Origin of the sequence: Pseudoflavonifractor sp. 524-17 (assembly GCF_009935845.1) — a bacterium.
In the GTDB taxonomy this organism is placed as follows: Bacteria; Bacillota; Clostridia; order Oscillospirales; family Oscillospiraceae; genus Pseudoflavonifractor_A.
Window position 1 is genome coordinate 1 of record NZ_QWEK01000007.1, and the last position, 86,526, is coordinate 86,526.

84 protein-coding genes and 2 tRNA genes are annotated in these 86,526 nt (G+C 59.1%); 42 read left to right on the forward strand and 44 right to left on the reverse strand.

Translation table 11 applies throughout. The features are described from left to right. Positions 1-393: 393 nt before the first annotated feature. Positions 394-1,221 carry a thymidylate synthase gene (gene thyA / locus D1159_RS02370; RefSeq protein ID WP_161844103.1) on the reverse strand — a complete coding sequence of 276 codons (828 nt, stop codon included), beginning with the start codon at positions 1,219-1,221 and terminating at the stop codon, positions 394-396. Positions 1,222-1,234: 13 nt separating this feature from the next. Next, a complete protein-coding gene (gene mtaB / locus D1159_RS02375) occupies positions 1,235-2,560 on the reverse strand; it encodes a tRNA (N(6)-L-threonylcarbamoyladenosine(37)-C(2))-methylthiotransferase MtaB (RefSeq protein ID WP_161844104.1) in 1,326 nt (441 codons plus the stop codon). A 154-nt stretch (positions 2,561-2,714) separates the two neighbouring features. Between mtaB and D1159_RS02380 the strand changes: the two genes are divergently transcribed. The 4 genes from D1159_RS02380 (at position 2,715) to D1159_RS02395 (ending at position 5,401) form a co-directional block, all read left to right on the forward strand. Further along, entirely contained in the window at positions 2,715-2,951 is a 237-nt protein-coding gene (locus tag D1159_RS02380) for an HPr family phosphocarrier protein (protein WP_161844105.1), read from the forward strand. 163 nt (positions 2,952-3,114) lie between these two features. Further along, positions 3,115-3,693: a 5'-deoxynucleotidase gene (yfbR, locus tag D1159_RS02385; RefSeq protein ID WP_161844106.1), complete on the forward strand. Its 579-nt coding sequence runs from the start codon at positions 3,115-3,117 to the stop codon at positions 3,691-3,693. Between the two features lie 69 nt (positions 3,694-3,762). Beyond that, complete coding sequence (locus D1159_RS02390) at positions 3,763-4,032, forward strand: ACT domain-containing protein (RefSeq protein WP_161844107.1); 270 nt, start codon at positions 3,763-3,765, stop codon at positions 4,030-4,032. A 10-nt stretch (positions 4,033-4,042) separates the two neighbouring features. Continuing rightward, on the forward strand, positions 4,043-5,401 hold the full coding sequence (locus tag D1159_RS02395; protein ID WP_161844108.1) for a PFL family protein: 1,359 nt from the start codon (positions 4,043-4,045) through the stop codon (positions 5,399-5,401). An 82-nt stretch (positions 5,402-5,483) separates the two neighbouring features. On the opposite strand, the gene D1159_RS02400 is transcribed toward D1159_RS02395, so the two are convergent. Next, a complete protein-coding gene (locus D1159_RS02400) occupies positions 5,484-6,938 on the reverse strand; it encodes an S-layer homology domain-containing protein (RefSeq protein ID WP_161844109.1) in 1,455 nt (484 codons plus the stop codon). Positions 6,939-7,416: 478 nt separating this feature from the next. Then, the gene (locus D1159_RS02405; protein WP_161844110.1) at positions 7,417-7,815 is read right to left on the reverse strand and encodes a hypothetical protein; all 399 of its coding nucleotides are present in this window, start codon (positions 7,813-7,815) and stop codon (positions 7,417-7,419) included. A 183-nt stretch (positions 7,816-7,998) separates the two neighbouring features. Here D1159_RS02405 and D1159_RS02410 point away from each other — a divergent pair, with 183 nt between their 5' ends. The 7 genes from D1159_RS02410 to D1159_RS02440 all read left to right on the forward strand — a co-directional run bounded on the left by D1159_RS02410 (position 7,999) and on the right by D1159_RS02440 (position 13,303). Continuing rightward, on the forward strand, positions 7,999-8,493 hold the full coding sequence (locus tag D1159_RS02410) for a dihydrofolate reductase (protein ID WP_161844111.1): 495 nt from the start codon (positions 7,999-8,001) through the stop codon (positions 8,491-8,493). Continuing rightward, positions 8,480-9,040, forward strand: a complete 561-nt coding sequence (locus D1159_RS02415) for an NUDIX hydrolase (protein ID WP_161844112.1) — start codon at positions 8,480-8,482, stop codon at positions 9,038-9,040. Before D1159_RS02410 ends, D1159_RS02415 begins: the two co-directional genes overlap by 14 nt. Positions 9,041-9,138: 98 nt before the next feature. Continuing rightward, a complete protein-coding gene (locus D1159_RS02420; protein WP_202620902.1) occupies positions 9,139-10,494 on the forward strand; it encodes a glucose-6-phosphate isomerase in 1,356 nt (451 codons plus the stop codon). Positions 10,495-10,625: 131 nt separating this feature from the next. Then, positions 10,626-11,036 carry a hypothetical protein gene (locus D1159_RS02425; protein ID WP_161844114.1) on the forward strand — a complete coding sequence of 137 codons (411 nt, stop codon included), beginning with the start codon at positions 10,626-10,628 and terminating at the stop codon, positions 11,034-11,036. A gap of 140 nt (positions 11,037-11,176) precedes the next feature. Continuing rightward, positions 11,177-11,932: a PepSY domain-containing protein gene (locus tag D1159_RS02430; RefSeq protein WP_161844115.1), complete on the forward strand. Its 756-nt coding sequence runs from the start codon at positions 11,177-11,179 to the stop codon at positions 11,930-11,932. Between the two features lie 124 nt (positions 11,933-12,056). After that, the gene (locus tag D1159_RS02435) at positions 12,057-12,623 is read left to right on the forward strand and encodes an RNA polymerase sigma factor (protein ID WP_161844177.1); all 567 of its coding nucleotides are present in this window, start codon (positions 12,057-12,059) and stop codon (positions 12,621-12,623) included. Between the two features lie 2 nt (positions 12,624-12,625). After that, positions 12,626-13,303 carry a PepSY domain-containing protein gene (locus D1159_RS02440; RefSeq protein ID WP_161844116.1) on the forward strand — a complete coding sequence of 226 codons (678 nt, stop codon included), beginning with the start codon at positions 12,626-12,628 and terminating at the stop codon, positions 13,301-13,303. 307 nt (positions 13,304-13,610) lie between these two features. Here D1159_RS02440 and D1159_RS02445 read toward each other — a convergent pair whose 3' ends face one another. The 6 genes from D1159_RS02445 to D1159_RS02470 form a co-directional block, all read right to left on the reverse strand. Beyond that, entirely contained in the window at positions 13,611-15,491 is a 1,881-nt protein-coding gene (locus tag D1159_RS02445; protein WP_243152065.1) for an S-layer homology domain-containing protein, read from the reverse strand. A gap of 15 nt (positions 15,492-15,506) precedes the next feature. Beyond that, entirely contained in the window at positions 15,507-16,730 is a 1,224-nt protein-coding gene (locus tag D1159_RS02450; protein ID WP_161844117.1) for an ABC transporter permease, read from the reverse strand. Beyond that, positions 16,727-17,494 (reverse strand): ABC transporter ATP-binding protein, encoded by a 768-nt coding sequence (locus tag D1159_RS02455; RefSeq protein ID WP_279279989.1) that lies wholly within the window; start codon positions 17,492-17,494, stop codon positions 16,727-16,729. The genes D1159_RS02450 and D1159_RS02455 overlap by 4 nt, the downstream gene beginning before the upstream one ends. A gap of 3 nt (positions 17,495-17,497) precedes the next feature. Beyond that, the gene (locus tag D1159_RS19970; RefSeq protein WP_161844118.1) at positions 17,498-19,339 is read right to left on the reverse strand and encodes an efflux RND transporter periplasmic adaptor subunit; all 1,842 of its coding nucleotides are present in this window, start codon (positions 19,337-19,339) and stop codon (positions 17,498-17,500) included. 52 nt (positions 19,340-19,391) lie between these two features. Further along, positions 19,392-20,021 (reverse strand): TetR/AcrR family transcriptional regulator, encoded by a 630-nt coding sequence (locus tag D1159_RS02465; RefSeq protein ID WP_161844119.1) that lies wholly within the window; start codon positions 20,019-20,021, stop codon positions 19,392-19,394. 371 nt (positions 20,022-20,392) lie between these two features. After that, positions 20,393-20,992 (reverse strand): TetR/AcrR family transcriptional regulator, encoded by a 600-nt coding sequence (locus D1159_RS02470; protein ID WP_161844120.1) that lies wholly within the window; start codon positions 20,990-20,992, stop codon positions 20,393-20,395. 108 nt (positions 20,993-21,100) lie between these two features. Between D1159_RS02470 and D1159_RS02475 the strand changes: the two genes are divergently transcribed. After that, positions 21,101-21,985, forward strand: coding sequence for a DegV family protein (locus tag D1159_RS02475; protein WP_161844121.1), 885 nt, complete (start codon positions 21,101-21,103; stop codon positions 21,983-21,985). A gap of 96 nt (positions 21,986-22,081) precedes the next feature. Here the strand turns inward: D1159_RS02475 and D1159_RS02480 are convergent, their stop codons facing one another. The 10 genes from D1159_RS02480 to yedF form a co-directional block, all read right to left on the reverse strand. Beyond that, a complete protein-coding gene (locus D1159_RS02480; RefSeq protein ID WP_161844122.1) occupies positions 22,082-23,680 on the reverse strand; it encodes an MBL fold metallo-hydrolase in 1,599 nt (532 codons plus the stop codon). 165 nt (positions 23,681-23,845) lie between these two features. After that, positions 23,846-24,052 (reverse strand): PspC domain-containing protein, encoded by a 207-nt coding sequence (locus D1159_RS02485; protein ID WP_161844123.1) that lies wholly within the window; start codon positions 24,050-24,052, stop codon positions 23,846-23,848. A 156-nt stretch (positions 24,053-24,208) separates the two neighbouring features. Next, positions 24,209-24,430 carry a hypothetical protein gene (locus D1159_RS02490; RefSeq protein WP_161844124.1) on the reverse strand — a complete coding sequence of 74 codons (222 nt, stop codon included), beginning with the start codon at positions 24,428-24,430 and terminating at the stop codon, positions 24,209-24,211. Positions 24,431-24,463: 33 nt separating this feature from the next. After that, positions 24,464-25,651, reverse strand: a complete 1,188-nt coding sequence (locus tag D1159_RS02495) for a nucleoside recognition domain-containing protein (RefSeq protein WP_161844125.1) — start codon at positions 25,649-25,651, stop codon at positions 24,464-24,466. 54 nt (positions 25,652-25,705) lie between these two features. Further along, a complete protein-coding gene (locus tag D1159_RS02500; protein ID WP_161844126.1) occupies positions 25,706-26,509 on the reverse strand; it encodes a helix-turn-helix transcriptional regulator in 804 nt (267 codons plus the stop codon). Between the two features lie 106 nt (positions 26,510-26,615). Beyond that, positions 26,616-26,954 (reverse strand): hypothetical protein, encoded by a 339-nt coding sequence (locus D1159_RS02505; protein WP_161844127.1) that lies wholly within the window; start codon positions 26,952-26,954, stop codon positions 26,616-26,618. A 184-nt stretch (positions 26,955-27,138) separates the two neighbouring features. Then, a complete protein-coding gene (locus D1159_RS02510; protein ID WP_161844128.1) occupies positions 27,139-27,897 on the reverse strand; it encodes a M23 family metallopeptidase in 759 nt (252 codons plus the stop codon). Positions 27,898-27,988: 91 nt separating this feature from the next. Further along, entirely contained in the window at positions 27,989-28,480 is a 492-nt protein-coding gene (locus tag D1159_RS02515) for a SprT-like domain-containing protein (protein WP_161844129.1), read from the reverse strand. A gap of 91 nt (positions 28,481-28,571) precedes the next feature. Then, the gene (locus tag D1159_RS02520) at positions 28,572-28,832 is read right to left on the reverse strand and encodes a DUF3343 domain-containing protein (protein ID WP_161844130.1); all 261 of its coding nucleotides are present in this window, start codon (positions 28,830-28,832) and stop codon (positions 28,572-28,574) included. Then, positions 28,832-29,431: a sulfurtransferase-like selenium metabolism protein YedF gene (gene yedF / locus D1159_RS02525; RefSeq protein ID WP_161844131.1), complete on the reverse strand. Its 600-nt coding sequence runs from the start codon at positions 29,429-29,431 to the stop codon at positions 28,832-28,834. Before yedF ends, D1159_RS02520 begins: the two co-directional genes overlap by 1 nt. 528 nt (positions 29,432-29,959) lie before the next feature. On the opposite strand from yedF, the gene rny reads away from it, so the two are divergent. The 11 genes from rny (at position 29,960) to D1159_RS02580 (ending at position 40,507) form a co-directional block, all read left to right on the forward strand. Next, complete coding sequence (gene rny / locus D1159_RS02530) at positions 29,960-31,504, forward strand: ribonuclease Y (protein WP_161844132.1); 1,545 nt, start codon at positions 29,960-29,962, stop codon at positions 31,502-31,504. 128 nt (positions 31,505-31,632) lie between these two features. Next, positions 31,633-32,241, forward strand: a complete 609-nt coding sequence (lepB, locus tag D1159_RS02535; protein ID WP_161844133.1) for a signal peptidase I — start codon at positions 31,633-31,635, stop codon at positions 32,239-32,241. A 43-nt stretch (positions 32,242-32,284) separates the two neighbouring features. Continuing rightward, the gene (locus tag D1159_RS02540; RefSeq protein ID WP_161844134.1) at positions 32,285-33,127 is read left to right on the forward strand and encodes a DNA adenine methylase; all 843 of its coding nucleotides are present in this window, start codon (positions 32,285-32,287) and stop codon (positions 33,125-33,127) included. After that, positions 33,108-34,412, forward strand: a complete 1,305-nt coding sequence (locus D1159_RS02545; RefSeq protein WP_161844135.1) for a type II restriction endonuclease — start codon at positions 33,108-33,110, stop codon at positions 34,410-34,412. Before D1159_RS02540 ends, D1159_RS02545 begins: the two co-directional genes overlap by 20 nt. Positions 34,413-34,592: 180 nt before the next feature. Beyond that, the gene (locus D1159_RS02550; RefSeq protein ID WP_161844136.1) at positions 34,593-34,985 is read left to right on the forward strand and encodes a hypothetical protein; all 393 of its coding nucleotides are present in this window, start codon (positions 34,593-34,595) and stop codon (positions 34,983-34,985) included. Between the two features lie 97 nt (positions 34,986-35,082). Then, positions 35,083-35,907, forward strand: coding sequence for a purine-nucleoside phosphorylase (locus tag D1159_RS02555; protein WP_161844137.1), 825 nt, complete (start codon positions 35,083-35,085; stop codon positions 35,905-35,907). A gap of 12 nt (positions 35,908-35,919) precedes the next feature. Further along, positions 35,920-37,221, forward strand: coding sequence for an amidohydrolase (locus D1159_RS02560; protein ID WP_161844138.1), 1,302 nt, complete (start codon positions 35,920-35,922; stop codon positions 37,219-37,221). Between the two features lie 12 nt (positions 37,222-37,233). Next, positions 37,234-38,928 (forward strand): polysaccharide biosynthesis protein, encoded by a 1,695-nt coding sequence (locus tag D1159_RS02565; RefSeq protein WP_161844139.1) that lies wholly within the window; start codon positions 37,234-37,236, stop codon positions 38,926-38,928. A gap of 34 nt (positions 38,929-38,962) precedes the next feature. Further along, positions 38,963-39,751: a nucleoside triphosphate pyrophosphohydrolase gene (gene mazG, locus D1159_RS02570; RefSeq protein ID WP_161844140.1), complete on the forward strand. Its 789-nt coding sequence runs from the start codon at positions 38,963-38,965 to the stop codon at positions 39,749-39,751. Positions 39,752-39,845: 94 nt separating this feature from the next. Next, on the forward strand, positions 39,846-40,124 hold the full coding sequence (locus D1159_RS02575) for an HU family DNA-binding protein (RefSeq protein ID WP_161844141.1): 279 nt from the start codon (positions 39,846-39,848) through the stop codon (positions 40,122-40,124). A 143-nt stretch (positions 40,125-40,267) separates the two neighbouring features. Then, positions 40,268-40,507 (forward strand): RNA-binding S4 domain-containing protein, encoded by a 240-nt coding sequence (locus D1159_RS02580; RefSeq protein ID WP_161844142.1) that lies wholly within the window; start codon positions 40,268-40,270, stop codon positions 40,505-40,507. 52 nt (positions 40,508-40,559) lie between these two features. Here the strand turns inward: D1159_RS02580 and D1159_RS02585 are convergent, their stop codons facing one another. The 3 genes from D1159_RS02585 to yabP form a co-directional block, all read right to left on the reverse strand. Next, positions 40,560-41,000 (reverse strand): S1 RNA-binding domain-containing protein, encoded by a 441-nt coding sequence (locus tag D1159_RS02585; protein WP_161844143.1) that lies wholly within the window; start codon positions 40,998-41,000, stop codon positions 40,560-40,562. Positions 41,001-41,047: 47 nt separating this feature from the next. Then, positions 41,048-41,338 (reverse strand): septum formation initiator family protein, encoded by a 291-nt coding sequence (locus D1159_RS02590; RefSeq protein WP_202620903.1) that lies wholly within the window; start codon positions 41,336-41,338, stop codon positions 41,048-41,050. Between the two features lie 494 nt (positions 41,339-41,832). Next, complete coding sequence (yabP, locus tag D1159_RS02595) at positions 41,833-42,120, reverse strand: sporulation protein YabP (protein ID WP_161844145.1); 288 nt, start codon at positions 42,118-42,120, stop codon at positions 41,833-41,835. A 242-nt stretch (positions 42,121-42,362) separates the two neighbouring features. Between yabP and D1159_RS02600 the strand changes: the two genes are divergently transcribed. Further along, on the forward strand, positions 42,363-43,361 hold the full coding sequence (locus tag D1159_RS02600) for a biotin--[acetyl-CoA-carboxylase] ligase (protein WP_202620904.1): 999 nt from the start codon (positions 42,363-42,365) through the stop codon (positions 43,359-43,361). A gap of 68 nt (positions 43,362-43,429) precedes the next feature. Here D1159_RS02600 and gdhA read toward each other — a convergent pair whose 3' ends face one another. After that, entirely contained in the window at positions 43,430-44,779 is a 1,350-nt protein-coding gene (gene gdhA, locus D1159_RS02605; protein WP_161844146.1) for an NADP-specific glutamate dehydrogenase, read from the reverse strand. A 374-nt stretch (positions 44,780-45,153) separates the two neighbouring features. Between gdhA and D1159_RS02610 the strand changes: the two genes are divergently transcribed. Next, entirely contained in the window at positions 45,154-45,591 is a 438-nt protein-coding gene (locus D1159_RS02610; protein WP_161844147.1) for a serine proteinase, read from the forward strand. A 78-nt stretch (positions 45,592-45,669) separates the two neighbouring features. Here D1159_RS02610 and D1159_RS02615 read toward each other — a convergent pair whose 3' ends face one another. Further along, positions 45,670-46,572 (reverse strand): SH3 domain-containing C40 family peptidase, encoded by a 903-nt coding sequence (locus D1159_RS02615; RefSeq protein WP_161844148.1) that lies wholly within the window; start codon positions 46,570-46,572, stop codon positions 45,670-45,672. Between the two features lie 95 nt (positions 46,573-46,667). After that, positions 46,668-46,958 (reverse strand): hypothetical protein, encoded by a 291-nt coding sequence (locus tag D1159_RS02620; protein WP_161844149.1) that lies wholly within the window; start codon positions 46,956-46,958, stop codon positions 46,668-46,670. Between the two features lie 302 nt (positions 46,959-47,260). On the opposite strand from D1159_RS02620, the gene D1159_RS02625 reads away from it, so the two are divergent. After that, a complete protein-coding gene (locus D1159_RS02625; protein ID WP_161844150.1) occupies positions 47,261-47,803 on the forward strand; it encodes a stage V sporulation T C-terminal domain-containing protein in 543 nt (180 codons plus the stop codon). 303 nt (positions 47,804-48,106) lie between these two features. Here D1159_RS02625 and D1159_RS02630 read toward each other — a convergent pair whose 3' ends face one another. Together D1159_RS02630 and D1159_RS02635 are read right to left on the reverse strand one after the other, a co-directional pair. Further along, positions 48,107-49,783 carry a DAK2 domain-containing protein gene (locus D1159_RS02630; protein WP_161844151.1) on the reverse strand — a complete coding sequence of 559 codons (1,677 nt, stop codon included), beginning with the start codon at positions 49,781-49,783 and terminating at the stop codon, positions 48,107-48,109. Positions 49,784-49,818: 35 nt separating this feature from the next. After that, a complete protein-coding gene (locus D1159_RS02635; protein ID WP_161844152.1) occupies positions 49,819-50,169 on the reverse strand; it encodes an Asp23/Gls24 family envelope stress response protein in 351 nt (116 codons plus the stop codon). Between the two features lie 246 nt (positions 50,170-50,415). Here D1159_RS02635 and D1159_RS02640 point away from each other — a divergent pair, with 246 nt between their 5' ends. Both D1159_RS02640 and greA read left to right on the forward strand, forming a co-directional pair. Further along, on the forward strand, positions 50,416-50,604 hold the full coding sequence (locus D1159_RS02640) for a hypothetical protein (RefSeq protein WP_161844153.1): 189 nt from the start codon (positions 50,416-50,418) through the stop codon (positions 50,602-50,604). An 81-nt stretch (positions 50,605-50,685) separates the two neighbouring features. Further along, a complete protein-coding gene (gene greA / locus D1159_RS02645; protein ID WP_161844154.1) occupies positions 50,686-51,186 on the forward strand; it encodes a transcription elongation factor GreA in 501 nt (166 codons plus the stop codon). 126 nt (positions 51,187-51,312) lie between these two features. Here the strand turns inward: greA and D1159_RS02650 are convergent, their stop codons facing one another. Next, on the reverse strand, positions 51,313-51,741 hold the full coding sequence (locus tag D1159_RS02650; protein WP_161844155.1) for a hypothetical protein: 429 nt from the start codon (positions 51,739-51,741) through the stop codon (positions 51,313-51,315). A gap of 303 nt (positions 51,742-52,044) precedes the next feature. On the opposite strand from D1159_RS02650, the gene D1159_RS02655 reads away from it, so the two are divergent. The 4 genes from D1159_RS02655 (at position 52,045) to D1159_RS02670 (ending at position 56,931) form a co-directional block, all read left to right on the forward strand. Then, positions 52,045-52,557: an RNA polymerase sigma factor gene (locus D1159_RS02655; protein ID WP_161844156.1), complete on the forward strand. Its 513-nt coding sequence runs from the start codon at positions 52,045-52,047 to the stop codon at positions 52,555-52,557. Positions 52,558-52,609: 52 nt separating this feature from the next. Next, positions 52,610-53,131 (forward strand): hypothetical protein, encoded by a 522-nt coding sequence (locus tag D1159_RS02660; protein WP_161844157.1) that lies wholly within the window; start codon positions 52,610-52,612, stop codon positions 53,129-53,131. 509 nt (positions 53,132-53,640) lie between these two features. Further along, positions 53,641-54,678 (forward strand): ATP-binding protein, encoded by a 1,038-nt coding sequence (locus D1159_RS02665; protein WP_161844158.1) that lies wholly within the window; start codon positions 53,641-53,643, stop codon positions 54,676-54,678. Continuing rightward, positions 54,679-56,931, forward strand: coding sequence for a S8 family peptidase (locus D1159_RS02670; RefSeq protein WP_161844159.1), 2,253 nt, complete (start codon positions 54,679-54,681; stop codon positions 56,929-56,931). A gap of 69 nt (positions 56,932-57,000) precedes the next feature. Here D1159_RS02670 and D1159_RS02675 read toward each other — a convergent pair whose 3' ends face one another. Continuing rightward, entirely contained in the window at positions 57,001-57,819 is an 819-nt protein-coding gene (locus D1159_RS02675) for a helix-turn-helix transcriptional regulator (RefSeq protein WP_161844160.1), read from the reverse strand. Between the two features lie 563 nt (positions 57,820-58,382). Here D1159_RS02675 and D1159_RS02680 point away from each other — a divergent pair. From D1159_RS02680 to D1159_RS02715, 8 genes are all read left to right on the forward strand, one after another. Beyond that, positions 58,383-58,613, forward strand: a complete 231-nt coding sequence (locus D1159_RS02680; protein ID WP_243152069.1) for an LLM class flavin-dependent oxidoreductase — start codon at positions 58,383-58,385, stop codon at positions 58,611-58,613. A 502-nt stretch (positions 58,614-59,115) separates the two neighbouring features. Further along, positions 59,116-59,724 carry a recombinase family protein gene (locus D1159_RS02685; RefSeq protein ID WP_161844161.1) on the forward strand — a complete coding sequence of 203 codons (609 nt, stop codon included), beginning with the start codon at positions 59,116-59,118 and terminating at the stop codon, positions 59,722-59,724. A 191-nt stretch (positions 59,725-59,915) separates the two neighbouring features. Beyond that, positions 59,916-61,844, forward strand: a complete 1,929-nt coding sequence (locus D1159_RS19470; protein WP_161844162.1) for an Eco57I restriction-modification methylase domain-containing protein — start codon at positions 59,916-59,918, stop codon at positions 61,842-61,844. Further along, a complete protein-coding gene (locus D1159_RS02695) occupies positions 61,841-65,161 on the forward strand; it encodes a DEAD/DEAH box helicase family protein (RefSeq protein WP_161844163.1) in 3,321 nt (1,106 codons plus the stop codon). Before D1159_RS19470 ends, D1159_RS02695 begins: the two co-directional genes overlap by 4 nt. Before the next feature lie 251 nt (positions 65,162-65,412). Beyond that, the gene (locus tag D1159_RS02700; protein ID WP_121707475.1) at positions 65,413-65,733 is read left to right on the forward strand and encodes a DUF3847 domain-containing protein; all 321 of its coding nucleotides are present in this window, start codon (positions 65,413-65,415) and stop codon (positions 65,731-65,733) included. Between the two features lie 2 nt (positions 65,734-65,735). After that, positions 65,736-67,208 (forward strand): MobQ family relaxase, encoded by a 1,473-nt coding sequence (gene mobQ, locus D1159_RS02705; RefSeq protein WP_161844181.1) that lies wholly within the window; start codon positions 65,736-65,738, stop codon positions 67,206-67,208. Between the two features lie 24 nt (positions 67,209-67,232). Then, the gene (locus D1159_RS02710; protein WP_202620905.1) at positions 67,233-67,472 is read left to right on the forward strand and encodes a hypothetical protein; all 240 of its coding nucleotides are present in this window, start codon (positions 67,233-67,235) and stop codon (positions 67,470-67,472) included. Between the two features lie 77 nt (positions 67,473-67,549). Continuing rightward, entirely contained in the window at positions 67,550-69,187 is a 1,638-nt protein-coding gene (locus D1159_RS02715; protein WP_161844164.1) for a recombinase family protein, read from the forward strand. Positions 69,188-69,296: 109 nt separating this feature from the next. On the opposite strand, the gene D1159_RS02720 is transcribed toward D1159_RS02715, so the two are convergent. From D1159_RS02720 to fabG, 14 genes are all read right to left on the reverse strand, one after another. Next, entirely contained in the window at positions 69,297-69,761 is a 465-nt protein-coding gene (locus D1159_RS02720; protein ID WP_161844165.1) for a helix-turn-helix transcriptional regulator, read from the reverse strand. A 143-nt stretch (positions 69,762-69,904) separates the two neighbouring features. Next, a tRNA-Gly gene (locus D1159_RS02725) sits at positions 69,905-69,980 on the reverse strand. 217 nt (positions 69,981-70,197) lie between these two features. Next, a tRNA-Gly gene (locus D1159_RS02730) sits at positions 70,198-70,273 on the reverse strand. Positions 70,274-70,312: 39 nt separating this feature from the next. Continuing rightward, a complete protein-coding gene (locus tag D1159_RS02735; protein WP_161844166.1) occupies positions 70,313-71,461 on the reverse strand; it encodes a transglutaminase domain-containing protein in 1,149 nt (382 codons plus the stop codon). Positions 71,462-71,503: 42 nt separating this feature from the next. Beyond that, positions 71,504-72,094 carry a lactate utilization protein gene (locus D1159_RS02740; RefSeq protein WP_161844167.1) on the reverse strand — a complete coding sequence of 197 codons (591 nt, stop codon included), beginning with the start codon at positions 72,092-72,094 and terminating at the stop codon, positions 71,504-71,506. 69 nt (positions 72,095-72,163) lie between these two features. Further along, positions 72,164-73,033 (reverse strand): YitT family protein, encoded by an 870-nt coding sequence (locus D1159_RS02745; protein ID WP_161844168.1) that lies wholly within the window; start codon positions 73,031-73,033, stop codon positions 72,164-72,166. Positions 73,034-73,073: 40 nt separating this feature from the next. Continuing rightward, the gene (locus D1159_RS02750; RefSeq protein ID WP_161844169.1) at positions 73,074-75,317 is read right to left on the reverse strand and encodes a DNA gyrase subunit A; all 2,244 of its coding nucleotides are present in this window, start codon (positions 75,315-75,317) and stop codon (positions 73,074-73,076) included. A 545-nt stretch (positions 75,318-75,862) separates the two neighbouring features. Beyond that, on the reverse strand, positions 75,863-77,845 hold the full coding sequence (locus D1159_RS02755; RefSeq protein ID WP_161844170.1) for a toprim domain-containing protein: 1,983 nt from the start codon (positions 77,843-77,845) through the stop codon (positions 75,863-75,865). 307 nt (positions 77,846-78,152) lie between these two features. After that, complete coding sequence (locus D1159_RS02760; RefSeq protein ID WP_161844171.1) at positions 78,153-78,854, reverse strand: ABC transporter ATP-binding protein; 702 nt, start codon at positions 78,852-78,854, stop codon at positions 78,153-78,155. A gap of 5 nt (positions 78,855-78,859) precedes the next feature. After that, positions 78,860-79,717, reverse strand: a complete 858-nt coding sequence (locus D1159_RS02765; protein WP_161844172.1) for an ABC transporter ATP-binding protein — start codon at positions 79,715-79,717, stop codon at positions 78,860-78,862. Further along, on the reverse strand, positions 79,714-80,781 hold the full coding sequence (locus D1159_RS02770) for a branched-chain amino acid ABC transporter permease (RefSeq protein ID WP_161844173.1): 1,068 nt from the start codon (positions 80,779-80,781) through the stop codon (positions 79,714-79,716). The genes D1159_RS02765 and D1159_RS02770 overlap by 4 nt, the downstream gene beginning before the upstream one ends. 9 nt (positions 80,782-80,790) lie before the next feature. After that, positions 80,791-81,666 carry a branched-chain amino acid ABC transporter permease gene (locus tag D1159_RS02775; protein WP_161844182.1) on the reverse strand — a complete coding sequence of 292 codons (876 nt, stop codon included), beginning with the start codon at positions 81,664-81,666 and terminating at the stop codon, positions 80,791-80,793. A gap of 423 nt (positions 81,667-82,089) precedes the next feature. Next, a complete protein-coding gene (locus D1159_RS02780) occupies positions 82,090-83,295 on the reverse strand; it encodes an ABC transporter substrate-binding protein (protein ID WP_161844174.1) in 1,206 nt (401 codons plus the stop codon). A 131-nt stretch (positions 83,296-83,426) separates the two neighbouring features. Then, on the reverse strand, positions 83,427-84,167 hold the full coding sequence (fabG, locus tag D1159_RS02785; protein ID WP_161844175.1) for a 3-oxoacyl-ACP reductase FabG: 741 nt from the start codon (positions 84,165-84,167) through the stop codon (positions 83,427-83,429). 141 nt (positions 84,168-84,308) lie between these two features. Between fabG and D1159_RS02790 the strand changes: the two genes are divergently transcribed. Both D1159_RS02790 and D1159_RS02795 read left to right on the forward strand, forming a co-directional pair. Further along, positions 84,309-85,193: an aldose 1-epimerase family protein gene (locus D1159_RS02790; protein ID WP_161844176.1), complete on the forward strand. Its 885-nt coding sequence runs from the start codon at positions 84,309-84,311 to the stop codon at positions 85,191-85,193. A gap of 40 nt (positions 85,194-85,233) precedes the next feature. Further along, positions 85,234-86,526, forward strand: a 1,293-nt coding sequence (locus tag D1159_RS02795) for a CAP domain-containing protein (RefSeq protein WP_243152073.1), incomplete at its 3' end; no start/stop codon positions are given.

Consider the following 86,526-nt stretch of genomic DNA (forward strand, 5'->3'; position numbering starts at 1 on the left):
CCCCCCTTGAGAATCCCCCATAACGATAGGCCCACCCGGCGCACCGCGCCGGATGACTGCCGTGCCGATGTGCCAGTCCGGCAGACAACGCGGTCCCAGCTAAAGTCTTGCGCTTACGTTACAATAGAAGTGCCGGGCCTCTCGGGCCGGCCCGGGGGTTGTCTACAGAAGACGTTCCCCCGGGCCGACTGGGGAGGCCCGGCACATAAAACCTGGTCTGGCGGGAGACCTACGCAGAGATCACCTATTTCGAAAGACGCTCAGGGCGCTGAGGCAGTGGTGGCGGCGCGGTGCGCCGCCTGGCCCCCCCCTCTGGCCCTTTGGGTCCAGGGGGCTTTCGGGAAAGCCCCCTGGCGCCGCCCGCGCAGGGCCGCCCCGTGAGGAGGAAACCGCTCAAACCGCCACCGGAATGGCGTGGGAAAAGGGATGGGCACAATATCCCTCCAGATGAAAGCTGTCGGGGGTAAAGGCGTAGAAGTCATCCAGGGGTTCCAGACGGAGGGTGGGGGGCTCATAGGGGGTGCGGGCGATGAGTTCTTCAATCAGGGGGACGTGGCGGTCGTAGATGTGGGCGTCGGCGATGACGTGGAGGAGCTCTCCAGGCACCAGGCCGGAGACTTGGGCCAGCAGATAGAGGAGGGCGGCGTACTGCATTACGTTCCAGCCGTTGGCGGTGAGCATATCCTGACTGCGCTGGTTAAGAACCGCGTTGAGGGTTGTGCCGCTGACGTTGAAGGTGACAGACCAGGCGCAGGGGTAGAGGGCCATTTCGCTCAGGTCATGGTGGTTGTACAGGCTGGTGAGGATCCGCCGGGAGGCGGGGTTGTGCTTCAGGTCGTAGAGCACCCGGTCCACCTGATCCATCTCCCCCTCAGGGTAGGAGTGCTTTACCCCCAGCTGGTAGCCGTAGGCCTTGCCGATGGAGCCGCTTTCATCAGCCCAGGCGTCCCAGATGTGGCTGCTCAGATCGTGGATGTTATTGGACTTCTTCTGCCAGATCCACAGAATTTCGTCCACGGCGTTTCGAAAGGCCATTTTGCGCAGGGTCTGGATGGGGAACTCCTCCCGCAGGTCGTAGCGGTTGACAATGCCGAAGCGCTTGACGGTGTGGGCGGGGGCGCCGTCGCGCCACCGGGGGCGCACCGGCTGGTCCGTATCCCAGACTCCATGGGCCAAAATGTCCTTGCAGTTTTCAATAAACAGGGTATCCGCACGGCTCATAGCTGCCGCCTCCTTATTTAGACTGGGACCGGGGGCCATCCTGGGGGCACAGCGCCCCGGTCAGGGAGAGGCCCCGCCGCCCGGTGACGCACACCTGCCGCTCTTCGTTGTGGAGCGCCGTCCCGGGGACCAGAACCTCCGCATAGTTGGGGGCGTGGCCCCGCCACAGGCCGTCCCGCTCCTCCTCAAAGAGGACGGGGAGGGTGTGCCCAACCCAGGACTGGAGATAGTCCTCCTCCATCCGCCGGGCCAGGGCGCCCGCCCTGCGGGCCCGGTCCTCCTTAACGGCGCTGGGGACCTGATCCGGCATGGTAGCCGCCGGGGTGCCGGAGCGCCGGGAGTAGGGGAAGATGTGCATAGCGGAGAAGGCGCATTGGGCGATAAAGGCCAAAGTCTCCTCAAATTCCCCCTCGCGCTCGCCGGGAAACCCTACAATCAGGTCGGTGGTGATGCCGGGACGGTGAAAATAGTCCCGCAGCAGGGCCACGCTTTCCCTGTACCGCGCGGTATCATATTTCCGGTTCATCCGGGCCAGGACAGCGTCGCTGCCGCTCTGCATGGACAGGTGGAAGTGGGGGCACAGGTTGGGCAGGGCGGCGGCCCGGGCGCAGAACGCCGGGGTGATGGTGCGGGGCTCCAGACTGCCCAGGCGCACCCGCATCTGGGGGACCGCCCAGCACACCTCCTCCACCAGCTGGATGAGGGAGGAGCCGTCCCGCCGCTCCGTTCCCCAGGAGGAGATTTCAATGCCGGTGAGCACAATCTCCCGATAGCCCTGTTGGGCCAGACGGAGAGATTGCGCCCGGGCGTCCGCCAGGGAGAGGGAGCGCACCGGCCCCCGGGCGTAGGGGATGATGCAGTAGGTGCAGAAATTGACGCAGCCGTCCTCCACCTTGAGCATGGCCCGGGTGCGGCCGGCCAGCCCCCCGGCGGGGAGGACCTCAAAGTCCCGGCGGGCCAGGGCGGCGTCCACCGTCACACGGGGGCGGGCCAGCGCCCGGTCCGCCGCCAGCCGCTCCAGGTCGTCCAGAAAGGCCATGCGCCCGGCGGTGCCAGCCACCAGGTCCACCCCAAGGGCCTCCACCGCCTCCGGCGCGGTCTGGGCGTAACACCCGCACACCGCCACCAGGGCGTCTGGGCTGTCCTTCCGGGCCCGGCGGATGAGCTGCCGGGACTTTTTATCGCTGACCGCTGTGACGGTACAGGTGTTGATGATACAGGCGCCGGCCGCCTCTCCAAAGGGGACCAGGGTATGGCCCCGGCGGACCAGCTCGGCCTCCATGGCCTGGGTCTCGTACTGGTTGACCTTGCACCCCAGGGTGCAGATGGCAATTTTCATATCGGCTCCTTCTCTCACCCGGCAAGGACAAGGATTTTCCTTGTCTTTTCCGCGAAAAAACGGTATACTGAGGATACCAGGCCATTATAAGGCATAGATGGCCGAAGATCAAAGGAAATATCTTTGGTCCTTAATTTTTTGAGGAGCGTGTCACATGAACTGTTTTTCCATTGTCCTGTCCAGTATGGAGGACGTACAGCGTTTTTGCAGTCTGGCCAACCAGCACGGGTGCGATATTGACGTGTGCTCCGGCCGGTACGTGGTCAACGGAAAGTCCATCATGGGTCTGTGCTCTCTTGACCGCACCGCCCCGGCGGCGGTGGAGTTCCACGGCAGTGAGGAGCAGAGCGCGGCCTTTAAAAAGGCCCTGGGGCGGCTGGTTGTGGAGTGAGTGTACTTAATACAAAGACATTTGGACGGCGTCCGGGAAACTTCCCTGGGCGCTGTTTGATTTTGAAAACTGGACATTTTATAAAAAATTTTCGTTTACAAGGGGAGAATGATGTGATAGAATGGGAAAACTCAGAAATGAGACAGGAGGCGAAGTGACCGCCATGGCAGAACACTTTTTTGCGTATCTCGCCCGGATGCGCTACATCAGCCGGTGGGGGCTGATGCGCAACACCATGCCGGAGAACATTCAGGAGCACTCCCACATGGTGGCGGTGCTGGCCCACGCCCTGGCGGTGATCCGGCGGGACGTACTGGGGGGCAAGGCTGACCCGGACCGGGCTGCCGCCGCCGCCCTGTTCCACGACGCGCCGGAGATTTTCACCGGCGATCTGCCCACCCCGGTGAAGTACGGCAACCCGGAGATCCGCGCTGCCTATCAGGCGGTGGAGGAGGTGGCCGCCCGTAAGCTGCTGTCCATGCTGCCGGAGGAGATGCGTCCGGCCTACGCCCCCTGGCTGACGGAGGAGTACGACCCGGCGCTGCGGGGGCTGGTAAAGGCGGCGGACAAGCTGGCCGCCCACATCAAGTGCCTGGAGGAGCTGAAGGCAGGCAATGAGGAGTTCCGGCTGGCCGCCCGGCAGACCGGGGCGGAGCTGGAGGGATACGGTCTTCCAGAGGTGGGCTACTTTATGGAGCACTTCCTGACGGGCTTCCAGCTCACACTGGACGAGCTGCGGTAGTATGGTAAATAGAGCAGAAACAGCTGCGTTTGGCGTCCGATTGAGGACAAATGTAAGGAGGAACAAGACATGCGCGCGATTGTAACAGTATTGGGAAAGGATGACATCGGCATCCTCAGTTTTATCACCGCCCTGCTGGCGGAGCAGAAGGTGAGCGTTCTGGACATCAGCCAGACCATCATGCGGGAGTATTTTACCATGGTGATGCTGGTGGACTGCGCCAAGATTGAGCAGCCCTTTGACGCCCTGGCGGCCTATGCCCAGGCGGAGGGGGAGAAGCGGAGCCTGTCGGTCCACATCCAGCGGGAGGACCTGTTCCACGCCATGCACCGGATCTGAGGAGGGCGCCATGATCACAACCAGCGAAATTTTGGATACCGTGCGTATGATCGACCAGCAGCATCTGGACGTGCGCACCATTACCATGGGCATCTCTCTGCTGGACTGTATCGACGCCAGCCAGCACGCGGCCTGTCAGAAGATCTATGAAAAAATCACCCGGTACGCCGGCCGTCTGGTGGCCACCGGGGAGGACATCGAGCGGGAGTACGGCATTCCCATTGTGAACAAGCGCATCTCGGTGACGCCCATGGCCCTGGTGGCCGGGGCCAGCGACGCCCGGGACTATGTCCCCTTTGCCGTGGCCATGGAGAAGGCGGCCAAGGCCACCGGGGTAAACTTCATCGGAGGCTTTTCCGCCCTGGTGCAGAAGGGGATTACACCTGGGGACCGCAAGCTCATCCAGTCCATTCCTGAGGCCCTGGCCCAGACCGAGCGGGTGTGCGCGTCGGTAAACGTGGGCTCCACCAAGGCGGGGATCAACATGGACGCAGTGGCCATGATGGGCCGGATTATCAAAGACTGCGCCCAGCGCACTGGGGACCGGGGGGGCTTTGGCTGCGCCAAGCTGGTGGTCTTCTGCAACGCAGTGGAGGATAACCCCTTCATGGCCGGCGCGTTCCACGGCGTGGGGGAGGGGGACTGCGTCATCAATGTGGGGGTATCCGGCCCCGGGGTGGTGCATCACGCCCTCCAGAGCGTAAAGGGAATGCCCTTCGACGTGGTGGCGGAGACCATTAAAAAGACCGCCTTCCGGGTGACCCGCATGGGCCAGCTGGTGGCCCAGGAGGCCAGCCGCCGCCTGGGGGTACCCTTCGGCATTGTGGACCTGTCCCTGGCCCCCACCCCCGCCATCGGGGACAGCGTGGGGCGGATTTTGGAGGAGATGGGCCTGGAGGTGTGCGGCGCCCACGGCACCACTGCCGCCCTGGCCCTGCTCAATGACGCGGTAAAAAAGGGGGGCGTGATGGCCTCCTCCCATGTAGGGGGACTGTCCGGCGCCTTTATCCCGGTGAGTGAGGACGAGGGCATGATTGCCGCCGTGGAGCGTGGGGCGCTGACGTTGGATAAGCTGGAGGCCATGACCTGCGTGTGCTCTGTGGGGCTGGATATGGTAGCCGTCCCCGGGGACACCAGCGCCGATACCATCTCCGCCATCCTGGCCGACGAGGCCGCCATTGGCATGGTCAACAGCAAGACCACCGCTGTGCGCATCATCCCCGCCCCCGGAAAGCAGGTGGGGGATACGGTGGAGTTCGGCGGTCTGCTGGGCGCCGCGCCGGTGATGCCCGTCCGCCCCTTCTCCAGCCATGCCTTTGTAACCCGGGGGGGCCGGATCCCCGCCCCGATGCAGAGCCTGAAAAACTGATCAAAACAGTTCTCAACCGGCAAAAGCGCGGTACGGCAGTCGATGCCGTACCGCGCTTTTCAGGCGGAGGGGGAGGGGCAGTTTACATGCCCATATAGGAGAAGTGCATGTAGTCGTGGTAGCCGGTAGAGGCGTCGGCGTCCATGGCCCAGGCGTCGCCGCCCCAGGCCCAGCCGTGCGCGGCGAAAATCCGCACTACGGAGCCGTTTTCGGGAATGGAGTAGGGGTTGCTGCCGGGCTCCCAGCAGCTGCCCACCAGAATCTTTCCGTCGCGGATCTGATAGTTCTGGTTGGCGTTCATGTCAATGGCGGTGCCGCAATTGTGCTCGCCGGTGGCGGTGTCCCCCCGCCAGGCGTAGCCCCCCAGATCGGCGAAGGGGAACTGCTCCGGGTCGTTATAGATCTCGGTAAAGATCTGCTTGACGTCCTCCGCCAGGGCGGCGTGGATGCGCAGGGACATGGTGGAGGCGGTCTTCTGGCCGTTTTTGCCCAGCTTCCACACGGGGACGGTGACGGTGGTCATGGCGGCTTCCGCCGCCTCCTTGTTGGGGAAACGGCGGGTCTCGTAGTCCCCGAAGAGGAGCATGTACTTGCGGGGATTCTCCCCCTGGGCTTTCAGGAGGAAATCCTGCTTGTAGTAGTCCTCATAGGAGACCTCGCCGGCTTGGTACCGCTTCCAGAACAGGGCCTCCTGCCGCTCCGCCTCAGTGAGGGTGCGCAGGGGAATGGTGTACTGGTTCTGGACGCTGCTGACCGTATAGTACCCGCCGTCAAAGTCGTATCCCTCGGGCCCGTTCTCGCTGAACAGCCGGTAGGCGCTCTCTCCCACGTTGGAGGAGACCACGGCGCTCGCCACGCAGGCGCCCGTCTCGTCCACAAAGGTGAGGCCCAGCTGGGCGGGCTGCTGGTACAGGCTGGAGTCAATGGCCTTTATGGTCCGCACCAGCAGTACGCTGCCGTCGCAGCGCTGGAGAGCGTCGCCGCCGCCGAAGGTACCGTCAGACTTCCCCTGGATAATGTGCAGAGAAACCAGATTGGAAACTGCTTGCTGGTATTCAGAGGGGATGAGGGAGAAGTCGGCCAGAACCTCCTCCGCCGGGCGGATCCAGGAGCTGCCGCGGGAGAGGACTTCCTCCGGCAGAACCTGATTCAGCAGGACGGCCACCTCCAGGCGGGTGATAGAGCCGTTCAGATCCGACAGATCCATGCCGTCGGGGATTAGCCCCGCGCTCCGGGCGGCGGAGAGGGCGGCCTGATCCCAGGCCAGTCCCTGACCTGTGGCGGCCTGGTACTGCTGGGGCGCGAAAGCCCGCGCCAGCATAGTCAGAAACTGCCCGCGGCTGAGCGGCGCGGAGGGGGCCATCTGATTTCCGCCCACACCCTTGATTACCCCAAGCCAAGCGGCGTACTGCATGTCGTCGCAGGCCCAGTGGGAGGCAGGGAGATCACGGTATTCCGCCGCCGCGGCGGGAAGGCTCCCGCAGGCCAGCAGAGAGCCTGACAGCAGAAGACAGGACACAACACGTTTTGCGTTCAAGAGGGATTCCTTCTTTCTCTAAAATATTTGGTTACTGACGCTCCGCCAAATGAGAGACTTCAGCCTGCCGGCAACGTATTTTCGGCAGGCTGAGCGCAGTTTTCTTGGATGCGGAAGGGAACCCCTGACGGTTCCCTTTTACACTAGCCCTCCCTCCGAAGCCTTCGCAACTCCTGTTTTTCGACACGCTGAGACTTTCATTCATCTTTGGGCAGGGGCTGCGCATAGCGTTCCGCCGCCGTCCTTGGCGGGCGCCAGTCCGCCGGCGTCCGCTCCCTTGCCGCGCCGCATTTCCCCCGCCGCTTGTTTACCGGTTCTCTAATCTATCTACAATGGTAGTCCTCTGAATGCAATTTGTAAAGGCTTTTTCGACCCTTTTTCCCTTTTTGTGCCGCACCTTCCACCGCACCGCGCAAAACGGCCGGCCCGGCGTAAAGCCGGACCGGCCGTTTTAGTAGAATCTGTGCTGCGGGCGTCCTTAACACCCATGATGGCGTCCGTGGCGTCCGCCGCCCCAGTGGCCTGGTTCCGGATGGTGGTAGGAACCGGAGGAATAGGCGTCGGAAGAGTAGACGTCAGAAGCATCGGTGCTGGGGGCGGTGTAATTGGGGCAGTAGGGGTTGGGGCAGTCGGCGCTGGTACAGGGCATGGAGGGGCAGGCGTACCCGCCGCTGCTGTGGCACTGAGCGTGAAGGGTGGCCCACCGGTCCTTGTGGGTCAGTACCGTATAGCCGGAGACGTTCCGGTTGGACGCGCTCAGGAGACAGGAGACATCCGCCCGCCAGGGACAGCCGGCTGTGGCTGCGGCTGCCGCAGGCAGCATGGCCGTCAGCGCCAGTGTGAGAACACCCGCTTTCAGTCGTTTCATGTGATTCATGCAAAACGCCTCTTTTCTGTGATTAATAGCTGCTCCGCGCCGCCGTGTCCTTGTCAAGAGGAGGGAAAGGGGCTATAATGGCGGCGTGGAGAGAGCAGGGTATACCTATACTAATGATAGCAAAGGATACAGAGAAAAGCAAGTGTCTTTTGGGAGAAACGGGAACAGAAAAGGAGTATGTGTATGGAGGCCATTGTGGCGGTGGATCGGAACTGGGGCATCGGAAGGGGCGGGGACCAGCTGGTCTATCTGTCAGAGGATTTGAAGCGGTTTAAAAAGCTGACGCTGGGGCGGGCGGTGATTGTGGGGCGGAGGACGCTGTCCACCTTCCCGGGGGGCAGGCCTCTGCCTGGACGGCGGAATTTGATCCTGAGCGGGGACAAAAGCCTGGCTGTCCCAGGGGCGGAGGTCTTTCCCGGGGTGGAGGCCCTGCTGGCCGCCGCGCCGGAGGACGCCGTGGTCATCGGGGGCGGGACAGTATACCGGGCGCTGCTGCACCGGTGCCGCCGGGTGTATGTGACGAAGATTGACGCCGAATTTCCGTCGGACACCTTTTTTCCCGACCTGGATGCCCTGCCGGAGTGGCGGGCGGGGGAGGTTTCCAGCCCGCTGGAGCAGGACGGAATTGTCTACCGCTACGTGACCTATGAGAGGGGGAGCGAAGATGTACCTGGATGAGATCACGGCCTACCGGCCCCAGGACCAGCAGGAGGCGGCGGACCGGGAGATGATGCTGGAATACATCCGCCAATTTCCCGACACCATTTTGACCCGGGAAAACCGGATCGCCCACATGACCGCGTCCGGCTTTGTGGTCAACGCCGATGCCAGCCGGGTGCTGATGGCCCACCACAACATCTTCAAGGTGTGGGCGTGGACCGGGGGCCACGCCGACGGGGAGGGGGATCTCCTGTCCGTGGCCCTGCGGGAGGCCCAAGAGGAGACGGGGATCCGCCATATCAGTCCCCTGTCGGAAAAGGCGGCGTCTCTGGAGATTCTGCCGGTGTGGGGCCATGTGAAGCGGGGGGAGTACGTCCCCGCCCACCAGCACCTCAACGTGACGTACCTGCTCCTAGCGGACGACGCCGATCCCCTTGCCCCCCGGCCGGGGGAGAACACCAAGGTGGGCTGGCTGCCGGCGGATACCCTGCTGAACTGCACCAACGAGTGGCAGATGGACTATGTGTACACCAAGCTGCTCCGCCGGGCCCGCCGGCTGCTGTAAAATTCCTCACAAGTTTTTTGCTTTTTTCACCAATTTGTACTGGGAAAAAGAGGGGGGAGGGTGTATAATATATCCACCCCCATTTTTATGAGAAATAAATGCAAGGAGGATATATCGCCATGATCCAAATTGACCTCTCCAATAGTACCGCGTTTCTGCCCCAGGACTGGCTCGCATCCCGGGAAGGGGCGCTGAACCAGGCCCGCGCCATGCTGGAAGAAGGCAACGGCCCCGGCGGCGAGTTTACCGGCTGGGTCCATCTGCCCCGGGACTACGACAAGGAGGAGTTCGCCCGCATTCAGAAGGCGGCCAAGCGGATTCAGTCCGATTCCCAGGCCCTGGTGGTCATCGGCATCGGCGGTTCCTATCTGGGGGCCCGGGCGGTGGTGGAGCTGCTGCGCTCCCCCAACTACAATCTGAAGAAAAAAGATACCCCGGACATCTTCTTCGCCGGCAACGGCCTGTCCACCCGGGCCCTGCTGGAGACCATTGAGCTGGTGAAGGACCGGGATTTCTCCGTAAACGTCATCTCCAAGTCCGGCACCACCACCGAGCCCGCGGTGGCCTTCCGCATCTTCAAGGCCCTGCTGGAGGAGAAGTACGGCAAGGAGGGGGCGCGTAAGCGCATCTACGCCACCACCGACGCCCGCCGTGGGGCGCTGAAGGGCCTGGCCGACGCAGAGGGGTACGAGACCTTCGTGGTCCCCGACGCCGTGGGCGGGCGGTACTCGGTGCTCACTGCCGTGGGGCTGCTGCCCATTGCCGTGTCCGGGGTGGATCTGGACGAGCTGATGGGGGGCGCGGCCCAGGCCATGGAGGCCCTGGCCAAGCCCGGACTGGACAACCCCGCCTGGCAGTACGCCGCCGCCCGCCACGGGCTGTACTGCGCCGGGAAGAGCACCGAGGTGCTGGTGGGCTATGAGCCCTCCTTCCGCTTCTTCGCCGAGTGGTGGAAGCAGCTTTACGGTGAGAGCGAGGGCAAGGATCAAAAGGGCCTCTTCCCCGCCAGCGTGGAGTTCACCGCCGACCTGCACTCCATGGGCCAGTATATCCAGCAGGGCCAGCGGATCATGTTTGAGACGGTGGTCCGCTTTGCCCCCTCCGGCCAGGAGTATACCATCCCCAACGACCCGGACAATGTGGACGGACTCAACTTCCTCTCCGGCAAGGATCTCTCCTTCGTGGCGGAGCAGGCCATGCGGGGGACGCTGCTGGCCCATGTGGACGGCGGAGTGCCCAATGTGGTGCTCCAGGCCGGCGCCCAGGACGCACATACCGCGGGCGAGCTGATCTATTTCTTTGAGTATTCCTGCGGCCTGTCCGGCTATCTGCTGGGGGTCAACCCCTTCGACCAGCCCGGGGTGGAGGCCTATAAGAAAAATATGTACGCCCTGCTGGGCAAGCCCGGTTTTGAGGCGGAGAAAGCCAGGCTGGAGGCCCGCCTTGGGGGCTGACAGGCCGGACGGCGGTTTTTTGAATTTTCAATGAACTTCCAGGAAGCAGTTGCAATTAAGGGCGAGACATGGTAACATGGAGAAAAGACCGGGGGACTTCCTCCCGGCGGACGAGTTAAGGAGTGATAACTATGGTGAGAGTGATCATGGGTGTCAAGGGCACCGGCAAGACCAAGCAGATGATCGACCTCATTAATTCTGCGGTCCACAGCGAGCACGGCAACGTGGTCTGTATCGAGCGCGGGAATAAGCTGACCTATGACATCCATTCTAAAATCCGTCTGGTGGAGGCCAGCCACTACGACATTACCTCCTACGAGGTAATGAAGGGCTTCATCAGCGGTATGTATGCCGGCAACTATGACATTACCCATGTCTTTATCGACAGCCTGACCAAGATCGTGGGCGTGGATCTGGACAACCGGACTGAGGAGTTCCTGGACTGGCTCAACGCTTTCTCCGATAAAAACAGCATCAAATTCACCGTCAGCATCAGCGCTGACGAGGAGCTGGCCACCGACGGCATGAAGAAATATTTCTAAAGAAAATAGAAGCGCCAGCGGCGGCTGCAGAGAGTTGCGGCCGCCGCTTTACGTATTCAAAAAAATTAAAATTTTCCTGTGCAATAAAAGCGGGGTCCCAGCCGTTATATTGACAGAGAAGATAGAAAGGACGTGGCGACATGAAACAAATCAACTGGAAAAAGAGCATTGGCACGCTGGTACTGGCGGGGGCGCTGACGGCGGGGACCGCCGCGGCCACCGCGGCAGTGGTGCGGCAGAAGGTGACGGCGGAGCTGCGGCCGGACATTACACTGAAAGTAAACGGTCAGGCGCAGAATCTGGATAAAGCGCCTTTGAGCTATAACGGCACCACCTATCTGCCGGTGCGGGCAGTGGGAGAAATGGTGGGCATGAAGGTGGACTGGGACGGGAAGAGCCAGACTGTCTCCCTCACAGGGCAGACCGGTACCAGTACAGCGGCGCCCACCACCCCGGCGGGGCTGATCAGCGTAGACCGGGCCAAGGAGATCGCGCTGAAGGACGCAGGGCTGCGTGGGGACGAAGTGACCTTCCTGAAAAACAAGCTGGATCGGGAGGACGGCCGGCAGATCTATGAGATCGACTTCTACACTAGTCAGACTAAACACAACTACGACATTGACGCCGTTACAGGGGAGATCCGCAAGCACGAGATGGAAAACTGGAACCAGAATACCGGAAACGCCTCCGGCGACATTGGTCTGGACCAGGCCAAGGCCATCGCGGCGGAGCACATCGGTGTGCCCCTGAGCCAGCTGACGATCCGCAAGGCAGAGGCCGATTGGGACAACGGCCGCAAGGAGTACGAAATTGAGGTCTACCACGGAACCACTGAGTACGAGTTTACCATTGACGCCGCCACCGGTGCCATTCTGGACGTGGATATGGAGCGATAAAATTCCGCCGTTGGGGCAAGCTCTGCAAAAGAGGGAGTGCTGGGGTGCGCCAAATCCGGCGTACCCCGGCAAAGTTTGTTAAAACGGGATGCCGAAGGCTTTGGGGGGAGTATAGGTGCTTTTCATGACGCAGAGCGTCCAGGCGGAGGAGCGGCGGTTGGACGGCGCCAGGTGCGAGGAGCTGCTGGCCGGGATTGGCCTGGGGGATCCGGGGGATTTTGAAACCTTTTACCAGGCCACCAACCGGGCCATCTACGCCTACGCCCTCTCCCTGACCCGCAGCCACTACGATGCCCAGGATCTGATGATGGAGACTTATTTGAAAATCCGTTCCGCAGCCCACCTCTACCGTCCCCAGGGAAAGCCCATGGCCTGGGTTTTTACCATCACCCGCAACCTGGCCCGAGACCAGCAGCGGCGCAGCGACCGGGAGGCTTTGATGGGGGACTGCCCTCCGGGGACCCTGGCCCTGGCGGCGGAGGCTCCGGGGGAGGACGCCCTGGTTCTGCGCCAGGCCATCCAGGTGCTGGGGGCGGAGGAGCGGCAGATCATTCTGCTCCACGCGGTGTCAGGCTTGAAGCACCGGGAGATTGCCCAGATACTGGAACGGCCCCTGTCCACAGTACTGTCAAAATACCGCCGGGGACTGGCCAAGCTGCGGACGGCTCTGCGGGCGGGAGAGGAGGGATAGGAATGGGAAAGAGCTGGAGCGGCCCCGAGCTGGAGCAGGCCCTGCGCCGGGCGGTAAACCGCAGCGTGCCTGATGTGTATGAGCAGGTGTCCCGGCAGAGCCCGCCGACGCTGCTCAACGGGGACGGCGTCGTCCCCTCCCAAAGCCCTGGCCGGCGCGGCTTTGCGTGGGTGGCGCTGCTGGTCCTTCTGGCGCTGATTGGAGGCGGGGCGTGGTGGCTGCTGGGCCGGAACGCGCCTGTCACTCTGGAGGAGGCAAAGGCCATCGCGCTGGAGTACGCTGGAGTTTCCGCCGGCGAGGCGTCCTTTACCAAAGTGGAGCTGGAGCGGGACAAATTCCGTCAGGTTTACGAGCTGAGGTTTTCCACCATCCAGGCCGAATATGAGTGCGAGGTAGACCGCCGGACGGGAGAGATACATAAGCTGGAGACGCGGCCGCTTGCTGGCCCCCCGCCGGAGCCGGCGGACCAGCTCCTCACCGCCGCCCAGGCGGAAGAGATCGCCCTGGCCCACGCGGGAGCTGCCGCGGAGCAGGTGAGGGAGAAGAAGACTAAGCGGGAGTCGGAGGACGGACAGACCTATTATAAGGTAGAGTTCGAGGCAGGCAGCATGGAATACGAGTATAAAATCGACGCATACACCGGCGCCATTCTGGAGATGGAGTGGGATGAGGAGGACTGAGACGCGGGGAGATTTTATAGCGTCCCATTCTGAGAAGCTGTACCAATAGGCGGCAGCACGCGTCTGGACTGCATCAAAAACGCTTGAAATCCGCCAGGATTCCTGCGCGTTTCTTCCTTGCCAGCCAAAAAATTTTCTCGCTCATACACGCACTTCGCCTATTGGTACAGCTTCTGAGTGTTTGGACGCCCTAGGGCGGGCTTGAAGCCCGCCCGCGCCATAGAATAGAAAACAAGGCCCCCAGCGGTACAATGCGTACCGCTGGGGGCCGTTTTTTAGGGGAACTGGGTGCGTTCTGGTTCTTCTGTCAAGAGGAGGAACGGGCCAGGATGACGCGGATGCGGCCGCCCTGATCCTGGGCTTTGTCATAGTAGCCGGTGAGGGTATAGCCACCGCCGCTGACCCGGGCGAGGCTGGAGTAGTAATAGGTATCGTCCCGCACCTCGAACACGGCCACCCGCTCTGAGATGTCCAGGGTCTGGTTGCGGTCGGTAAGGGCGGTGTAGCCCAGAATGGCGTCCAGCCGGACGCTGTCCAGATTGGTGATGCGGTCCGGGGCGGATAGGCTGCCCTTGATAACACAGGGACCCTGCTTGAGGTTGTACACCCCGTTGGGGTTGACAATGGGGACCTCCTGACCCGCCACGTTGACCACGTAGCTGCTGGACACCATCATCCCCACGTTAACCTCATTGACGCTGGTGAGGATGCCATAGGTGTGGGTGTCGCCGGTGGCCTCCCGGAGGATGAGGCGCTCAATCTCCCCCTGGGCGTTGGTGGAGCAGAAGCGGACCATGCGCTCGGTGATCTCCAGCCCGGCCAGCCGCTCGGGATAGACCCGCACAGCGGTGTCCTCATAGGTGTCCAAAATCTCCACGTTGGCGGCAAAAGACTTGTTGCCCAGGCGCTTGCCGTCCCGGCTGACCGTGCCGGAGAGCCGGACGGTGGTGGGACGCTTGATTTGCAGCTCCCCGTTCTCCGTGGTAATGCGCACCAGATCGCCGGCGCGGTAGTTGGAGGTGGTGGGATAGCTGTTGACGGCGCCGGAGGTGGTCATAACGGTGATGGTGTGGCGGTTATAGGAGTTGCCCTGGTTGTCGGTATAGGGGCTGTCCGCCACGGCGGTGACAATGCCGTAGGTGGCGGTAATGACGCCGCTCTCCCCGGTGCCCCGCACCGCCGCCACATTGCCGGTGCGGCCCATGAGAAGGGTGACGTTGTCGCCGGTGCGGAACTGGCCTAGATTGCTGAAGGCGAAGGCGGCTTCATTGCTCTCCAGGGCGTAGACCTGGCCGGCCACGGTGACGCTGGCGGGGCTGGAGGTGTTGGGGGCCACGGCCTCCAGGGTGCCGGTGACCTGCTTGGTATAGGCCCACAGGGTATTCATGGGCTTGGACCAGTAGACCACGTCCAGACTCTGGAGGGCGGCCAGGGAGGAGGCCTTCCCGTCCCGATATACCGTGGCGTTGGCCAGGTCGAAGGGGATCTTGGACTGCCAGTTGACGGCGTCGGCCACCACGGGGCCCTCCATGGCGTCATTGACCAAAGCCACCCGGTCGATGACGCCGTCGGCGCTGACCAGATTCTTGCCGGCCTCCAGCACGTTGAGGTAGTACACCCCGGACTTGTTCTTGGTAGTCATCAGGTTGTAGAAGAGGCAGAGCACGTCCCCCCGGGTGAGGGTGCTGTCAGCGGAGGCGGAGATCCCCTCGTCCAAATTCAGATTGCGGTAGGCCGCCATCTGTCCGGCGGGATAGGCCCCAGTGAAGTCGCTGTTCTCATAGCCCAGCAGCTTGAGCACCATGGTGACTCCCTCCGCCAGGGTGATGGAGCTGCCGGGGCGGAAGGTGCCGTCCAGGTAGCCGGAGACATAGCCCGCCCCCACCGCGGCCTGGATATAGGGCGCGGCCCAGTGGCTTTTGGGCACATCGGGGTAGGGGGAGACGCTGGCGGCGTCCCCAGCGCTGTCCCGGAAGGGGGAGGCGGAGATCACCATGCGGGTGAATTCCGCCCGGGTGACGGTACTGCTCAGGTTGAGATTGCCGTTTTGGTCGCCCACCATGATGTCCAGGGCGGCCAGCACCTCGGCGGCCTCCTGCCGGTCAGGCGCCGCGGCCAGGGCTGCCGGCAGCAGTCCCACCGCCAGCGCGGCCGCGGCCAGGGCGGAGAGAATACGTTTTTTCATCATCAGTTGCTCCTTCAATCAGTCGTAACGCAGCGCGTCGATGGGGTTGAGCCTTGCGGCCTTGTTGGCGGGGAGATAGCCGAAGAGGACGCCGATTGCCACGGACACGCCGAAGGCCACGGCGATGCCGTCCAGGGTGGGGACGGCCACAAAGCCGTCGTTGCCGGTGCCCAGGACCACGGCGATCACATTGGTGAGCACGTTGGCCATGATAATGCCCAGCACAATGCCAATGGAGCCGCCGATGGCGGAGGTGGTGCCAGCCTCAATGACGAACTGGCTGCGGATATCCTTACCCTTGGCCCCCAGGGATTTCCGGATGCCGATCTCCCGAGTGCGCTCGGTGACGGAGACCAGCATGATGTTCATAATGCCGATGCCCCCCACCAACAGAGAGATGGCGGCGATGAGCGTGAGGATCATCATCAGCGTGTTGAGCATGGAGTCCATGGCGTCCATCATCTCCGCCGAGGTCATGACCATGTAGTAGTCTGAACTTTGAAAGGTCTGAAACAGCCGGTTTTCCACAATTCCCTTGGCCGCGGAGGCGGTCTCCCGGCTGGTGCTGGTGAAGAGGTAGAAACTGGCGTCGGCCATATTGGACAGCCGCAAAGCGCTGGTGTAGGGCAGATAGACCTTGTCGTCGGCGCTGCCCTCGGCGCTGTCGCCGCTCTCCTCCAGCACGCCCACCACAGTGAAGGGGGCCCCGCCGATGGAGAGGGTCTGCCCCAGGCCGTTGTTCCCAAAGGCCTCCCGGTTCAGGTAGGAGCCGATGACGCACACGTTCTGATAGCGCTCCACGTCGATATACTTGACAAAGCGGCCCTGGGCCAGGGTTTCCCCGTTCATGGTCTGGCCCTTGCTGTTGAAAAAGGACTCTCCCACGCCGTAGATGCTGGTGCGCTTGAACTCGTCCGAGCCGTGGCGGACTTTTGCCGGCGCGCTGACGTAGGGGGTGACGCCGGAGAGGTACTGGGGGTACTTCTCTACCAGGGCGTACATATCCTCCGGCTCAACCGAACGGGAGGAGCCGCCCCCCCGGCCAAAGATCTGGACTTGGATCAGGTTGGCGCCCAGCTGCTCAAACTGGCGGTTCATGTAGTTCTGCATTCCGTTGCCCAGGCTGGTGATGATAATCACCGCGGCCACGCCGATGATGATGCCCAGCATGGTGAGCAGGGCGCGCATCTTGCTGGTGACCAGAGATTTGATGGCCAGGCGGAAGGACTGGGTAAAATTCATACCCCCACCGCCTCTCCGCCGAAGGTGTCGTCCTCGATCTCGCTTTCGTCGTCGTGGGGCTGCACCACCGCCTGGGGATCGCTGGAGTCCCCGTCATAGACGATCCGGCCGTCCTGAAGGCGGACAATCCGGTCTGCCTTTACGGCAATGGAGTTGTCGTGGGTGATGAGCACCACGGTGTCCCCCTCCCGGTGGAGCTTTTTCAGGAAGGAGAGCACCTCCCGGCCGGTGCGGGAGTCCAGGGCGCCGGTGGGCTCGTCGGCCAGAATCACCGACGGCTCTCCCGCCAAGGCCCGGGCGATGGACACCCGCTGCTGCTGTCCGCCGGACAGCTGGCTGGGGAGGTTGCGCCACTTGTCCCGCAGGCCCACCCGCTCCAGGGAGCGCAGGGCCCGCTCCTTCCGCTCCCCGGCGGACAGGCCGGCATAGAGCAGGGGGAGTTCCACATTTTCCAGCACATTGAGCTTGGGGATGAGGTTGTACTGCTGGAAGATGAAACCCAGCATTTTGTTGCGGATCTCCGCCTGCTGGTCATCCTCCATGGTGGACACGTCGATGCCCCCCAGGTGGTAGGAGCCGGAGGTGGGCACGTCCAGACAGCCGATGATGTTCATGGCGGTGGACTTGCCGGAGCCGGAGGAGCCCACAATGGCCACAAACTCCCCCTGGTCGATGGTGAGGGTGACGCCGTCCAGGGCGTGGACGGTCTCCTCTCCCATCTGGTAGATTTTATAGACGTCCTTTAATTCAATGAGATGTTCCAAGGCTTAGCCTCCCATCATCATCTGCATCATGCTGGAGGCCTGATTTTGCTTGAGCACCACGTCGCCCTCCTTCAGGCCGTCCAGGATTTCGATAAAATCCTCGTTGTTGCGGCCCAGGGTGACGGAGCGGGTCTCAATGGTGCCGGGGCTGAGAAGGACGCCGTCCTCGCTGTAGACCGCGTCGGCCCCGGGGACCAGCACCACGCCGCCGCCGGCCCGGTCCACCACGTCCACAGGGACGCACAGGACGTTGCCGATGTGCTCCACAATGATCTTGGCGGACACGTTCATGCCGGGGAGGAGGCCGTCCGGGTCGTCAACCAGCACCGTGACGGGATAGGAGGTAACGCCGTTCACCGTGGCGCCGTTGATGTTCACCTTATCCACCGTACCGGAGAAGACCTGGCCGTCCAGAGCGTCCACCGTGATCTCCACCTTCTGTCCCACTTTAATTTTATTGATGTCCAGCTCGTCGATGTCCATATCGAAGGTGAGAGCGGACAGGTCGTAGATCACGGCGGGATAGTTGGGGGCGGCGGCGCTGGTGGAGGTGGTGCTGTCGATGTTGTCCCCCACGTCCAGGTTTTTCTCAATGACGGTGCCGTCGATGGTGGAGGTGATGGTGTAGTTTTCCAGCTGGTCCTGGGCGTTTTTCAGGGTGAGCTGGGCGTTCTCCACCGCCAGATGGGCGTTGTCCAGGCTGGTACGGGCGTTATCCAGGCTGGTGCGGGCGTTCTCCACGCCGATGCGGGCGTTTTCCACTGCGATGCGGGCGGTTTCAATCTGGGTGGTGATGCTGTCCGCGTCAAAGGAACCCAGGGTCTGGCCGTCGGTGACGAAGTCCCCCTCCTTGACGGAGAGGACCGCCAGCTCGCCGCTGGTCTTGGCCACCACGGTCTTCTGGGCGGCGTACTCGAAGGGGCCGTTGGCGGAGCAGGACAGAGTACCCACGGCGGCGGTGCCGGTGCTCTGGTTGGTGATGACGCCGGGGTTGGACACCGAGATGGTGACGGTGCGGGTGAGGGTGCCGCCGGGGCCTACCTGCTCCAGGGCGGAGATCTCGGTGACAGTACCGATCAGGGACTCGGCGGTGCCGTCCACCACCACGGTGGCGCTCTGCCCCAGGGCGATGCCGGCGGCATCGGCGGAGTGGAAGGGGACCTTCAGCTTCATGGTGGAGCGGTCCAGAATGTCCGCCACCTGGGCCCCGGCCACAATGTTGTCCCCCTCGTCCACGTAGAGGTGGGAGATGATGCCGGTGGCGTTGGAGGTGAGGGTGGCATCCTTGGCGTTGTTATTGATGTTGCGGAAGTTGAGCTCCGCCTGCTCCAGATTGAGCTCCGCCTGCCGGACCCCGGCCTCGGCTTGGCGGACGGCGGCTTCTGCCTGCCGGACCCCGGCCTCGGCCTGGGGGATGGCCAGCTGGGCCTGCTCAATGGCGGTTTCCACGTCCTTGGCGTCAATGCGGAAGAGCAGGTCGTCCTTGTGTATGCTCTGCCCCTCTTCAAAGGGGGCCTCCAGAATCTCCCCCCGGACCAAGGTAGTTACCTTGTAGGAGTTATTGGGCTGGATGGTGCCGGTGCCGGAGACAAAGACGGTCAAATCCTGCATGGAGGCGTGTTCGGCCAGATAGCTGCCCATACCGGCCGTAACAGGTCCCCCGGCGCAGCCCCGCAGGAGGAAGAACACCACCGCGGCAAGGACGGCAAAGGTGACAAGCCGCTTGAGCCATTTGAACCACTTGGGCCGCTTTTTGGGGACAGAGATCTTCTTGGGCGGGGTTTTGCTGGGGGCTTCTGGTTTGGCGGGGGCGGCTACGCCGCCTTTGGTTTCCTTGTTTTCCATAGATATCTCCTTTGTGGGGCCGGACAGGGAGTCCGGACGCCCGGTTTCTATTCTATGTATGCGCCAAAGCCGCGCAGGGGGCGGTCTTGGCGGATATACCCCGTTGAAGCAGGGCCAGCCGGCGTCTCAGAGTGGTTCTGAACGGCTCCGTGCTCTGGGAGAGCAGGGCGCGGACCAGTATGGGGCCGGCGGTGGAGAGGAGCAGCTGGATGGACGCCTCCAGGTCGCCTTCCTCCCGCAGATCCAGGAGCTCTGGGTCCACCATGGCGTACAGGCGGCCGGCGTGACAGCCGGACGGTTTTTCCCGCAGGAACAGATCCAGCTGGAGGTGCTGGTTCAGCCGGAGGATGGACAGCAGATCCTGGTACTCCGGCAGTCCAGCACGGCTGACGGCCAGGTCAAACAGGCGGATCAGCGCGGCGAAAGGATCCCCCTGTGTCTCGCCCAGCAGCGTGCAGATGAGATCCCGGATCTGCTGCCCGTAGAGGGAGATCAGGTAGAGAAACAGATCCTCCTTGTCAGAGAAGTACATATAAAAGCTGCCCCGGGAGATGCCGGCGGCATGGACGATGCGGTTGATGGAGGCATCCCCGAAGGGGACCCGCGCGAATTCGCTCCGCGCGGCGCCGAGAAGCGTGGTACGCTTCTCGGATGGCAGATTGAAAAAGGTACGCTTGGGCACGGCGCTCCCCCCTGTTCCACAGGATATGACAAGCTGTCACATATGATAGAGGACAATCAGAATGCTGTCAACCCGGCAGAGGGCATTGTTCAAAATTTTTTTACGAATCCGCCTTCCCAACAGAGATCATACCCCTTCTACCAGGTGGAAGGTCAAGAGGATTCGCGGAGAAAAATCCGGTTATTATAATACGATAGGAATTCAAAAAAGAAGTACAAGAAAGGGTTAAATTTTTATTAAATTTACAGGAGGCAAAAACGCCCCCGCCGGAGGGGATACCCTCCAGCGGGGGAAAAGACGGCGTCAGCGGGGCGTTCTGATAGAAATTTAGCTGGATTTCCGGGGACAGCTGCTTCTGTGTCTCCTCCATGTTATGGCCTGTTTTGCCGGAAGGCGGCCTGGAAGAGAAGGTAATCCTGCTCCAGCTTGGGCAGGAGGGGATAGGAGCCCTGGTGGATGATCCAGTCCACCACCACCCCCCGGAAGTGGCGGAAGAGGAAATCGGCCATCCACTCCGGGGACTGACCGGAGGACAGGGGGGTGTCCGCCATCAGCTCCGCCAGGCAGCCGCGCATACAGCGCAGGGTGAACCGGCTGGCGTCAATGGACCGGGAGTCGGGGGAGCCCAGCCGCTGCTGGTAGTAGCGGGCCAGCAGCTCCCACCCCAGCCGCTCCATAAAGGCGGCGTAATTGGACAGCAGCAGCCACAGCCGCTGGGCGGGGGGCTCGCCCTCGCGGCCGGCCATGGCCTGCTCCATATAGACGTCCAAAGGGGCGAAGCCCCGCAGGAGCATCTCTTCTTTCGATTTAAAGTGGTGGTAAAAGGCGCCGGTGGTGATACCGGCCCTGTGGCAGATATCCCGCACAGACACCTTGTCAAAGCTGCTGCCCCGGAAGAGCTCCATAGCCGCGTGGAGGATGGCCTGTTCCGTCTGGCGGGCCTGCTCCCGCCGCCGCTGGGCATAATCCATACCAAATACCGCCTTTCTGCTTGACATGGAAGGGGCCGGACCGTATAATAGTCGCATAACGATGTTATGTCATTGGGCATATTATAGGCTGAGAGGATGGAATTGTCAATGGAGGAGCCCTGTTTTGCGCATAATCCGCAGAAAATCGCACTTTTGACCGACTCATGCGCCGATCTCAGCGAAGCGCTGCGGGCGGGAAAGCCAATCTTTACCCTGCCCCTGAAGATCCGCTGCGGGGATGGAGAATTTTCCGACGGCGTGGATATTTTTGTCGGCGATATCTACGCCCGGCAGGCGGCGGGAGAGCTGCCCCAGACCTCTCTGCCGGACGGCGGATCGGTAAAGGAGACTTTGGATCAAATCGCCGCCCTGGGGTATGAGAAGGTGCTGGCCATCCACCTGTCCAGCGGCCTGTCCGGCACGTACAACATGGTTCGGGTCCAGGGCCGGGCCAGGGACGATATGGAGGTTGTGGTCTTCGACTCCCTCAGCGGCAGTCTGGGCATGGGGGCGGTGATCCTCCAGGTGTGGGAGGAGATCCAGGCCGGCGCCCAGTGGAAGGCCCTCGTGGAGGAGCGGGTGCCCTTTTTGCTCCAAAACACCTTCCCCTATTTCTCGGTGGACACCTTGGAATACCTGCAAAAGGGGGGGCGGATTGGCAAGATCGCGGCCTTTGCGGGGACCATGCTGAACATCAAGCCTCTGGTGGGCTTTGCCAAGGACGGCCAGCTGGCCAGCGTGGCCAAGGTCCGGGGCCGCAAGGCGGTGCAGAGCAAGCTGCTGGACCTGGTCCGGGCCAACTTCCAGGAGGGCAGGCGCTATAACCTGGCGGTGGCCAACGGCGGCGCGCCGGAGGAAATGGAGGAGCTGGCCGCAAAAATGCAGGCCGAATTTCCCAACTATGAGCACCTCTGGCGGGGAGAGATTGACGCCACCCTCAGCGTCTATATCAGCACCGGCGTACTGGGCGCGGGGATCCAGTTTGTGGATTGACCTGTGTACAGGCTCAAGCTGGAAAAAGCCGTACCCATAGGAGCAAAAACGGGAGCCGGGCATCGCCCGGCTCCCGTTCTATTTCTGTTCAGCGGCTCAGCGATCCCACTTTTCGATAAGCAGGCGCAGCTGCTCGGCGAACTTGGCCAAGTCCTTGTTGGCGCCGCCCCGGTTGTGGGCGATGACCTCCAGCAGCCGGCGGCCGTTTTCCTCCAGGCGGCGGTAGGCCGGGGAGGCGGAGTCGGACACGTGGACCGGCTTGGGCTCCAGCACGATACCTGGGGCGATCATCTTGCCGGTGAGCAGGTCGTAGACCTCCTCATAGTTGGCGGAGTGGGCGGAGATGCCCCGGTCCCGCAGGGTCTGGGCGTAAATCTCCGTCACCTTGGCCTCGCCGTGGACCACAAAGACCTCCCGGGGCTTGGGGTCGAAGTGGTCAATCCAGCGCAGCAGGCCGTCCCGGTCGGCGTGGGAGGACAGGCCGTGGAAATTGACAATTTTCGCCCGGACGGCAATCTCCTCCCCAAAGAGCTTGACGCTGTGTACCCCGTCCAGCAGGCGGCGGCCCAGAGTGCCCTCCCCCTGGTAGCCCACAAAGACCACCGTACACTGCTCTCTCCAGAGGTTGTGCTTGAGGTGGTGGCGGATGCGGCCGGCGTCGCACATACCGGAGGCGGAGATGATCACTTTGGGGGTGCTGTCCATATTCAAGGTTCTGGACTCCTCGCTGCTCTCGGTGATGTTCAGGTTGGGGAACTGGAAGAGGGCGCCGCCCTTCAGGGCCTCAATGGCCTCCTCATCCAGATAGCCCCGCAGGTCGCCGGAGAAGATCTTCGTGGCCTCGCTGGCCAGGGGGGAGTCTACATAGACGGGGAAGTTGGGCACCGACTTGACCATGCCATGGGCCTTCATCTCCCGGATGAAGTACAAAAGCTCCTGGGTGCGGCCCACAGCAAAGGAGGGAATCACCACGTTGCCCCCCCGGCCCAGGGTCTCGTCAATGATAGCGGCCAGGTCGGCGGTGTAGTCCGCGTCAGGGCGTACGTCATGGTTGCGGTCGCCGTAGGTGCTCTCGGTGAGGACGTAGTCCGCCTCCTTGATGTAGCTGGGGTCCCGGATGATGGGCTGGTCCTTGTTGCCGATGTCGCCGGAGAAGACCAGCTTGCGGGTCTCCCCCTCCTCGGTGAGCCACACCTCTGCGCTGGCGGAACCCAGCAGATGGCCCGCGTCGGTAAAGCGGACTTTGATGCCCGGTTCAATCTCCAGGATCTCGCCGTACTCACAGGTGACCAGATGCTCCAGGGCGGCCTCCGCGTCCGCCACGGTGTAGAGCGGCTCCACCATCTCCTTGCCGGCGCGCTTGCCCTTCTGGTTCTGCCACTGGGCGTCGCTCTCCTGGATGTGGGCGGAGTCCCGCAGCATAATAGACAGGAGCTGGCCCGTCAGGCGGGTGCAGTAGATGTTGCCCTGAAATCCCTGCCGCACCAGCAGGGGGATGCGGCCGGAGTGGTCGATGTGGGCGTGGGTGACGATAACGTCGCTGATATAGCTGGGGGTAAAGTCCAGCTCCGTGTTGTCCCGCTCATCCCGGCCCTGCTGAAGTCCGCAGTCGACCAGGACCTTTGTCCCGTTGCATTCAAAACAGTGGCAGCTGCCGGTAACGGCCTTGGCTGCGCCGAAAAACGTAAGTTTCATGCCCCTGCCTCCTTGTATCATTTGTACAAGAATAATTGTACTATATCTGCCGCGGCTTGTCAAATATGTAGCATGGAAATTATGCCTGCCGGAAAATTTCTACGTTTATCGGGAAAATGCGCCTGTTCTCCGCCAGGCACCTTAGAGTCTGTTTTCAAACAAGGCCTAAGGCTCCGGATAGTACCGGCTCTTGGGGGGCAGGAGCAGGGCGGCCAGCAGATACAGCCACAGGGACAGGCCCTTGAAGCAGACCAGAAGCACCAGAGCGGCGCGGGCTAGGACGGGGTCGATACAAAAGCGCTCGGCGATGCCGCCGCACACGCCGAACAGGATGGCGTCAGGCCCCCGGGTGCGGTATAGCTTTCGATTCATAACGATTCCTCCTCAAATCAGACAGGGGATGTTTGTTGAACATATGGTAGCATACCGGAGTGAAAAGAACCTTTTTTTGTGCTAAAGAAAAGATTAAATTCTGTTAAAAGGAGGGGGAAGAAAATCGGAGGACGCCGGCCCGGCGTCCTCCGATTCTTATCTGTCTGTTTCTAAGGTGAAGTCCTCCTCGTCCAGGCGGCTGAGGTCTAGGACGGCGGGGCGGGGGGGAACCCGCTTGAGGGGGTCGTACCGGAAAGCGCGGCAGTGGCCAGCGGCCTCCACCACACCCTTTTTCTGACACAGGATGGAGCTCCCCTCCAGCTGGGCGCCCCTGGCGCAGTAGGCGCACCGGGGCTCGATATCTTTTTTAAACAGCATGGCGGCGGCCCTCCCCTAAAATTATTGTATTGATTATATCACACCGGACCGGTTGTGAACAGGTTTTTTTCGCAGGGCGGCGGCGGTGAGGAGGAGGAAGAGCAGGAAAGTTACCCAGGCGGACACGGTGGACAGGGTGAGGGTGGTGTGGAAGTCCAAACCGGCCAGATCGTCCACCTGCTCGGCCAGGAGGGAGGAAACCGGCGCCCCCAGAGGGAACAGCCGCACCAGTAAGGCGGTAAAGCCGGCGGCAAAGAGGCCCTGGAGGAATTTCCCGCCCAGGTAGGTGCGCACGGAAAGGCCGCTCCCCCCTAAAAAGGAGAGCACCTGGCAGTGGACGGAGATGCCGGCCCAGCCCAGCATGAAGGCGGCCATGGACAGCCGGCCGGTGAGGCTGCCCTCGCCGGAGAGGGTCCATACGCCGGTGGTCAGCTCCAGCACGCCGGTGAGCAGCCGCTCCGCCCAGGTGCGATCAAAGCCCAGGGGGGAGAGAAGATTGCCAGCCAGAGTGGCCAGGCCAGGCAGCAGGCCGGTGAGGACCAGCAGCCGGACCACCACCGTAAAAAAGACCACAAAAGCGCAGATATTCAGGGCGGAGAAAAAGGAGTTTTTGATGCACTCGGTAAAGGCGGCGGAAAACCGCCTGGCCTGAAACTGGGGACGGCTTCCAGGGGCGGATCCGCCCCCGTCCTCCCCCGCCCGGTAGAAGCGGAAGAGCATCCCCACGCACACCGAGGCGGCGGCATGGGCCAGATAGAGGATGAGGCCCGCCCGGCCGCTGGCGAAGATCCCCGCCCCCACCACGCCCAGAATAAAGGCAGGGCCGGAGTTGTTGCAGAAGGAGAGGAGCCGCTCCGCCTCGGTCTTGGTACACATTCCCTTTTCATACAGGCCGATGGCGGTTTTGGCGCCCACGGGATAGCCGCCCACAAAGCCCAGGGCGAAGGCGGAGGCGCAGGCCCCGCCAACGTTGAAGAGGGGGCGCATGATCCCCTCCAGCAGACGGCCCAAAGCCCCCGCAAGACCCAGCTCCACCACCAGGGAGGAGAGAACAAAAAAGGGAAAGAGGGACGGGATAATGACATTATAGCACAGGGCCAGCCCGCTCTTGGCGGCCTCCATGGTGTCCCTGGGGTAGAGCATCAGGGCCAGGGCGGCGCACAGCAGGGCAAAGCCCAGAATCATGTCCCGTACCCAGGGTTTACCCAGCAGTCGTGACAATCCATCTCACCTCCACACAGGAACACTATGCTCCGGAGAAGGAAACTATGCCGGCTACTGGACCCGCCTCCCGGTGCGATCCCGGAGAAAGGCGGCGAACGCCAAAATCAGCAGTACGAAGACAGACACCCCGTCCCACAGGTCAAAGATGGGCTCGGCAATGAGCCTTGACAGTGCCGCGTTGATAAAAAACAAGAGGAGGAGGGAGAGGAAAAGGGCGGTCCCCAGGGCGGCGAAGGGCCTGGTCCGCCCCAGCCAGCAGAACATCCCGGCGATGAGCCACAGAAACAGCAGAGAGAGAACCGCCATGACGGCGCCGATAGAGAAGACCGCCCCCACGCCGGTGAGGCAGCTGAGCAGCAGCAAAAAGGGGAGGAGAAAGAGGGTGAGCGCGGCCAGACTGCCCTGGATTCCCCGGACGCCCCACGCAATGCTGGGGAGGACGACAGCCCACCCAAAGACCATGGCGCTGACGGGAATAGGGGACCAGGTCAGACCGCCGGACAGGGCGAGATCGCAGATCAGGCACACAAAAATCCCAGTCAAAACCGCGGCGGAGAAAAGGATCGAAATCAGCCTGCGGACCGGTGGGCGGGCCCGCCGCCTCTCCTGGGGCGGGGGAGGAGGCATTTCCACTGGCACTCTGGGGGCTTTTGTTCCACGGAGCAGCTCGTCCCCTGTAAGATCCAGAATCTGGCACAGGTCCAGCATAATAGAGGGATCCGGCAGACATTTCCCCGTCTCCCACTTTGATACGGCCTGATCCGTAATACCCAGTTGTTCGGCCAGCTGAGCCTGGGTCAGATGCTTTTCCTTCCGGCATTGAGCAATCAGCCGGCCAACGTCGCTTTGATCCATTTCACAACGCTCCTTTCTCTCTAAACCTATACCAGACAGCCCCTTTTTTCCAGCAACCACAGGTTGAATCGGGACTCAACCTGTGGTTGGGGAGGCTGAAAAGGCGTTATGGCGTCTGCGGGAGGTCCTCCACCAGGGCGATGAAATAGGCTGCCGTCTCCGCGGGAATTTCCACCGCGGAGAGGGTGTGCTCACTCTGATTATGGTAGCGTGCCAGATACAGGGCGCCGTCCAGGATAAAAAAGCGGTCGCCCCGGAAGTAGATGGCGCCGCCGGTGGGGGCCTGGACACAGTCGAAGGCATCCCAGTCCAGGCGGCGGAAGGTCTGGCCATCGACCTCATATTCCTCCCCGGTGAAGGACAGGCCGCTGGGCCACAGGTCCCCGTAAAAGCCAGCCTGATAGGCTGTGCCGCCAATGATAACCTCGCTGGGCTGGAGAGGCAAGAGCTGGCTGAGCTCCACGCAGCCTGACAGAAAAACCAGCGCCGGAACGGCGAGAAGCGCTGCGGCGTTCCCTTTTTTTACAAGATCTCCCCCTGTCTTCCGGAAACCAGCTCTATTGTAGCACGGCCCTTGCCCCGGTTCAAGGACAAAAAGATCCCGGTTTCATAAGAAACCGGGATCTTTTTCAAACCTCTGGCATATAGCCGGCGGGGTCCACCGGCTGCCCATCCAGATACATGGAGAAATGGAGATGAGCGGCCTGGGCGCTCTCCGCAATGGCGGTTTCGCCCACGGAGGCAATCACGTCTCCCGCCCGTACGGCATCCCCCACCTCCACCTGGGGCTGAGCCATCAGGTTGGCGTATACGCTGACCATGCCGCCGCCGTGGGTGATGGTGACGGTGGTGCCCATGAGGTCGTCCTGCTCCACGGCGGATACGGTGCCGTTGGCGGTGGCCATCACCGGGGTGCCGGGAGAGGCGGCCAGATCCACCCCGTCGTGGGTGCGCCAATCCCCCATGGTCTCACTGTAGGCGAGGGTCTCCACGCTGTAGGGGTGAATGGTCTCCCCCTTCAGCGGCCAGGTAAAGAAGGAGGGCAGGGTGTCCGGCTGGGGGGTGGGTTCCGGGGCGGCGGTGGGCGCGGGGGAGGCCGCCGCCGTCAGGGCGGGTTTGGGAGTGGCCGCTGGCGGCGCGGTGGACGGCATCACCGGCGTGGGCGGAGCCGTCACCGCGGGACACGCGGGGGGAACGCTGTGTTCCGGCGCGGGAGTGACGGTGACTGAGACATAGCCGGATACCGGCTGCTCCGGCTGGGGCGCGGAGAGGGTGGATACCAGATAATAGCCCGAAATTCCTATTGCGGCGACGCAGAGGAAAAGGACTATGTAGAAGCCCTTTTCCGCCATAAAATCGCCAAAGCGATTGCCAAATGACTGTTTCATTGCATTAGCACCTCCGAGCCTATTGTGGTCAGGCCGGGCGGTGTTTATACACGGCTGCGGAAGATTTTTTCCCGGGGCGGCGGGGCGGGGCTCAGCAGCCGGGGGAACACAAAACCAGCGCCCCCCCGCAGGCGCAGCGGTAGCGCTCCGGGTGGCGGGTGAGGTTGGAAGCCCGCATCCGGGGGAAGATCCGGCCGCAGGCATCACAGCGCAGCAGGTAGCGTGCCGGCTTGCCGCCGGTGGGGCCCAGGGCCTGGGGCGGGGAGAGGCGGCTGATCTGGTAGCCGTAGGCGGCGTTCATCCGCTGGGCGTAGTGTTTCCACCGGGGGCCGTGGTTGCGGCAGCCGGGGCAGGTGTGGAGGATTTCGTGGGCCAGCGTCTGGCGGCAGGCCTGCTCCGGGGCGTCCAGCAGCCGGGCGGTGAGCTCAATGGTAAACCGCCCGTCTTTGCAGATACAGCACCCAAACCGGGTGACTGCCCGGCGGTTCACCGCCACATGGGGGTCGATCTGGCTGGAGACGGGAATGCCCAGCGCCCTGGCCTGGGCCAGAACCGCCTGCAAAAGCCGGTCAAAGTCGTTCAAAAGGACTCGCTCCTTCCGTGGGGATAGAAAAAAGGGTTCGACAGCCTGAGGGGACACAGGTTTCCCTGTGTCCCCTCAGCACTAGCAGACCCTAGTCAAGAGATTGGGCGGCGAGCGCTGCGCCCTGTCCGGTAACGCCATAAAAAGCGTACTCCTCCAAAGGGAGGGGGGAGGCGGCCAGCAGCGCCCGGCTCTGGTCCAGATACTCCAGGGGAAAGCGGACGGAGATGCCGCAGCCCCTGGAGATCTCCCGCAGGACAGGCATAATCTGAAAGGGGACCTTGCCCTTGAGGTAGCCCTGGGCCTGAATGGCGCCGTTGGCAGAGGCAAAGGTAATGACGCAGTAGTCCATTATACGGTGATGACCTTTCCGGCCTCCTGCATCTTGGTGACGATGTCGTACATATTGCTCACCGTGCCCACGGCCAGCTGATCGGCAATGTGGTAGAAGTTGAGGCAGGTGCCGCACACCAGAATTTCCACGCCCTTGTCCGCCAGAGCTTTCAGATGCTCCGCCACCTGCTCGTCCCCGGCGGGGAGCTTGACGCCGGCGTTCATAAAGAGGATGGAGCGGGGCAGATCGTCAGACTGGGCCAGGGTGTAGAAAAACATCCGCATCAGGTTGGTGCCCAGCTCCCGGTCGCCGGAGCCGATGATGTCCCGGCCCACGAAGACGGCGTAGCCCAGCTTGGGCAGGGGGGGGGAGTCCGCCGCCGCCTCACAGGCGGGACAGGCCTGGGCGTTTTTGGTGAAGGCCAGGCGGTATACCCCGGCGTCCTCAGTGACGGCGGCGTCGTACCCCTGGTTGCCGGCCAGGCGCTGGAGGTTGCCCACGGCGGTGGTGTTGTCCACCAGGATGGTGAAATCACTCTCCCCGGCGGAAATGGCCTCTTTGGCCATCATAACAGGCATGGGACAGGCTTTTCCCTTGGCGTCAATCGTTCTGGACATAGCAGATTCGCCTCATTTCTTAAATCAGTATCAGTCATTCGGGCCCAAACCCAGCTCCAGCCGTCCGGCTGGAAAAGCAGGCTGCGCCAATACAACCCGATTATAAATTTGCCCCATAAAACTGTCAACCAGGGAAGGACATCCGGCAGGCGGACCGGCGGTGGGATGGGGAGGAAAAGCGGGACGTTTGTGCCGGTTTTCGTCCGAACAGTAATTTTTCATCCCTTTATAATAGTATTCAATAGGAAGGGGCGGAAGCGCCGATAAAGAAGTGCGGGAAGAGAACCAGGGATGTGGAGGGCGGAAAAAAGGGAAAAACAGGCTCCGTCAACAGGAGAACCGGTATGTCGCCTACGAATTTTCTTGACAGAGCGCCCCCTTGGCTCTAAAATAGATTAGGTACGTTTTTTGAAAGACGAGAGGGGTAGTTTTTCAATTATTGTCCCAATGATGCAACGATTATGGAAAACCATCTGCGCGGGGGAAACCCGCGGGTAAAACAAAAAGAAACGGAGGTGTGTTCAAACCTTGATTCCGATTGGTGTATGTGTGATTGCAGTCGCAATCGCGGCTGTAATCTGCTTTTTGGCCGGTGTTATGTGGCGCAAGTCCGTGGCGGAGAAGGAGATCTCCAGTGCCGAGGAGGAGGCCAAGCGCATTATTAACGAGGCCATCAAGGGCGCCGAGAGCAAGAAGCGGGAGGCGCTGGTAGAGGCCAAGGAGGAGATCCTTCAGGCCAGAAACGAGTACGAGCGGGAGGTCAAGGAGCGCCGGGCGGACCAGCAGAAGCAGGAGCGCCGGCTCCAGCAGAAGGAAGAGAACCTGGACCGCAAAACCGAGAACATTGAGAAGAAAGAGGAGCTGCTGCAAAACCGCCTGGCGGAGCTGGAACGGGTCCGGGAGGAAGCGGACACGATCAAACAGACCCAGATGGAGGTATTGGAGCGGATTTCCGGCCTGACCGCCGAGGAGGCCAAGGTTTATCTGATCAACCAGATTGAGGCCGACGTGACCCACGAGGCCGCCATGAAGGTAAAGGAGATTGAGACCCGCTACAAGGAGGAGGCCGACACCCGGGCCAAGGAGATTCTCTCTCTGGCCATTCAGCGCTGCGCCGCCGACCATGTGGCCGAGGCCACTGTCTCCGTGGTTCCCCTGCCAAACGATGAGATGAAGGGCCGCATTATCGGCCGGGAAGGCCGCAACATCCGCACGCTGGAGACGCTGACCGGCGTGGATCTGATTATCGACGACACGCCGGAGGCCATTACGGTGTCCTGCTTCGACCCGGTGCGCCGGGAGATCGCCCGCATCGCCCTGGAGAAGCTGATCCAGGACGGGCGCATCCACCCCGCCCGCATTGAGGAGATGGTGGAAAAGGCCAAGCGGGAGGTGGACGCCACCATCAAGGCCGAGGGCGAGCGGGCCATCTTCGAGACCAACGTCCACGGCCTGCACCCCGAGCTGGTCAAGCTGCTGGGCCGGATGAAGTACCGCACCAGCTACGGACAGAACGTGCTCAACCACTCCATTGAGGTGTCCCATCTGGCGGGCCTGCTGGCCGCGGAGATCGGTGCCAACGTGAACGAGGCCAAGCGGGCCGGCCTGCTCCACGACCTGGGCAAGTCCATTGACCACGAGGTGGAGGGCTCCCACGTCCAGATCGGCGTGGAGCTGGCCCGGAAGTACCGGGAGAACGAGAACGTCATCCACGCGGTGGAGGCCCACCACAACGATGTGGAGCCCCGCACGGTGGTGGCCTGCCTGGTGCAGGCGGCAGACGCTGTCTCCGCCGCCCGGCCCGGCGCCCGGCGGGAGAATCTGGAGAACTATATCAAGCGTCTGGAGAAGCTGGAGGAAGTCACCTCCTCCTTCCACGGGGTGGAGAAGGCCTTTGCCATCCAGGCCGGCCGGGAAGTGCGCATCATGGTCAAGCCCGAGCAGGTGGGCGAGGACCAAATGGTGCTGCTGGCCCGGGAGATTGCCAAGAAGATCGAGGACGAGCTGGAATACCCCGGCCAGATCAAGGTGAACATGATCCGGGAGACCAAGGTTGTGGAGTACGCGAAATAACCGCCCTCCCAAGGCGAAGTGGAACGGCCGCCCCGGCGAAAGCCGGGGCGGCCGTTTTAAGAACCTGTACGCGGCGGCTGTGAATGCAGGTTCTGAGAAGCGATAGCAAATCGGGAAAGGAGGCGCCTATGAAGCGCGGAGAGGAGTACACAGACAGGTACGGCTACGAGGACGAGAAGGGAAATGAGGAAGAGGAGCCCAAGGCGTCCCCCATGAGCCAGAGCTTTTACAGCTGGCTCCAGGCGGTTGTGCCGGTGATGATCGTTGTCATCCTGGGCTTTACCTTTCTGGGCCGGCTGACGCCGGTGGACGGCGATTCCATGTACCCCACCCTTCACAGCGGGGACCTGATGCTGGTGCAGCGCATCGGCTACACCCCGAAGCAGGGGGATGTGGTGGTGCTGACCAAGGAGTTCGACCAGGTGACCGGCCCCATTGTGAAGCGGGTGGTGGCCGTGGGGGGGCAGCGCGTGGAGATCGACTACGGGGAGAGCGTCATCTACGTGGACGGACAGCCCCTGGAGGAGGACTATATCAACGGCCCCATGGAGCAGAAGTTCTGGCAGACCACCCGTACCCTCACCGTGCCGGAGGGGGAGCTTTTTGTGGTGGGGGACAACCGCAACGTATCCAACGACAGCCGCAACCCCAGCCTGGGGACGGTGGACGCCCGCTATGTGCTGGGCCGGGCTACCCTGGTAATCTTCCCCCTCCACCGGCTCAGGGGGATTTTGTAACAATCCGTATTCAACAAGGTTCCGAGAAGGAGGTGAAGGGGCCATGGACGCCCTGGTGGGGCCCATTGTGAAGTGGGCCGGAGGAAAGCGGCAGCTGCTGCCGGAGATCCTTCCCCTGATTGACAGGGACTGCACCACTTATGTGGAGCCCTTCCTGGGGGGCGGCGCGGTGCTGTTCCAGCTGCAGCCGGAGAAAGCCATTATCAACGACTATAACGGGGAGCTGATGAACGTTTACCGGGTGGTGCGGGACTGTCCGGAGGCGCTCATCCAGCGGCTGGAGGAGCACAGGGCCGCCAGCTGCGCGGACTATTTCTACCAGATCCGCGCCATGGATCGGGAGGCGGATTATGCCCGGATGTCCCCGGTGGAACGGGCGGCGCGGGTCATATATCTGAATAAAACCTGCTATAATGGACTTTACAGGGTGAACGGCGCGGGGCAGTTCAACGCGCCTTATGGCAGATACAAGTCCCCCAGAATTGTCAACGCCCCGGTAATCCGGGCCATGTCCCGGTATCTGGGGAAGAAGGGCATTAAAATGATGCAGGGGGACTACCGGGAGGCGCTGAAGGGCCTGCGCCGGGGGGCCTTTGTCTATCTGGACCCGCCCTATATGCCCCTGTCCTCCTCCGCCTCCTTCACAGGGTACACGGACAGCGGCTTTGACTACGATCAGCAGGTGGCCCTGAAGCGGGAGTGCGACAAGCTCCGGGCCAGGAACATCCCCTTCCTCCAGTCCAACTCCGACTGTCCGGCCATCCGGGACCTGTACCAGGATTATGAGATCCGTACCGTGCGGGCGAAACGGACCATCAACAGCGACAAGGCCAAACGGGGGGAAATCAATGAGGTGTTGATCCGCTATGTCCCAGACAAAGGATAGCCTGTCCGCCAATCAGGCGTGGGCCGCATTATTGGAGAAATATCCCATCCGGGAGGAGATCGGCCAAAAAGGGTATTTCCGTATCAAGGCCAGCCAGATTAAGGAATTCCGGGAGCCCCGGCTTATGGCCAAGTGGGACAGCTCTGACGCGCTGCCGGAGGTGCTGCAGAAAAACCGCATCAACCTGCTGCCGGACAGCCGCAGCTCCTACGTGCTGGGCAATTTCCTGCTGTACCAGCCCATCCCCGAGCTGGAGGAGCCGGTCACCCGGATGAGCCGGATCCGCCTGCCGGAATTTGAGACCATTGATGCGGAAAACATTGGCTCAGAGGCCAACGCCATCCATGTGCTGGTGCTGTCCGGCATTCTGGACGAATTTTTGGGTACGCGGGGGAGCGCCGCCACCTTCAACGGCCGGATGGGCACCGGGGAATTCGATTTTCGGGTGGACACCTGCTCCGGCGCGCCCCAGTGGATCCACGTCCGCCACGCCCAGTGTGAGATCGACGGCGGCTTTGAAAATGAGGACTGCGTGGTCATTCTGGAGGCCAAAAACGTGGTGCATGGAGATTTCCACATCCGGCAGCTGTACTACCCCTACCGGCTGTGGAGCACGCGGGTGAAAAAGCCCATCCGGCTGGTGTTCTGCGTGTACTCCAACCAGATTTACCGGCTGTTTGAGTACCGGTTCCGCACACTGGAAGACTACTCCTCCATTGAGCTGGTGCGCAGCCGGAACTACTCCTTACAGGATACCAGAATTACTCTGGAGGACCTGCGCCAGGTGCGGGCGGCCACGCCGGTTGTCACCGACGACAACGCCCAAAGCACCCGCATCCCCTTCCTCCAGGCCAACTCCATGGCGCGGATCATCTCCCTGCTGGAGCATTTATTCGAAACGCCCATGACCAAGCAGCAGATCGCGGCGCTGATGGACTTTGAGCCCCGGCAGTCCGACTATTACTTCAACGCCGGGCGGTATCTGGGCCTCTTCGAGAGCCGCAGGGAGGACGGCCAGAGCGTGGTCTCCCTGACCAGGCTGGGCAGCCGGGTGTTCCGCCTGAACTACAGACAGCGGCAGCTCAAGCTGGTGGAGCTGATGCTGGGCCACCGGATCTTTGCCGACCTCTTCGACAGGGCGCTGTCGCTGGGGAGCCTCCCGGACCGGGGGGAGATCGGGGCGAAGATGCGGGAATACCAGGTGTGCGGCGAGAATTTGGTGGACCGGCGCGCCAGCAGCGTGTACGGCTGGCTGCGGTGGATGTTTCAGCTGACCAAGCTGTGAGAACCTGCATTCACAACCGTGGAAGGCTGTCCGGCGGGGCCCTTGCCGCCCCGCAGCGGCCGCGGATTTTGTGAGACAGATATGCGCGGACGCTTTTCCGCCGTTGCATTCTTTGGGCCTTTGGTGTAAAATAGGGAACAATATAGGGGCTTTTTTATTACAATATAAGGGGGAGTCTGCATGGACGGGCGAGTACAGGAGATCCTGGGTCAGACAAAGGCGGCGGCCTCCGCCGCGGCGGAGACAGCGGGGACAGCGGTGCGCAGCGCCGGCCAGCGGGTGGGCGAGATGGTAGAGGTAGCCGGCCTGAAGGTGCAGCGCTTTGAGCTGGAGAGCCAGATCCGCACCCTGTACCAGCAGGTGGGCCGCACGGTGTACGACGCGCTTCAGAGCGGGGAGGACCGGTCCGCCGAGCTGGAGGTGCTGATGGAGCAGCTGGACGAAAAGACAGCGGCCAGCGCCGCCCTGAGCGAGCAGCTGGACGAGATGCGGGGCGCCAAGCTCTGCCCGGCCTGCCAGACAGTGTGCGGCTGGGAGGACCGGTATTGCAGGCAGTGCGGCGCCGCCCTGTAGACAAAGAGGACAGACACAGCACAGCGGGGCGCAGGACGTGACAGCCGTCCGGCGTCCCGCGCCGCCCAAAAAAGAAATATACGAGGAGGAACGTACTGTGAACAATACATTCCAGGAATATCAGGCCAGCGCCGCCTATATCAAGGAGAAAATCGGGGCCTTTACCCCCAAGGTGGCCATGGTGCTGGGCTCCGGCCTGGGCTCCATGGGGGACCTGGTGGAGGACCCTGTCGTGGTACCCTATCAGGAGATCCCTCACTTCAAGGCGTCTACCGCCCCCGGGCACAAGGGCCAGCTGGTGTTCGGAAGAATGGAGGGCCGGCCGGTGGCGGTGATGCAGGGCCGGATCCACCACTACGAGGGCTACAGCTATGAGGAGGTGTCCTACGCCGTGCGGGTGCTGCGCCTGCTGGGGTGCGACACCTTGGTGGTCACAAACGCCGCCGGCTGCGTCAATATGGCGTGGAAGGCCGGGGACCTGATGCTCATCACCGACCACATCAAAATTTTTATGGAGTCCCCGCTGCGGGGGCAGAATATACCGGAGTTTGGGGTGCGCTTCCCCGACGCCTCCAAGCTGTATACCCCCGAATTGCAGGACGTGGCCCGGGAGAGCGCCAAATCTTTGGGCATTGAGCTGCGGGAGGGCGTGTATATGTACTTCCCCGGCCCCCAGTACGAGACGCCGGCAGAGGTCCGCTTTGCCCGCGTGGCCGGGGCGGACGCCTGCGGTATGTCCACCGCGCCGGAGGTTATCACCGCGGGCCACTGCGGCATGAGAGTGCTGGGCTTTACCCTGCTGTCCAATATGGCGGCGGGGATTCTGAACCAGCCCCTCAGTGAGGAAGAGGTATTGCAGGCGGGCGAGGCGTGCCGGGACAAGTTCTCACGCCTGGTGCTGGAGTGCCTGAAGAAGCTGTAAAGGGGAAGCGGGATGAAAACGCTGATATCCAATGTCCGTGCCGTGCTCATGGACGGAGAGGGCACAGTCCTCTCCAGCGCCTTTGTAGCGGTGCAGGGGGATAAAATCGACTATGTAGGGATCCAGCGCCCTCAGGGGAGCTTTGAGCGGGAGATCGACGGGGAGGGCAACGTGCTGCTGCCCGGCTTTGTCAACGCCCACGCCCACACCGCCATGACCGCCATGCGGGGCTATGGGGACGGGCATAATCTCCAGGACTGGCTGAACCAGTATATCTTCCCAGTGGAGGCCCGGTGGGACGGCCGGGCCATGGCCTGCTGCGCCGATCTGGGCCTGGCGGAGATGATCGCCTCCGGGGTGACCTGCATTGCCGATATGTATATGCGCACCAATGTGGTGGCCCAGCGGGTGGCCGTTTCGGGGCTGAACGCCAACCTGTGCTGCGGCGGCGTTCTCTTCGGGGAGGGCTTTGATCCGGACGCTAACTCCGACTGCGTGGCCCAGCGCGCCCTCACCGAGCAGTGGCACGGCCACAACGGGGGGCAGATCCTGGTGGACGCCTCCATCCACGGGGAGTACACCTCCCGGGCCCCCCTGTGGGAGTGGATGGCCGCCTACGCCAAGGAGCACGGCCTGGGAATGCACGTACACGTGTCCGAGACCCAGAGCGAGCACGAGGCGTGCAAGGCCCGCCACGGGGGGAAGACCCCCATTCAGATTTTGGACGAGTACGGGGTGTGGGACACCCGCGCCATTGCCGCCCACTGCGTGTGGACCACTCCGGAGGACTGGGCTATTATGGCGGAGAAGGGGATTTCCTGTATCCACAACCCCATCTCCAACCTGAAGCTGGGCTCCGGCGTGGCCCCTGTGGCCGCCATGGCAAAGGCGGGGGTCAATGTGGCCCTGGGCACTGACGGGGTGTCCTCCAACAACTGCACCGACTTTTTCGGCGACCTGAAGCTGGCCGCCATGCTCCAGAACGGGGTGAACCACGATCCCCTGGCCACCCTCCCCGCCGCCGCCCTGGCCATGGCCACCGTCAACGGCGGAAAGGCCCTGGGCCGGAAGACTGGGCGCATCGCCCCGGGGTGGGACGCGGATCTGATCCTGGTGGACTTCAACGCCCTGAACCTGACCCCCTGCCACGATGTGATCTCCAATCTGGTCTATGCCGCCCACGGCTGCAACGTGGCCATGAATATGGCCCGGGGCCAGGTCATATACCAGAATGGTGAGTTCTTCACCATCGACATCGAGCGGGTCAAACAGGAGGTGTACCGCTACGCCCTTCCCCTCCTGTTTCCAAAGTAAGGGGGAGAAGCCTTGTCCAGTCAGCAGAAAAAAAACACCTTTTTCGGCGGCGCCGCCATTCTGGCGGTGGGTGCGATTCTGGTAAAGCTCATCGGCGCGCCCTACAAAATCCTCTTGGGGAATATTCTGAGCAATGAGGCGTTTACTGACTTCAACACGGCGTACAACGTCTACAACCTGTTTCTGACCGTGTCCACCGCAGGCCTGCCGGTGGCCCTGTCCAAGACGGTGTCCGAGGCCAACGCCCTGGGCCGGCGCAACCAGGTCCACAAGGTCTTCCGGGTGGCCCTGTCCACCTTCTTTGTGCTGGGACTGGTCAGCTTTTTGTGTATGTCCGTTTTCGGCGGCCCCCTGGCCGCCGCTATGGGGGATCCGGCGGCTATCTACTGCGTCCGGGCCCTGTCTGTGTCGGTGCTGTGTGTGTGCTGTTGCTCCGCCTTTCGGGGCTACGCCCAGGGGCACTCCTATATGCTGCCCAGCAGCATCTCCCAGATCATTGAGGCCAGCTGCAAGCTGGTGTTCGGCCTGGCCCTGGCTTTCGCGGTGATCCGCTTCCTCCCCGGGGAGCCGGCCTACCGCCAGCAGATGGCGGCGGCGGGGGCGATTTTCGGCGTGTCCATCGGCAGCGTGTTCTCGGTGTTCTACCTGGCGGGGAACTTTCGAAAGACCCGCCAGATGGAGCGCCGCGCCGCCAAGGACCGGGCGGATCCCTCCGGGGTCATCCTGTCCCGGCTGCTCAAGCTGGCCATTCCCATCACCCTGGGCTCGGCGGCGGTGTCAATTGTCACCCTGATCGACACCCGGGTGGTGCTCACGTTGCTCAAGCAGATGTACACCGACCTGCCGGAGCTCATCCCTGAGGCCGCCTATGAGCAGACCAGCTTCGAAGTGGTGGAGTTCGCCGCCCGGGGACTGAAGGGCATCTATGACAAGTGTATGGCGGTGTACAATCTGCCCTCCGCCCTGATGGTGCCCCTGACGGCCAGCATTATCCCCGCGGTGTCCGCCTGCCGGGCGCGGCGGGATTTCCGGGGGGCCAGCCGCATCTCGGAGTCCGCCATGCGGGTGGGCGCGCTGCTCTGCCTGCCCATGGGGGTGGGCCTGTTCGCCCTGGGCGGCCCCATTGTGCAGCTGCTCTACCCCAACAAGCTGGATCTGGCGGTGGCGGGCCCGCTGATGTCTACCCTGGGCCTGGCGGCCATTTTTGTGTGCATTATGCTCATCTGCAACGCCATTCTTCAGGCAAACGGCATGGTCAACCTACCGGTGCTCAACGTGATCATAGGAGGCATCATCAAGGTGGTGGTGAACTACCTGCTGGTGGGCAACTATGACATCAACATCAAGGGGGCCCCGGTTGGCACCCTGTGCTGCTTCGCCTTCGTGTCCGCGATGGACCTGTTTATCATCCACCGGGTCATCCCCGCGCCTCCCCGGTTCATCAAGGTGTTCGCCAAGCCCGTTTTGGCCTCCATGCTCATGGGGGGCAGCGCCTGGGCCTGCTATGGCCTGCTGGCCCGGGTCCTGGGGGGCACCGGCCCTGCCGATCTCACCACCCTGGGCAATGCTATTGCCACCGCCTGCGCCATCGGCGCCGGTGTGGTGGTGTATCTGGTGCTGGTGCTGGCCCTGCGGGTGATCTCCAAGGAGGATCTGGACCTGATGCCCAAGGGGGACAAAATCGCCCGGATACTGCACATTCAATAAAAATTCGGAAAATGGTTGAAGTGAGAGAGAAAATATGATAGATTTTGTATATAAGCCGAATTATGGGGTAAAAGATCTGGAGGAGATTGTCCGTCTCCTCCGATCCCCCGGCGGCTGTCCCTGGGACGCGGAGCAGACCCACGAGAGCATCCGCCGCAACTTTTTAGAAGAAGCCTACGAGGCGGTGGAGGCCATTGACGAGGGCAGCCCGGACCACCTGCGGGAGGAGCTGGGGGACGTATTGCTCCAGATCGTCCTCCACGCCAGGATGGAGGAGGAGGCGGGCCGTTTCGATTTGGACGGCGTGGCGGACGGCATCTGCAAAAAGCTGATCTACCGCCACCCCCATGTCTTTGGGGATGTGAATGTCTCCGATACCGGAGAGGTGCTGTCCAACTGGGAGGCGCTCAAGCGCAGGGAGAAGGGGCAGGCCACCCATACCGACGCCCTGTCCGCCGTGGCCCGCAGCCTGCCCGCTCTGTGGCGGGCGGAGAAGGTGCAGAAGAAGGCAAGGAAGGCGGGCTTCGACTGGGACGGCGTGTCCGGCGCCCTTGACAAGCTGTCCGAGGAGCTTCAGGAGCTGCGCCAGGCGGTGGATCAGGACACCAATGTGGAGGAGGAGCTGGGCGACCTGCTCTTCTGCGCGGTAAATGTCTCCCGGTTCGTCAAGGCGGACCCGGAGGAGGTTCTTACCCAGGCGACGGACAAGTTTATCCGCCGCTTCCGGGAGGTAGAGCGTCTGGCGGCGGAGACGGGGACGCCCATGGAGGAGATGTCCCTGGCCCAGCTGGACGAGCTGTGGGAGAGGGCAAAAAAAACGTAAAGGCGATTCCCCGGCTGGGGCGGGCGCCGGCGCCGTGCCGGCGCTGCCGCTTTTTAGATTAGGCCAAGAAGAATCATTTACAGGAGGAAAAAACATGAACAAGACCGAACTGATCGCTGCCGCATCGGAAAAATCAGGCCTGTCCAAAAAGGACACCGAGACCGCCCTCACCGCGATTGTTGACGCAATCACCGCCGCTCTGGCAGAGGGGGATAAGGTGCAGCTGGTGGGCTTTGGCGGGTTTGAGGTAAAGAACCGTGCCGCGCGCATGGGCCGCAACCCCAGAACCAAAGAGGCGGTAGAGATTCCCGCGTCCAAGCTGCCGGTCTTTAAGCCTGGCAAGGCGCTGAAGGACGCGGTGGACCCCAAGTAAGAAGGTTTTACGCGGCCCTGGCGCGTAGGTTCGGGGCCGTGTTTTTTTCCCAGCGTCTGTTTGTAAGCCTGTGGAACGGCCAGGGGAAAACTTTGGGTGTCAGGTTTTCAAACAGGCGCTGAAGGAAGGAAGGAGCGCACAGAATGCGTCTGGATAAATGGCTGAAGGTGTCACGGTTGATCAAGCGGCGGACAGTGGCCAACGAGGCCTGTGACAATCAGCGGGTTTCCGCCAACGGCCGGCCGGTGAAGGCCTCCTATGACGTGAAGGAGGGGGACGTGCTGGAGCTGCGCTTTGGCGAGCGCCTGACCCGGGTGCAGGTCCTCGCCGTGGCGGAGCATGTGGGCAAGGCGGACGCCGCGGCCATGTATAAGGAGCTGTAAAACACAAACGGGCCGGTACGGATTTTTCCGTACCGGCCCGTTTGTGATGGGGCTATTTCCGACCGCCCCGGCGGGAGCCGCTGCGTTTTTCGGCGTAGCGCAGCTCACTGAGCTTGCTGTCGGAGGCCTGCATAAACTGCTTGAGGCGGTCCTCGAAGGTGGCGGGCTCCGGCGGAGACTGCCGGCGGGCGCCCATGCCGCCCCGTCCGCCGCCCTGGCGCTGGCCGCCCATGGGCCGTCCCGCAGGGCGGGGGGGAGGATCCATGGCCTTCTTAATGGAGAGATTGATCCGGCCGTTTTCGTCGATCCCGATGACCTTTACCTTGACCTCTTGTCCCTCTTTGAGGTGGTCCTTTACGTCGTTGACGTAGGAGTACGCAATCTCAGAGATGTGGACCAAGCCGGACTTATTCTCCGGCAGAGACACAAATGCGCCAAATTTTGTAATACCCGTGACTTTCCCTTCCAGGATCGAACCAACACCAAACTCCATACTGACTGCAATATCCTCCTTACAGAATTAACGGGACACACGGCCCGTCACTCGGTGAAATAGATGACCTGGTCTCCCGGGGCCACAAGTCCCAACTTGGAGCGGGCCAGATCAGCCTGGCGGTCGGGATCGCCGCTGTTTTCCACGGCGTCCTTCAGATCGGCGTTGATCTGGCGCTGCATGTCCCGCTCCGCCTCCAGCGCGGCCTTGTCGTCTCTTGCGGCGAGAATCTGGCTTTGGAGGTTGAGCAGGGCGGTGGCCGTCGCCACCAGCAGCACCAGTACCACCAGCTTGGTCAGAATCCCCGCCGGCTTGGTTTTCACATTTTTCGCGCTCATCTGTGCCGTCCCCTCTTGATCCCGCAGCCCTGGCAGACGCGGTGTCATCCATAGTTCCGGTAAGTGATCTTATTCTATACCACTTCCGGCGATAATGGAAGTTTTTTTTTGCCTGTTTCTCTATTTTTTTTGCCAGAGCCAGGGCCGCCGTCACCGGCAGCAGCGCCAGCCGGAGGAGGAGACCGGCCAGATCTGCCAGAAAATACCCCAGCTTCAGCGCCAGGGGGCTGAGGAGTAGGAAGTAGACCACCGCCCCGCCCAGCACGGCGGCCACCATATAGAACCGCAGCACGCCGCTGCCGGTTTTCAGGGCATGGAGGAAGAGGGAGAGCGTGACGGCCAGCCAGAACAGGCCGTCCAGAATGCCGCCCAGGGGTTTGAGGCGGATGCGGCAGCGCAGGACGCGGAAAACGTCGTACAGCAGCCCCACACCGGCCCCCAGGAGGAGGGCGGAGGCCAGCGCCGCCGCCTGTCCGGCGATGGACACACCCATGTCAGCGGAAGAGCCGGGCCAGGAAGCTGCCCTGGTTCTGGCGGCGCTCCTCATAGGTGAGGGAGTCGATGGTGCCGTCCACCTTCAGGTCGCCGCCGTCCAGACTGAGCTTTTCAATGTGCAGATTTTCCCCCCGGACGATGAGACAGCCCTGGGCGGTGTCCATCACAATGGTATTCTCGTCAAAGCTCTCCACCTCCTCCACGCCGGAGACTGTGAGCTGCTCCCGCTCCTCCAGAATGATGTGATGGGCCGCCTCCGGCCCGGAGCGTGTTTCGTCATAGGCCATAACCTTCCCGCCTTTCTTGCCCGTTTGTGATACCAATTCCTGACAAAACTGTTCTATTTTGCGCCGAAGCGGCGCAAAATACGTCCCATAAGAACCTGACGCGCCTTCGGCGCTATAAAAAGGGCTTCAGCCTTTTTAACAAGTTCTGGTATAAACTATATGGGACAAAGGGGGCGGGTATGCCTGGCAGTGATTGACGGCCCCGGGGATATCAGATAAAATAGAGGGACAGAGGAAAGGGGATGGGAGCGGTGCTTCGGGATCAGGTGCTGACCTATTTGAAAGAGAGGCAGGATGTTTGCTCCGGCGAGGCGATGAGCCGGGATCTGGGGGTGAGCCGGGCGGCGGTGTGGAAAGCGATTGGCGCGCTGCGGGCGGCGGGGTACGTAATCTCCTCTGCCCCCAACCGGGGGTACCGGCTGGAGCGCGCCCCTGATCTGCTGTCCGCCGGGGAGCTGGCGGGAGCCCTGTCCGACCGGCGGGTGGGGGGGACGCTGGTCTGCCTGGACAGCGTGGACTCCACAAACAGCGAGCTCAAGCGCCGGGCCATGGCGGGGGCGGAGGAGGGTCTGGTCCTTCTGGCGGACCAGCAGACCGGCGGGAGAGGCCGGAGGGGCCGGTCCTTCGTGTCGCCGCCGGGGAAGGGGCTGTACTGCTCCGCCCTGCTGCGGCCCCAGGTGGCGCTGCGGCCGCTGATGTGGCTGACCGCCTGGACGGGGGTGGCGGTGTGCGACGCGGTGGAGCGGGCCTGCGGCCTGCGGCCGGGAATCAAGTGGACCAACGACATTGTATGGAACGGGCGGAAGCTGTGCGGCATCCTCACCGAGCTGGGCATGGAAGGGGAGAGCGCCCAGCCGGAATACGTGGTGGTGGGGGCAGGTATCAACATCAGCCAGACGGAGGCGGACTTCGGGCCGGAGGTGGCCCAGGTGGCCTGCTCCTTGGGCCAGATAGTGCCCCATCCCCCCCGTCGGGCGGCGCTGGCTGAAGCGCTCATTACCGCCCTGGACGACATGTACGCCGCGTTCCCCGGGGAGAGTGAGCGGTACCTGAACCAGTACCGCCGGGACTGCGTCACTCTGGGCCGGGAGGTGTGCATCCTCCAGGGGGACCAGCAGTGGACGGGAACGGCGGAGGAGATCGACGATGACTTTCAGCTCGTGGTCCGCCGGCCCGACGGCAAAAGGGAGACCGTCAACGCCGGAGAGGTCTCCGTGCGGGGAATGCTGGGCTATATTTGATATCCAACAAAACCGCGTCCCCAGTCCTGTCAGAACTGGGGACGCGGTTTTTAGATCCTGTTTTGTGGTTAGAAAATGCCCTGGGCCATCATGGCCTCGGCCACCTTCTTGAAGCCGGCGATGTTGGCGCCGGCCACCAGGTTGTACCCCAGGCCGTACTCCGCGGCGGCCTCCACAGAGGAGTCGTGGATGTTCTTCATGATCTGGTGGAGCTTCTCATCCACCTCTTCGGCGGTCCAAGACAGGCGCTCGCTGTTCTGGCTCATCTCCAGGCCGGACACCGCCACGCCGCCGGCGTTGACCGCCTTGGAGGGGGCCACGATCATGTTCTCCTGGGACATGAGGTAGGACAGAGCCTCGTTGGTGGTGGGCATATTGGCCACCTCGATGTAGTATTTGACCCCGTTGGCCACGATCTTCTTGGCCTGCTCCAGATCCACGTCGTTCTGGGTGGCGCAGGGGAGGATGACGTCGCCCTTGACGCCCCAAGGCTTCTGGCCGGGGAAGAAGGGCACGCCGAACTTGTCCGCGTAGTCCTGCACCTTGTCATGGCCGGAATTGCGCATTTCCAGCAGGAAGTCGATCTTCTCAGGCGTAGTGATGCCCTGCTCGTCCAAAATATATCCGTCTGGGCCGGACAGGGTGATGGCCTTGCCGCCCAGCTCGGCGATCTTCTTACAGGCGCCCCAGGCCACGTTGCCGAAGCCGGAGACCACGAAGGTCTTGCCTGCAATGCTGTCCTTCTCGTGGGCAAAGACCTCGTTGGCGTAGTAAATGGCGCCGTAGCCGGTGGCCTCGGGCCGGAGGATGGAGCCGCCGTAGGAGCGGCCCTTGCCGGTGAGCACGCCGTTCTGGAACGCGCCGCGGATGCGGCGGTACTGGCCGTAGAGGTAGCCGATTTCACGGGCGCCCACGCCGATGTCGCCGGCAGGCACGTCGGTATCGGGACCGATATGGCGGTTGAGCTCAGTCATAAAGGACTGGCAGAAACGGAGGATTTCATTATCGCTCTTGCCACGGGGATCGAAGTCCGCGCCGCCCTTGGCGCCGCCCATGGGCAGCGTGGTCAGACTGTTCTTGAAGGTCTGCTCAAAGCCCAGGAATTTGATGACGCCGCTGTTCACCGTGGGATGGAAGCGCAGGCCGCCCTTGTAGGGGCCGATGGCGCCGTTGAACTGGCAGCGGTAGCCCCGGTTGGTGTGGGCGGCGCCCTGGTCATCGGTCCAGGTGACGCGGAAATAGACCATGCGGTCGGGCTCTACCATACGGCCCAGCAGATCCACCTGCTCATACTCAGGGTGCTGGTCGATGACGGGGCCCAGGGAGGAAAAGACCTCTTCTACCGCCTGACAGAACTCAGGCTGGTTCCAGTCTCTCTTTTTCACGCGGGCGATGACGCTTTGGATGTAACTGTTCATAGCAATCTCCTCCATATTATATCGCATCAGCTTTGCAGCCATATGCCCAGCGTTTTAAGCGGGCGGCGAAAATGAACGAAATCCTTCACGAAAAGTGCGCCTCCCGGCCGGCGCTCCTGCTCCGTGGGACGCCGCGGCAGTTCAAGGCATATGATGACTGTCCCCATTATACATGCTTGTCCGTCAATTTTCAATATGAAGTTGTCAAAGTTGCCGTATTTTACGCCTGTGATAGAAACGCATTGTGCAGATCCTGCAACATACCCCCTGTCTGACCCTTAAAGTTTTCATTAAAAAGGGAGGGGCCCACTTGCGCCCCGGGAAAAAAAGGTATAAAATGGACCCAGTTCCAAGGGATAAAGGAGGTGCCGGTGATGGCGTTTATTGAGGAGCTGAAAGATAAAGCTATGGAGCTGACCCAGGCGGGTGTGGCCAAGTCCAAGCAGCTGGCGGAGATTGCCAAGCTGACCCTGGCCAACGGCGGGGAGGAGGACACCATCCGCAAGGCCTATGTAGAGCTCGGCAGGCTGTACTACGCCGAGCGGGGCATGGCCCCGGAGACGGCCTATACCGCGCTGTGTGAGAAGATCACGGCGGCGAAGATTAACATTGAGGAGAACAAGGCCCGGATTGCCCAGATTCGGGAGGAAGGGCAGATCAAGGACGCGGACCTGTCCGCGGTAGAGACAGAGATTCCCGCCGAGGAGCCTGCGGCCGGCTTTGAGACAGAGGAGGAGGCCGTCCCGGAGCAGACGCCGGTACAGGATTGCGAGGAAGAGCCCTGGGAGGAAACGGAAGCGGAAGATGAATAAATCCAATAGACCATAAAAAGTGTGCCGCGGAAAGAAACCGCGGCACACTGCTTTTTCTCTGTTTGAATGGAGGGGAGATTACATAATATGACGGCCGTAGACGTAGACGCGGCTGTAGTAGCCGGAGTTGAGGTTGTCAATCTGGACCGCGTATGTATTGGTGGAGGCGTGAATAAACTGGCCGCCGCCGATGTAGATGCCCACGTGGGAGACGGGCTTGCTGGTGTTGGCGCGGAAGAAGACCAGGTCGCCGGGCTGAAGCTGATCCTTGGAGACGGCGGTGCCGTTGGACAGCTGGGCAGTGGCGGTGCGGTTCAGGGTGACGCCGAAGTGGGAGTAAACATACTTGGTAAAGCCAGAGCAGTCGAAAGCGTTAGGGCCGTTGCCGCCCCAGGAGTAGGGCACCCCGAGGAACTGCTTGGCGTAGGAGACAATGCTCTGGCCCGCGCCGGAGACAGCCGCCCCGTCACCCCGGGAGGCGGACTCCTTCACGGTGGTCATATACTCGCTGCTGACATAGCCGGTCTTACCGTTGAAGGAGATCTTGTACCAGCCGCAGTCCACCCCCACAATCTCCACAATGGAGCCGGCGGAGAGCGTGGTCAGCTTGTCGTGCTCCGTGCTGGGGCCGGTGCGGACGTTCAGGGGGGCGTTGCCCTCGGTGGTCACCTTGCCGTAGCCGATGGGGGCGTCCACGGTCTCGGCGACGGTGAGATACTCGCCGGACATATAGCCCTCCACGGATTTGTAGTCAACCTTATACCAGTTGTCCCCGGCGTCCTCCAGCACGATCACGGCCTCGCCCTTAGAGGCGGTGGCCAGAATAGTAGATTCCGTGCTGGCGGTCTCCCGCAGACGCAGGCCGTCAGCCTCAATAGTAGCGGCGCCGCTGATAGTGTCCGCAGAGGCAGCCACCAGGCACAGGCAGGAGAGGGCGGCCGTGGCGGCCGCAGTACGCAGGAATTTAACAGGCAGTATCATGGGATATTCCTCCATTCAGATGCCGGCGATCCCCAGGGACAGCCGGAGAATTCTTTTGTAAATACAGGGGTTGATAGGTACACGCCGGCGGAAGGTTATTTGCCGGCCAGGGCCCGGTCCAGCCAGACGGCGGCCACGTCCATGGCGGCGTAGAGGCTGTCCTTCTCGCTCTTCTTGACCACCCGGTCCCGGCTCTTCAGGTCGGGATCGGTGAGCTGGAGTTGCACAATGACTTTGCTTGCCACGTCCAGATCCTTGACCTTCTTGGTGGCCATAACCTGAAGCATGATGATATATTTATCGGCCATACTGCCATAATAAATGAGATTGTCCTTGCGGCGCAGGGGATGCCCCTTGTAGACCAGGGGAAAATTTTTGTCTGCCATTGGAACCTCCTGTTCATCCAATTAAAAACTGTAACCGGATTGTAACACATTGTTTCCGAGTTGTCAAACTTTAATTGAAATAAAGTTGTCATAATTTTATCGGAAAGGAAGAGTGCTGCCAAAGGACTGGTTTGGCGGTCCAAGGGAGCGGATTCCAAACTAATCCAGTCAAATTTCTGCATACCATACCAAATCCTGCGGATACTAACTCCTGTTCTAAGAATTCGGGCGGGCTCCCCGCCGGCGGCGCTGCGGTTGCGCCGGGTTTGGGGACCTTCCGAAAGCGGAGGAGGAGTTTTGATATGAAAGCAACCGGGATTGTGCGCCGGATTGACGACTTGGGCCGTGTGGTGATTCCCAAGGAGATCCGCCGCACCATGCGGATCCGGGAGGGGGACCCCCTGGAAATTTACACCAACAGCGACGGCGGGGTCATCTTTAAAAAATATTCCCTGATGGGAGGGCTGGGAGATTTCGCCGCCCAGATGTGTGAAACCTTGAATAAGACCACCGGCCGTACTGCGGTGATCACTGACCGGGATACCTGTTTGGCCGTGGCCGGGGGCGGAAAGCGGGAGCTGACCGACCGTCGGGTCTCCCCCGCCCTGGAGCAGATCATGGAGGGGCGGAGCATCTACCAATTCCGGGCCGGCGGAGAGCTGCTGCCGGTGAGCGGCGAGAGCAGCCGCCTGTTTTTAGCCTGTGCCGCCCCCATCCTGTCTGAGGGCGACGTGCTGGGCTGCGTCCTCTTTGCCGGCGGCGAGGAGGAATTGACCACCGGCGAGACCGACTACAAGCTGGTCCAGACCATTTCCGGCTTCCTGGGGCGGCATATGGAGAGCTGAACAGGCGCTGATATCGCCCAAACACTTGAAAGCCGGCGGCCTGTGTTTCAAGCGGGCAAAGCCCGCTGGGCCGTTTTACGGCTTCAGGGGGCGCATATGCGCCCCCTGAGTTAAGAGAAGCCTCTGCTCTTTTCCAATACAGCCATGATACAAACCAAATCCTTATAAAAAGCGATGGAGCAGGGAGAACTGGCTCTGTCGCTTTTTTGCGGGCGGAGTACAGTGCCTCCGGGACGGCCAAGAGGCCAGAGAGGGGCGCCCCCGCAGTGAGGGGCACCCCGAGAGGGGAATATTCCTAAAATTTTACTCTGCGGATATCATATAATAGTAGATTGGCTGTCCGCCCGCCAAAAGGGTGATCTCCGCGTTAGGGCAGGCGGACTGGAAGAGGGCGAGGGCCTTCTGGGCGTCCTCCTCGGCGACATCCTCGCCATAGAAAAGGCTGATAAACTCGGCGTTTTGCTGGGCCTCCGCGTGGGCCAGCCGATCCAGAAGGGCGCCGATATCCCGGTCCGTGCCGAAGAGCTGGTGCTCGGTGAGAGCCAGATAGTCCCCCTGCTTGATGGCGAAGCCGTCAAAGTCGGAGTCCCGGGCGGCATAGGTAATCTCACTGGTGGAGACCCGGGCCAGGGCCTCCTTCATAGCCCGGGTATTTTCGTCCACGCCGGCCTCCGGGTCCAGGACCAGTAAAGCGGAGATGCCCTGGGGAACCGTGCGGGTAGGCAGGACAATGACAGTCTTGCCCTCGGACATAGGGACGCACTGCTCCGCGGCCATGATGATGTTTTTATTGTTGGGCAGGACGAAGACCACCTCCGCAGGGGTCTTGTCGATCTCCCGAAGAATATCCTCCGTGGAGGGGTTCATGGTCTGCCCGCCGGAGATAATCCCGTCTACACCCAGATCGCCGAAGACTGCGGCCAGGCCGTCGCCGGCGCAGACGGCCACGGCACCGTATTTCTTCTCCGGGGAGGCAATTTTGCGGCCGGCTCCGCCGCCCTGCTCCACCGCGTCCAGATCGTCGGTACTCTGCACATGCCTGCCGGCGGCCAGATCCTCTGCCTGGGTACGCATATTCTCGATTTTGGCCAGCTCCAGCACGCCGTACTTCTGGGCCTCGTTAAGGGCGTCGCCGGGCGTGTTGGTGTGGACGTGGACCTTGAAGGCATCGTCGTCCTCCCCAATGACCAGGCTGTCGCCGATGCTGTTCAGATAGGCCTGGAAGGGGACCAGGTTGACCTGCTGCGAGGTCTTGCGGACGATGAATACCGTGTCAAAGGCAAATGTAATCTCCTCCTGGCTGAGGGCGGCGAAGTCGGCCTTCTCCTTGGCCTGGACGCCGTCCTCCCCGCCGTCCGGCATGGGCTCTCCCCGGATCTCGTCCAGCATACCCTGGAGGATGATGAGAAAGCCCTTGCCTCCGGCGTCCACCACGCCGGCCTTTTTCAGAACCGGATTCTGATTTACTGTGCCGGCCAGGGCGATCTGGCCCTCTTTGATGGCGGCCTCCAGAACCACCTCGGGGGTGGGGTCCTCCCGGGCGGCGGCGGCGGCCTGGGCGGCGGCCAGGCGGGAGACGGTGAGAATGGTGCCCTCGGCGGGCTTCATCACCGCTTTGTATGCGGCGGCCACGCCGAAGTCCAGGGCGATAGCCAGATCCCGGCCGTCAATCACCTCTTTGTCCTTCACGGCTTTGGCGAAGCCCCGGAAGAGCAGCGATAAAATGACGCCGGAGTTGCCCCGGGCCCCCCGGAGAAGGGCGGAGGCGTTGGTGCCTGCGGCCTCCCCCACGGTGGCGCAGGGCTTCTTGCGCAGCTCCGCCGCGGCGGTGCCGATGGTCAGGCTCATATTGGTGCCGGTGTCCCCATCCGGTACAGGGAAGACGTTGAGTTCGTTGATGGGCTGCTTTTGGCTGTTAATAGAGGCCGCCGCATGGATGATCATCTGCGCGAACAGCGCCCCGTCAATGGTTTCTCTCATGTCTAAGTTCCTTCCTTTCGATGGATGGGGATCGCTCAGCCAATGACCATGGAGTCCACAAAGACATCCACGCTCTTGACATCCACGCCGGTGGTACGGCTGACGATATAGCGGACCTCGCTCATGATAGAGCGGCTGACCGCCATCAGGTTTACGCCGTTGTCCACAATGATATGCAGTTCAATAGAGACGGTGGCATCCTCGTTATAGGTAACCTTTACGCCCTTGGACATGGACTCCTTCCGGAGGAGATGGACCAGACCGTCGGTCTTGGAGCGCAGGGCCATACCCTTTACGCCGTAGCAGTTGGTGGCCGCCGCGCCGGTAATGGTGGTGAACACCTCGCTGCTGATGCGGATCTCGCCCTTTTCAGTTTGCAGCTTCATAAGGGGACCTTCCTTTCTATCGCAAGACTGGGGCCTTCCCGCCAGGCGGCCCTCGAAAGCGTATGTGTTTTCGTTGGTCTCTATATTATATTCTATTTTCGGATAAACTACAAGTAAAACAAGAGAATTCCGCGCGGCCGCCGGAGGGGCGAAAACCGGCGGAGAAAAAGTTTCAGATTGTCATTGTAATTTGGGACGAAAGCGTGTAAACTAAAACTATCTTTTTGGACAAGGAGGCGACGGGAGATGAAAATGGCCCGTTTTGTGCTGAAAATTGTGGCGCTCTCTCTGGGGCTTGCGGCAGCGGTGTGCTGTGCCATCGCGTACTGGGACCGGCTGGCGGATTTTGTGGGCTGTGCCAAAGAAAAGATTATGGAGAAGAAGCCCTGCTGCTGCCACTCCGAGTTTGATGACTACGCGGACTGGGACGACTGATTTATGACATAACAAACCGCTGCTCACAGCTGTGGGCGGCGGTTTGCAATGTTGCCATACTGCTGGGACAGGGGGAGACATATGCACAACGAACTGACGCAAAAGGATTTGCAGATGATGCGCCAGGAGCTGGACTACCGCCGCGTCCAGCTGCGGCCCCAGCTGCTGGAGGCGGTGAAGGAGGCCCGGGCCTTCGGGGATCTGAGCGAAAACTTTGAGTATAAGGCGGCCAAGCAGGAGAAAAACCGCAACGAGAGCCGCATCCGCTTTTTGGAGAACATGATCCGCACGGCGGTGGTGATTGCCGACGGGGGGACGGCGGACACGGTGGGGCTGTACGACCGGGTCACCGTCCTGCTGGAGGAGGACGGTGAGACCGAGACCTATCAGATCGTCACCACCATGCGCCAGGACGCCCTCCACGGCCTTATCAGCCGGGAGTCCCCGGTGGGCAGGGCCCTGCTGGGCCGCCGGGCGGGGGAGCGGATCCACATCGAGGCCGGCGGGGGTGGCTATGATATGGTCATCCAGCGCATTGAAAAGACGGCGGACGACGGCTCCATCCCCCTGAACTCCTTTTGAATGGAACCGGAAAAAATATGTTTCATCCATCGAATTGGGGCTGGTCGAAGAGACCAGCCCCAATTCGATCTATTGCTGGAGCAGAACAAAATTGTCTTATATTAAGCCCCAGGGTTTACTGTCCCACTATATTCTCCCGCTGGCATAAGGCACAGGGTGATTAATATTGGGAAACATTGTTAGAGAAATAATACCATCTTTGTAATGAATTGATAGACTGGAGTGGGCGAACGTAGACTGAAGCTCTGCTGCTACTTCCGGATCGTCCGTACAGCAGTAAATTGCGAAAATATCCTCCGGGGTTAGGGTAACGGCAGGCTGATCAGGCGAAACCTGCTGAACGATGGGAAGATGACGCAATTCAGGGACGGCAGACAGCAAAGCCTGGAACTCATCTTGAGGGATGGCGGCGTCCTCACTGTCAACAAAGGTAACATCCCAGGTCGAAACGTCAAAAGGATCTTGGGCTGGAGAACGTGTGAAAACCGGAATACATAGAGAAAACACCAGTAAAAACGCAAACATTGCAGAGAAGATAGGATTACGCTTTGTCATAATAATAACCTCCTTTTCAGATTCAGGAGACAGTCAAAGCAAGACAGGAGCGGATAATCAACACAGTGTCTGAACCATTTGGATCAGCCCCTTTTACAGAATATGATTGGTCAAATATTCCACTTACAGTATAATACATGCAACACAATATATCAACAGTTGGGGGCATTCTATATCACAGACAAAAGGAGCCCCCCGCTTTTTTTCAAAAATTTTTTCTCCCGGTGAGATTATTTGCCGCCCACAGGCGTATTAAAAGTGAAAGGCCTTTCACGACAAAGCAGAAGAAAGGGGGAACACCCCATGACCGACGAGGCGTTCCGGCAGGCGGCAGAGACCTACGCGGACACCATCTACCGGGTTGCGCTCCACGCACTGAACAACCGGGCGGACGCGGAGGATGTGATGCAGACCGTCCTGCTGAAGCTCTACCAGCGGGAGGAACCGTTTGAGAGCGAGGCCCACAGGAAGCACTGGCTTGTGCGTCTGGCGGTGAATGAGAGCAGGAGCATCCTGCGCTCGGTTTGGCGCCGCCGGCGGACCGATCTGGAGGAACTGCAAAATACCCCCGCGCCGCCGGACCGGGCAGAGACGGAGCTGCTCCAGGCTGTCATGGCGCTGAAGCCCAGGTATCGCCTGACCGTCTATCTCTACTACTACGAGGGCTGTTCGGTGAAGGAGGCGGCCCAGGCTCTGGGGGCCAAGCCGTCCACCGTGCAGACCTGGCTCCAGCGGGCCAGGGCCCAGCTTCGCGCCGCTCTGAGCGAGGAAGAAGAGGAGGGACATGGGTATGTTCAATCCCAAATTGTATTGTGAACTGTGCGAGACGTTGACCGCGTCTCAGGAGAAAGTACAGGAGGTTATTCAGATGACGCAGCAGAAAAAGAGAAGCAGACGCCCTGTCCGGGTGCTGGCGGTTGCCGCCGCGGCTACAGCGGCGCTGGCTGTAGGCGCCAGCGCCGCAGGGAGAGAGGCGGTGCAGGAGCTCTTTGTCACGTGGAACTCCATCTTTGTGACGGGAGAGTGTACACAGGGCTCCTTTGCCGCTGTCTCGCTGCCGTCCGTTCACGTAGAGGAGCGGGAGGGCCGAGCAATCCTCGTCCTGGAGGGGGAGGAGACCGACATCACCGATGCCCTGGAGGCCGAGGGCGCGTACACCTGCCGCCTGGACAAGGAGGACAGCTTCTTTGAGGTGACAGTAGACCGGGAAAAGGCCGTCCACGTGGCGGGCTATGACGAAGAGGGACAGCTCCTCTTCAGCGTCCAGACCGAGCCCGGCGGGGCGGAGGGCAGCGCGGTGTATACCGTTACCGGCGAAGAGGACGGAGACGGCGGGTTCAGGACTATCACCGTAACCGCTGCGGAGGACGGTATGGTAATAGACCGGTAAAACGCCGCAGGAAGACAGTATCCCCCAGGCTGTCGAAACAGTATTTTCGACAGCCTGGGGGCAGTTTTCAGAACTTCGAAACGTTCTGAAAACTGGTTTTCCTGGACACGAACGGCCCAGGCCACCCTCTCTTGCCCCTTCGGGGCAATTCACCTTGGGGGAACCCTGACGGTTCCCTTTCACACTATCCTTCCCGCCGAAACCTTCACATTTTGCGTTTTTTGACACTTTGGGGGCCGGTCCAAAGGACCGGCCCCCAATTAGGTGGGTGTCCATAAAACAGGTTTAGACCGAAATTACAAAATGAGCATCTGTCATGTAGGGTTGGCCAAACGAAAAGCATGGTATCCGTTTATTAGGATATCATGCTTTTTTTATAGGATGGCTTTACTGAAAATACTTGGGGCAGGAAACTACAGTATCACAGCATCATTTTAACTTCTGTTTTTGTCCCATTATTATTGACTTTTGTCCCATTATATGATAATATATTAATGGGGGTGGCTATTATGAAAAAACAGAGCATAGTTAATCTGGTGAAATATCATGTTGAAAAGAATGACGAAGCATTTATTTCTGAGGTTGCTAAAATCGCAAAGGACTTTGATGTGACAGGTGAAACTTCAATCTCTCAGTATTTAATGGAACTTGTCTCAAATGCTAACTTTTACGTTCCACAATCAACTTATAAAAATCTTCGATTCTTGAGAAAAATTGAGTACTCTACAAAGCCATTGCTATTACCTAGTATTATTGAAGAAGATATCATTGGGATTACCAAGGCCATAGGCAATAAGGCTGGTTTATCAAAGTTTTTATTTTATGGTGCTCCGGGTAGCGGAAAAACAGAATCTGCGTTTCAAATAGCAAGGCTTCTTAATAGAGATATCCTTTATGTAAGTTCAGAGCAGCTTATTGATAGCAGATTAGGCGAAACAGCAAAAAATGTTTCGTTGCTGTTTGATGAAATTAATCACTTACCATACGGAAAAACTATTGTCCTATTTGACGAGATTGATTCACTAGTTCTTGACCGAGTTAACAGAAACGATTTACGAGAAATGGGCCGAGTTACATCAATTTTCCTCAAAGGATTGGATAGTCTTAACGAAAATATTACAATTATAGCAACAACAAATCTGTTTGAAAGTTTTGATAAAGCTTTGATTCGGCGATTTGATGCAATAGTATCGTTTGATCGTTATTCTAAAGAAGATTTAATTGAAATTGCGGATTCCATGTTATCAGCAAATTTAAAACGCTCAGCCGGTCTAAAGCGGGATATTAGATTATTTAACAAGATTCTCCGGAATTTGAGCGCATTGCCATATCCAGGAGACCTTAAACAGATCATAAAAACCTCTATTGCTTTTAGCGATGAATCAAATGAATATGATTACCTGCGAAAAATATATCTTGCGCTGAATGGTAACCCTAGGACAGTTGACATTCAAGAACTTAGTGATAAAGGATATACAACGAGGGAAATTGAGATACTTTCCAGAATCCCTAAAAGTAGTGTGTCCAGAAAGTTGAGGGAGAACTAAATGAATCCTCTATTACAAGTGAAATTGCGCTTTTCTAATGAGCCGAATACACAGAGACCCAATTCCAGAAATCTACGATCTACTGCGGAGACATCAACCGAAAAAATAGATGCTTTAATTGAAAATCTAAGGGCTGTTTTGAGGTATTATCGGAATACGCCTAAAATATTGAACAATATCCTAATTGATGTCAATTACAATGACATTATTGCAAAATCAAACAGAATACAAAGGCTACTCAAGCCTATGCGGAAGAAACCAAATGATTTGGTTGTTGGTGCTAGGTTTTCTGACGCCCCTGACGGTGAGGAAACCCATATTATTACATACTATGTTGATATTGGAACCGTAGAAAACACTATTCGAGAATTAGAAATCTCCAGAACCTTTCTTTCCGATAGGCTAAACGGAAAAGCCACTGCAAAAAATTTCAAAAAGCCAGGATGTGATATTCAATACGGAGGATATGGCCTTAAAGAGGATGAGTTGAGAAATGTTATCATCGATTGTTCAGTTGTCAAATCGTTCTCCGTTCCTAGTATAACAACTGTCCCTGATAAAGAGTCTTTTCTAGTGACTTTTTTCAAAACTGAGTTGCCTCTGTCAAATCTTTTAGAGAAGTTGGAAATAGATGATATCAAGTATCGATACTTTTTTTACGGTGATGATACAATTTCGGTAACAAAGGATTTATATGATCTTCTAAGTGATAAGGTTCCTTATTTGATCTCGATGGTATCATCTGATCTCTCAAAAGTTACAATAGACGAAATCGAGAAGGAACATATCCGTGAACAAATCTATATTCCGGATCCGACTAATGAGCCTACGATTGGCGTTATCGACACTCTTTTCGATGAGACTGTTTACTTTGCAAAGTGGGTAGAAAATACCGATTATCTTGATGATATAGAACGGATGGTAAATCGAGATGCCCGTAGAGAACATGGGACAGAAGTGACTTCAATAATTGTTGACGGGCCAAGGCTCAATCCGTGGTTAGATGATGGATGTGGAAGATTTAGAGTAAGGCACTTTGGGGTGTGCGCCGAAAAAATATCCACAGCACGTCTTGTTAGAAAGATTAGGGAAATAGTTATTCAAAATCCTGACATTCATGTATGGAATCTCTCTCTCGGGACTGATGACGAAGTATCTCGAAATTTTATTTCATATGACGCAGCCATGCTGGATGAATTACAAGCACAGCGCAATATAATCTTTGTAGTCTCTGGCACAAATGATAATCGAGAAGAGCGCCAAAGCATACTAAAAGTTGGTTCCCCAGCCGACTCTCTAAATTCTGTTGTAGTTAATTCTGTTAGACGTACTGGACAACCGGCTTCCTATTCTCGAAAAGGAAATATCCTTTCTTTTTATAACAAACCAGATGTTGCTTATTACGGCGGAGATTATGATGATAGAATTATTGCGTACTCCCCCGAAACTGGTGAAGAAAGCGTTTATGGAACTTCCTTTGCAGCGCCGTGGATTAGTAGAAAGCTATGCTATTTAATTGATATTATGGGGATTCCAAGGGAAGTCGCCAAAGCATTGATAATTGATTCCGCAGCTGGATGGGAATATAAACAATCCACTTATAAGCAGAAAGACATTATGGGCTATGGTGTAGTCCCAATAGACATAAGCAAGGTGCTTACAAGCGACAGTGAGGAAATAAAGTTTATTGTATATGGGACATCGCAGTCGTATAGAACTACCAACTATGCCATACCTGTTCCGAGGGACAAGGATAATAAATATCCGTACATAGCCCGTGCAACTTTGTGTTATTTCCCTGAATGCTCTAGGTTTCAAGGCGTAGATTATACTGACAGAGAGCTTTCTTTAAAATTCGGACGCATAAATGGTAAGGATGGGATTGATGACATCAATGACAACATCCAAGACGAAGATGGAGCACATATTGATGAGCGAAAATCCAGAAAAGAATTTAGAAAATGGGAAAACACGAAATTCATTTCTAAAATCCTCAAAAACAATCGTCCTATTATGTCATATGGGGACAGATTATGGGGAATGACGATAACATCTAAAGAACGATTAACCACAAGAACCAGGAAAGGATTAAATTTTGGCGTTGTGGTAACTTTGAGAGAAATTAATGGCCAAAATAGAATTCAAGATTTTGTAAGAGCATGTACTTTAAGAGGGTGGATAGTCACTGAGCTTGATGTTCAGAATCAGATTGAAATCTATAATGCAAATCAAGAAGATGTTCAATTTGAATAACGCGAAAAGATATTACTAATTGTAAATAAGCTAAAAGCAGGTATATCGTTGGAGATATACCTGCTTTTACTATTTTCGCCTTTTGCCCCGCTGATTGCCTTGCCGAATCTTCAACTTCTTGGACTTCTGTAATATTCCTATCAGCGTAACAAATTCCTCTTTTGTAATGGCATCATAGTCAATGCCCAGCCCTGCAAGATAAACTCTGGCCTGTTTCTCCTGCGGACTGCCCTCATAGCTCATAGCAGTCTGTAAATATTCGCTGACAGCTTCGGCGGAAGATTCCCCATCTGCGGTAGTGGCATCCTGCTTGTGGGCTTCTCTGATGTCCGATAGAATACCTATCAGATCATCAGATAGCACCTGCTTGAAATACTCAACCGTTTGTATTTGGGCAAGAGCCAGCGTTCGTGTATGCAAATCCCCATCCTCCACGGCATACTGCTGAATGACTTGCCGGCGCACCGCCTCAAGCATGGCGTTCATATCATTGATCCTGCCATCGGCAATCCGGTCAACATAGACCTCAGCATCGACCATTAACTGCTGGAATTTGTCATGCACCAGCAACTCAGACAGCAGCCGCTTATTATATTTCCCATCCCGTATCGCATCTACCGCATCATCCCGCAGATGCAGGGCTTGAAGCTCTGCGTTTGCGGGATTTTTGTTTTCTGTCAAACCCAGCAGATAGTCTGTAGACACGCCATAGAACTTCGCCAGCGTCACAATGGCAAAGGGGCTTATATCCTTGAAATCCTCAGACTCATATTTGCCGAGGGCTGATTTGGAAAGCCCTGTCTGCTCCGCAAGCTGTTCCAAACTCAGACCCCGGACAACGACCCGCAGGTCTTTCAAACGCTCCTGTATTGTCAATTTCGCTTCCATCGCCGCCTCCGTCCATAAGCGTGGAAATCACGCCGATTTGCCGCCCTTTTCCATCCTCTTGGATATACGGAAAGGGGCGTATTTTTTCGCTACAATGTACCTGACACGCACTACTGAACCTTGAAAATTGCATGACCGTCCGAATGGGATATGCTTTCCGGCGAAGTGACGCCACGATATGAGCGCACCAAGGGGAGCGATACGCCGGGGTGAGATTCCCGGGCAGGAACGACATTCGGGGAGAACGGCACCCAAAATTATGGTTTGGATTCAAGCCTTGTGAAATCTGCAAACAATCGGCTGTTTGTGTGCCTGTATCTACATCAAAGAGCATTGCGCTCAATGGTGAATGTGGTATGCTGTCCAGCAATCCTTTTCTCCAATCAACGGAAAAGTGTGCTTGTTGGCAAAGTCGGTTGGTCGCCTATGCGGACAGGACATCATAGACGAAAATCTGAGCCAACGCCCCAATCCCAACAAACAACGCTCTATGGCGAATAGGCATCGCACATTTGCGTATCTATTATACCACAGAGCGAACCAAAAGAGAGGGAAAATTTCACATGAACATGAAAAAAGCAGAAGCCTATCGAAATGAGATCAAATCCTATATTGTCCGGGCGGGCATGACCATGGCGGAGGTGGTGGACTATCTGGCGGATGAGTACGGCTGGAGCGCCAGCGTTCCCAACCTGTCTGGTAAACTGCGGCGCGGTTCCCTCCGCTACGGCGAGGCTGTGGAGTTGGCCAATGCACTGGGCTATGATATCGTCTGGAAAAAGCATGAACGGTAATTCCAGGTGATAAAAATAGTCACCTGGTAAGTGATCAATTTGGTCACTTACCAAAAATCAGTGGCTCAAAACGAACCACTGATACCGTCAGCATGGGGTGGACAAATTCTGTCCACCCTACTTTTCTAAGATAGAAGCAGCTATACTCAGTGATTTTCAGTAGCGGCTACCGATATTTATGGTGGTGACAAACTCTGTCACCACCAGCTGTCGCAGCATAGCACCAACGGACAAAAGTTATCCGTTGATTTTCGGCAATGTGGTGCGGGCTGTTTTGACCCGCACCATGTCATTAGAACGCAAATCAACTGTTCAATTTGAGCAGTTGATTTGTCAGATGCCAATATGAGGTGGGTCAAAGCGGTGCGGACACAAAATGACCGCACCACATTGTGTTGTTAGAGCGAGTAGTTTTAGCGTACCAAAGTGGCCTGGGTCAAAATGACCCAGGCCACTTTGGTATAGCACATCGAAAAGGAACTCAAACGATGGAGGTGAGAGATTGTCAAATATTTACGGTTATATCCGTGTCAGCACCAGGGAACAGAACGAGGACCGCCAGCTGATTGCGCTGCGTGAGATGTCTGTTCCTGAAAAGAACATTTTTATGGACAAGCAATCCGGCAAGGACTTCAACCGGCCCCAGTACAAGAAGCTGGTAAAAAAACTCAAGCCGGGCGACTTGCTCTACATCAAGAGCATTGACCGGCTGGGACGCAATTATGAAGAAATCCAAAATCAGTGGCGGCTCCTGACAAAGGAAAAAGGCATCGACATCGTTGTGCTGGATATGCCACTACTGGATACCCGGCGGGGCAAGGACTTGATGGGTACATTCCTGAGCGACATCGTGCTACAAGTGCTGTCCTTCGTGGCGGAGAACGAGCGCAGCAATATCCGCCAGCGTCAGGCGGAAGGTATCGCCGCAGCAAAAGCCAAAGGAATACGGTTCGGCAGACCGCCTCTGCCGTTGCCGGAAAACTTCCATGAGAACTATCAGAAATGGAAAAGCGGCGAAATCACCTGTACCACCGCCGCAAGAGCCTGCGGGTTGCCGCTGTCCACCTTTCGGGACAAGGCGGCGGTCTACGAAAAAGCCATATTACCGTAAATGGGTGTTTTAGCGGAAAGGTGTAGTTTTCCGTAAACGCCCATTTTCTTGCTCATTCAAAGTATACCACGGTATTTATAAATTTTCCATAGCTATTTTGTGATTTCCTTTGCTGGACAGCAAACAAAAACCTGGCACCTTCACGGCTACGGAAAACTACACCATTCCGCAGGCCCAAAAGGAGGGGCGGAATGATACTCAACATCCAGGACGACATTCTGAAACTCCACTCTATGGGCCTTTTGGACAAGCTGCTGCTGGACAAGAGCACCGGAAAACACATCATGTGGGCTACGGACGCCTATTCCTCCCTCGGTTCACGGTACAGTCGGAATGAGGAAATCACATCGGAGTTGATTACCGGCCCCAACGCCAGCGTCATCAAGACCCGCGCCCGGAAAGAGATGGAGCAGCAGTCCAGCCGTACCCGGCAGCGTGGGGAAGTTTCCACTCCCCTGTGGGTTTGCCGGAAAATGTGCGACTACTCCGACGAGATGTGGGACAGCAAAGCCGGTTGGCAAAAGTATGTGGATGCCAGAGTGCTGGAAATCACCTGTGGGGAGGCCCCCTTTCTGGTGAGCCGGTACGACGCGGAAACCGGCGAGGCCATCCTTGTTCCAGACCGTATTGGCCTGCTGGACCGAAAGTTACGGGCGGTCAACGAAAATGTCCAAACGGAGGAAGAGTGGCTGAAATGGGCGTTTTGGGCATTCTGGGCAACTTACGGCTATGAGTTCCAGGGCGACAATGTTTTGATTGCCCGTGTCAATCTGCTGATGACCTTTGAGGAGTATCTACTGGACCGCTGGAAACGAAAACCGACAATTTCCGAATACGGGAAGCTCATCACAGTGATTGTTTGGAATATCTGGCAGATGGACGGTTTGCAAGGAACGATTCCCTATGGGAGTGCCGAGGAGAAGTTCCGGCAATTTAACCTATTTGAATTTTTGGGCGAGATGCCCGAACCTGATAAAGAAAATAAACAGCCGCGCTGCCGGGTCTATAACTGGCTTGGCGGCGGGAGCGTTGAATATTCAGCTTTACCGATAAGGGGGAAACGGGCGATGAAGTTTGATTTTGTGATTGGAAACCCACCATATCAGGATGAAACTTTGGGTGAAAATAAGGGCTATGCGCCGCCAATTTATCACCTGTTTTTGGATGGAACTTATAAAGTCGCAGACAAAGTGGAGTTAATTCATCCTGCTCGTTTTCTCTTCAACGCTGGTTCTACCCCCAAAGCATGGAACCAGAAAATGCTTGCCGACCCTCATCTGAAAGTAGTGCGCTATGAGCAAGATGCCAAAAAAATATTTTGTAATACAGAAATCATAGGCGGAATTGCAATCACATATTACGATAAAAATAGAGATTTCGGATGTATTGGAACGTTTACCGCATTTAGAGAACTAAATACAATCATTCACAAAGTTCATCAATATCCGAAATTTAAGCCTCTAAGTAAAAGTGTCGTTACAAGCTATGCGTATCGCTTTACGGAAGATATGCACAAAGATTATCCTGAAGTTGTAGCACAGCTAAGCAAGGGTCATGCCTATGATTTGAAATCGAACGTATTTGAACGAGCTACGCAAATTTTCTTTGACACAAGACCAAATGATAACTGTAACTATATTAGGATAATTGGCAGAGAAGGTGGGAAACGCACATATAAATTTATTCGCTCAAATTATGTTAATCAAGTATCAAATTTGTTCAAATACAAAATCATTTTGTCCAAAGCAGATGGTGCATCTGGAACAATAGGCAATCCAATCCCTGCCCGAATAATGGGTTCTCCAAGTATTGAACCGCCGGGAACAGGTTCAACAGAGTCGTTTTTTAGTATTGGTGCTTTCGACACTCAGGATGAAGCTCAAGCTGCTTTGAAGTACATCAAGACAAAATTTGCAAGGACTATGCTTGGCGTCTTAAAAACCACACAAGACATAACGCCTCAGAAATGGGAACACGTGCCGCTCCAAGACTTCACCCCCACCTCCGACATCGACTGGACCAAATCCATCCCCGAAATCGACCAACAGCTTTACAAAAAATATGATCTGGACGAAACCGAAATCCAGTTCATCGAAACCCATGTGAAGGAGATGACATGATGGAAGCAAAAATTCAATCTTTCTCCCGTGTCGTCCCCATGATCTACGCCTACAACACCCCCGGCGTCACCTATCACGAGGGCTGGACGAAAATCGGCTACACCGAGAAACAGACCGTTTCCCAGCGCATCAAACAGCAGACCCACACCGCCGGTATCCAGTATCAGCTGGCCTGGCAGGACAACGCCATATTCAAGGACGGTTCCGGGGAATACTTTACCGATCACGATTTTCACTCATTTCTAGAGTCGCAGATGGGCGTGGAGCGCACCCCTGGAACAGAGTGGTTCCATGTGGATGGCCCCACCTCCCACCGGCACTTTGACGCCTTTTCCCGGCGGGAGTTGGTGGCGACCAGCGACCAACGGCTGACCTATGAACTTCGGAAAGAACAGCGGGAAGCCGTTTCCATGACAAAAGCCTATTTTGAAAACGGCGGCGAGGAATTTCTCTGGAACGCCAAGCCCCGCTTTGGCAAGACGCTGACCTCTTATGATCTCGTCCGGCAGATGGGCTTTACCAAAGTGCTGATCGTCACCAACCGGCCCAGCATTGCCAACTCCTGGGCTGACGATTTCTTCAAATTTATCGGCTGGCGGGGCGAGTTCTCTTTTGTATCCGATACCGACGCCTTGAAGGACAAGCCCGGCGTTTTATCGAGAGAAGAACACCTTGCCGGGATACTCCACCGGGAAGATTCAATGCCAAGGAACATGATCACTTTTGAATCGCTGCAAGGCTTGAAAGGCTCTGTCTATTTTGGCGGACAGTATGATAAACTGCGCTGGATGAGCGAATTGGAGTTTGATTTGCTGATCGTGGACGAGGCCCAGGAGGGCGTGGACACCATGAAAACCGAGCGGGCCTTCCGCAATATCAAGCGGAAGCACACGCTGTATCTGTCCGGCACGCCCTTCAAGCAGCTTGCCAGCGAGCAGTTTTCCAAGGAGCAGATATTCAACTGGTCCTATGCGGACGAGCAGGAGGCCAAGGCGAATTGGAGCGGCGAAGATGCCAATCCCTACGAAACGCTGCCCCGGCTGGCCATGTTCACTTATCAGCTTTCCGGCATGATCCGGGAGCGCATCGAGAAAGGGCTGGATTTGTCCGGCGAGGATGGCACTGTCGATTATGCCTTTGACCTCAACGAGTTTTTCGCCACAGATGAGCGAGGAAAATTTGTCCATGAGGATGAAATCAAAAGGTTCCTTCATGCCCTGACAACGCAGGAAAAGTACCCGTTCTCCACGCCGGAACTGCGGCGGGAGCTGTCCCATACCATGTGGTACTTAAACCGGGTGGCAAGCGCCAAGGCGTTGGAAAAGCTGCTTCGGGAGGACGAGGTTTTCCGCGAGTACAAGGTCGTTCTTGCGGCGGGAGATGGTCGAAGCGATGACGATGACGCACAGGCGGCAAAGGCTTTTGACCAGGTGAAGGCGGCGATTGCAAATTATGATAAGACTATCACCCTGACTGTAGGGCAACTCACCGTGGGCGTCACCATCCCGGAGTGGAGCGGCGTTCTCATGCTCTGCAACATGAAAAGTCCGTCCTCCTATATGCAGGCGGCGTTCCGGGCGCAGAACCCTTGTATCGTGACCCGTGACAGCCAGCGGTTCCGCAAGGAAACCGCCTATGTCTTTGACTTCGACCCCGCCCGGACGCTGATCATCTTTGACGAGTTCGCCAACAACCTGTCCGCCGATACCGTGGGCGGGCGCGGCACCAGCGATGACCGGAAGGAAAACATCAAGCGGCTGCTGAACTTCTTCCCTGTGCTGGGCGAGGACAGCGAGGGTCGGATGGTGGAACTGGACGCCGCCTCTGTCCTGTCCATCCCCCGACGGCTGAAAAGCCAGGAGGTGGTGCGGCGGGGCTTCATGTCCAACTTTCTGTTCCAGAATATCAGTAATATTTTCGGTGCGCCCGCTGTTGTCCGGGAGATCGTGGAGAAGCTGACACCCGCCCATGAAGAGGGCAAGAAAGCAGACCCCAAGCGGCTGGATAGCATGGACACTGTGACAGTGGACGAGAACGGCGAGGTGGAAATTCCCAACGAAACTATCATCGGCAGAACGCAGGATTTGTTCGGCCCGAAGGTCTATGAGATTGCAGATATCCAATCCCAGATGGAGACTGTCGCTGAGAACGCTTCCATTGAGGCGGTAGACCAGCATATCAGGACGCTGACCGAAACCGTCAAGGCCCATATCAAGGAGAATGTAGTTGCTCCAGCCGCCGAGGGTTACGGCATGAAGAAGGGCGCACAGAACCGCCTGGAGAAACAGGTTGAACAGGACATTGACCGGGCATTCCAAAAAATCCAGGGCGACTATGAGCAACAGACCCGCATTGCCAAAGCGGAGTTGGAGCGGAAACAGCAGGCGGCAACTACAGCACAGGAGGTCAAGCAGGCCGAAACAGACTACGCCGCCGCTATGGACAGCGCCCTGAAATCCTTCGTGGAAACGGTACAGGAAACGGTTCAGCAGACTGTTGAGGAAAAGCCAAAGGAGGTCGTGGAGCAGGCAGAGCGACACAAGGCGGAACAGGAAAAGCAGTCCGTGGAGGATGAAGTCCGCGCCCATCTGCGAGGCTTTTCCCGTACTATCCCCAGTTTCATCATGGCCTATGGTGACGGCAATTTGACCCTTGCTAATTTCGATGACTACACCGAGGACGATGTGTTTCTGGAAGTGACCGGCATCACAATGGCTGACTTCCGTTTTCTGCGAGACGGCGGCGAGTACACCGACCCGGAAACCGGAGAGAGCAAACATTTTGAGGGTCATCTCTTTGATGAGGTTGTGTTCAACGACTCTGTGGCGGAGTTTTGGAACAAGAAACAGCAGTTGGCTGATTATTTTGATGAGAGACAGGATGAAGATATTTTTGATTACATCCCACCGCAAAAAACCAATCAGATTTTCACGCCCCGCTGGGTGGTGTCCATGATGGTGGATCAGTTGGAGGAAAATAATCCCGGCTGTTTTGATGACCCCACGAAAACCTTTGCCGACCTGTATATGAAATCCGGACTATACATCACAGAGATCGTCAAGCGGCTTTATCGGAGCGAGGGACTTAAGGCGACTTTCCCGGATGAGAAAGAGCGCATCCGCCATATCCTGCAAAAACAGGTTTACGGTATGGCCCCGACCCGCATTATCTATCTGATTGCCACAAACTACATCTTAGGATTTGACGAGGCATTGAAAGACAGCACTCACAATTTTGTCCAGGCTGATGCGGCGGAGGCCGCAAAAGCGGGGACTCTGGATAAGCTGGTAGACCGGCATTTCGGCAGGCTGGGCTGACTATTGAAAATTCCGAATGGCGCACTTCTATACGGGGTGTCCCCCGTATGTGCGCTCTGCGAGGCTGAACGGCTCTGACTTTTGAAAGTCAGAGCCGTTTTCCGTCGCTCTGCTCCGAACAAGGGGCTGTCTGCCCCTTGCGCCGCGTTGCGGCTATCCCTGTTAAAGTACATACTTCATACTCATAACCGCTTGTCAAATCTGACAGGCGGTTTTTCATAGCCGCAGAAAAAATGAAGGAGGTCATTTGAATGTACGAGCCAAGTCCTGAACTCAAAAAACTTGAAGCCGAAAAAGCCGAAGCCGAACAGCAGCTCATGCGGGAGCAGCACAAGTACCAGCGTCTTTGCAATCGGGAGCAGTATTACAAAAAGCGGGAACGCACTGCAAGGGCGCATCGCCTGATCACCCGCGGCGCGGCTGTCGAAAGCGTGTCCCCGCTGGTGACGGTGCTGGGCGAAGTCGAGTTCTTCTCCCTTGTGGATCGCATCTTCTCCATGCCTGAAGTCAAAGGCATGGTGATGGAAGCGGTCAACGCCCACAACGCCGCCGAGCAATCAGGAGGTGACTGATTATCGCCCTTTATCATTTCCACGCCACTCAAATCAAGCGGAGTGCAGGACAGTCCGCCATCGCCTCTGCCGCCTACCGTTCCGGGGAAAAGCTGTTCAGCGAGTATTACGGCGAGGTCAGCGACTACACCCGCAAGGGCGGCGTGTCTCATTCCGAAATCCTCTTGTCGCCTCATGCCCCGCTGGAGTATGCAGACCGCCAGACACTCTGGAACGCCGTGGAGAAAGCAGAGCGCCATCCCCAAGCCCAGCTTGCGTACAGCTTCGATATTGCCTTGCAGAACGAATTTTCCTTGGAGGAGAACATCGACCTTGCAAGGCAATTTTTGTTGGAGCAGTTTGTCAGCCGAGGCATGATCTGCGACTTCTCCGTCCATCTGCCTGACAAAGAAGATGGCGGCATCGCCAATCCCCATTTTCATGTGATGTGTCCCATCCGCCCTTTGAAAGAAAATGGGAAATGGGATGCCAAACAGCACCGGGTCTATGTGCTGGATGAAAACGGCAACCGCATTCGGGACGAGGCCGGCAACTATGTGTTCAACGCCGTTCCCACCACCGATTGGAGCAGGCCGGAAACGCTGGAAGAGTGGCGCAAGGCATGGGCGGATTTGTGCAATGCCCGTTTTGAAGAAAAAGGTCTGTCCTGCCGCATCGACCACCGCAGTTATGAGCGTCAGGGAATCGAACAATTACCCACCGTTCACGAAGGCCCTGCTGTCCGGCAGATGGAGGCAAGGGGTATCCGTACCGACAAAGGTGACCTCAACCGTTGGATCAGAGCCACCAACAGTATGCTCCGCAGTATCAGGCAAAAAATCTCCGGGTTGATGGCGTGGCTGACAGAAGCGAAAGAGAAATTGACTGCGGCGCAATCGCTGGATTTGGCACAGGCGCTGGCGGCCTATTATTCCGTCCGCAACGCCGGGGCTTATTCGCAAAAAGCAAAGGTCGGCAATCTGAAGCGATACACAGAGGACTTTGCGTTTCTGGAATCCAAGGGCATTCTCACAATCGACCAGCTGCATGAGTTTGTATCCGCCATGAGCGATAAGGTATTTGACCTAAACGGCTCCACGAAAGAGAAAGCCACGCAGATGAAAAAGCTGAAAGACCTGATCCGTTTGGTAGAGGACTACACCCGATTGAAGCCTATTGTAGACGCCATTCCTGCCAAGGGTGGCTTCGGAAAGAAACAGGAAAAGTACAAGGCCGAACATGACAGTGAGATCAGGCAGTTTTATGCCGTAAAGCGCAAGCTGGACAATGCCGGTCTCCCTGGCAAAAAACTGACCCCGAAACAGTGGCAGGCGGAATTGGAAAGGCTCATGGAGCAGTACGCAGCCGAAACTGCCGAACTGAAACCTATCTATGCCGATTTGAAAAAGTTGCGGGATATTCAGTACAAGGTGGATTCTGCTCTCCACGACCAGCAACGCCGGGGGCATCAAAGAAAACAGGAAGTCGAGCATTGATTTTTGGAGAGGAGTTAAGATTTTATGAGTGAGAAAAACATGGCGACTGAAGCCGCTGAATATCGGTTCCGCTTTGATGCGGCAGGGCGCATCCATGTTCGGAACCTGTCTGCCTATTGGATACCGGAACTGACAGTCACAGAGGAAATTGGCGGCACTGTCTACACCGTCACAGGCAGCTATGAGGGGACGGAGAGCTTCGTCCGCAGGCTGGAGCGCATTGCCGTTAAAAATTTTGCAAAAACAGTGGAGGTGGGCCGGTGACAAACACAGCGAGTCATGCTAAAATAGAGTCAACCAATCCTGTACTGACAGTTGCTCCGATAAAGGAGGAGACAGAAATGTCGGGAGCAACAAGTAAAATTACTGCCCTCTACTGCCGCTTGTCGCAGGAGGACGAGCGGGCTGGGGAGTCCCTGTCCATTGAGAATCAAAAGGCTATCTTGCTCAGCTACTGCAAGGACCACCATTTCAGCAATCCAAAGTTTTTCATTGATGACGGCTACAGCGGCGTAAACTATGACCGCCCCGGCTTCCAAGCAATGCTGGCTGAGATTGAGGCCGGGCGGGTGGCTATCGCCATCACGAAAGACCTTTCCCGCCTGGGCCGTAACTCCGCACTGACCGGGCTTTATACCAACTTCACCTTCCCGCAAAACGGCGTTCGATTCATCGCCATCAACGACAACTTCGACACCGCCGACCAGAACAGCATCAACAACGATTTTGCGGGCATCAAGAACTGGTTTAACGAATTTTATTGCCGGGATACCAGCCGTAAAATCCGGGCTGTCCAGAAAGCGAAAGGTGAGCGTGGCGTACCGCTGACAGTCAATGTTCCCTATGGCTATGTGAAAGACCCGGAGAATCCCCACCACTGGCTGATCGACCCGGAGGCCGCCCAGGTGGTACGGCGTATTTTCCAGATGTGCATGGAAGGGCGAGGTCCACAGCAGATTGCCAACCAGCTCCGAGCCGACAAGGTGCTGACCCCTACCGCCTATAAGAAACAGCATGGGCGCAGTACGCCGAACCCCACACCGGAGAACCCCTATGGCTGGCAGGACAGTTCTGTCGTCAAGATTCTGGAACGCCGGGAGTACACAGGATGCACTGTCAACTTCAAGACTTACACCAACTCCATCTGGGACAAGAAGCAACGCGAGACGCCAATCGAGAAACAGGCGGTTTTCCCCGACACCCATGAGCGTATCATCGAAGACGATGTGTTTGAGAAAGTCCAGGCAATCCGGCAACAGCGGCACCGCATGACCCGCACAGGCAGAAGCAGTATCTTTTCCGGGCTGGTTTACTGTGCCGATTGCGGTTCTAAGATGCAGTACGGTTCTTCCAACAATGGCGATTTCGCTCAGGACTTCTTCGACTGTTCTTTGCACAAGAAGAACAGGGAAAAATGCGGCGGTCACTTCATTCGGGTCAAGGTGTTGGAGCAGTTGGTGCTGAAGCATATGCAGCTGGTGATGGGGTATATCCTCCGGCATGAGGACTACTTCCGAGCCGTGATGGAGCAGCAGATGAAGCTGGAGAGTGCGGAGAAATTGCAGATTATCCGCAAGCAGCTCAACCGGGACGAGAAGCGCATCGCCGAACTGAAACGGCTCTTTATCAAGATTTACGAGGACAACGCCAGCGGGCGCCTGAATGACGAGCGGTTCGATATGCTGAGTCAAAGCTACGAGGCGGAACAGAAGCAGTTGGAAGCCGAAGTCATCACCCTGCGGCAGAATATTGAAGTACAGGAACGACAGAACGAAAACATTGAGAAATTCATCCAGAAGGCGCACAAGTATGTGGGCATCGAAACGCTTGACCCGTATGCCCTTCGGGAACTGGTACAGGCCATCTATGTGGAGGCTCCCGACAAGTCCAGCGGAAAGCGCCGCCAGAGTATCCACATCAAGTACGACGGTATGGGCTTCATTCCTCTGGATGAACTGATGAAAAAGGAAACGGCGTGACCGAAGTCACGCCGCCCCTTGAAAACACATGGTTTTCAGATTTTTCAAAAATACTGTTTTACGACCACCGTCCATTCCGTCTGGCGCTGTATTTGATTTGAGAGCAACCCTACTGAACAGTAGGGAGATGACGCAATTCCGGGACGGCAGACAGCACGGCCTTTCGGATCAGGGCCTGGCCCTCAGGGGAGCGGAGGGTGTCCAGCACGATGTTTTTCAGCAGGTCCTGGACGGCCTTGCTGGCCAACAGAGAGTCCAGCATGGCACCGCCGGGCTCCTCCTGCTTGGGACGTTTGGACTTGGGCGCGGGGACGAAGCCGGGGCCGTCGTCCTCGGGGAGGGCATCCATCCAGTCGTCCTGCCGGGTGGGGTCGTTGCTCTCGCCGCGGAGATAGAAGAGGGAGACGCCGAAATGACACGCCAGCTTCTCCTGCTGCTCCTTGGTGGGGGTGGCGCGGCCGGTCTCAAATTTATCAATGGTTCCCTTGGGAAAGCCCAGGGCGGCGGCCAGGGCCGGCCGGCTGAGATTGGCCTGGGTGCGCAGCAGCTCAATCCGCTGTGCCAATGTAGTCATAAAAAGCCCTCCTTACACAGACCTAACGTTCCCCAACCGCGGGCCCGGCAGAGCGGGCGGCAGTTGGAAGCGAAGAAGTTCCCCGTACAGCGCGCAGTTTTCACCCTAAGGCGGAAACACGGCGGCACGGGGAACTTCTGAGCTGGAGCAGGTGACGAGGCTCGAACTCGCTACCTCCACCTTGGCAAGGTGGCGCTCTACCAGATGAGCTACACCTGCAAGCGGTAATCATTATTATATGGGACAACAGAAAAAAAGTCAAGAGAAATCAGGCAAATTTGAGAAAAAGGATCCGGCGGGAGCTGCCCGGCCGCGCCCCCGGGGCCCCCAACCGCGAGCCCAGCGGCGCGGGTCGCGGTTGGAAGCGAAGAAGTTCCCCGCATAGCGCAGTTTTCGCCGCAAGGCGGAAACGGAGCGGTGCAGGGAACTTCTGAGCTGGAGCAGGTGACGAGGCTCGAACTCGCTACCTCCACCTTGGCAAGGTGGCGCTCTACCAGATGAGCTACACCTGCGTGCGACAGATGTTATTATAGCGGCCGGGCGGGAAAAAGTCAAGTATTATTTTCACTGATTTTTACCTGGGCCATGACGGTCTCAGGGGGCGCGTCGCCCTCGGGGGAGACGCAGGGGAAGACGGCGTCCCGGTCCCAGGAATAGCCCAGGGCCTCCAGCTCGCTGTCGGTGAGGAGAAGGGCGTCGCCGCTGGAGGCGTCCACATGGCGGTACTGTCCGTCCCCCAGGGCGAAGACGTTCCAGAAGTGGACACTGCCATCCCGTACGCCCTGGACCACCCAGGCGTCTAACCCCTCGCTCTGACACAGGAGGCGGAAGGCCAGAGCCATGCCCTCGCTGTCCCCCTGCCCCTCCAGCAGGACGTGGTAGGCGGAGGCCCCCTCCTCCTGGCCGGGATTGCCTTGTACGCACTGGCGTAGCAGGCCGCAGATGGCCAGGGCGGCGTCCTGGCCGGTGAGGCCGTGAAAGGAGCTGCGCAGTACCTCCACCCGCTGGATGAGCTGCTGGCGCTTGCTGCGCAGGGTGTCCGCCGGCTCGGGATAGGTGAGCTGGATCTCCACAATCCGCTCCCGGCCGGCGTCCGGGTACAAGGTGATGGTGTACTGGGGCATCCCCAGGGCGGCGGCGGGAGTGTCGTAGTAGGCCTGCCGGATGAGGGAGGCGATGTAGTTCTCGTCCTCGGTGAAATAGGCCACCTGGAGTACCGCCTCCGGGGAGAAGCGGGAGAGCTGTTCCTGAAGCACCCGGCGGATGGCGCTGCTGCCAATGACGTTCTTCATGCCCTGCATCTGTTCCAGCGAGCGGCGGTAGGTGATGCGGATGGTGGCCTCGTAGTCCTGTACTACCCGGGTGTAGTCGTGCTCAATGACCTCCACGGCGTAGGCCCCCAGCGGGGCGTCCCGGGCCACCTCCAGACAGGCGTTGCTGAGATCCGCGCCCACATCCCGGCCCTGGGGGTAGTTGGTCAGGCGGATGGAGCCCACCTCTGTGCCCTGCCGGACGAAGTAGAGCACGTCGTTGACCAGATCCTGATAGTTCTCCGCCAGCAGAACGCTGGAGTCGTCGGTGATGGGATGCTCCGGATGGGCGGTGACCACGATGGAGTCCCGCTCCAGCATGGAGGCGCAGCCGCTCAGCCCCAGGAGGACCGCCAGCAGCAGCGGGGAGAGCTTATCTTTTCTGCCCATAGCGGACCTCCTTGCGCGATATGGTTTGCTGCTTTCAAAAGGTTACAGACCCAGGGCTTCTCCTACCACAATGACCTCGGCGAAATCAATGCCCGTGGGCTTGCGCCAGAGGACGGTGAGGGCCCGGCAGATCCGCTCCGGGCTGTCGCAGTTGTAGCAGCGGTCTCCCTTGACGGCGCAGGGGGTGTTCCGGTTGAGGCGCTTGGCGTTCTTGGGGGAGGCGATGTTCCGCGCCCGCCAGAGGGCCTTTTCAAAGTCCGGCTCCACCTTGTTGACGCCCACTACCAGATAGAGCTCTTTATGGCCGTAGATGGTAGAGGACACCCGGTTGCCGGTGCCGTCGATGTTGATGATCTCCCCCGTCTCCGCCAGGCCGTTGACAGAGCACAGATAGACCTCCGCCGCGTTGGCCTGGGCGGCGGTGGCGCCGGTCCAGTGGCAGTAGAACTGGTTGTGGGCGGACAGACGCTCCACAAGCCCCAGCTCCTGGATGGTCATGGAGCCGCCCATGCCGATGGTCCGGCCGTCCAGCTTCTGATCCAGATAGGCGGCGGCTTCTCCAGCGGTGTCAAAGTAGACGGCGGAAAACCCGTTGCGGCGCAGATTATCAAGCAGCGCGTGAATGTCAGCCATAAAAAGCACCCTTTCATTTTTGTTTTGCATTTTTGGTAAAAAGAGCTCAGAACGTTTTGAAGATCTGAATTATAGTTCATTTTGCTGGTTGGAGCGGAAACCGTCGCCCAGTACGTCGTGGGCATCGCAGACAATGAGGAAGGCATCCGGGTCGATCTCCCGTACCGTCCGCTTGAGGGGGACAATCTGCCGCTGCTTGAAGGCGCACAGCAGGACCTGCTTGGCCTGGCCGGACCAGGCCCCCTCTCCGTGGAGAATGGTGACGCCACGATCCAGCTGGTCAAAAATTGCGTTGGAGATCTCTTTCGGCTTACTGCTGATGATATAGGCCACCTTGGCCTGGTCCATGCCGTAGAGCACCATGTCCATCACCTTGGAGCAGACAAAGAGGGAGACGACGCCGTACATGGCGCTGGACAGATTATGAAAGGCCACCGCCACCGCGGCAATCACAACCAGATCCACCGCCATCAGAAGATTGCCCATGGGCAGCCAGGCGATTTTCAGCTTGAGCAGCCGGGCCAGCAGATCTGTGCCGCCGGTGGTGGCCCCCTGGAGGAGTACCACGCCCAGAGTACCGCCTGTGAGGATGCCGCCGAAAATAGCGGCCAGCATGGGATCCATAGGCTGGAAACGCCACAGTGCCGCGCTCAGATCCACAAACAGAGAAGAGGTAAACATGGCGTATAGGGAGGAGAGGAGCAGGTGCCCCCCCAACAGCCGCCACCCCAGAAAAAACAGGGGGATATTGAGCACAATGACAATGGCGCCGATGGGGATCCAGGGCAGAAGGGCGTTGATAATCTGGCCCACGCCGGTGATACCCCCAAAGCCGATCTCGTTGGGCACATAGCACCAGTTGAATCCCAGGGCGTACACGGCGGAGGCCGCGGTGATCCAGAAGTAGGAGCGTACAAGCCGGCTGGCTGTCTGCCTCATAAAAACCTCATTCCCTTTCCATGTATGCCTGCCGCCCTGGTTACAGCAGTGAAAGCTGCTCCTCTCCCCGGTCGGCTTCCTTCAGAAGCATTCCGGCGGCGGGCAGGGCCTTGGCCCGGTAGCGGGCGGCGTTGATAATCGCGGTCTGGGCCAGGGGAAGCGCCTGCTCCAGTACATATTTTGGCTTCAATGTCATGACCGCCGCGCCCTGGGTGGACCGGGTTGACTTGGGAGCCAGGGCGGCGGTATGGAATACTACGCACCGGCCCTCGCTGGACACAAGGGCCAGCTCCAGCTCCTCCTGAATCAGCAGGGCCGCGGCCAGGGGGGATTTGTCGGAATAGGCGCCGGTAAGCCGCCGCCGGCGGGTCTGGGTTTTGTACGCGGCCAGCTCCACCCGTGCGGCTTTGCCGTTGCGGAAGAAAAAGAGCACATGGCCGCTGTAGTCCCCGGTCACGCAGGCCCACAGCAGGGTCTCTCCAGGGTCCATCCCCAGGCGGGTGGGGAGATATTCCCCCAATACGCTGGCCTTGGTGTCGGCAAAGTCGCTGAGGCGGGCCTTGTAGCACTGCTGCCGGTCAGTAAAGACCAGCAGCTCGTCCTGGTTGTTGGCCTCCCACTGCTGGGCGGGGCCGTCTCCCTCCTTGTACTTCTGCTCCCCGCTCATGCGCAGGGACTGAGGCGTGATTTTCTTGAAGTAACCCTCTCGGGAGAGGAAAGCATGGACGGGATAGCGGGGGATTTCGCTGTCCTGGCTGTCGGGGGCGGCGGTCTGGTAGTCATAGACAATCTCCGTGCGGCGGGGCAGGGCATATTTTTTCTTTACCGCCTGAAGCTCGGAGATGATAACTTTTTTGATGCGGGCGGGGCTGTCCACCAGATCCCGCAGGTCGCGGATCTCCTCCTCCAGAGAGGCGGTCTCCGCCACCCGCTTCAAAATATACTCCTGGTTGATGTTGCGCAGCCGGATGTCCGCCACATATTCCGCCTGCACTTGGTCGATGCCAAAGCCGATCATCAGGTTGGGGACCACTTCCGCGTCCTCCTGGGTGCCCCGGATGATCTGGATGGCCCGGTCAATGTCCAGCAGGATTTTCTTCAGGCCCTGGAGCAGGTGGAGCTTTTCCTCCTTCTTCTTCATGTCGAAGTAGACACGCCGCTTTACGCAGCCGGTGCGCCAGGCGGTCCACTCTTCGAGAATTTTGCCCACCCCCATGACCTGCGGCATTCCGGCGATGAGGATGTTGAAGTTGCAGGAGTAGGCGTCCTGGAGGGGGGTGGAGCGGAAGAGCCGGGCCATGAGTTTGTCCGGGTCGGCCCCCCGCTTCAGATCAATGGTGAGCTTGAGGCCGTTGAGATCGGTCTCGTCGCGCATATCGGCAATCTCTTTCACCTTGCCGGTCTTGATCAGGTCGGCCACCTTGTCCATAATGGCCTCCACCGAGGTGGAGTAGGGGATCTCGTAGATCTCCACCAGGTGCTCCTGCTTGAGATAGCGCCACCGGGCCCGCACCTGGAAGGAGCCCCGGCCAGTGGCGTAGATGTGGCGCAGGGCGGCCTCGTCGTATAAAATCTCCCCGCCGGTGGGGAAGTCAGGGGCCTTTAGAATAGACAGCAGATCAGTCTCCGGCTTTTTCAGGTAGGCAATTGTGGCGTCGCATACCTCGCCCAGATTAAAGCCGCACAGATTGGAGGCCATGCCCACGGCGATGCCCTGGTTGGCGCTGACCAGCACATTAGGGAAGGTGGTGGGCAGCAGGGCAGGCTCCTTCATGGAGCCGTCGTAGTTGTCCACAAAGTCCACCGCGTCCTGGTCAATGTCCCGGAAGAGCTCGCCGCAGATGGAGTCCAGCCGGACCTCTGTATACCGGCTGGCCGCCCAGGCCATGTCCCGGGAGTAGACCTTGCCGAAGTTGCCCTTGGAGTCCACCAGGGGGTGGAGCAGGGCGCCGTATCCCCGGCTGAGGCGCACCATGGTATCGTAGATGGCGGTGTCGCCGTGGGGATTGAGCTTCATGGTCTGGCCCACTACGTTGGCGGACTTGGTGCGGGAGCCCCCCAGCAGCTTCATCTGGTACATGGTATACAAGAGCTTGCGGTGGCTGGGCTTGAAGCCGTCGATCTCCGGAATGGCCCGGGAGACAATCACGCTCATGGCGTAGGGCATGTAGTTGAGTTCCAGCGTCTGGGTGATGGGCTGCTCCAGCACCTCCGCCCGAAGACCCATAACGTTGGGATTGTTGACCTTTTTGCCCCCCTCCTGGGGGGGCTTCTTTTTCGCCATTGGCAATCATCCTTACTTTTTACTTTGAAAAATAGGGCGCCCTCCGGGGGCGGCCCTGCGCGGGCGGCGACCGGGGCCCTTTCCCGAAAGGGCCCCGGAACCCCAAAGGGCTCAAGGGGGGTCAACCCCCTTGAGAATCCCCCATGACGATAGGCCCACCTGGCGCACCGCGCCGGATATCTGCCATGCCGATGTGCCAGTCTGGCAGACAACGCGGTTCCACCTGGGGTTTTACAGGAGACGTTACAATAGAAGCGCCGGGCCTCCCTGGTCGGCCTGGGGGCGAGTACACTGCCAGCCGTTCCACCGGGCCGACCAGGGAGGCCCGGCACATGAAACCTGGTCTGGCGGGAGACTTACGCAGGGAGCACCTGTCCTGAACAGCTCTCAGGACGCTGAGGCAGTGATGGCGGCGCGGTGCGCCGCCGGGGTCCCCGCGCTGGGGGAGTCCAGAGGGGGGATCCTCCCCCCTCTGGCCCTTTGGGTCCAGGGCCCTTTCGGGAAAGAGTCCTGGCGCCGCCCGCGCAGGGCCGCTCCCCCGGACACTACGAAATATCCGCCAAATCCAGATATTTATACCCGTCCTCCGCGATATGTTCCTTTCTGCCCTGAAGATTATCCCCCAGAAGCAGATCAAAAATAGCGGCGGTGCGCTGCACATCCTCCGGCATGACTTTGATAAGGCGGCGGGTGTCCGGATTCATGGTGGTGAGCCACATCATGTCCGGCTCGTTCTCGCCCAGGCCCTTGGAGCGCTGTATGTTGCATTTTTTCCCCGCCAGCTTGGCGGTGATGTCCTGCTTTTCCCGCTCGCTGTAGGCGAACCAGGTCTTGTCCTTGCAGGTAATCTCGTACAGAGGGGATTCGGCGATATAGACGTAGCCCCGCTGGATGAGGGTGGGCACCAGGCGGTAGAGCATGGTGAGAATCAAAGTGCGGATCTGGAAGCCGTCCACGTCGGCGTCGGTACAGATGACGACTTTGTTCCACCGCAGGTTCATCAGGTCAAAGGAGGAAATATCCTTGGCGTGCCGGTCCTCCACCTCGCACCCGCAGCCCAGGACCTTCAGAAGGTCGGTGATGATCTCGCTTTTGAAGATCTTGGCGTAGTCGGCCTTGAGGCAGTTGAGAATTTTCCCCCGCACCGGCATGATGCCCTGGAACTCGGCGTCCCGGGACAGCTTCACCGCGCCCATGGCGGAGTCGCCCTCTACGATATACAGCTCCCGCCGCTCGGTGTCCTTGGTGCGGCAGTCCACGAACTTCTGCACCCGGTTGGCGATGTCCACGCTGCCGGAGAGCTTTTTCTTGATGTTGAGCCGGGCTTTCTCCGCGCTCTCCCGGCTGCGCTTGTTGATGAGCACCTGCTCGGCAATCTTCTCCGCGTCCAGGGGGGTCTCGATGAAGTAGACCTCCAGCTGGGCTTTGAGAAAGTCGGTCATAGCTTCCTGGACAAATTTGTTATTGATGGCCTTCTTGGTCTGGTTCTCATAAGAGGTCTGAGTGGAGAAATTATTGCTCACCAGCACCAGACAGTCCTCAATATCCGCCCAGGTGATCTTGCTCTCGCCCTTTTGATATTTGTTTTGCTGGCGCAGGTAGCTGTCAATGCCGGAGACGAAGGCGCTCTTCACGGCCTTTTCCGGCGCGCCCCCGTGTTCCAGCCAGGAGGAGTTGTGGTAGTGCTCGATCTGGTTGACCGTGTTGGAAAAGCAGAAGGACAGGCTGAGCTTTACCTTGTATTTCGGCTTGTCCGCCCGATCCCGGCCCCGGCGCTCGGTCTGCCAGAACACGGGGGAGGTGAGGGACTGCTCCCCCGCCAGCTCATTTACATAGTCGATGATGCCGCGCTCATAGCGGAATTCCGTGATCTCAAAGGCCCCGTCCACCTGGTTGCGGAAGCGGAAGGTAATGCCCGCGTTGACCACGGCCTGGCGCTTCATTATATCCAGGTAGTATCCGGCGGGGATGTCGATGTCGGTAAAGACCTCCAGGTCGGGCTTCCAGCGGAAGAGGGAGCCGGTCTTCTTGGGGGAGGCGGGCTCCTTGGTCAGGCCGCCCACATTCTCCCCCTTCTCAAAGTGGAGGGAGTAGCGCAGGCCGTCCCGGTGGATAACCGCGTCGAAATACTCGCTGGCGTACTGGGTGGCGCAGGAGCCCAGGCCGTTGAGGCCCAAAGAGTACTCGTAGTTGTCCCCGTCCCCGCCGTACTTGCCCCCGGCGTACAGCTCACAGAACACCAGCTCCCAGTTGTACCGCTGCTCCTTCTCGTTCCAGTCCACGGGGCAGCCCCGGCCGAAGTCCTCCACCTCGATGGAGTGGTCGGCATAGCGGGTGACAGTGATGAGGGAGCCGTGTCCCTCACGGGCCTCGTCGATGGCGTTGGACAGAATCTCAAAGACGGCGTGCTCACAGCCGTCCAGCCCGTCAGAGCCGAAAATAACGCCGGGCCGCTTGCGCACCCGGTCCGCCCCCTTCAGGGCGGAGATGGAGTCGTTGTCATAGGATTTTGGCGTGGTCTTTGCCATGGGCGTCTCCTCACTGTAATCAAAACATTTTATATCGCGGGCAAGAGATCCGGTAATTGAAACGCGGTATTTGCTGTGGTTCCACTTTGTTGATTATATCATACCCATTTTCAAGGAAAGTGTCAAGAAACGCAAATCCGCCGGTGATGAACACAGGTTCTAAGATAACACAGACGGCCCAGTATAGGCAAGCAGTAATTCAATATGCCCGGCCCGCTGGGCTGAGAGCGGGAGAAAATCCTGTGAATACGGTAAAAAGCAGACACCCGGAACCCATCGGATTCCAGGTGCCGGCGTGTCCTTGCTGCTATCCGCCCAGGTAGGCTTTTTTTACGGCCTCGTCCTCCAGAAGCTGGGCGCCGGTGCCGGTGGTGACGATTTTTCCCGTCTCCAGCACATAGCCCCTGTGGGCCACGGAGAGGGCCATTTGAGCGTTCTGCTCCACCAGCAAAATAGTGGTGCCGGCGCGGTTGAGCTCCTTGATGATGTCAAAGATCTGCTCCACCAAAATAGGAGCCAGACCCATGGAGGGCTCATCCAGCATGAGCAGCTTGGGCTTGGACATGAGGGCGCGGCCCATGGCCAGCATCTGCTGCTCGCCGCCGGAGAGGGTACCGGCCACCTGCCGGCGGCGCTCCTTCAGGCGGGGGAAGCGCTGGTACACGTCCTCCAGGCCGGGGTAAATCTCGCTGTTGGGGCGGGTGAACGCCCCCATCTCCAGGTTTTCCTCCACCGTCATCTGGAGGAAGACCCGCCGTCCCTCCGGCACGTGGGCCAGGCCGAGGGAGACGACCTTGTGGGGAGGAATACCGGCCAGGCTCTTGTCCATAAAGCGGATGGATCCGGTGTGGGAGTGGAGCAGGCCGGAGACAGTCTGGAGGGTGGTGGACTTGCCTGCGCCGTTGGCGCCGATGAGGGTGACAATCTCCCCTTCGTTTACCTCAAAGGAGATATCCTTGATGGCGTGAATGGCGCCGTAATAGACATTGATGTGTTCAACCTTCAGCATTGGTCTCAGCCCTCCTTCTTCTGGGAGCCCAGATAGGCCTCGATCACCCGGGGGTTATTCTGAATGTCTTCCGGCGTGCCCTTGGCGATGATTTTGCCGAAATTGAGCACGCAGATGCCCTCACAGATGCCCATGACCAGGTTCATGTCGTGCTCGATGAGCATAATGGCAATGTGGAAGGTGTCCCGGATTTTCAGGATATTTTCCATCAAATCCGCGGTTTCCGAGGGGTTCATACCGGCGGCGGGCTCATCCAGCAGGAGCAGAGAGGGGTTAGTGGCCAGCGCGCGGACAATCTCCAGCCGGCGCTGGGCGCCGTAGGGCAGGCTGCCAGCCTGGTGATTGGCCAGATCCTCCATATCAAAGATGTGCAGCAGCTCCATGGCGCTCTCATGGGCCAGCTTCTCCTTCTTCCAGTAGCCCGGCAGGCGGAACACCCCGTTCCACATGGGGTAGCGGATCTGGTTGTGCAGTCCGATTTTTACGTTGTCCTCCACGCTGAGCTTGTCGAACAGACGGATATTCTGGAAGGTGCGGGCGATGCCCGCCCGGTTGACCTGGGTGATGCTCATATTGTGGGTGTCCTTGCCGTCCAGGAGGATGGTGCCCCGGGTGGGCTGATAGACCTTGGTGAGCAGATTGAACACGGTGGTTTTGCCCGCGCCGTTGGGCCCGATAAGCCCGGCGATCTCGGTGCGGCCGATGGCCATGTCGAACTCGTCCACGGCGGTGAGGCCGCCGAAGTCAATGCCCAGGTTGCGGCATTCTAGGATGGGCCGCTTGTCCACGTCCCGCTCCGGCACCATGTTGACGCTGGGCACGGGGACCAGACGGGTGGGCTTGCGCTGTTCCATGCGGCTCATGCCTGCTTCACTCCTTTCTTGGCGGGGGCCTTTTTCAGGCCGAGGCGGGAGAAGAAGTCCCGGATGGTAGGATTATTGGTGGCCAGCATCACCAGGATAAGAACCACGGCATAGACCAGCATACGGTAGTCGTTTACCGCCCGCAGCAGCTCCGGCAGGACGGTGAGCAGGGCGGCGGCGATGATGGAGCCCCGGATATTGCCCATGCCTCCCAGCACCACAAACACCAGCACCAGAATGGAGGTGTTGAAGTCAAACTTCTTGGCCGCCACAGAGGAGTAGTTCATGGCGTAGAGGGCGCCGGCGGCCCCCGCCAGCACGGCGGAGGTGACAAAGGCCATAAGCTTGTACTTGGTGGCCCCGATGCCCACGCTCTCCGCGGCGATGCGGTTGTCCCGCAGGGCCAGAATGGCCCGGCCCGCCCGGCTGTTCACCAGGTTGAGCACCACGGTGATGGCGATGAGCACCAGAATAAATCCCGCGGTAAAGGTTGCCAGCTTCACGTTGGCGGTGACCCCCATCGGGCCCTTCAGAATGGCTTTGCCGCCGCTCTCCAGGGCAAGAGCGGCCTCGTTTTTTGTGGAGAAGTGCAGGCCGCTGCCGTCCACACCCACATAGAGGATGTTGATGATGTTCTTGATAATCTCGCCAAAGGCCAGCGTGACAATGGCCAGATAGTCCCCCCGCAGGCGGAGCACCGGCACACCCACAATGAATCCGGCCACGCCGGCGAAGAGGGCGCCCACCACCATGGCCACCACCAGCCGGAGGGCTGGGGAGGGGATGGCGTTTTGCAGGGACATGGCGGCGATGACGCCGGAGAAAGCGCCCACGCTCATAAATCCGGCGTGGCCCAGAGAGAGCTCGCCAGAGATGCCTACCACCAGATTGAGAGAGATGGCCATGACCACATAGGCGCAGATGGGCACCAGCTGTCCTTCCAGCGAGGGGGAGACCATTCCCTGGCCCCGGAGGACCTGGAGGATAATAAAGGCGGCGGCCACCATGCCGTAGGTGATGGAATTGTTCACCAGCCGCTTGCGGCCGGGGGATAGTTTTTTCATCTCTGCCACCTACACTTTCTCTCGGATGGTCTTGCCCAGCAGGCCGGAGGGCTTGACCAGCAGCACAATAATGAGCACGGCGAAGACAATGGCATCGGACAGGGCGGTGGAGATATACGCCTTGGCGAAGATCTCAATAATGCCCAGCAGAATCCCCCCCAGCATGGCGCCGGGGATGGAGCCGATGCCCCCGAAGACAGCGGCGGTAAAGGCCTTGATGCCGGGCAGTGAGCCGGTGGTGGGCATTAAGGTAGGGTAGGCGGAGCACAGGAGCACGCCGGCGACGGCCGCTAAGGCGGATCCGATGGCAAAGGTCATGGAGATGGTGCGGTTTACGTCGATACCCATGAGCATGGCCGCGCCCTTGTCCTCCGAGCAGGCCCGCATGGCCTTGCCCATCTTGGTCCGGCTGGTGAAAAAGGTGAGGGCCAGCATAATCACCACACAGGCCGCCACCGTCACCAGGGCCACATGGGTAATGCTCAGCTCCCCGATTTTGAACGAGCCCGTGCCCACTACGGAGGGGAAGATCTTGGTGTCGGACTTCCACAGGAGCAGGGCGCTGTTCTGGAGGAAATAGCTCACGCCGATGGCGGTGATGAGCACCGCCAGGGAGGGAGCGGCCCGCAGGGGTTTATAGGCCAGACGCTCAATAATCACGCCCAGCACGGTACACACCGCCATGGCCAGCAGCACCGCCACAATAGGGTGCAGCTTGTACTGACCCATGGCGAAGAAGCAGACGTAGGCGCCCACCATGATTACGTCGCCGTGGGCAAAATTAAGCATCTTGGCAATTCCGTAGACCATGGTATAGCCCAGGGCGATGATGGCATAAATACTGCCTAGGCTGATGCCTTTGATCAGGTTATTGAGGATACCCAGGAGAATACCCAAACCGACCACCTCTTTCTCGTTTTTCTCATTCTCTCAATTTCAAAATAGGCGCGAAAACGCCAAAATGGGACGGTATGGCAGAGACCTTTGCACCCGTTTAAAAAATGGATGCAGACGTTTCTGCCATACAGGGGGAATGCGCTGCCGCGCCGCATAAAAATAGGGGAAAGAGAGGGCTGCTGTACAGCAACCCTCTCAGCGTGCCAAAAACATGAAATCTGAAGGGCCCCGGAGGGAGGGATAGTGTGAAAGGGAACCGTCAGGGTTCCCTTTCGCGTCCAGGCAAACCAGTTTTCAGAACTTTTTGAAGTTCTGAAAACTGCTCTCAGCCTGGCGAAAAACACGTTTCGCCAGGCTGAGAGAGGGCTGCTGTACAGCAACCCTCTCTGGGGTTCCATGAAGGTGAAAAGATTACTGGGTGACGTAATTGCCGTCCTGGACGGAGACCACCACGGGGGCCTTGGAGACCTCGCCGTTGGTGCTCCAGCTCATGCCGGAACCGGTGAGGCCGTCCACGCTGAAGCTGCCGCTGGTAAAGGTGGCGATCATGGCCTGGCAGATGGCGGCGTTGTCCATATCGCTGGTGAGATTGGCGGCCTGGGCGGCGGCGTAGATGGCGTACATGCAGTCATAGCCGTCGGCGGCAAACTGGTTGGGCAGGGTGCCGTAGGCCGCCTGATAGGCGGAGACGAAGTTCACGGTGCGCTCATCCTCGCCCCAGGCGTTGAAGGGGGTCATGAGCATCAGGCCCTCGGCCAGGGAGGTGTCAAAGCCCTCCATGTCCAGAATGCCGTCCATGCCGTCGCAGCCGAAGAAGGTGGGGGCAAAGCCCATGGTCTTGGCCTGGTTGAGGATCAGGGAAGCGGGGGTGTAGTAGATGGGCATGAACACCAGATCCGCGCCGGCGTCCTTCAAGGCGTTGAGCTGGACGGTAAAGTCGGTGTTGGTGTCCTCGGGGAAGGTCTGAACGCTGACGACAGACAGGCCGATGGAGTCCGCCTGGGCCTGGAAGGCGTTGTAGATGCCGGTGGAGTAGGCGTCGCCGTTGTTGTAGATGACGCCGATCTGGCTGCCCAGGTTGTTATCCTTGATGTAGTTGGCGGCGGTGGTGCCCTGGTTGGGATCGGTGAAGCAGACCTGGAACACGTTGTCCTTGCCGCTGGTCACATCGGTGGAAGAGGCGGAGGGGGTGAGCTGGAAATACCGGTCGCTGAAGGTCTCAGCCGCCACGGCCACGCAGGGGGTGGTGGTGGTGCAGCCGTAGATGACCTGGACGTTGCTGCCCTTCAGGGTGTTGTAGGCGTTGACGGACTTCTCCGCATCGCCCTCGTCATCCTGGAAGTTCAGCTCCAGCTGGAGGCCGCCCAAGGCGTTGATCTCCTGCACGGCGATCTCGGCGCCCTGCTTGGTGGCCAGGCCGTACACGGCGGCGGAGCCGGTCAGGGGGCCGATGCCGCCGATCTTCAGGGTAGTGATGGCCTCTCCGCTGCCGCCGGCGGGGGCGCCGGAGGGCTGGGAAGCAGAGGGCTGGGCGGCAGTACCGCCGCCGCAGCTGGTGAGCAGAGCGGCGCTCATGGCAGCGGCCATAGTAAGAGACAAAATACGGGATTGTTTCATTTCATTGAACCTCCTTGTGAGTTGTTGACATTATACGCCCCGAAACAAAAAGTTGTCAACCTGTTAAATTTCACAAGGTAGCGAGAGCTGTTTTTTCAATTCATGGCAGTAAAGCACAAAATCACAGGGGTTCAGATCAGAATACCGCCGTTGGGGCTGATCACCTGGCCGGTGAGAAAGCGTCCCCCCTCCGAGGCCAGGAAGAAGACGCTCTCCGCCGCGTCCTCCGGCCGGCCAATGGTCTCCAGAGGGGTGTCCATCCGAAGGGCCTCCAGATCGTCCGGGGTGAGATTGTGATTCATTTCTGTGTCAATCACCCCGGGAGCCACACAATTTACCGTAATTCCAGAGGGCCCCACTTCTTTGGCCAGGGCTTTGGTCAGGCCGATGACCGCCGCTTTCGCCGCGGAGTAGGCCACCTCGCAGGAGCCGCCGGTGAGTCCCCAGATAGAGGACATGGTGATAATGCGCCCCTGCTTCCGGTGGATGAAATGGGGCAGCACCGCCCGGCAGCAGCGGAACACCCCGTCCACGTTGACCTGGAAGCAGCTGTGCCAATCCTCGTCGGTGATGTCGGTAAAAAGCTGCTGTTTGGCGGCGCCGGCATTGCATACCAGTATGTCAAGTTGACAAAATTTATCCAACACATTGTCAACCATTTGATTGACCTGCCCTGTGTCTCCTACGTCGCCCTGGAAGAGCGCCGCGTCGGCCCCCATGGCGCGCAGCTCCTCCGCCAGGGCGTGGGCCGCTTCCTGGGAGCGGTTGTAGTTAATGGCCACCCGGTCCCCCGCCCGGGCAAAACGGCGGGCGCAGGCCGCTCCAATCCCCCGGCTGGCCCCTGTAATAAGTACGGTGCGCGGCTGTTCCACAGAAAATCCCCTCCTCATGTCAAGTCCTTTGATTATAAGGGGAGGGGGAGAAATTTGCAAGGGTTACTTGTTCTTTGAAACGGACAGGGGTATAATAAAAAAGCACCGAAAGATTCCAGAAAAGGAAATGGGGTGTTGACTGTGGAATATGAGATGAGACAGGGGAGCCTCGGGATCCGGGTGTCGGACCGGGGGGCGGAGCTGTGCAGCCTGACCGCCTGGGGGCGGGAGTGGATGTGGCAGGGGGATCCCGCCGTGTGGGGCCGCCATGCCCCCACCTGCTTTCCCTGGTGCGGCCGGCTGAAGGACGGCTGGTTCGAGCAGGACGGGCGGCGGTATGAAAACGGCGCCCACGGCTTTGCCCGGGACCGGGTCCATACCCTTGTCGAGCAGGGGGAAAACCGGCTGGTTTTCCGGCTGGACGCGGACGGAGATACCCTGGCCCGCTATCCCTGGCGCTTCCGGCTGGACACCTGTTATACGGTGAGGGAGGACAGCCTGCGCGTGACCTACCAGGTGGAGAACCGGGACAGCCGGCCCATGCCCTTCCAGGTGGGCTTTCACCACGCCTTTGCCCTCCCCCTGGCGGCAGGAGCGGCCACCCAGGACCATGTGATCCGCTTCGAGCGGGCCGAGACGCCGGAGGAGATTGTCACCGGGCCGGAGGGACTGGTCAGCGGGAAGCGGCCCCGGTTTACCGGCGAGACGGAGATCGAGCTCACGGATACCCTCTTCGACCAAGACTCTATCTGCCTGACCAGCCTGCGCTCCCGATGGGTGGAGGTGGCGCTGAAGGGGGGAGGGCCTGCTCTGCGCCTGGGGATGGAAGGCTTTCCCTACGTGCTGCTCTGGTCCAAGCCGGGGCCCATGCGCTTTGTGTGTATCGAGCCGTGGTACGGCCTGCCGGACCGCCTGGATGGGGATCACAACCTGTTCCGCCGGCCGGCCATCCAGGTACTCCAGCCGGGGGAGACCTTTTCCTGTACCCAAACCACCGCCCTGCTGGGGGGCGGAGCAGAGGGATAAGTTAGAATCTGGATTCATTTGGAAAGGAGTATTTTGTAGAATGAGGAAACAATTCAGAAAGAAGCTGCTGGCGCTGGGATTGGCGGCGGGACTTGCCCTGTCCGGCGCGCCGGCCGCCGCCGCCGGACAGCAGGCCACGGCCTACTCCAACGGCTCCAAGGTGCTGGTGGACGGATCCGCTGTCAACTTTGACGCCTATACCCTCTTCGAAGGCAGCAAGGGCACCAATTACTTCAAGCTGCGGGACATCGCCCAGGCGCTGCGGGGCACCCCCGCCCAGTTTGATGTGACCTGGGACAAAAATTTGGGGGCCATCAATATTACCACCGGCAAGCCCTACACCACCACTGGTGGGGAGCTGGCCCCGCCCTCCGGCCAGAGCCGTCAGGCCACCATAAACAGCGCCCCCATTTACATCAACGGAACCAAGAGCCAGCTGGGAGCCTACACTATCAACCAGAATACCTACTTCAAGCTCCGGGACCTGGGGGACGCCCTGGGCTTTGAGGTCACCTGGGATCAGAGCAGCCAGACCATCGGCATTCAAAGTGACGCAAAGGCAGAGCCCTCCGTTCCCCCGACGCCAACCCCAACGCCTACACCCGCCCCGTCCGCCCAGACCCAGGCCGATGAGATTGTCCGCTTGGTGAACGAGGAGCGGGCCAAAGCGGGGCTGCCAGCCCTGTCCACTTACGATCCCCTGACCCAGGCGGCCCAGCTGCGGGCCACGGAGCTGCCGGGGCTGTTCTCCCACACGCGCCCGGATGGGAGCCAGTGCTTTACCGCCCTGGACGCGTTCGGCATCAAGGGGTACTACACTGCCGGTGAGAATATCGCCGCCGGGTCCAGCACCGCGGCGGGAACCATGGACCAGTGGATGAATTCTTCCGGCCACAAGGCCAATATCCTCAACAAGGACTTTACCCACATCGGCGTGGGCTATATAAAGGCCCCCGGCGGCTATGGCCACTACTGGGTGCAGATGTTCCTGGGGTCCAACAGCCTGCCTGCCGGCGGGCAGAATCCCACTCCTACGCCTACTCCTACACCCACACCCACACCCACTCCTACGCCTGCCCCCACACCTGCGCCCAGCCAGTCCGCAGAGGAGCTGACCGCGGAGGTGGTCCGTCTGGTAAATGAGGAGCGGGCCAAAGCGGGGCTGCCAGCCCTGTCCACCTACGATCCCCTGACCCAGGCGGCCCAGCTGCGGGCCACGGAGCTGCCGGGGCTGTTCTCCCACACGCGCCCGGATGGGAGCGACTGCTTTACCGCCTTGGAGGCGTTCAACGTTCAGTCCTACTATACCGCCGGTGAGAACATCGCCGCCGGG

Bases quoted from the DNA above. Each gene is read 5' to 3' on its own strand.
- D1159_RS02390 (WP_161844107.1), top strand. From the start codon at position 3,763: ATGCGCGCGATTGTAACAGTATTGGGAAAGGATGACATCGGCATCCTC.
- D1159_RS02430 (WP_161844115.1), top strand. From the start codon at position 11,177: ATGAAACAAATCAACTGGAAAAAGAGCATTGGCACGCTGGTACTGGCG.
- D1159_RS19970 (WP_161844118.1), bottom strand. From the start codon at position 19,339: ATGGAAAACAAGGAAACCAAAGGCGGCGTAGCCGCCCCCGCCAAACCA.
- D1159_RS02715 (WP_161844164.1), top strand. From the start codon at position 67,550: ATGTCGGGAGCAACAAGTAAAATTACTGCCCTCTACTGCCGCTTGTCG.
- D1159_RS02720 (WP_161844165.1), bottom strand. From the start codon at position 69,761: ATGACTACATTGGCACAGCGGATTGAGCTGCTGCGCACCCAGGCCAAT.
- D1159_RS02575 (WP_161844141.1), top strand. From the start codon at position 39,846: ATGAACAAGACCGAACTGATCGCTGCCGCATCGGAAAAATCAGGCCTG.
- D1159_RS02750 (WP_161844169.1), bottom strand. From the start codon at position 75,317: ATGGCGAAAAAGAAGCCCCCCCAGGAGGGGGGCAAAAAGGTCAACAAT.
- D1159_RS02540 (WP_161844134.1), top strand. From the start codon at position 32,285: ATGGACGCCCTGGTGGGGCCCATTGTGAAGTGGGCCGGAGGAAAGCGG.
- D1159_RS02665 (WP_161844158.1), top strand. From the start codon at position 53,641: ATGAAAAAACAGAGCATAGTTAATCTGGTGAAATATCATGTTGAAAAG.
- D1159_RS02625 (WP_161844150.1), top strand. From the start codon at position 47,261: ATGAAAGCAACCGGGATTGTGCGCCGGATTGACGACTTGGGCCGTGTG.
- D1159_RS02410 (WP_161844111.1), top strand. From the start codon at position 7,999: ATGGAGGCCATTGTGGCGGTGGATCGGAACTGGGGCATCGGAAGGGGC.
- mtaB (WP_161844104.1), bottom strand. From the start codon at position 2,560: ATGAAAATTGCCATCTGCACCCTGGGGTGCAAGGTCAACCAGTACGAG.
- D1159_RS19470 (WP_161844162.1), top strand. From the start codon at position 59,916: ATGATACTCAACATCCAGGACGACATTCTGAAACTCCACTCTATGGGC.
- D1159_RS02710 (WP_202620905.1), top strand. From the start codon at position 67,233: ATGAGTGAGAAAAACATGGCGACTGAAGCCGCTGAATATCGGTTCCGC.
- D1159_RS02755 (WP_161844170.1), bottom strand. From the start codon at position 77,845: ATGGCAAAGACCACGCCAAAATCCTATGACAACGACTCCATCTCCGCC.
- D1159_RS02425 (WP_161844114.1), top strand. From the start codon at position 10,626: ATGGTGAGAGTGATCATGGGTGTCAAGGGCACCGGCAAGACCAAGCAG.
- D1159_RS02440 (WP_161844116.1), top strand. From the start codon at position 12,626: ATGGGAAAGAGCTGGAGCGGCCCCGAGCTGGAGCAGGCCCTGCGCCGG.
- D1159_RS02550 (WP_161844136.1), top strand. From the start codon at position 34,593: ATGGACGGGCGAGTACAGGAGATCCTGGGTCAGACAAAGGCGGCGGCC.
- D1159_RS02610 (WP_161844147.1), top strand. From the start codon at position 45,154: ATGGCGTTTATTGAGGAGCTGAAAGATAAAGCTATGGAGCTGACCCAG.
- D1159_RS02655 (WP_161844156.1), top strand. From the start codon at position 52,045: ATGACCGACGAGGCGTTCCGGCAGGCGGCAGAGACCTACGCGGACACC.
- yabP (WP_161844145.1), bottom strand. From the start codon at position 42,120: ATGGCCTATGACGAAACACGCTCCGGGCCGGAGGCGGCCCATCACATC.
- D1159_RS02560 (WP_161844138.1), top strand. From the start codon at position 35,920: ATGAAAACGCTGATATCCAATGTCCGTGCCGTGCTCATGGACGGAGAG.
- D1159_RS02615 (WP_161844148.1), bottom strand. From the start codon at position 46,572: ATGATACTGCCTGTTAAATTCCTGCGTACTGCGGCCGCCACGGCCGCC.
- D1159_RS02620 (WP_161844149.1), bottom strand. From the start codon at position 46,958: ATGGCAGACAAAAATTTTCCCCTGGTCTACAAGGGGCATCCCCTGCGC.
- D1159_RS02405 (WP_161844110.1), bottom strand. From the start codon at position 7,815: ATGAATCACATGAAACGACTGAAAGCGGGTGTTCTCACACTGGCGCTG.
- D1159_RS02695 (WP_161844163.1), top strand. From the start codon at position 61,841: ATGATGGAAGCAAAAATTCAATCTTTCTCCCGTGTCGTCCCCATGATC.
- D1159_RS02485 (WP_161844123.1), bottom strand. From the start codon at position 24,052: ATGAATCGAAAGCTATACCGCACCCGGGGGCCTGACGCCATCCTGTTC.
- D1159_RS02600 (WP_202620904.1), top strand. From the start codon at position 42,363: ATGGGAGCGGTGCTTCGGGATCAGGTGCTGACCTATTTGAAAGAGAGG.
- D1159_RS02380 (WP_161844105.1), top strand. From the start codon at position 2,715: ATGAACTGTTTTTCCATTGTCCTGTCCAGTATGGAGGACGTACAGCGT.
- D1159_RS02770 (WP_161844173.1), bottom strand. From the start codon at position 80,781: ATGAAAAAACTATCCCCCGGCCGCAAGCGGCTGGTGAACAATTCCATC.
- D1159_RS02590 (WP_202620903.1), bottom strand. From the start codon at position 41,338: ATGAGCGCGAAAAATGTGAAAACCAAGCCGGCGGGGATTCTGACCAAG.
- D1159_RS02745 (WP_161844168.1), bottom strand. From the start codon at position 73,033: ATGAGGCAGACAGCCAGCCGGCTTGTACGCTCCTACTTCTGGATCACC.
- D1159_RS02395 (WP_161844108.1), top strand. From the start codon at position 4,043: ATGATCACAACCAGCGAAATTTTGGATACCGTGCGTATGATCGACCAG.
- lepB (WP_161844133.1), top strand. From the start codon at position 31,633: ATGAAGCGCGGAGAGGAGTACACAGACAGGTACGGCTACGAGGACGAG.
- mazG (WP_161844140.1), top strand. From the start codon at position 38,963: ATGATAGATTTTGTATATAAGCCGAATTATGGGGTAAAAGATCTGGAG.
- D1159_RS02650 (WP_161844155.1), bottom strand. From the start codon at position 51,741: ATGACAAAGCGTAATCCTATCTTCTCTGCAATGTTTGCGTTTTTACTG.
- D1159_RS02435 (WP_161844177.1), top strand. From the start codon at position 12,057: ATGACGCAGAGCGTCCAGGCGGAGGAGCGGCGGTTGGACGGCGCCAGG.
- D1159_RS02635 (WP_161844152.1), bottom strand. From the start codon at position 50,169: ATGAAGCTGCAAACTGAAAAGGGCGAGATCCGCATCAGCAGCGAGGTG.
- D1159_RS02765 (WP_161844172.1), bottom strand. From the start codon at position 79,717: ATGAGCCGCATGGAACAGCGCAAGCCCACCCGTCTGGTCCCCGTGCCC.
- D1159_RS02545 (WP_161844135.1), top strand. From the start codon at position 33,108: ATGTCCCAGACAAAGGATAGCCTGTCCGCCAATCAGGCGTGGGCCGCA.
- D1159_RS02740 (WP_161844167.1), bottom strand. From the start codon at position 72,094: ATGGCTGACATTCACGCGCTGCTTGATAATCTGCGCCGCAACGGGTTT.
- gdhA (WP_161844146.1), bottom strand. From the start codon at position 44,779: ATGAACAGTTACATCCAAAGCGTCATCGCCCGCGTGAAAAAGAGAGAC.
- D1159_RS02735 (WP_161844166.1), bottom strand. From the start codon at position 71,461: ATGGGCAGAAAAGATAAGCTCTCCCCGCTGCTGCTGGCGGTCCTCCTG.
- D1159_RS02420 (WP_202620902.1), top strand. From the start codon at position 9,139: ATGCAAGGAGGATATATCGCCATGATCCAAATTGACCTCTCCAATAGT.
- D1159_RS02700 (WP_121707475.1), top strand. From the start codon at position 65,413: ATGTACGAGCCAAGTCCTGAACTCAAAAAACTTGAAGCCGAAAAAGCC.
- D1159_RS02470 (WP_161844120.1), bottom strand. From the start codon at position 20,992: ATGGATTATGCCCAGCGGCGGCGGGAGCAGGCCCGCCAGACGGAACAG.
- D1159_RS02670 (WP_161844159.1), top strand. From the start codon at position 54,679: ATGAATCCTCTATTACAAGTGAAATTGCGCTTTTCTAATGAGCCGAAT.
- D1159_RS02520 (WP_161844130.1), bottom strand. From the start codon at position 28,832: ATGGACTACTGCGTCATTACCTTTGCCTCTGCCAACGGCGCCATTCAG.
- thyA (WP_161844103.1), bottom strand. From the start codon at position 1,221: ATGAGCCGTGCGGATACCCTGTTTATTGAAAACTGCAAGGACATTTTG.
- D1159_RS02445 (WP_243152065.1), bottom strand. From the start codon at position 15,491: ATGATGAAAAAACGTATTCTCTCCGCCCTGGCCGCGGCCGCGCTGGCG.
- D1159_RS02675 (WP_161844160.1), bottom strand. From the start codon at position 57,819: ATGGAAGCGAAATTGACAATACAGGAGCGTTTGAAAGACCTGCGGGTC.
- D1159_RS02680 (WP_243152069.1), top strand. From the start codon at position 58,383: ATGAACATGAAAAAAGCAGAAGCCTATCGAAATGAGATCAAATCCTAT.
- D1159_RS02660 (WP_161844157.1), top strand. From the start codon at position 52,610: ATGACGCAGCAGAAAAAGAGAAGCAGACGCCCTGTCCGGGTGCTGGCG.
- D1159_RS02500 (WP_161844126.1), bottom strand. From the start codon at position 26,509: ATGGATCAAAGCGACGTTGGCCGGCTGATTGCTCAATGCCGGAAGGAA.
- D1159_RS02450 (WP_161844117.1), bottom strand. From the start codon at position 16,730: ATGAATTTTACCCAGTCCTTCCGCCTGGCCATCAAATCTCTGGTCACC.
- D1159_RS02480 (WP_161844122.1), bottom strand. From the start codon at position 23,680: ATGAAACTTACGTTTTTCGGCGCAGCCAAGGCCGTTACCGGCAGCTGC.
- D1159_RS02585 (WP_161844143.1), bottom strand. From the start codon at position 41,000: ATGGAGTTTGGTGTTGGTTCGATCCTGGAAGGGAAAGTCACGGGTATT.
- D1159_RS02475 (WP_161844121.1), top strand. From the start codon at position 21,101: ATGGAGGAGCCCTGTTTTGCGCATAATCCGCAGAAAATCGCACTTTTG.
- D1159_RS02580 (WP_161844142.1), top strand. From the start codon at position 40,268: ATGCGTCTGGATAAATGGCTGAAGGTGTCACGGTTGATCAAGCGGCGG.
- D1159_RS02640 (WP_161844153.1), top strand. From the start codon at position 50,416: ATGAAAATGGCCCGTTTTGTGCTGAAAATTGTGGCGCTCTCTCTGGGG.
- D1159_RS02415 (WP_161844112.1), top strand. From the start codon at position 8,480: ATGTACCTGGATGAGATCACGGCCTACCGGCCCCAGGACCAGCAGGAG.
- yfbR (WP_161844106.1), top strand. From the start codon at position 3,115: ATGGCAGAACACTTTTTTGCGTATCTCGCCCGGATGCGCTACATCAGC.
- D1159_RS02780 (WP_161844174.1), bottom strand. From the start codon at position 83,295: ATGAAACAATCCCGTATTTTGTCTCTTACTATGGCCGCTGCCATGAGC.
- D1159_RS02490 (WP_161844124.1), bottom strand. From the start codon at position 24,430: ATGCTGTTTAAAAAAGATATCGAGCCCCGGTGCGCCTACTGCGCCAGG.
- greA (WP_161844154.1), top strand. From the start codon at position 50,686: ATGCACAACGAACTGACGCAAAAGGATTTGCAGATGATGCGCCAGGAG.
- D1159_RS02760 (WP_161844171.1), bottom strand. From the start codon at position 78,854: ATGCTGAAGGTTGAACACATCAATGTCTATTACGGCGCCATTCACGCC.
- yedF (WP_161844131.1), bottom strand. From the start codon at position 29,431: ATGTCCAGAACGATTGACGCCAAGGGAAAAGCCTGTCCCATGCCTGTT.
- D1159_RS02630 (WP_161844151.1), bottom strand. From the start codon at position 49,783: ATGAGAGAAACCATTGACGGGGCGCTGTTCGCGCAGATGATCATCCAT.
- D1159_RS02510 (WP_161844128.1), bottom strand. From the start codon at position 27,897: ATGAAACAGTCATTTGGCAATCGCTTTGGCGATTTTATGGCGGAAAAG.